Source organism: Enterobacter wuhouensis, from assembly GCF_004331265.1.
GTDB classification, from domain to species: Bacteria; Pseudomonadota; Gammaproteobacteria; order Enterobacterales; family Enterobacteriaceae; genus Enterobacter; species Enterobacter wuhouensis.
Genome location: NZ_SJOO01000006.1, coordinates 57672 through 170931 on the forward strand (window position 1 = coordinate 57672; position 113260 = coordinate 170931).

Consider the following 113260-nt stretch of genomic DNA (forward strand, 5'->3'; position numbering starts at 1 on the left):
CTAACCCATACGAAAAGCGGTATTCAGTCTGCGTTTAACTGGCATCCTTGCGGGAACATGCTGGGATTTGTTCTTGAAAACCGGATTGCCTGCTGCGATGCCCGGACCGGAGAGGTGACGTTTTTGACGTCCGATCGCGGCAATCCGCCGTCTGCCGACGCGGTCGTGTTCTCGCCGGACGGGCGTTTTATTGCCTGGATGGAAGAGACAGACGGTTTCCGCCAGCTGTGGCTCACGGAAACCGCTAAGAACTAGCGCGGCGGCAGTGCTGCGGGCGGGATAACGGAGTTAGTGGCCAGATTTTCCTGCTCGCTTTTCTCCACGCGCGACCGCACGGAGTTATCCGTGCGGAACATGTCCCACGGCAGCAGGAGCGTATCAGCAACTGCCGTAAACGGCATATCCAGGATAACCAGAGATTTGGTTCCCCAGTTTGTATCGTCATCGGAGATCATTGCCGCACTGGCGCGCGTCCCCGGATATGTTCCTTCTTTACCGCCGGTGTGAGACATCACGCTCGAACACCCGCAAAGTAAAACTACCCCGCTGAACATCGTCAGCTTTATCAGAACATTTTTCATCATCATTCAATCATCGTTAATGGTACAGCATCGACCTGCAATTGAGGGTTATAGCGAGCCTCGCCCAAAATGAATAGCCCGAAACCCCCGCACTGTGGCAGACATCGCAATTTAACCCTTTGTGCTGTTGTCCTAGTCTATGCGACAACCCGCAAAGCGCAAAAAAATCTCACATAAATACGCTTGAAAAGCCCGTATCCAGACCCATTTTAAGATTGTGGCCCGATAACGAACACGCCTGATGGGTGTTCGGGGGCGCCAGAGCCTGTCCATGGTGGAAGGCTATATTTTCTCGCTGATTTCAGGAGTTTTTATCTATGCGTAACTTCGATCTTTCTCCGCTGTACCGTTCTGCAATTGGTTTTGACCGCCTGTTCAACCATTTAGAAAATAACCAAAGCCAGAGCAACGGCTATCCTCCCTACAATGTTGAACTGGTTAACGAAAACCACTACCGCATTGCCATTGCTGTCGCCGGTTTTGCAGAAAACGAGCTGGAGATCACCGCGCAGGATAACCTGCTGGTGGTGAAAGGTGCCCATACGGCTGAGCAAAAAGAGCGCACCTACCTGTATCAGGGTATCGCCGAGCGCAACTTTGAACGCAAGTTCCAGCTCGCCGAGAACATTCACGTTAAAGGCGCGAACCTGGTTAACGGCCTGCTGTTTATCGAACTGGAACGCGTGATTCCGGAAGAGAAAAAACCGCGCCGTATCGAAATCAACTAATTACGCGGGTCGCTCTCGCGGCCCACTCAGAATTGCTTGCCGTAATGGGAGCATATGCGAATCCATCAGGATTTGCAGGAACAACTGCGCACAAAATTAAACTGTGCCGAACTCGCTTCTCAGAAGGAGATTTAGTATGCGTAACTACGATTTATCCCCCCTGCTGCGTCAGTGGATTGGTTTTGACAAACTCGCTAACGCTCTGCAAAGCACCACCGAGCAACAGGCGTTTCCGCCGTACAACATCGAAAAAAGCGATGATAACCACTATCGCATCACGCTTGCGCTGGCCGGTTTCCGCCAGGACGATCTGGACATCCAGCTTGAAGGCACGCGTTTGACCGTGAAAGGTACGCCGGAAAAACAAGAGACCGAGACCAAATGGCTGCATCAGGGGCTTGTTAATCAGCCGTTTAGCCTGAGCTTTACCCTGGCAGACCATATGGAAGTGTCCGGCGCAACGTTTACCAACGGGCTGCTGCATATCGACCTGCTCCGCAACGTGCCGGAAGCCATCGCGCCGCAGCGTATCGCCATTAGCGAGCGGCCGGCGTTAAACAGTTAATACTGTGCGGGCTGGTGCCCTCACCCCGGCCCTCTCCCACAGGGAGAGGGTGAAAAGATAAGGCCCTGCCGTGGCAGGGCTTTTTTGTGCGCCATCGCCCATACAATCTCATCCGGCTCTGAGAGAATCCTTAGCATAACTAAGGTTATACACAGGATGTGGATCATGAGTGATATCGCGTTAACCGTTAGCGTGTTGGCCCTGGTCGCTGTTGTGGGCCTGTGGATTGGCAATATCAAAATCCGCGGCGTCGGGTTTGGCATTGGCGGAGTGCTGTTCGGCGGCATTTTTGTTGGCCATTTTGCCGACCAGCTTGGGCTGGTTCTCAGCGCCGAAATGCTCCACTTCATCCAGGAGTTCGGCCTGATCCTCTTTGTTTACACCATCGGTATCCAGGTCGGGCCGGGCTTTTTCGCTTCCCTGCGCGTATCCGGATTGCGCTTGAATCTCTTTGCCCTCGGCATCGTGGTGATGGGCGGCCTGGTCACCGCTATCCTGCATAAACTCTTCGACATCCCGCTCCCCGTGGTGCTGGGGATTTTCTCCGGCGCAGTCACCAACACCCCAGCGCTGGGGGCAGGCCAGCAAATCCTGCGCGATTTAGGTATCGAACCCGGCATCGTCGACCAGATGGGGATGAGCTACGCGATGGCCTATCCGTTTGGGATTTGCGGCATTCTGCTCTCCATGTGGCTGGTGCGGGTGCTGTTTCGCGTCAACGTCGATAAAGAGGCGAAAGACCACGAAACCACGCTCACCAACGGCCATATGCCGATCAAAACCATCAACATTCGCGTCGATAACCCCAACCTGAACAATATGGCGATTCAGGACGTACCGATCCTCAACAGCGCCAATATTATCTGCTCGCGCCTCAAACGTGATGACATGCTGATGGTGCCCTCCCCCGGCACCACAATTCTGCAGGGCGACCTGCTGCACCTGGTTGGGCAGCCGGGCGATCTCAACAACGCGCGGCTGGTGATTGGTCAGGAGGTCGACACCTCGCTCTCCACGCGCGGAACGGACATGCGCGTCGAGCGCGTCGTCGTTACCAACGAAAAGGTTCTGGGGAAGAAAATCCGAGATCTGCAGGTAAAAGAGCGCTATGACGTGGTGATCTCCCGCCTTAACCGCGCGGGTATTGAGCTGGTTGCCAGCCCCGAGGCCAGCCTGCAGTTTGGCGATATCCTCAACCTGGTCGGGCGCCCGTCGTCCATTGATGCCGTGGCGGACATGGTAGGCAACGCCCAGCAAAAGCTGCAGCAGGTGCAGATGCTGCCGGTCTTTATTGGTGTTGGCCTCGGCGTGCTGCTCGGCTCCATTCCGCTGTACGTGCCGGGATTCCCGGTGGCGCTCAAGCTCGGCCTGGCGGGCGGGCCGCTGATCATGGCGCTTATCCTCGGGCGTATCGGCTGTATCGGTAAGCTCTACTGGTTTATGCCGCCGAGCGCGAACCTGGCGCTGCGCGAGCTGGGCATCGTGCTGTTCCTGGCGGTCGTCGGGCTGAAATCCGGCGGTGATTTTGTTGATACGCTGGTCAAGGGTGACGGGATAAGCTGGGTCGGCTATGGCATCTTTATTACCGCTATCCCGCTGCTAACGGTCGGGATAATGGCGCGAATGTTCGCCAAAATGAACTATCTGACGCTGTGCGGCATGCTGGCAGGCTCCATGACCGATCCCCCGGCGCTGGCCTTTGCCAACAACCTGCACGCCACCAGCGGCGCGGCGGCGCTGTCGTACGCGACGGTCTATCCGCTGGTGATGTTCCTGCGCATCATTACGCCGCAGCTGCTGGCGGTGTTGTTCTGGGGGATGGGCTAACAGCTTCATCGGCATTACGCTATGCTGAAGCCTGCCTGCAGCACGACAAGGAACCCCCATGAAAATTTCCCGCCTCGGCGAAGCGCCGGACTACCGCTTCTCGTTGGCTAACGAACGCACTTTCCTGGCGTGGATCCGCACCGCGCTGGGCTTTCTGGCCGCTGGCGTCGGTCTCGATCAGCTTGCCCCCGACTTTGCCACCCCCGTGATTCGCGAAATCCTCGCGTTGCTGTTATGCCTGTTCGCGGGCGTGCTGGCGATTTACGGCTACCTGCGCTGGCTGCGCAATGAGAAGGCGATGCGCCTGAAGCAGGATCTGCCCTATACCCGTGGGCTGCTGATTATCAGCACGATTCTGCTGACGGTAGCGGGCGTAGTGATGGTGCTGGTGTTCTATGGCGGATAGCCGCAAAGCGCGGCGCGAAGCGGACCCCGGCCTGCAGCCGGAGCGGACGTCGCTGGCCTGGCTGCGCACGCTGCTGGGGTATGGCGCGCTGATCGCCCTGGCGATTAAGCACAACTGGCACCGCACGGGGGTGCCATTCTGGATCTCAATTATCGTGCTGGCGCTGGTGGCGATCGTTTTGTGGCGCTATACCCGCAGCCGTAACCTGATGGACGTAGCGCAGAACGATTTTGCACAGCCGAAGGCGGTGCGCGATAAGTTCCTGATCGCGCTTGCTGTTCTCTCGCTGTCATTGTTGTTTGCGGTAACCCACATTCAACAAATTTTGCAGTTGTAGGCCGGGTAAGGCGCAGCCGCCACCCGGCATAATTACTTCCCTTTCGCCAGATACTTCGCCATCTCGTCTTCCGGCACCATCCCGCCGCCGGTCGCCCACACCAGGTGGGTAACGTTGGTATGCGAATGAACGCGCAGCGGCCCGGCCATCCCCGCCAGCGCCGACGGCTCCAGACGAATGCCTTCCGCCTGCGCCAGCCAACCGAGCATATCGTACATGCTCTGGTCGGAAAGCGTATAGAACCCGTCGAGCAGGCGTTCCATCGCGCGGCCCACAAAGCCGGATGCCCGCCCAACCGCCAGACCGTCCGCCGCCGTCACGTTATCAATCCCCAGATCCTGCACGGCAATTTCATCGTGCAGGCCCGTATAAACCCCCAGCAGCATGCACGGGGAGTGCGTTGGCTCCGCAAAGAAGCAGTGGACGTTATCGCCGAAGGCCAGCTTCAGGCCAAACGCCACGCCGCCGGGACCGCCGCCGACGCCGCACGGCAGGTAGACGTACAGGGGATGATCCGCATCCACCACCCGGCCCTGTTCGGCAAACTGCGCCTTCAGGCGCTCGCCTGCAACGGCATAGCCCAGGAATAAGGTGCGGGAATTTTCATCGTCGATGAAGAAACAGTTCGGATCGCTTTCCGCCGCTTTTCGTCCCTGCTCCACCGCCACGCCGTAATCCTGTTCATATTCCACGACGATGACGCCGTGGCTGCGCAGTTTGGCTTTCTTCCACTCGCGGGCGTCGGCAGACATATGTACCGTCACCTTAAAACCGATGCGTGCGCTCATAATGCCGATGGACATCCCGAGGTTGCCGGTTGAGCCCACCGCAATGCTGTACTGGCTGAAGAAGTCCTTAAAGCGCGGCTCCAGCAGAATGCTGTAGTCGTCTTCGGTGCTCAGCAACCCGGCGTCCAGCGCCAGTTTCTCGGCGTGGGTCAGCACCTCGTAGATGCCGCCGCGCGCTTTAATCGAGCCGGAAATCGGCAGATGGCTGTCTTTTTTCAGCAGCAGCGTGCCGGGAATAGACTTCGCAGATTCTTTCTCCAGCCGCGCCTGCATTGCCGGGATCGCGACCAGCTCGGATTCAATAATCCCGCCCGTTGCCGCCGTTTCCGGGAAGGCTTTCGCCAGATACGGCGCGAAGCGTTTCAGGCGAGCGTGCGCGTCGTCCACGTCGGCTTTGGTCAGCCCTACGTACGGCAACCCTTCCGCAAGCGTCGTGGTGCGCGGGTTTAGCCAGGTGGTTTCTTTCAGGGCAATCAGATCCTCAACCAGAGGAAACTGTGCGGTTAACGTGGTGATAGTTGCGTTTTCCATAGTACGTCTCTTCGCGCTCAGATAATGAAGGAAAGCAGGAATGTGCCGCCAGGTGCAAGCTCCGAGGCGATAAACCTCGCCGTCGTCATATCTCACCTCACCCTTATGTCATCTGTGGGTATTGGACGAAAAAACGGCGTGGGCTGACAAGCGATATAAATTGGCGTTCAGGTGAGCCAGATTGGATCAACTGAGTGACTGCGCTCAAAAAAGCGCACTTAATCCGTATTAGGTTCACATAAATTCACCCTTGAGCGGTATGCTGAGCGCAGAAACCACGCGCGAGAATTGTGATGACCGATGCAAATGAAGCCAGAAACCGGCTATTAAACGGCTGCCAGCTGTCGAAAATGTACACCTTTGAAGTGGCCGCCCGGCATGAGTCCTTCGCCCTGGCGGCGGCGGAGCTGTCGCTCAGCCCCAGCGCGGTGAGCCACCGCATCAACCTGCTGGAAGAGGAGCTGGGTATTCAGCTGTTCGTCCGCTCGCACCGTAAAGTCGAGCTGACGCAAGAAGGGAAGCGCGTTTACTGGACGCTAAGATCGTCCCTCGACACCCTGAATCAGGAGATCCTGGATATCAAAAACCAGGCGCTCTCCGGCACGCTGACGGTCTACTCCCGCCCGTCGATTGCCCAGTGCTTGCTGGTGCCCATGCTGGGGGATTTTACCCGCCGCTATCCGTCGATTTCACTTACCATCCTGACCGGCAATGATTACGTTAACATGCAGCGAACGGGCGTCGATCTGGCGCTCTATTTCGACGATACGCCGCCAAACCACCTCTCTCATCACTTCCTGATGGACGAGGAGATTTTGCCGGTCTGCTCACCGCGGTATGCCCGCGAGCATGAACTGCTGAAAAACCCCGATAACCTCAGCCACTGCACGCTGTTGCACGACCGTCAGGCCTGGAGCAATGATTCCGGTACGGACGAGTGGCTGAGCTGGGCACAGCATTTTGCGGTGAATATGCCGCCATCGTCGGGCATTGGTTTCGATCGTTCCGATTTAGCGATTATTGCGGCCATCAACCACGTTGGCGTCGCGATGGGCAGAAAGCGGCTGGTGCAGAAACGGCTGGAACGAGGCGAGCTGATCGCCCCGTTCGGTGAAAAGACCCTGAAATGTCATCAGCACTACTATATCTCGACGCTTTCTGGCCGCCAGTGGCCGAAAATAGACGCCTTTATCGGCTGGCTGCGAGTGCTGGCAGGTTGAAGAATTATTACGCTTTCGCTCTACACCAAATATGAAAAAGCGTGCTAAATACAGGTAATGCTTTCGATTTATCCAGGGTAAACCGTGTTCAAGCCTTTCATTGCCACTGCCTTACTGATTGCCTCCGGCTGGGCCATTGCCGCTGAGCCGCCGCTGACGGCTGCCCGTTACGCGCAGAAGCTGGGCGTGGGAATGGATGTCGACTGGGCGCGCACCGAGCGCGGCATTCGCGAGTTCGACCCGCTGGTGGTGCGTGATTTTCGCGCAAAAGGGATCACCCACGTGCGCATTCGCGTGGCCGATGAGCCTACAGAAGCGCGGCTGATCCATCTGCGCAAGCTGGTAGAAGCCTGCGAGCAGTACGGCGTGATCCCGATAGTCGCTTATCAGGCAGATGAATACAAAAACGACCCGAAACCCGATAACGAGAAAGAGGTGGTTAACTGGTGGATTGCCGTGGCGCACTATTTCGGCCAACGCTCACCGCTGCTGGGTTTCGATCTGATCTACGAGCCTGCGGATAAGCTCAACCACAACGCGGCATCGCTTAACCGGGTGTATGAGAAAGCGATCAAAGATATTCATGCGATTAACCCGAACCGCATGATTTTTATCGCCCCTCGCCTGCGCGCCGCGCCGGAAGATTTATCCAGCCTGAAGTTGCCCGCGCGCAGCCAAAACTACCTGCTGGCGGAATGGCATATCTTCCCGTGGGGACCGTTGAAAAGTAACGGCAAATACCCGTGGACGTCGGGGACGCCAGCCGAGAAAGCGGCGATTCATAACCGCATCAATACGGCGCTGCGCTGGCAGCAAAAAACCGGGCACGTCAGCTGGGTTGGGGGCTGGGGCGTAGGGGAGTCAAATCATCTCACGCCAACGGCATCGCAAATGGCGTTCGCCACCTTTATGGCCTGCGAGCTGCAAAAGGCAAAAATCCCTTACGCGCTTAACGCGGATTTTCAGTTTTACGACGGGGAAGAGGGGGCCTGGCGACCCGCGCCAGAGCCGCTGCTGCAGACGATGATTTCGCCTGCGTGTGAAAAGCCCGGCGAGAAGCCGGGCCATCGTGCGGTTAAACCGGCTGCTCGTGATGCGGGACGCGCGACGCCAGCGGCAGCCAGCACAGTAAAATCAGCAGCCCCATCAGCGTCATCAGTAACCCCAGGCTAGCCTGACCGGTTTGCGGCATCATCGCGGAAAGCCATGCCAGCGCGCCGGAGCCGATATTCTGCATACCGCCAACCAGCGCGCCCGCCGTGCCTGCAAGGAACGGGAACGGCTCCATCGCGCCGCTGGTTGCCAGCGGGAACAGCATTCCCGCGCCGAAGAAAAACAGCGCCGCCGGGATGAGCAGCGTCCAGACCGTCATCACGCCGAACAGCCCCGGAAGCCACATCATCACGCCAGCCAGCAGGCAGCTAATTACCGATTGCCACATCAGCGTCGAGAAACGCTTGTTCGGACGTCCGGCAAACCACGCCCCGAAGAACGCCGCCGGGATCGGCAGAATAAACAGAATGCTCACCACCATGCTGCTCAGGCCAAGACCCGCGCCCAGCAGTACCCCGGAACAGGCTTCGAACACCGCGATACCGGCCAGGCCGCCGATCAGCATCAGCAGATAGCAGGTAAACGAGCCGTTACCGAACAGCGTCTTATAGCTGGCGACAAGCTTCGTGCGCGGTGCGTCTTTTGGACGGGTTTCCGGCATCCAGCGCCCCATGCTGAAGGTGACAATCACGCACAGCCCCAGCAGGAAGGCGTAGCAGGCGCGCCAGGACCACATCGTGTCCAGCAGGCCGCCAATCAGCGGGGCGAGAAGCGGGCTGACCAGAATGCCCATATTTAACAGGCTGTTGGCATGACGGAGCTGGGTGCCCTGATACATATCGCGCGGTAAGGTGCGCGCCATCACCCCGCCGACGCCGGTACCGACGCCCTGCAGGGCGCTGGCGGCAATCAGAACGGTCAGGTTATGGGTTGTCATCGCAATGACGGTGGCCACCATGAAAATGCTCATGCCTACCAGGATCACCGGTCGACGCCCGACGCGGTCGGAGAGCGGTCCGTAGATGAGTTGCGAAACGCCATAGGTCAGCAGATACGCTGCCATCACGCTTTGCACCGCGCCCTCGCGGACGTTCAATTCCTTCGCCATGTCGGCGATCGCCGGGATGTAGATGGTTTGCGCCATCTGACCGACGGCCACCAGCAACACCAGCATCAACAATAAGTTAACGTTCCTTTGTTTTTTCATGTCGCTGAATACTTTTGCCAAAAGAGAAAAATGAAGAATAAGTGACTGCGCATTCCCATAAATGCGCGAGGAATCTACCACAGTGAGATGACAATTTAAGCATTGTCGTGGTGAATGAAAAAACCGTGAAAGGCAGGATTTGTAAACAAGATCGGCAACTAATGTTGCCAGTGATTTACGCCAGGCGCAGCAGAATGGCGCCGCCGGCAATACCCAATGCCGCCGCGATGCGCAGACCGGCAACCTTCTCTTTTAAAAGCAAAAATGCGATCAGCGCGCCAAAGAGAATCGAGGTTTCACGCAGCGCGGCGACCACCGCCAGCGGTGCCTGCGTCATGGCCCAGAGCGCCAGACCGTATGAGCCCATCGTGCCGACGCCGCCGAGCAGCCCCTTTTTCCAGTGCAGGCGCAGGTAGCTGGCGGCTTCGCGTCGACGCGCCACCATCGCCCAGCCGAGCAGGCAGAAGCCATTCATAAAGAAGGTCCAAAGCGTATAGCCCAGCGCGGTGTCGGACAGCCGCACGCCCGTACCGTCCACCAGCGTATAGCCCGCGATAAAACAGGCATTAAGCAGTGCCAGCCAGATCCCCTTGCGTGACTGCAAACGGCCGGTCATCGCCATCGCCAGAATCGACAGGCAGATCGTGCCAATGCCGGCCCAGGCGAGCCCTGAGAGGCTATCCCCGAGCGCCAGTACGCTGATCAGCGCCACCAGCAGCGGGGCCGTACCGCGCATCAGGGGATAGGTCTGGCTCATATCCGATACCTGATACGTCTTGGCGACCAGTACCGTATACACCACCTGTAGGGCGCAGGAGACAATTAAAAACGGCCAGCTTGCGGCAGAAGGCTGCGGAGAGAAGGGGAGCAGCACCAGGGCAATCAGCGTGGCGGAGCCGCTGACGCTGATTGCGGAATAGAGCTTGTCCGTTCCGGCCTTAACGATGGCGTTCCAGCTGGCATGCAGCAGCGCGGCGAACAGCAAAATGCAGAAAACGGTGATGGTCATGGCGTATCGGATGGTGAGTTGTCATCCAACTGTAACATTCAGGCTCTGATGCTGCCAGCCGGTTACACCGCGCAAAAAAGACGGTGCGTCACCCGCGGTTCGTCCGACACCAGCGTAAAACCGGCGCTATGATAGAACCCGTAGGCGGCGTCCGGCGCATGGGTATTGAGGAAATCAAACCAGATGCTGGCATCGGCCATCACCACGGTTAACAGCTGCTTGCCGATGCCCAGTCCGCGGCACTTCTCGCTGACGTAGAGATGGCGAATACGCCCGGCGCGCGGCTGCTGGCTGAACGGATCGCGGTTGAGACCGCACACGCCTACCAGCCTGCCGTTGAGAAACGCGCCCAGCAGCTTTTCACCCGGCGCGTTAAAGCGGTTCTCACCCCGCTGCCAGTTTTCTTCCAGCCTGCGCAGCATGTTGAAATTCAACGCGATACTCTCGGCCTTCAGGGCGATATACCCTGGCTCGTCAGGCGTAACAGGCTCAATTAACAGACGCGACATAGCATTCCCTCGTTATTAAAGAGGGGCGGTTGCCCGCCCCTCTCAGGTGCGACTTGAACCTGAATCACCGAACGTATTTCAGGACAGCATCAAGCAGTTGCAGTACAGCAACAATGAGTTTGAGGATAAGTATCACCATATCCACGATGCCCATACGCGTCTCCTTTTGGTTCAAAGGAGCACGATGCTGGCGTACCTTTCCGCCGCCTGTGGCCAGCACCTGGATTGACGTAACACAGTGTGCTCACTTCAGGGGGTTAAGGCACTGACGGCACCACCCGTTTCAGCCAGGACTTCGTTGCGCCGGTAGAACTGCGGCCCCCTCGCTCACTGCGAACACCCTCAGTATAGATAAATACTGTATGCATGAACAGTATTTTATGGACAAAAACGTGAAGCCGATCCATACTCAAAAACGTCAAAATCCGTGCCTGAATTGCGCGTTCGTCTGCGATCGCGTATACTTTTTGCGTTGACGTAACACAGTGTGTTCTGCGGCGACCAACCGCAAAACCCTGATAAAAACCTCGCTTAGGCGGGGTTTTTTGTTTTCTGGTCTGCCCAAAAAACTGCTGGATAAGCGAGGGTTCAGCTATTTGGCTTCGCGGTGAACTGGTTAGGATCGCATAAGATAGGTATTAGACTCATTTTGTAAAGATAGCACTACTAAATGTGTGAACTAATATAAACCGCTAATTCCCTTCAAGTAATTAAGGTGTTTCGTTAATAACCGTAATAAATAAAATCGGAGTAACTTATTTTTTATGTGAATGTTTATGTAAGGGATTTTTACAGGTTTGAATTTCTGGATTTTTCAATGTATATTTTTATAGCCGCAATCATTGTATGGATACATTATGCAAGCGTCTGATTATTTAAAGATGAAGTTCCAGAGTGACAGGCAGTTGGCTATTTATGGACAGCAAGGTGCTGCAGGAGCATGGAGAGCATTAAAGGGGATCGGCTCTGATATTTACTCAGGAATTGAGCGTGTAAGTTGGTACTCATCATGCTTAATCCCCAGCTATCACGATGTGTGTGACGAGGTTCTCTCAGAAGAAAAGAGAATGTACCTCTCAATTCTCTCGTTTTACCGTTATCGCGATGTAATAGCACACATGCTATACCTTTATTTTGAAAGTGTTATTACCGATTCTGAAAATGGAAATGAACAAAATCGCGTTCGTAAGATGGATTCAAAAGTAACTGGGCTTGTTAATAACATACCGACCAACAAGGCCGCGCGTTTGGCGATAGCATGGGGGCTGGCCAAATACCTTTCCGAATCAGGCATACTCTCTGAAATCGTTGTTGAACGGCTTGCACGCCGCGTACCTAACGTTGTCATGGCGTTTCAACTGATTGGAACGGAACAGAAGTGCGCTCTTGCTGCTCGTCGCCTGAAAACATTGGACCCAAAGTATTACGCCACCCTCTATGCCGCACAACTGGAGATGCTTTACTACTTTTTTGAGCCTTTCCTGTCTGAACTCATTAAGAAGGTGCAGTTGGGATTCTATAAGGATTTCGATGCAATTTATAACGACTTAAAGGGCAAGGGGCATGTTTAAGAGCTTGCTATCAATTCTATTTTCGGATTTTTTATTCCCTGTTTATATTTTTGCGTGTGCCTCTTTATTTCTGTGGTTGTTGCCTGACCACTGGGTATTACTAACATTCATTTCAATCATTGTATTTATTATTGTTCATCCGATAATTTTCGGCCGCTTTGATAAGTACGATTAAATCTTATAAAAAGGATTTTTTATGTCAAACCCAGCTTATTTGTTTCTAACAGATGAAAATGGTTCTCCCATGATTGGTCCTTGCCTTGTGTCAGGGCGTGAAGGTGCAATTGAACTCAAATCGTTTACTCATAATGTCAACATCCCAGTCGACGGGAATACCGGGAAATTGACGGGCACGCGCATACACATGCCCGTCATGTTTCAGAAGGAATTTGATCGTGTAACCCCGATTTTATTTCGGGCGCTGAGTACGGGAAGAACACTTCAGTCAGCCACTATTAAGATGTATCAGATTAATGAGGCGGGTTTTGAAGAGGAATATTTTAATATCCTCCTGGAGAATGTAAAAATAACCTCAATCACACCAGACCTCTATCCCGGCGCAAACACCGGAACACACCTTGAAACGGTTCTCATACGCTACGAGAAAATCACCTGGAAGCATTGCGACGGCAATGTCATCTATAGTGACTCCTGGAATGAGCGAGCAACGTACTGAAACGTGATCCCTGACGCATTTTTGCGCAGATGAAAATATTTCCATTGTCACGACCGAAAACCTGTGTTTGTATAAATTCAATCAATGATTCCAAACACAGGTCCCCAATGACTCCATCTATGTTCACCTCGACCCTACTAGAAACTGCGCAACCAGCCGCAGTGGTCGTCGTGCGTGTGGTGGTGGTCGTCGGCAATGCGCCGTAGGGACTGGATCAACACACGAATCCAAAACCCCGCCGGCGCAAACCGGGCGGGGTTTTTCGTTTAAGAGCCTCCCCGGAAAGTCGGCCCAGAAGAAAAGGACTGGAGCATGGCAATTTCGGGCACAACATCCACCAGGACGCGCTTTACGGGCGCGCAGTTAATCGTTCACTTACTGGAACGACAGGGCATTACCATCGTTGCGGGCATCCCGGGCGGCACGGTGCTGCCGCTGTACGATGCGTTAAGCCAAAGCACGCAGATCCGCCACGTGCTGGCGCGCCACGAGCAGGGGGCTGGCTTTATCGCTCAGGGCATGGCGCGTACGCAGGGCAAACCGGCGGTCTGTATGGCCTGCAGCGGCCCGGGCGCAACCAACCTGGTGACCGCCATCGCCGACGCGCGGCTCGACTCCATTCCGCTGATCTGCATTACCGGCCAGGTACCGTCCTCGATGATCGGCACCGATGCGTTCCAGGAAGTGGACACCTACGGCATCTCTATCCCCATCACCAAACATAACTATTTAGTTCGCGATATCAGCGAGCTGCCTCAGGTTATCAGCGATGCGTTCCGCATTGCGCAGTCTGGCCGCCCGGGCCCGGTGTGGATAGACATTCCTAAGGATGTCCAGACCGCAGAGATCGAGATCGACGTGCTGCCGGAGCCGGGCGACCGTGCCCCCGCGCCGGAATTTAGCGCTGAGAGCGTGCGCGACGCCGCAGCCATGATTAACGCGGCTAAACGTCCGGTGCTGTACCTGGGCGGCGGAGCGATTAACGCTGCGGATGAAATCCGCCAGTTTGCGGAAAAAGCCAACCTGCCGACCACCATGACCCTGATGGCGCTGGGCATGCTGCCGAAAGCGCACCCGCTCTCTCTCGGCATGCTGGGCATGCACGGCGCGCGCAGCACCAACTACATCCTGCAAGAAGCGGATTTGCTGATTGTTATGGGCGCGCGTTTTGATGACCGGGCGATTGGCAAAACCGAGCAGTTCTGCCCGAACGCGAAGATCATTCACGTGGATATCGACCGCGCGGAGCTGGGTAAAATCAAGCAGCCGCACGTGGCGATTCAGGGCGACGTGGCCGAGGTGCTGGCGCAGCTGATCCCGCAGACGGACGCAGCCGACCGCGCCGACTGGCGCCAACTGGTGGCGGATCTGCAGCGCGAGTTCCCGGGCGCCATTCCAACCGAAGGCGACCCGCTGAGCCACTACGGGCTGATCAACGCCGTGGCCGCCTGCGTGGACGACAGCGCGATTATCACCACCGACGTCGGCCAGCACCAGATGTGGACCGCTCAGGCCTACCCGCTGAACCGTCCGCGCCAGTGGCTGACCTCCGGCGGGCTGGGAACCATGGGCTTCGGCCTGCCCGCAGCCGTGGGTGCGGCGCTGGCCAATCCGGACCGCAAGGTCATCTGCTTCTCCGGCGACGGCAGCCTGATGATGAACATTCAGGAAATGGCGACCGCGGCCGAAAACCAGTTAGACGTGAAAATCATCCTGATGAACAACGAGGCGCTCGGTCTGGTGCACCAGCAGCAGAGCCTGTTCTACAAGCAGGGCGTGTTTGCGGCGACCTATCCGGGGATGATTAACTTTATGCAGATTGCCGCCGGTTTTGGCCTGCACACTTGCGATCTGAACGCCGAAGAAGACGCCCACGCGGCGCTGCAGGCGGCGATTTCTCGCCCCGGCCCGGCGCTGATCCACGTGCGTATCGACCCTGAACAAAAAGTGTATCCGATGGTGCCGCCGGGTGCGGCAAATACTGAGATGGTGGGAGAATAAGCCATGCAGAAACAATATGATAACGTCATTCTGGAACTCACCGTCCGCAACCACCCTGGCGTCATGACCCACGTCTGCGGGCTCTTTGCCCGCCGGGCGTTTAACGTGGAAGGCATTCTCTGTCTGCCGATTCAGGGCAGCGAGCACAGCCGCATCTGGCTGCTGGTTAACGATGACCAGCGTCTGGAGCAGATGATGGCGCAGATCGACAAGCTGGAAGACGTCACCAAAGTGGCGCGCAACCAGTCCGATCCCACCATGTTTAACAAAATTGCGGTGTTTTTCGAGTAAATCACTTAAGGTAAGAGGCTTTTGCCGGATGGCGCTGCGCTTATCCGGCCTACCAGGACGTTACGCGTAGGCCGGATAAGGCGTTTACGCCGCCATCCGGCGTGTTCACGCATCAGGATCAACCCATGACCACCATCGCTCTCATCGACGACCACCTTATCGTCCGCTCCGGCTTTGCCCAGCTTTTAAACCTCGAACCGGATTTTCAGGTCGTGGCCGAGTTTGGCTCCGGTCGCGAGGCGCTGGCGGGCCTGCCGGGGCGCGGGGTGCAGGTCTGTATCTGCGACATCTCGATGCCGGATCTCTCCGGGCTGGAGCTGTTATGCCAGCTGCCAAAGGGCATGGCGACGATTATGCTGTCGGTCCATGACAGCCCGGCGCTGGTCGAGCAGGCGCTCAACGCGGGCGCGCGCGGGTTCCTCTCTAAACGCTGTAGCCCCGACGAGCTGATCGCCGCCGTGCGCACCGTCTCCACCGGCGGCTGCTATTTAACGCCGGATATCGCCATCAAGCTGGCGGCCGGACGTCAGGATCCGCTCACCAGGCGCGAGCGTCAGGTTGCGGAAAAACTCGCGCAGGGAATGTCGGTAAAAGAGATTGCCGCCGAGCTGGATCTGTCGCCCAAAACCGTGCACGTCCACCGCGCCAACCTGATGGAAAAACTTAACGTCAGCAACGACGTCGAGCTGGCGCGCCGCATGTTCGACGGCTGGCAATGAGTTCCGCTTTATCACGGCCGATCGCCGTCGTCGCCAGCTTCTTTATCTTCTCCGCCGCATGGTTCTGCCTGTGGAGCATCAGCCTGCATCTGGTGGAGCGCCCCGAGCTGGCGGTGCTGCTGTTCCCCTTCGGCCTGCGTCTGGGGTTGATGCTCCAGTGTCCGCGAGGCTACTGGCCCGTTTTGCTCGGCGCAGAGTGGCTGATGCTGGTCTGGCTGGCGCAGGAAGTCGCCCTCGCGCACCTGCCCTTATTGATGACCGGAAGCCTGCTCACGCTTCTCCCGGTTGCCCTCATTTCCCGCTACCGCCACCAGCGCGACTGGCGCACGCTGCTGCGTCAGGGGGCGGCGCTGATTGCCGCCGCGCTGCTGCAGTCGCTTCCGTGGATTGGCGAGAAGGAGATGCTCAACGCCCTGCTGCTGACCCTCACCGGCGGCCTGACGCTGGCACCAACCTGCCTCGTGATCTGGCACTATCTCACCAGCACCGTCTGGCAGCCGCTGGGGCCTTCGCTGGTTTCCCAACCGGTGAACTGGCGCGCCCGGCACCTCATCTGGTATCTGCTGCTGTTTGTGGTGAGCCTGTGGCTCCAGCTTGGCCTGCCCGCCGAGCTTTCACGCTTTACCCCATTTTGCCTGGCGCTGCCGATCATCGCCCTGGCCTGGCACTACGGCTGGCAGGGGGCGCTGATCGCCACGCTGATGAATGCCATCGCGCTGATCGCCAGCCAGACCTGGCACGATCATCCGGTGGATCTGCTGCTTTCCCTGCTGGCCCAGAGCCTGACCGGGCTGCTGCTCGGCGCGGGCATTCAGCGCCTGCGCGAGCTGAACCAGTCCCTGCAAACCGAGCTGGCGCGCAACCGTCGTCTGGCGGAGCGTCTGCTGGAGACGGAAGAGAGCGTGCGGCAGGAGGTCGCCCGCGAGCTGCACGACGATATCGGCCAGACCATCACCGCCATCCGCACCCAGGCGGGCATTGTCCAGCGCCTGGCAGCGGAAAACGCGAGCGTCAAGCAGGGCGGGGCGCATATCGAACAGCTTTCGCTGGGCGTTTATGACTCCGTTCGCCGCCTGTTAGGACGGCTGCGCCCGCGCCAGCTTGACGACCTGTCGCTTGAGCAGGCGGTGCGCTCCCTGATGCGCGAGATGGAGCTGGAAAGCCGCGGCATTGTCAGCCATCTCGACTGGCGTATTAACGAGCCTGCGCTGAGCGAAGGACAGCGCGTGACGCTGTTCCGCGTCTGTCAGGAGGGGCTGAACAATATCGTCAAGCACGCCAGCGCCAGCGCGGTCACGATCCAGGGCTGGCAGCAGGACGAGCGCCTGATGCTGGTGATTGAAGACGACGGCTGCGGCCTGCCGCCGGGCTCTGGCCAGCAGGGCTTTGGCCTGGCGGGCATGCGCGAGCGCGTGACGGCGCTCGGCGGCACGCTGAACATCTCCTGCACCCACGGGACGCGCGTTAGCGTCAGCCTGCCGTTAAGGACGCACCATGTTTAAAACCCCAGCCAGCGCGGCTCCGCTGCGCGACAAAGCGGAAATCGACGCTCGTTACCGCTACTGGCGTCGCCATATCCTGATGACCATCTGGCTCGGCTACGCGCTGTTCTACTTCACCCGCAAAAGCTTCAACGCCGCCGCGCCGGAAATCCTCGCCAGCGGCGTGATGACGCGCACCGATATCGGCCTGCTGGCGACGCTGTTTTACATCACCTACGGCCTGTCGAAGTTCTTCTCCGGCATCGTCAGCGACCGCTCCAACGCGCGCTATTTTATGGGCGTTGGGCTGATCGCCACCGGGGTGGTGAACATTCTGTTTGGCTTCTCGACGTCGCTTTGGGCCTTTGCCCTGCTGTGGGCGCTGAACGCCTTTTTCCAGGGCTGGGGCGCGCCGGTCTGCGCTCGCCTGCTCACCGCCTGGTACTCGCGCAACGAGCGCGGCGGCTGGTGGGCGATCTGGAACACCGCGCATAACGTCGGCGGGGCGCTGATCCCGATGGTGGTGGGCGCGGCGGCGCTGCACTACGGCTGGCGCGCCGGGATGATGATTGCCGGTGGCCTCGCGATTGTCGCCGGGCTGTTCCTCTGCTGGCGCCTGCGCGACCGGCCGCAGACCGTCGGCCTGCCGGCGGTGGGCGACTGGCGGCACGACGAGATGGAGATTGCCCAGCAGCAGGAGGGCGCGGGGCTGACCCGCAGGGAGATCCTCACTAAGTACGTGCTGAAAAACCCGTACATCTGGCTGCTGTCGCTCTGCTACGTGCTGGTCTACGTGGTGCGCGCGGCGATCAACGACTGGGGCAACCTGTACATGTCCGAGACGCTCGGCGTGGATCTGGTCACCGCGAACTCAGCGGTGACGATGTTCGAGCTAGGCGGGTTTATCGGCGCGCTGGTGGCGGGCTGGGGATCGGATAAGCTGTTCAACGGCAACCGCGGGCCGATGAACCTGATTTTTGCCGCCGGGATTTTGCTCTCCGTCGGCTCGCTGTGGCTGATGCCGTTCGCCAGCTACGTGATGCAGGCGGCGTGCTTCTTCACCATCGGCTTCTTCGTCTTTGGCCCACAGATGCTGATCGGCATGGCGGCGGCGGAGTGTTCCCACAAAGAGGCGGCAGGCGCGGCGACGGGCTTTGTTGGGCTGTTTGCCTATCTCGGCGCATCGCTCTCCGGCTGGCCGCTGGCGCGGGTGATCGACGTCTGGCACTGGAGCGGGTTCTTCGCGGCGATCGCCATCGCGGCGGGGATTTCCGCCCTGCTGCTGCTGCCGTTTTTGCACGCCCAGTCACCGCGCGAAGCGTGACGCGCCTCACCTTTTCGCCCCGAGTGGCGCAAAACTAGGAAATTTTCCCGGTTTTACCTGGACGCTGTCTCAGGCATCTCTCCCGGCTGATTTTTACAATGCTGCAAAAATCAGCTCAGGAGTAACTCAGTCATGCTGGCCTTCTTAAATCAGGTGCGCAAGCCGACCCTGGATCTGCCGCTCGACGTGCGGCGCAAGATGTGGTTCAAACCGTTCATGCAGTCCTATCTGGTGGTCTTCATCGGCTACCTGACCATGTACCTGATCCGCAAAAACTTTAACATCGCGCAGAACGACATGATCTCAACCTACGGGCTGAGCATGACGCAGCTGGGGATGATCGGTCTGGGCTTCTCCATCACCTACGGCGTGGGGAAAACGCTGGTTTCCTACTACGCGGACGGCAAAAACACCAAGCAGTTCCTGCCGTTTATGCTGATCCTCTCCGCCATCTGTATGCTCGGCTTCAGCGCTAGCATGGGCGCGGGCTCCGTTAGCCTGTTCATGATGATTGCCTTCTACGCCCTGAGCGGTTTCTTCCAGAGCACAGGCGGGTCGTGCAGCTACTCCACCATCACCAAATGGACCCCGCGCCGCAAGCGTGGTTCGTACCTCGGCATGTGGAATATCTCCCACAACCTCGGCGGGGCGGGTGCGGCAGGCGTGGCGCTGTTCGGCGCGAATTACCTGTTCGACGGTCACGTCATCGGCATGTTTATCTTCCCGTCGATTATCGCCCTGATTGTCGGCTTTATCGGCCTGCGCTACGGCAGCGACTCCCCGGAATCGTACGGCCTCGGCAAAGCCGAAGAGCTGTTCGGCGAGGAGATCAGCGAAGAGGACAAAGAGACCGAAGAAAACGAGATGTCCAAATGGCAGATCTTTGTTGAGTACGTGCTGAAAAACAAGGTGATCTGGCTGCTGTGCTTCTCAAACATCTTCCTCTACGTGGTGCGCATCGGCATCGACCAGTGGTCGACCGTGTATGCCTTCCAGGAGCTGAAGCTTTCTAAAGAGGTGGCGATTCAGGGCTTCACCCTGTTCGAAGTGGGCGCGCTGGTCGGCACGCTGCTGTGGGGCTGGCTCTCCGACCTCGCCAACGGCCGTCGCGCGCTGGTGGCCTGCGTCGCGCTGGCGCTGATTATCGCCACGCTCGGCGTCTACCAGCACGCCAGCAACCAGTACGTTTACCTGGCGTCATTGTTCGCGCTCGGCTTCCTGGTCTTTGGCCCACAGCTGCTGATCGGCGTGGCGGCAGTCGGCTTCGTCCCGAAAAAAGCGATCGGCGCCGCCGATGGGATTAAGGGCACCTTCGCCTACCTGATCGGCGACAGCTTCGCCAAGCTGGGTCTGGGGATGATTGCCGACGGCACGCCGATTTTCGGCCTCACCGGCTGGGCGGGCACCTTCGCAGCGCTGGATGCGGCAGCGATCGGCTGTATCGTCCTGATGGCGATGGTCGCGGTGCTGGAAGAACGTAAGATCCGTCGCGAGAATCGTGCGCAGAAGCAGAAATTGAAAGCAGCCTGAGTTTACTCGCGCTATTAAAACAGCCCTGTAGAGGTAACTCTTCAGGGCTGTTTTTTTTCAGAATTTATCTATTTTTCAGTTGTGTAACTTTTAGCCTGAACATGTAAACATAACGGCTTAAATCTATTATCCATGTCTGCTGAAGGGGATTCAGAGTAACGATGACATGGCGCAGGGAGCATAACGATGGATACCACAGAGTTACTGGCAGCATTGCCCGTCAGGACAGAAGAGGCGATTTGCATCTTGTTTGAAGCTGGCGCGCAGCCGGAATCAAGTTTCCTGGCCTTTAAGGGCAGACATGAGGACAGGCTGCATTCGCTATATATCCACCCACAGTTAACGGAACTTCAGAACTACGGCCCCTGGCTGCTGGCTGTAGATGATAAAGAACAGCTACGGGGATATCTGGAAATATTACCCGGTTGTGTTGCCGTGATTATCTCAACCCGTTATCCCTTCTTCTTGGCTGTGCAGTTATCCCGTGGATGCACTATCGTGCCACCCGAGGGTGCCGCAGTGCTGGTACGTTTCTATACCGGCCATGTTATTGGTGCCCTGGCTGCCGGTGCACAGTACGACTGGCACGCTTATCTGTTTAATGGTATTACGCAGTGGTGGTTACCCGGCGATGTCCAGTGGCAGCGTCTCAGCATATTACCCTCAGCAAACAAAACGCCCACAAGCCATGTTATCCGTCTGGATAAAAATGCCTGGCAGCAGATTTCGGACCGGCCGGAAGTGTCTCGTGTGCTAAAGGAATGGCAACAAATGTCGACCAGTCTGGGAGTGTCGCCATGCGCTCAGCGATTGATGGTGCTGAAGGCATTGAATAAAGCTGAAAGCGTCGGTCTGGAACATCCTGCAGACCAGATGCTGTATGCGCTTTGCTATCTCAATGGCGGGAAGCAGATGCTGGAATCTGAAGACTTTTATACCGCATTGCCCAAGGTTGTTAATGGTCAGATACGTTTAAGTCAGGCGATTTCTGGCGTCTCATACTGACGGGAATACCTATTAGTGAATTTTTTTACGCGGCTTGAAAAAGTGGATGGTGCAGTCACGCGTTTCTACGCCAGGCGAAAAGTATGGCTGTGGAGCGCCGTTGCCCTGCCGGTGGTGTTCGTGCTGGGCTGGATGGTGTGGGTGATGCTCTGGGCACCCCCGATGGGTGGCGTAACGCTGATTATTCATACCCGAATTGACCGGCCGATTCTGGGTTTCAGTGTAAATGGTGTGGCGGGAGGCAATGCTGGGGCTTTTAATCCTGACAATAAATATGCTGGAGAAAATGGGGCTGCAACCTGCTGCGGTGCGATCAAGGGAAAGACCGCAGAGGTTATCTGGACGCTCAGTGTCACCGGTCCGCAGTATGAAAGGGGGATGAGACCAGAGCAACGACGAGTGGTGATGCCGTTACCGGAGCGTAAGCGGGGTGAAAACGACCTGCATGTGTACTTTTTACCGGGAGATAAGGTACTGCTGGGGTGGAGTGATAATGCCTTTTCACCCTACGACCCGCGTAGCCCGAACTATATGCCAGCACCAGAGCTGATGGACAATCAAACAGGGAGTGAGTACTGATGGGCTTTTTTACGCGGCTTGAAACAGTGGATGGTGCAGTCACGCGTTTTTACGTCAGGCGAAAAGTATGGCTGTGGAGCGCCGTTGCCCTGCCGGTGGTGTTCGTGCTGGGCTGGATGGTGTGGGTGATGCTCTGGGCACCCCCGATGGGGGGCGTAACGCTGATTATTCATAGCAAGCTGAACCGTCCAATTCTGGGGTTCAGTGTTAACGGTGTGGCGGGTGGTAATGCCAGTGCACACGATCCGAATCATAAATACGTAAGTGAAAGCGGTGGCGCATCAACCTGCTGCGGTGCGATCAAGGGAAAGACCGCAGAGGTTATCTGGACTTTGGATGTTACTGGTGCTCAATATGATGCAGGAATGCGATCAGAGCAACGACGTGTGGTGATGCCGTTACCTGAACGTAAGCGCGGTGAAAACGACCTGCATGTGTACTTTTTACCGGGAGATAAGGTACTGCTGGGGTGGAGTGATAATGCCTTTTCACCCTACGACACGCGCAGCCCGAACTATAAGCCAGTACTAGAGCTGATGGAAAATTAAACAGGGAGTGAGTACTGATGGGCTTTTTTACGCGGCTTGAAACAGTGGATGGCGCAGTCACGCGTTTCTACGCCAGGCGAAAAGTATGGCTGTGGAGCGCTGTTGCACTGCCGGTGGTTTTTGTTCTGGGCTGGATGGTGTGGGTGATGCTCTGGGCACCCCCGATGGGTGGCGTAACGCTAATTATTCATACCCGAATTGACCGTCCGATTCTGGGTTTCAGTGTAAATGGTGTGGCGGGCGGTAATTCGTGGGCATTTGATCCCAGTAATAAATACGCCGGGGAAAATGGAAAATCAACCTGTTGTGGTTCGATCAAAGGAAAGACCGCAGAGGTTATCTGGACGCTCAGTGTCACCGGTCCGCAGTATGAAAGGGGGATGAGACCAGAGCAACGACGTGTGGTGATGCCGTTACCGGAGCGTAAGCGGGGTGAAAACGACCTGCATGTGTACTTTTTACCAGGAGATAAGGTGTTGCTGGGGTGGAGTGATAATGCCTTTTCACCCTACGACCCGCGTAGCCCGAACTATACGCCGTCACCGCTGCTTGAGGATAAATAACGATGGCATTTGATCTTGATGCCTGCATTGCGGCGGCGAACCGGGCATCCCAGGCCTGTGAATATGAGCTGGGAAACTGCTCGCGAACACTGCATATCGGGTTCTTTTTTGACGGCGTGGGGCGCAATATCGAACAAGATGCGCCTGATAACCGTTTGAGTAATGTTGCTCGTCTTTATAGGGCTTTTCCCACACCGGTGAATAACACCCCGTCATCAGTATACCAGGCGCATTACATTTCCGGCTTAGGAACCCCCTTCCTTGAAATGGAAGGCGAAGCGCTCCAGCAATTTATGGACGGAACGGGTAACGCCGTAAAGGACTCGCTAAAAGATCAGCCGACCGATGCGCTAAAAGATATTTTTAAAGCGAAAGCGGGTGGTGCCAGCAATCAGAACGTGCGCAATGAATTACGGCAAAAACTGCTCACGCCGAAAGGCCAGCTCAGGCAACTGAGAGATGCCACCCTGAAAGGGGCGATTCGGGCAGATATCGAAGCCACGCCCTGGCTGAGGGATAACGAGTTCATTGCATACAGCACCGTAAGCGGTGCCGACACCCGGCTGAACAGCACCAGAATACGTTTTGAGCGCACGGTTGAAGATGCGCTGAAGCAGGGAGAAGTGCCTCTCAGGCTGATTTCTGTATCGGTGTTTGGTTTTGATATGGGCGGGACGCAGGCACGGCAGTTTATCGACCTGCTGTTAAATGACCTGTGTGTTCAACGCGAGGACGGAAAGCCTGCTTTCAAGGGAATACCGGTTGATATCGTGTTTGCCGGGCTGTTTGACTGCTCGCGGGATACACCGATGAGCAGTGACAACGGGCTGGATTATGCCGGTAGCGTCCTGGAGTGGGCACCGGTAAAACATGCGGAAACAGCAGGGCAAATCATCAGCATGTTTGGTCGGAAATACCTCGACCACCAGTCGCCCTTGCCGGAGGCGGTCAAACATTCGCTGCACCTGGTAGCCGCACATGAGCGCCGACGCTGGCGCTGCGTGTACCGTACCGGGCGGAAAGGCTTTCAGCATCAGGAAGTATTGATGCCGGGATGCAGCGACGATATTGGCGGCGGATTAAAACCCGATGTGCAAAAGCCGAGTGCCGAGTTGAGTCGCGTTCCGCTGCGAAAAATGTATCAGGAGGCTATGAAGGCTGGTGTTCCCTTCCTTGGTTTAAACGCGCTTTATAATACTGACCGTATTGTCTGGTCATATCTAAATTTACGTGACAGCGTCAAATCCCAGTCTGTTGATCAATGGGTCGAAACATACCAAAGTGCGATTAATGCTCAAACGCTCAGCTATCAGGCCCTGAACCGACATCTCGATGATTATTTTGAGTGGCTGAGCAGGCAGTTTTACGAATACAAGAGTGAACTGCGCCGTCTGGAGGGGATCCGCAACGGGATAATGACGTCCACGTCCTCGGCATCAGGTCTGCTGGGACTATCTTCTCAGGCGCGCCAGGAGATGGATAGCGTAACGGAAGATATCGCCACCCTGAAAAAACACTGGGGCTGGCTGTCTGATGTGGCAAGTGCGGCCAGTCTTCTACTGACCCAAAAGTTTTATTATCCCCCGAAGATTTATCTGGACAACATTCTTGAGCCAGCGTTATTGCGTGCCAGGAGATATCTGGACTGTGGTACAGCAGGGCATGATGGTAAAGCACCACCGGTAAAATGGTGTATGGGGGCTTCAGTGCTGTATGCGTGGTTTATACATGATGTGCAACGCGCGGAAGGTATCAATGATGGTTATTTTTCGGTGCGCTGGTTAGAGCCAAGGTAGCAGCATGCGCTGTTTCGCTTTCATGCCGATTTTCCACCTCTTTTCCGTTCACTATTATGCTTCCGCCCGCTGTCGACGCGCTGCGTTTCCCGCTATGATGAGCGGCTAGTCTAAGGAGAACGCATGGTCTGGATAATGCTGGCAACGCTTGCCGTGGTGTTTGTGGTGGGATTTCGCGTCCTGACCTCAGATTCCCGCCGCGCCATCAAACGTTTAAGCGAGCGTCTGGGGATCACCCCGATGCCGGTTGAGTCGATGATCGACCAGTTTGGTAAAACGTCAGGTAATGAGTTTATCCGCTACCTTGAGCGGCCCGATGAGGCGCATCTGCAAAACGCCGCCCAGGTGCTGCTTATCTGGCAGGTCTGTATTGTCGACGGCAGCGAAGAGAACCTGCACACCTGGCACCGCATGCTGCGCAAAGCCCGCCTTGCCGCACCCATTACCGATGCGCAAATCCGCCTCGCACTTGGCTTTATGCGCGAGATGGAGCCAGACCCGCAGGAGCTTAACGCCTTCCAGTTACGCTACAACCAGCTCTTTTTGCCGGAAGAGGGCGTGTTTTATCTGCATTAAGGCATTTTCCCGCAAAGCACATTCTGAGCGTTCAGAATCTCTTCTCTATTTTCATTGAGGCGGGTGGCGGCATAGATATCTATGTTTAACCTTTTTGCCTCCGCGTCCGTGAGTTCACGGTAGCAAAGTCCTTCCTGATTAAAGGTGCATTTCGACTGTGGCAGCAGGGCAAATCCTTTCCCTCTTGCGATGCGGCTAAGCATCACGAGGGAATCATCCGGCTCTTTAATACGCTTCAGCGGCGTTTTCAGCGTATCAAAGTAGCTTTCGCATTTGTCATAGAATGACGGGTTAGCGCTTCGCGAAAACCAAAAAATCGGGAGATCGCTAATGTCTTCCAGCGAGACTTTCTCTTTCAGGCTGGCAGGATGCAAAGAGGGCATTGCGATCAGCAACGGTTCCTGGCAGACCCAGCGGTATTGAACGATGTCTTCATGACCCGTTCCTTTTTCCCCGGTCAGCACCAGATCCAGCATATTTTTAGACAAGCTTTGCAGCAGCTGGGCTGACGTCAGGTCCGGCGTTTCGACATCATCTCCCGCGTTCATTTTTTGAAGCTGGGTATTCACGGGTTCAATATATTCAAAATTAAGCGTTCGCGTCAGCCCGATGCGCAGGCCCGTTTCCGATGAGAGTGGATCTTCTTTTAAATTGCTGATGTCTTTTAATATTTTTTCAGCCTGAACAACCAGCGCACGACCTGCGTCAGTAAGGCTAACGTCATGCGTGCTGCGGCTGAACAGCTGACGCTTCAGAACCGCTTCAAGGCATTTTATCTGACGCGTCAACGGTGGTTGAGTCATGCGCAGGCGTTCGGCAGCCTTACGGAAGTTGAGTTCATGTGCAACAGCGAGAAAGCATTGTAATTGTTTGATGCTGGGCAGGTTATTGCTGATTAAATGTTCTGCTGTGGCCATACGTGGGTCCTGAATGCGAAAAGGTATTTCGTCTTTTTTCCATTTCGATATTACACGCTAAATGCAGGCAGTAAAACCCGTTTTAACAGTAATACAAAAAATATATTACAAATTTAACAATTCCAATTGTTTCCTGTATTGATAAATTTCTACCCGAATCCTCACTCAATCAATATTCGGAGTAATTATGTCGTCTAAATATGTACTGGTATCACGCTTCCCGTTAAAAAATACGTTTACCGAGAAAGATTTTACTTCCTTAAAAAGCAATGAAAACGTTCGCTACTATTCCTGTGAAGAAAACGGTGTTAATGAACTGCTGGAACTGCGCGCTTTCAATGACATTAAAGAAATTGCATGGGCTGAGAGTGAAATGGAATCCATGTTCCATCGTTTCTCTGCTGTTCTTTCTGCCGATATTCGTCGCGAACTGCTTAAGTTTGTTGAATCTCCAATCGATAATAAAAAAAGCTTACCCGAATCAAATTATATTCAGCTTCGTCACGTTGAGGTGCCCGCGCATAACTATCAGCAGTATCGTCAGTGGCGCGATGAAACCATCTTTAATGTGGTAAGAGATAACAAAGATAAAATCGAAAGTTTCGAAGCGTTTCATTCCCTGATCAGCGGCGTTCCTGGCGTGATGTTTATCTCCTCATTCAACGGCGATAAAGCAGAATATAAAGAAGCATTTACTAATGCGCGTTACCAGGAAATCATTCAGCAGGCCGGCGACAACTTTATCACTGGCGGCAATGACGGCCTTTATACGCGTATCTATCGTGCTTGCTGTTGTTGAGGAACAATGAATGAACTGTAAAAAGTTGGTAGTTGTTGGCGATAAATTTAATGAATTTGCCAATGGTAAAGATGTACTGACTATATCTCAGCTAGAATTATTGACTCAGATCCCTGCGAATATCATTGATAAAGAACATGAAATTATTGTTGGGCAGGGCGTACGCAAGGATTTTGCCGGGAAAGTAATTTCAAACCAGGCAAGAAACGCGATTCATGGTAATAAACTTAAAATGTGCTCTCTGGAAAAACTGGTGAGCGACAAAAAAAATGCACATTGCCATAAAAAACTGGAACAGAACATACTTATAGGACCTGCGGAACAAGCTGAGCATAATCCCGATCTCTATGCGATGCCTCTGTTAATCGATGAGCGTTGCGAATTGATGGCGGATCACCAGACGGGCCAGCATATTCAGGGAATGCTCCTGGTTGAAGCCAGCCGACAGGCCTTTATCGGCGTCACCGAAGAATTTATTTACCCGCGGGAAAGCGGGCGCTATTACGTCATTAACAGCATGGCAATCAATTTCGCCAGCTTCCTGTTCCCTTTACCGGCGCTGGTCCATTTTGAATTTCTTGAAAAAGATATTAATGACCGCCGGGGGCGCTTCAAGGCTCAGGTACGCGTTACTCAGCACCAAACGCTTTGCGCGACGATGGATGTGTCGTTCACCGTCTATCCTTCCACCCTGATCGCAGAGAAAGAAAAATCTCTGGCTGAGGTTGCCATGCAGGCGACCATCGTTGAACAGCAAGGGGTGGCGCAGGGGGTAACGCATGCCTGAATTACGTAGCCAGAAATACCGTCTGGCTGCGACCACGCAGGGGCCGCTTTACCCCCCTGCGGAGGTCATGGACGGGAAGGGAAATTTTGTCGTGGTTGGCATGGTGCCCGGTGATAACGGCCTGCAGTGGCGAAGCGTCATTGTTTCACCGGACAGCGCGCTCCCGGCATTTGGGGAAATCGCGCCCTATAACGTTTTGTGCGATATCGAAAAAATGCCTCAGGACGCGTTGAAGGACATCATTCTTCATACTCTGCCTTTACCCATTCCGATGAACAACTATCGGATGATATTCGCCCCGGAACAGCGGCCGCAGGCCAATAAGGAAAAGCGGCCTAGCCTGCCGCTTCATGAAGGCTATATCGCAGATTATCGCAGCAGCGATGGAAAGCGAGACATCCAGCCTGTCACCCTCGCTGCCTGGCTTGAGGCAGAGGGAACCTTTGACGTCACGTTGTCCGAAGACAAGAAGCGAGCGCGATTCACGTTTTCGTTCAGGAGTCTTGTCCCGGATAGCGTTTATACCGTGATGAGTCTCAGGGAGAACGATTTAGCCTCTGAGGCGACGAGCAGGCCTGGCCCGCTGGGTATACCCAACGTATTTATAACCGACAGCGAAGGTAACGCTGAATATTGGGCTGAGTTAACCGATCCTTTTCCGGCTCCGGAGAGGAAGGGAAACAGAATTATTAACGTGGTCGTACTTTATATGAGCTCGCGTCAGAGCTACGGCGGTGCAATTGGTTTTTACGGTCTTGGAGGCGATATCCATGCCCATTTAAAACTCAAAGGCCGTTCCTTCGATGAATTTACAACTATAGAGTGAGAAAAGTATGCCGTTTGTTCATGTGATGACCTGGCCGACGAAAGATGAAAATCAAATCATCAGGCTTCAGGAAGATATTACGTTTGCCGTTCACAAAAACACGGGTGCGCCGCTGGATAAAATTTCCGTGGTGGTGTCTGAAATTCAACCTTCCCGCTGGGCGGACGCTGGCGTGCCTGGTACGGATAAAGATTTCCCGGTTAAGAGTCGAAGAAAAAACTACGAGGAATAGGCTTTGCGTAAACACGCCGCATTTTTTGACGTTGATGAGACGCTAATAAATATTAAAAGCATGTTTGATTTCTATGACTTCTGGTGCAGGGCAAATAATCAAAACGATCGTCTTCAACGCTATATGTCTCGCTTTCGCGCCGACGTAAAAAACGGTGTACCAAGGGAGACGCTAAACAGAGAGTATTATCGCCAGTTTGAAGGCGTGTCTTGTCGTTATCTGGAAGAAATGGGCGAGGAATGGTTCAGGCGTAAGCAGGAAAACGAATTTTTTATTGAGAGTGCCGTTTCAGCACTTAAAAGCCATCAGAGCCAGAACATGTACACCTTATTTATATCGGGCTCTATGCTTCCGATTCTGTCACCCATTGCGAAATATCTTGGCGTAACGGACATACTCTGTGCGCCGTTGATAATAAATGACGCAGGCGAGTTGACGGGTGAAATCGGCCTGCCCCAAACAATTGGCGCGGGTAAAAAAGACGCCCTGATGACGTTTTGCCGGGATAAGGAGATTAACCCGGCGGATTGTTATGCCTACGGTGACGATCTTTCGGATATTCCAATGCTCGAAGCCATCGGGTATCCCGTCTGTGTGGGAGAGCATTCCGCGCTTACCCGATATGCAGCAGAAAAAAATTGGCACATTATTTAAACCATTATTGAGGTAAGTAGTATGACTTCAGAACTCTCCCCGCAAAATATGACGTTAAGGTCATGGCTTGCGTTATTCATTCTCGCTATTTCAACGTTTACAATTGTCACTACCGAACTGGCGCCGGTCGGATTATTAACGCCAATCGCAGAGGGGTTACGGTCTTCGGAATCCGCGGTGGGCATGACCGTGTCGCTTTATGCCTGGGTTGGGGCGTTGAGTGCGCTGTTTGCATCCGTCTTTTTAGGCAATGTGGCTAAGAAGCGGCTTTTACTCGTGCTCACCGTGGTGCTTCTGATCTCTAACGTCATGGCCGCGACGGTAAACACCTACGGAATGCTGCTTAGCGCCCGCGTGCTGGGCGCGCTTGCTCACGGTGCATTCTGGGCGATGATCGGCGCAACGGCGGTTGCCATGGTTCCTGCCAGATATATTGGGGCAGCGACGTCAATCGTATTTGGTGGCGTTTCCGCAGCAAGCGTTTTTGGCGTACCGGTATCCAACTACATTGGTATCCACTTCGGCTGGCGGCAGGCATTTTGGCTGATGGCCGCGCTGAGCGTAATTGCCTTTGTGGGTATTAGCGTGCTTGTTCCCCAGATCGCCAGCAAAAGCGCGCTTGGCCTGGATGCGCTTAAGGGCGTGCTGAAATCGTCTACCCTGTGGAAAATTTACTCAGCCACCCTGCTGGCCGTTACGGCCCACTTTGCCGCCTTTACGTACATTGAACCCTGGCTTCACACGCAGAGTTTGCTGTCCACAGCCTTTATTCCCGCCGTGCTTTTTGTTTACGGCATCGCGGGTCTGGCCGGCAATTTCCTGACCGGCGTGATGATTGATAAGTATCTCAAGCTGACGGTTTCGCTGTCTGTACTGCTGATCTGTGCAGTGCTGCTGTTCCTGGGCCTGTCAGGTTCCTCGCTCTCTGCTGCGCTGATATTCACCAGCATGATTATCTGGGGCTTCGCTGTATCAGGAATATTTGTCGGCTTCCAGACGTGGGTATTACGTATGGCAGAGGATAAAGCCTTCCCGGCCTCCGCAATCTACGTTTCGTTTTTCAATACCGCCATTGGTATCGGCGCGTCGGTCGGTGCCTGGATGGTTTCATCATTTTCAATGCCGCTCCTGTATATCGTCGCCGGCACGGCCATCGGCCTGTCCGTCCTGCTTGTCGCGGTTATTCCTGCAACTTTGACCGCCAAACAATCCCGTATGGAGAAATCTTATGAGTCAAATTAATGACCGCACGCGCTATGGCAGAGAGATTATGGACCGTCTTGAAGCGGGGCTCGCGGATAAAGTCACCCGCCGCCTGAGCGAACTGGACCCGGGCCTGCCCGCCCTGATAACCGACTATGCGTTCGGGGATGTCGTGGGGCGTCCGGGGCTGGATCTCAAAACGCGCGAAATGCTGACCGTCGCCTCGCTTGTGACGCTGGGTAATGCTATGCCGCAGCTGGAACTGCACATGAGAGGCGCGCTCAACACCGGCGTGACGCCGGAAGAGCTGCTTGAAATTGTGATACAGATGGCGGTCTATGCCGGCGTTCCCGCCTGTATGAATGGCCTTACCGCCTACCGCGCGGCAATGGCTGCGACGGGCCATACGTTGCCGGGACTGAAAGGGGGTGACGCATGAGCGAAGTTGTCATTATTGCAGCCCGCCGCACGGCGACGGGCGCATTTCAGGGCGCGCTTGCGGAGCATTCCGCCGCTGACCTGGGAAGCCGGGTCATTCAGGCGCTCCTCAAAGAATCTGGCGTAGAGGCCGGTGATATCTCTCAGGTCATTATGGGTCAGGTTCTTACGGCGGGGTGTGGCCAGAACCCGGCCCGGCAGTCGGCCCTGAATGCCGGATTACCCGTTGAAACACAATGTCTTACGATCAATAAAGTGTGCGGCTCCGGGCTTAAGGCAGTTCATCTTGGCATGCAGGCGCTGCAGACGGGTGAGGCTGAGTTTGTGATCGCCGGGGGTCAGGAGAGTATGTCCAACTCGCCGCATATCGCCCTGACGTCGCGTAGCGGAACGCGGCTGGGCGATATCACTCTCAAAGATAGCCTGATTTCTGACGGGCTCTGGGATGCCTTCAACGATTATCATATGGGTATCACCGCAGAAAACGTTGCGACGGAGTTTGGTATCAGCCGCGAAATGCAGGACGAATATGCCCTTGTCTCTCACCACAATGCGCTTGAAGCGCAGGCGCGCGGCATTTTTGAGCGCGAAATAGTTCCGGTTGAATGGCTGACGCGAAAAGGCGAAAAGATCTGCGTGGAGAGGGACGAAGGGCCGCGTGCAACCAGTATTGATAAATTGACGAAGCTGAGGCCAGTCTTCCGAAAAGAGGGAACGGTGACGGCGGGAAATGCTTCATCGCTGAATGACGGTGCCGCTGCGGTGCTGCTTTGTACGCGTGATACTGCCGAAGCGCGTGGCTTGCCGGTTCTGGCGTCGCTGGGCGTGTTTACCAATTCCGGTATCCAGCCGGCATTAATGGGCGCAGCCCCGATCCAGGCCATTGCCGACTGCCTTTCCCGCTCGGGATGGACGCCTGAGGATGTCGATCATCTTGAATCCAACGAAGCGTTTGCCGCCCAGGCGCTGGCGGTGATTCAGCAGGCGGGGATTTCCCCGGATCGTATCAATCCTTACGGCGGGGCCATCGCGCTTGGGCATGCGATAGGCGCATCCGGATGCCGGATTTTGGTGACGCTGGTTCATGCCCTGGTCCGTAACGACGGCAAGCGTGGCGTCGCCGCGCTGTGCGTAGGCGGTGGGGAAGGCGTCGCGTTGAGCGTTTATCGCTAACGGCACGGCGTATCAGATATAAAAAAACCGGGAAAACCCGGTTTTTTTATTTTCATGATGAGGTATCAGGCGTTCACGCCTTTCATACCCTCGGCAGAATATCGATCGCCTTTAATCTCTATCCGGCGATGCAGGTTGTTCAATGATTCAATATCGCTTTTCTCAAGCACAATGTCGGTAGCGCGCGCGTTCTCGGCCAGATAGCCGGCGTGCTTAGTGCCCGGAATAGGAACTAGCCTCTCGTATTGTGCTAACAGCCAGGCAAGGGCAATCTGACCTGCGGTACAGCCGTATTTTGCGGCCAGCGGGTGGATGACATCGAGCAGCTGACGGTTATGATCGAGGCTGGACTGCGCGAAACGTTCGTTATTTTTCCGGAAATCACCTTCTGCAAATTCGCTATTGTTCAGGTATTTTCCCGTCAGGAAGCCTCTGCCAAGAGGCGAGTAGGGCACCAGACCAATGCCCAGCTCTTTTACGGTCGGCAGAATGCTTTCTTCGATATCGCGCGTCCACAGAGAGTATTCCGTTTGCAGCGCGGTGACCGGATGTACCGCATGGGCCCGCTGCAGCGTTGCAGCCGACACTTCGCAAAGGCCGATGTGGTTGATCTTGCCCTCTTTAACAAGGGTGCGCAGACAATCCATACTCTCTTCGACCGGGGTGACGTTACTCAGTCTGTGAAGATAAAAGAGGTCGATTCGCTCCACGCCAAGCCGCTTGAGGGACTCGTTACAGCAGCGGATGATATAGTCAGGCGTATTGTTGATGGTGCGGGCATAAGACTCGTCAGGCGAGCGATCGATGCCGCACTTCGTGGCGATTTTGAACTGCTCCCGAGTGCTTTTATCCAGTCCGGCAAGAAAATGACCGATCAGTCTTTCATTATGACCACGCCCATATAAATTTGCGGTATCAATAAACGTCACGTTCAGATCGATGAGGCTATGCAATACCTGCAGCGAGGCGTTGTCATCAGTCTGGCCATAAAATTCACTCAGACCCATGGCACCATAGCCGACGGCACTGACGGTAAGATTTTGAGATAAAGTACGTGTTTTCATAGTTTCTCCTTTTCAGACGCTATGATTGTTTCACCTCAATTGTGGATACTGAATTTTCATTTTCGTTATGCTGAAAAGGTATCAGTCTCCGCCGTGCTGCTTCCTGGATAGTTAAAAACGACAAAAGTTGTCAAATCGTTAAATCCGTCACACTTTTGATGATAAACTGCGCGACTTTTCCGCACGTTTTTATCTTCAGGTGACGCCATGACAGAACATATCCAGCCCACGACCAGACCGCAGATCAACGAGGTTTTACGCCCCAACTGGTCGGCGGTTTTCTCCGTGGCGTTCTGCGTCGCCTGCCTGATTACCGTTGAGTTTCTGCCGGTGAGCCTCCTGACGCCGATGGCGCAGGATCTGGGCATTTCCGAAGGCGTGGCGGGGCAGTCCGTTACCGTCACCGCCTTCGTGGCGATGTTCGCCAGCCTGTTTATCACCCAGGTCATTGGCACCATCGACCGCCGCAAGGTGGTCATTCTGTTCAGCGTGCTGCTGACGCTCTCCTGCCTGCTGGTTTCCTTCGCGGAAAGCTTCACCCTGCTGCTGCTCGGTCGCGCCTGTCTGGGGCTGGGGCTCGGCGGCTTCTGGGCGATGTCGGCCTCGCTGACCATGCGCCTGGTGCCCGCGCGTACGGTGCCAAAGGCCCTGTCCGTTATCTTCGGTGCGGTCTCTATCGCCCTGGTGATTGCCGCACCGCTCGGCAGCTTCCTCGGTGGGATTATCGGCTGGCGTAACGTCTTCAACGCCGCGGCGGTGATGGGCCTGCTCTGCATCATTTGGGTGTGGAAAGCGCTGCCGTCCCTGCCGGGCGAAGCGGCGCACCATAAGCAGAACATGTTCGCGCTGCTGAAGCGCCCCGGCGTGATGGCGGGAATGACCGCCATCTTCATGGCCTTTGCCGGGCAGTTTGCCTTCTTTACCTACATCCGCCCGGTGTTTATGACCATGGCGGGCTTTGACGTGGACGGCCTGACGCTGGTGCTGCTGAGCTTCGGTATCGCCAGCTTTGTCGGCACCTCGCTGTCGTCCCAGTTCCTCAAACGCTCCCTGAAGGTAGCGCTGGCGGGCGCGCCGCTGGTGCTGGCAATGAGCGCGGCGGTGCTGGTGCTGTGGGGCAGCGACAAGTGGGTGGCGTCGGCGATTGCGATTGTTTGGGGCTTCGCCTTTGCGCTGGTGCCGGTGGGCTGGTCGACGTGGATCACCCGCTCGCTTGCCGATCAGGCGGAAAAGGCCGGGTCGATTCAGGTGGCGGTGATCCAGCTGGCGAACACCTGCGGCGCGGCCATTGGCGGCGTGGCGCTCGACCATCTGGGGCTGACGTCACCGCTGGTGATTTCCGGCACGCTGATGCTGCTGACCGCGCTGCTGGTGGCGGGGAAGGTTAAGGCGAAGTAAGTCAATTCCCCCCCTCACCCCGGCCCTCTCCCCAAAGGGGCGAGGGTGAAAACACCGCACCGAGCCGTCCCCTCTCCCCTATGGGGAGAGGGTTAGGGTGAGGGGGGACATCAGGCTACGCCGATGCCTTAACCCGTCTACGCGAATCCATCGAAATCAGCACCACCGACGACACTATCAGCAGCGTTCCCAGCCAGTCCGGCAGGGTGAACGCCACGCCCAGCAGCAGCACCGACAGCAGCGCGCTGCTCAGCGGCTCAGCGCAGCTCAGAATGCTCGCTTTCGGCCCGCCGATCATCTGTGCGCCTTTCAGGTACAGGCTGAACGTCAGCGCCGTGCCAATCACCACCAGGTAGAAAAACGCCAGCAACAGGCTGCCGTCAATCACGAACGTGGTTCCTCGTCCGGCGTAGAACGGCGTTAACATCAATCCCGCAATCAACATGCTCCAGCCGACAATCGGCAGCGTGCCGTAGCGGGCGATCAGCGTTGACGGGTACGTCGTATAAAACGCGGCGGCGAACGCCGAGGCGATGCCGAAGAACAGCGCGGCAGGCGAGATGGAGAGCGAGGTCGGGTCGCCGTGTGTCACCAGCAGGAAGGTACCGACAAGCGACGTCAGAATGGCGGACAAGACAAACACGCCGGGGCGCTTTTTCCGCGCCAGCGCAAACCACGCCACGATGATGGTCGGTGACAGAAACTGCAGCACGGTAGCGGTCGCGGCATTGGATTTTTCAATCGTCAGCAGGAAGGTGAGCTGCACGGTGAGCGCGCCGACCAGTGAGAAAATCAGCAGGCTGAGGGCGTCTTTGCGATGCTTGATGACCGAGAAAATCTTGTCGCCGTGGACGAAGGAGAGCGTCAGCAGGATCACGCCGGTAAACAGCAGGCGAACCATGGTCAGGTAAGGCGAAGAAATGTGGCTTTTCTCCATGATGTACTGCGCGCAAACCCCCGAGCTGCCCCATAAAACGGCGGCGATGAGGACGTTTAGCATCCCTTTGCGTGTGGAACCCATGTTCTCCCCTGCTATGTTGTCGTTAATTCGGTCAACAGCATAGCATGGTTGTGTGCGGCCTGATGCCCTCACCCCGGACCGTACACCCACGGGGAGAGGGGGAAAACCGTAGGCCGGGTAAGCGCAGCGCCACCCGGCATGTTGTTGACCTTAGAACCACGCCTCCCACATCGCGCCGACGTTGAAGTCGTCGAGCGTTTCATCTTTGGTGTTGTTCACGCGCGCGGTGCGTTCGTTGTCCACCTTGCCGCCGGTCACGTAGAAGCGCAGCATCGGGCGGAACTCCGGCCCCATGGCGATAGACATGTTCTGCGACAGGGTCAGCTTCCAGCCCTTGTTGTCGCCGCCGTTGTCGTAATCAACGTGCTGCCAGCCCGCTTCCAGCCAGGTGGAGTGAACGTCGTTCCACCAGTGCATCGGGCGCACGATGGCATTGTAGTTCTTACGGTTGTCGGTCTTATCTCGGCTGTTGTTATAGTCGTGGAAGGCGAGGATGTACTCCACCTGCGTCGCTTGGGTGAATTTGTACAGCCCTTCGAAGCTGGCGTAGACCGTGGTCAGGTCCTCGGTTTTGTTGAACACGCTGTTGTCCGAGTTATCGGAGTAGCGGGCGATCACCTTGTTCACGCCGCTGTCGTTGGTGTGGCTCAGCACCACGCCGCCCTGCCAGGCGTTCAGACGCTCGTCGCTCTCCACCGCCTTGGAGTCAAAGCCGTAGTTGGCGTACAGCTCCATGTCGATCGGGCCGAGCTTCATGCCGTGGATTTTTGAGGTTGCGGCGTAGTTGCCTTTGTCGCCCGTGCCGGAACCGCCGGTACAGGTGATGCGTGACGGGTTCGCTTCGTCTTCCATCACTTCCGGGCTACAGGATTCCACCGCCGCCACGGCGGCCACGTCAAACTGCACGCCGCCGATGTCGAAGTTCTTCACCCCGGCGCCCTGGCCGTCGTGGTTCATCCAGAAGTAGTCGTTGATGCCCTGCTGCGGACGCTGGTGGAAGTCACGGCCGGCCCAGAAATAGGCGTTCGGGTTGGAGGCCATAATGTTGGTCACCCCCGCGTAGGCTTTTTTCAGGTTAACTTCGTCGCCCCAGTGGTCGATCATCACGTTGATGTCCCAGATGGCGCCGTTTTCCCCCTTGAAGGCCTTGGAAAGCTGGAATTCCCCGCCGTTGCCTTCGTTACCCAGACGACCAATGGCGGACGCGCCGTTATAGGAGCCGTCCACCGCCACGTATTTCTGATCGGCGGCCTGGAAGTGCGCGCCGTAGCGGGCGTAGCCGGTAAATTTAATCCCGAACGGGATCGCCATATCCGGAGACTGCGCCGCGCTTTGCGGCTCGGTGACCACGTCCGCTTTTTTCGCGACCGCCGCATCCATTTTGGCCTGACGCTCGGCCAGGGCTTTGTCCACCGCTTTCGCCACAATGGCGTCGATTTGCTCCTGCGTGAATTCTTGTGCGAGCACGGAAATTGGGCAAAGCGCGGCGATAACCGCCATGGTTAATGGAAGTTTTTTAATCGTATTCATGGTTATCTCAATATAGTTTAATTTTATTCAGACAATAACCATCCCGCTCCGATCTGACAGAGTATGTCGCTATCATCAGAACAAGTGGAATTCTATTTAGGGTACAGAGGTATTACAGTAACTTTATTTCGCCATAGACTATCTCTGATATAGATGAATAATTTCTTCGGATAGTTCACGCGCTAATAAGGAGTTCATTAAATGATCCTGCGCGTGCACCATAATTAAGGTCATCGGCTGGCGAGCTTCGCCCGCATCCTGCTCGATCAGTTTGGTCTGCATCTTGTGCGCCTGGCGCGCGTAGCCGTCGGCTTCGCGCAGCAGGCTTTTGGCCTCGTCAATATTGCCCTGACGCGCCGCGTGCAGCGCCTCAAAGCACAGGCTGCGGGACTGACCGGCATTGACGATAATTTCCATTACGGCTTCTTCGAGTGCGATCATCATTATTACTCTTTTTCAAAGCTATTATTTAAGGCGGTGGCGGCAAACCACTCTCCGCTTTTCTTAATGGTGCGCTGCTGCGTCTCTAAATCGAGCTGGATAAATCCGTAGCGATTTTTATACGCGTTGCACCACGACCAGTTATCAATAAACGTCCACATATGGTAGCCAAGACAATTGCACCCTTCGCTAATACCCTTATGCAGCCAGGCTAAATGCTCAGAAATAAATTCGATGCGGTACCGATCGTTTATCTGGCCGTTTTCAATAAAGCGCTGCTCGTTTTCGACGCCCATGCCGTTTTCAGAAATAAAGCAGCGAGGGTTGCCGTAATTGTCGCGCAGGTTGACCAGAATATCGTAAATACCCGGCTCGTAGATTTCCCAGCCGCGGTACGGGTTCATCTTGCGGCCCGGCATCTCGTAGCTATCAAAGAACCACTCCGGCATAAACGGCGCCTGCGGGTTCACCGCGCTGTCGCGACACTTCACGCGACGCGGCTGATAGTAGTTCACGCCGAGCAGGTCGATTTTCCCTTCAGCAATCAGGAAACCGTCCTCCGGTTTACAGGCGGGTAATTGATCGTAGGATTTCAGCAGCGCCACCAGATCCGCCGGGTATTCCCCGCGCAGGACCGGGTCGAGGAAGCTGCGGTTAAACATCAGGTCTGCGATGTGCGCCGCCTTCACGTCAGCCGGGTTCTGCGAGCGCGGGTACGACGGCGTCAGGTTCAGTACGATGCCAATCTCCCCCGCGTAATGCCCGGCGCGGTAGGCGCGAACGGCCTGCGCATGGGCCAGCACGGTGTGATACGCCACGGTGGCCGCCCGACGAAAATCCACCACGTTCGGATAGTGGAAGTCGTACAGATAGCCGCCTTCCACCGGCACGATCGGCTCGTTGAAGGTAAACCAGTGCAGCACGCGATCGCCAAACAGCTCGAAGCAGATCTGCGCATAGCGGGCGTAGGCGTCCACCACGTCGCGGTTTTCCCAGCCGCCGATTTCCTGCATCGCCATCGGCATGTCGAAGTGGAACAGGGTGATAAACGGCGTGATGCCCTGTTCATTCAGCTCATCAATAACCTGATTGTAAAAATCGACCGCCTCAGGGTTCACTTCACCGATACCGTCGGGGATCAGGCGCGCCCAGCTAATCGAGGTGCGAAAGCTGTTGTGGTTCAGCTGCTTTAACAGCTGAATGTCCATTTTCCAGTGCTGATAGAACGTGGAGGTCTGCTGCGGCCCCACGCCGTTGTGAAAACGGTTCGGCTCGCGGGCAAACCAGTAATCCCACGTGGTTTCGCCCTCTCTTGCCCCTTCCGTCTGGAGAGCGGAGCTTGCGCTGCCCCACCAGAAGTTATCGGGAAATGCGTATTTCATGACTCTTCCTCTTTGACTTAATTGCTGGCGGCTTCAGCGTTACCGACGGTTGCCTGGGCTTTCTGCTCTTCGTTTTTGATGAGCGTACGCTCATAGGCACGCAGGAACGGCAGGTACATCAGCGCGGACATCACCATGCAGACCAGACACATCACCACCGGACTCAGCGCCCAGTTCGCCGCCCACGAGGCGCCAATCGGTGCAGGGGTGGTCCACGGGGTCAACGACACAACTTGCGCCAGCCAGCCGAGCTTCGTTGCACCGTACGCCAGGCAGGCGTTGACCAGCGGAACGAACACGAACGGGATAAACAGCATCGGGTTCATGATGATCGGCGCGCCGAACAGAATCGGTTCGTTGATGTTAAAGAAGCTTGGCACCACGCCCATTTTGCCGATGGTGCGCAGGTGGGTCACGCGGCTGCGCAGCAGCAGGAACGCCAGCGGCAGGGTAGAGCCTACGCCGCCAATCAGCAGGTAGTGATCCCAGAAGCCCTGCAGGTAAACGTGCGGCAGCGCCGCGCCTGCGGCGAGCGCCGCCTGGTTTGCCGAGAGGTTCGCCATCCAGAACGGGTTCATGATGCCGGTGACGATCAGCGAGCCGTGAATACCGGCGAACCAGAAGATTTGGCACAGCAGCACGGAGAGCAGAATGGCGGGCAGGGAGTCAGAGGCGGACACCAGCGGTTCCAGCAGGTGCATGATCGCCTGCGGGATGATCATCCCGGTCTGCGCTTCAATGAACAGGTTCAGCGGATGCAGCGTGCCGATCACCACCATCACCGGGATCAGGATCTCGAACGAACGCGCCACGCCGGTCGGCACTTCCTTCGGCAGGCGAATGGTGACTTTGTTCTGCTTCAGCCACGCATAGACGCGGGTGGAGTAAATCGCGGTGATAAGCGCGGTGAAAATCCCCTGACCGGACAGATACTGGGTCGAAATTTTGCCGTCGGCATAGGGCGCGGCGACCAGCAGGAAGGCCATAAAGGCCAGCAGGCCGGACATCACCGGGTCGAGGTTGAACTGACGCCCCAGGCTTGCCCCAATCCCCACCGAGATGAAGAAGGTCATCACGCCCATGCTGAGGTTAAACGGTAGCATCAGCTGCTCGCGGTAGGTCTGGGAAAAATCCAGCCAGCCGCGGGCGAAGCTGTTGGTGGTCTCCGCCGAGAACGGCGGGAAGATGAACACCAGCATAAACGAGCCGATGATCATAAACGGCAGCGCGGCGGTAAAGCCGTCGCGGATTGCAATCACATACTTTTGCTGACCAAGCTTCGCGGCCAGCGGGGTAATTGACTGCTCAATCACCGCGACCATCGATTGATATAACGAACTCATGTGAACACCTTTTAGTGTGCCGCTTCGATGAGCGACAGAGCATAGTCCAGTACTTTATCGCCACGCTGCATGCCGTAGTCCATCATGTCGATGGGCTGTACCGGAATGCCTTGCGTCGCCGCCTTGTCTGAGAGCGTCTTTAACATGTATTTCACTTGCGGTCCGAGAAGGACAACCTGGTATTGCGGAAACTGCGTATCAAATTCGGAAACACCGTACGCATCAATCTTCACCGGCAAACCACGTTCTTTCGCGACATCGACCATTTTGCTGACCAACAGGCTGGTGGACATCCCGGCAGAGCAGCACAGCATAATCTTGAACATCGACAACCATCCTCTAAATGTAAAAAGTTATTGCGAGGATGATTGGACATCATACGGAAACCGGTTTCCATTTATAAAAGACAGAAGTGTGACAACCATCAAGAAGCTTTGCTTATGGGGCTTATTACCACGATCTGCATCACGGAATTTGGCGGTTATGACGTCATTTTGAGTGGGAACGGAAAATCGGTTTCCATGAAAAACGGAAACGGATATACTCCGTACTGGCTATAATGTGAGCCGTAGCGGTAATGGAATTTGCAGGCATATAGTTGGCCTGCCAGGGGAGAGAGATGTCTACAATCAACGATGTATCACGTCTTGCCGGGGTGTCTAAAGCCACGGTATCGCGAGTGTTGAGCGGGTCGCGTGGCGTAAAGGAAGCCAGCCGTCAGGCTGTACTGAAAGCGGTGGATGAGCTGAACTACCGGCCTAACGTGATTGCACAGTCGCTGCTCAGCCAGTCGACGGGCTGCATTGGCGTGATTTGCGCGCAGGAAAACATTAACCAGACCACCGGTTATCTGTACGCGCTGGAAAAACAGCTCAGCCAGCATCAGAAACACCTCCTGCTGCGCTTCGCGCACAGCAAAGCGGAAGTGATGAACGCCCTCGAAGAACTCTCCTGCGGCCTGTGTGACGACATCCTGGTGATTGGCGCGCGTTTCCCGCTGGACGTCGACATGGATAACGTCATCCTCGTTGACTGCATGGAGTCTGATAACGTCAACAGCATCCATTTCGATCACGCGTTTGCCGCCGAAACCGCCTGTAACTACCTCACCAGCCAGGGTCGCCGCCAGATTGCGCTGATCCACCCGCACGGCAGCGGTTTTGCCGACCAGGTGCTGCTCGGCTACAAGCACGCGCTGGAGAAAAATTTCCTGCCCTTTAATCGCAACCTCGTCTTTATGGACGCGACCTCGTCGTCCGTTGCGCTGCAGGAGCTGCTTAACAACGCAACCACGCTGAATTTCAACGCGCTGCTGGTGGCGGACGAGCAGGAAGCCCAGCGGGTGATCCCGCAGCTGCAGGCGTTTAACAAATCGGTGCCGGACGACATCATGGTCTTCAGCCTGGGCGGGTCGCTGCATCTGCCGGGTATTCCGGTGATCCCGGCCATTGAGTATTCAATGGATGCGATGGCAGCGCGCATCGTGAGCTGGCTGACGGAGAAAACGCAGATGCTGGGGTCCTATGTTCTGCGCGGGGATTTAATTATTCCTGACATGCGTAAGCGTTAAACGTGTGTGTAGGCCGGGTAAGGCGCAGCCGCCACCCGGCGAGAACTCAGTAATCTTCCATACAATCCACCTGACTGACGGCATCCCAGTAGGCGTCCAGGTTGTCGCGCTTCACGGCGGTAATGGCATTTTTGATCAGCAGCTGGTTGGCCACCGACGACAAAATCATCGCCTGCCAGGCCTTATCGCTCTGTTTTTTCTGCGGCGTACAGGCTTTCTTCACATCTTTCAGCACCTGCTGTTTTATCTGGGCCTCTTTCGCCGGATCGTCCTTCTCCCGAGCGTGGACAAACGCGGCGAACAGCAGGCAAACGAGCAGGCAAACCAGGTGCGCAGCTTTCATCGAAACCTCCAGTTAACGTCACATGCTTCCCATGAAATATATCGTTACATTCAGTGTAGCGATTCCAGCCGAAAGTATGATTTTCTCTTTTCTGCGCATCAGAATCGCCCACCGATGAGGTTACTGAATACCGCCGCCCAGCGACTGCCACAGCATAATGCGGTTTTCCAGGTCGGTTTGCTGCAGCGCAATCAGCGATTCCTGCGCCGACCACAGCGACCGCTGCGCGGTGAGCACCGTCAGATAATCCCCCGCGCCCGCCTTATAGCTGCGCGTTGCCACATTCAGCGTTTTTTGCTCCGCCGCCACGTATTCGCGCTGGGCGTCGAGCTGCTCGCTCAGGGTTTCACGCCGCGCCAGCGCGTCGGCCACGTCCTTAAACGCGCTCTGGATGGCTTTCTCATAGGTGGCGATCAGCCCCTTCTTCTCCGCTTCCGCGTAGCGCAGCTGCGCCAGGTTGTTCCCGCCGCTGAACAGCGGCAGGGTGATGGACGGCGCGAATGACCAGACCTTCATCCCGTGGCTGAACAGGGATGACAGCGAATCGCTGCCGACGCCCGCGCTGGCGGTCAGCGAAATGGTCGGGAAGAAGTTGGCGCGCGCCGCGCCGATGTTGGCGTTGGCGCTCAGCAGGTTATGTTCCGCCTCCTGAATGTCCGGGCGGCGCAGCAGCGCGCTGGAGCTGACGCCCGCCGGGATCAGCGTGATGGCGTTGTCGCTCAGGCTCTCCAGCGTGCCGGGCAGCAGGTTCTCCGGCACCGTATCGCCCGCCAGCAGATTGAGGGCATTTTTGTCCTGCATCACCAGCGTCCGGTAGCTCGCCACGCTGGCGCGCGCCTGCTGGTATACCGCCGTCGCTTCGCTGACGTCCGTCGCCGCCGCCACGCCTACTTCCTGCTGGCGTTTGACGATTTTGAGCGAGTTCGCGGCGCTCTCCATGGTGGATTCCGCCAGCGCCAGGTTGCTGTTATCCGCCGCCAGCGTCACCCAGGCCGTGGTCAGCTCGCTAACCATCGTCAGGCGCGTGTTCTGCGCGGTGAATTCGCTGGCAAGCCAGGTTTCACGCGCGGCGCGGGAGAGGCTCTGGTTGCGGCCAAACAGATCCAGCTCGAAGCTGGAGACCGCGCCGTTGGCTTCGTCGCTGGTGGTCACGCCGCTCGCCAGCGTGCGGCTGCGGGTGTGGCTCAGCTCGGCGTCCACCGTCGGAAACAGGGACGAGCGCGTTTCACCGTACTGGGCGCGGGCGGCGTCGATATCCGCAATCGCTTTTTTCACATCGCGGTTGCTGTTAAGCCCCATCGTCACCACGCTTTTCAGCCGCGCGTCGTTCATCACCTGCTGCCACTGGCTCACCACGGCGGTGGCTTCGCCGTGCGCGCCGGGCAAGGTTGCCGGGACGGGGGCGTCCGGGCGTTGATACGTTGGGTCTAACGACACACAGCCTGCGCTCAGCAGGGCTAACGCTAAAACAGATACACGAAACATTATGACCTCCGGTTCGCGTGTTTACCGGAGAACAGACGTTTCACCAGTACAAAGAATAAGGGAACGAAGAAGATCGCCAGCAGCGTCGCGGCCAGCGTCCCGCCGATAATGCCGGTACCAATTGCCACGCGGCTGTTGGCACCTGCCCCGGTTGCCACGGCCAGCGGCGTCACCCCTGCGATAAACGCCAGCGAGGTCATGACGATCGGACGCAGGCGCGTCTGGGCGGCACGCAGCGCGGCGCGCGTCAGGGAGTAGCCTTCCGCGACTTTGGCTTCGGCAAATTCCACAATCAGAATGGCGTTCTTCGACGACAGGCCGATGGTGGTCAGCAGCGCCACCTGGAAGTAGACGTCGTTGTTCAGGCCGCGCAGGGAGGCGGCGACGGCCGCGCCCAGCACGCCAAGCGGGATCACCAGAATGACCGAAATCGGCACCGACCAGCTCTCATACAGCGCCGCCAGGCACAGGAACACGACCAGGATGGAGAGGGCATACAGGCTCATCGCCTGACCGCTCGCCAGCTTTTCCTGCAGCGACAAGCCGCTCCACGCCCAGGTGCTGCCGGACGGCAGGCTGTTTGCCAGCTGCTCCATTTTGCTCATCGCCGTGCCGGAACTGGCGCCGCTGGCGTTTTCGCCCTGAATCTCATACGCCGCCGAGCCGTTGTAGCGCACCAGGCTTTCCGGGCCGTACTCCCAGCGGGTGGTGGCGAAGGCGGAGAACGGGGTCATGGTGCTGTCGCTGCCGCGCACGTACCATTTGTTGAGATCCGACGGCACGGCGCGATAGTCGCTGTCGCCCTGGATGTAGACCTTTTTCACGCGGCCGCGATCGATAAAGTCGTTCACGTAGGTTCCGCCCCAGGCGCTGGAGAGGGTATCGGTCACGTCGCTCAGGGAGAGCCCCAGCGACACGGCCTTGTTGTTGTCGATATCCACCTGAAGCTGCGGCATCTGCGGCAGATCGTTGGCGCGCACGGCGTGCAGCGAGCTGTCCTGGTTGGCTTCGCCGATCAGCTGGTTACGCAGCTTCAGCAGCGCGTCGCGGTCGGTGCCGCCGCTGGCCATCAGCTCAAAGGTAAAGCCGTTGCTCTGGCCCAGGCCGTCCACCGCAGGCGGCGTCATGGCAAAGATGGTCGCATCGCGGATGGTGCTCAGCTCCTGCGTGGCACGCAGGGCAATGGCCTGAGCGGTATTCTCATCGCCTTTACGCTCTGACCAGTTTTTCAGGGAGACAAACGCCATCCCGGCGTTCTGGCCGCTGCCGCTGAAGCTGAAGCCTTCAATGGTGAAGATGACGTTGGTGTTGGCTTTCTCTTTGGTGAGGAACCACTCGCGCACCTGGCGGCTGACTTCGGCGGTACGCACCGTCGTCGCGCCTGCTGGCAGGGTGTACTGCACCATGATTTCACCCTGGTCTTCCGTCGGCAGGAAGCTGCCCGGCAGCTTAAGCATGGCGAAGCCCATCGCGCCGCAGAGCAGGGCGTAGATGACCAGCATACCGCCGGAACGGCGCAGGGCGCGCAGCACCCTGTTCTGATAGCCGTGCTCGGTCCTGCTGTAGAAGCGGTTAAACGCGCCGAAAAAGCCCTTTTTGTGAGGGGGCGTATGGCGCAGGATCGCGCCGCAGAGCGCCGGGGTCAGGGTTAACGCCACCACCACGGAGAGGAACATCGCCGAAATAATGGTGACCGAGAACTGACGGTAAATCACCCCGGTGGAGCCGCCAAAGAAGGCCATCGGCAGGAATACCGCGGAGAGCACCAGCGCAATGGCGATCAGCGCGCCGGAGATTTCGCCCATCGATTTCTCGGTAGCTTCCCGCGCGGGCAGCCCCTCGTCGCGCATAATACGCTCGACGTTTTCCACCACCACGATGGCGTCATCCACCAAAAGCCCAATCGCCAGCACCATCGCAAACAGCGTCAGGGTGTTGATGGAGTAGCCGAACAGCGCCAGCACGCCGAAGGTGCCAAGCAGAACGACAGGCACCGCCAGTGCCGGGATCAGCGTCGCGCGGATGTTCTGCAGGAACAGGTACATCACCACCACCACGAGGATAATGGCTTCGAACAGGGTTTGAATCACGTCCTCAACGGAGATCTTGATGAACTCGGTGCTGTCCTTCGGGTACGCCACGTCGTAGCCTTCCGGCATCGACTTTTTGAACTCAGCAATCTTGTCTTTTACCGCCGTCGCAGTGTTGAGCGCGTTCGCGCCCGGTGAAAGCATCACCGCCATACCCGCCGCCGGGTGGCCGTTCAGCTTCGCCGTGGCGGTGTAGTCTTCGCTGCCCATCTCCACGCGGGCGACGTCGCTAATGTGCACCACCGCGCCGTTGGACTGGCTCTTCACGATGATCTTTTTAAACTGATCGACCGTTTGCAGGCGCGACTGGGCGCGGACGGTGGCGGTCAGCTGCTGGGCGTTTGACGAGGGCAGCGCGCCGATTTTACCGGCGGAAACCTGCACGTTCTGGGCTTCGATCGCGCTCTGCACGTCGGACGGCATCAGCGAGTAGGACGCCAGCTTCGCCGGGTCGAGCCAGATGCGCATCGCATATTCCGCACCGAACACCTGCAGGCTGCCGACGCCCTCCACGCGCGCCAGCGGGTCCTGCATATTGCTCACCAGCCAGTCGGCGATATCCGAGCTGCTGGCGGCGTCGGTTTTGTCGTACACGCCCATGATCAGCAGGAAGTTACTCTGCGATTTCTCGACGGTAATGCCGGACTGCTGCACCTCGGTCGGCAGGCGCGATTCCGCCTGCTGGACCTTGTTCTGCACCTGCACCTGGGCGGTGTCCGGATCGGTTCCCTGTTCGAAGGTGACGTTGATGCTCACCGACCCGTCCGAGCTGCTGGTGGAGGTGAAGTAGAGCAGGTTATCCAGCCCGGTGAGCTGCTGCTCGATCACCTGCGTCACGCTGTTTTCCAGCGTCTGCGCGGAGGCGCCGGTGTAGGTGGCGGAGATTTTGATCGACGGCGGGGCGACGTCCGGGTACTGCGCCACCGGCAGCGAGCGGATCGCCAGCATCCCGGCGAGCATGATAAGTATGGCGATAACCCAGGCAAAGACCGGGCGACGCACGAAGAAGCGGGAAAACATCAGGCGTTTCCTCCGCTGGTTTTCATCTCTTCGGCCTTCACTTCCTGCCCGGCGGCCACTTTGTCAGTACCTTCCACAATCAGCCTGTCGCCCGCCTTCAGGCCGCTCAGCACTAGCCATTTGTCGCCGTAGGTGTCACCCGTCTCCAGCTGACGCTGCTCGACCTTGTTGCTGGCATTGACCACCAGCGCGGTGGCGGTGCCTTTGGCGTCGCGGGTGATTCCCTGCTGCGGCGCGAGTATCGCATCGTTCATGACGCCTTCATCTACCCTGGCGCGAACGAACATGCCCGGAAGAAGCTGATGCTGCGGGTTCGGGAAGACGGCGCGCAGCGTGACCGAGCCGGTCGATTCATCCACCGCCACTTCGGTTAACGCCAGACGGCCTTTCTCGCTGTAGGTGCTGCCGTCTTCGAGGATTAACGACACGCTTAGCGTATCGCTGTTGGTGGCAAGGGTTTGCTTGCGTAAACGCAGCAGATCGGCGCTGGAACGGGTTAAGTCGACGTACATGCTGTCGAGCCCGCGAACGGTGGCGAGCGCGGTATCCTGCTGGGCGGTCACCAGCGCGCCGGGGGTCACGGAGGAGATGCCGATGCGTCCGGCAATCGGCGCGGTGACGGTGGTCCAGTTGAGGTTAATGCGCGCGCTCTCCTGCGCGGCCTTCTTTGACTCAACGCTGGCCTTGTCCTGCGCGCAGGTGGACTTCGCGTCCTCTGCGTCCTGACGCGACACGCCGTCGTCCTTCACCAGCTGCGCATAGCGCTGGGCCTTCTGACAGTCGGCCTGCACCAGCGCCTGCGCCTGCTTCAGCGCGGCGGCGGCTTCATCGTAGGCGGCGCGGTAGCTGGAAGGGTCAATTTGATACAGCGCCTGCCCGGCCTTGACCGTATCGCCTTCGGTGAACAGCCGCTTCTGGATAATGCCGCCTACCTGCGGGCGCACTTCGGCGCTCATGGCGGCGGCGGTGCGGCCCGTCAGCTCGCTGACGACGGACACCGGCTGGCTCATGAGCGTGACAATCCCCACTTCCGGAAGAGGACGCTGGGGAGCAGATGTTTGCGCATTATCGCACCCTGTCAGGAGGAGTAATGCCGCGATGGAGGTTGTTATGGTTTTCATAATCTTTTTCCAAGGTGAACGATGCCTGCCCCGTTAATCGCTTAACAGGGAGGAGGGCTAATTAAAGGCACAGCGATACCGCATCTCTGACTGAGTCAGAAATGTAAAAAAGGGGAATTACTTATTCCCGCTAATTATTCATATGCGATTACTTCGCAGTGAAAAGCATATTTAAAATATCCTGATAAAGAGGCTCTAATTGTTCTGACGGTACTTTTAACGGCGTGAGTCGACGGTAAATGGTGCCTTCGATCATCACGGCGGTAATCTCCACGCAGCAGCGAATATGCTCGTCGCTCAGGTGGGGAAACTGCTTTTTCAGATGCGCGCAGGCGTTGGCGAACATGCGCGATTCGGCTTCGATCAGCATGGCGGCAACCTGAGGATTGCGCGTGGCCTCGGCGGACATTTCCAGCATCAGGGCATCGTCATCTTCGTTGAGGGTCTGTCGCCAGGCGAGCGCCTGCGGCATCCCTTCCACCAGGGTTTTGCCCTGCATCTCCTCGATGCGCGAGTCGATGATGCGGCGGATCATCTCTTCGATGATCGCGTCTTTGTTGCTGAAATAACGGTAAATTTGTCCGACGCTGAGCTTCGCCTCGCTGGCGATCTGCGACATGCTGGCGGCGTGAAACCCGCTGGCCCGAAAGCAGCGGCGCGCGGCGGTAACGATCTCGTCCTGGCGCAGTTTTTGTCGTTCTTCCAGCTTTGTGCTCATCGTCGGCTACCGTGTAAAAGTGAGAATGATCGTTCTCATTATACGTTTTAGGTGCGTATTGGAAAGGCTTTTTTTATTTACATATTGAATGAATATTTCCAGGGTTAAACAATGGAGGAAATAAGGAGTTTTTATGAAGGTGAAGCTGTGAGATATTCAGATTGCGCTGAAAATAAGGAGAACAATATGCAGTTGAGCATCACTGAAAAAGTTACGCCAGAAGAAAAAGAAGAGTTATTAACGGGGCTGAGATCGTATAACGGGCAGTTTTTAGATCTGGCGAACTTTAGCGGCGATATTGGCGTTTACGTGCGGGACGAAAAAGGCCTCATGCTCGGCGGGCTGATTGGGGTGCGGAAAGGCGACTGGCTGAATATTGATTTTCTCTGGGTCAGCGAGACCGTGCGCGGATCCGGCGTCGGCAGCCAGCTCATCAGAACGGCCGAAGAGGAAGCCCGACGCAAAGGCTGCAGGCACGCGCTGGTCGATACCGCCAGCTTCCAGGCGCGCCCGTTTTATGAAAAACAGGGGTACCAGCTGCAGATGTCTTTACAGGATTATCCGTATAAAGGCATGCAGCGGCACTATCTGGCGAAAGCGCTTTAACCGCCGATCCCAGTGCCGATCACGGCAAGCGCATGACGGACAATGATTTCCGGCGAGAGGGATTTTAGCCTCTCGTCATTGCGCATGCGTGAGAACGGCACTAGCACCAGGCTCAGCAAGGTCGTAAACAGCAGCTCCGGTGCCAGCGCCTGATTCAGCTTCCCTTCCTGCTGCCAGCCTTTGATGGTGGCGAGCGTCGCCTGATACTTCTCGTCACCAAACCGCGCCTGCAGATGGGTGCGCAGTACCGGCATTTCGCCAATCACCTCCTGCATCCACAGCGGTGCAAACCAGTGATGCTGTTCCGCCAGCTCGGCCAGCACCTTAACCATTTCCGTCAGGGCGTTCACCGGCGAATCCCGGTTATCGGCGAAAATCGTCCCGATCCTCTCGCGTAACGGCAGAAAACGCTCCTCAATCATCGCATCCAGCAGCTGCTCTCGGGAGTTGAAATAGTAGTGCAGCATCGCGGGCGTGAAGCCTGCCTCTTTGGCGATGGCGTTCAACGAGGTGTTGGCGATCCCCTGACGGGAAAAGAGGTTCAGGGCGATATCCAGCAGCTGTTCGCGGCTGGCGGTGACGCGCTTGCCGCCGCGTGGACGGCCCGGGCGGCGCGGTTCAGAATTGTCTTTTAATGCTGGCATGACCACGGTGCCTCTTGATCTTATTCATCACTTACACAAATATTAATTATACGATTAATTAATTTCAAGCGATCTCTTATGGAGTCCGACGTAATGACTCAACCTGCGCAAAAAGCGCCGTCGATTAAGCTGCTGTTCAGCGCGCTGCTGCTGGTGATGCTGCTCTCTGCGCTGGATCAGACCATTGTCTCTACCGCGCTGCCGACCATCGTCGGCGAGCTTGGCGGGCTGGATAAGCTCTCCTGGGTGGTGACGGCCTATATCCTCAGCTCCACCATCGTGGTGCCGCTGTACGGCAAGTTCGGCGATCTGTTTGGGCGTAAAATCGTCCTGCAAATCGCGATTGTCCTTTTCCTCGTGGGCTCCGCGCTGTGCGGGCTGGCGCAAAACATGACCCAGCTGGTGCTGATGCGCGCCCTGCAGGGGCTGGGCGGCGGCGGCCTGATGGTGATCAGCATGGCCGCCGTCGCGGACGTGATCCCGCCTGCCGATCGCGGGCGCTATCAGGGGCTGTTTGGCGGCGTGTTTGGGCTGGCGACGGTCATCGGGCCGCTGATCGGCGGGTTTATCGTTCAGCACGCCTCCTGGCGCTGGATTTTCTACATCAACCTGCCGCTGGGGCTGTTTGCGCTGCTGGTGATTGGCGCGGTATTCCACGGCAGCGCGCGGCGCAGCAAACATGAGATTGACTATCTGGGGGCGATTTACCTCAGCATGGCGCTGCTGTGCATCATCCTGTTTACCACCGAAGGCGGCACCGTCCGCCCGTGGAGCGACCCGCAGCTGTGGTGCATTCTGGCCTTTGGCCTGACGGGGATCGCCGGGTTTATCTATGAGGAGCGGCTGGCGTGGGAGCCGATTATTCCGCTGTCGCTGTTCCGCGACCGCAGCTTCCTGCTCTGCAGCCTGATTGGCTTTATCATTGGCATGTCGCTGTTCGGCTCGGTGACCTTCCTGCCGCTGTACCTGCAGGTCGTGAAAGACGCCACGCCAACGCAGGCCGGCCTGCAGCTCATCCCGCTGATGGGCGGGCTGCTGCTGACCTCCATTATCAGCGGGCGCATTATTAGCCATACCGGGAGATACCGCCTGTTCCCGATCCTCGGCACCCTGCTCGGCCTGGTGGGGATGTTTTTACTGACGCGCATTTCACTCACCTCCCCAACCTGGCAGCTTTACCTGTTCACCAGCGTGCTGGGCATGGGGCTGGGCCTGGTGATGCAGGTGCTGGTGCTGGCGGTGCAGAACAGCGTGTCGGCGGATCAATACGGCGTCGCCACCTCTGGCGTCACGCTCTTCCGCTCCATTGGCGGGGCCATTGGCGTCGCGCTGTTTGGCGCGGTGTTCACGCATGTTCTGCAGTCGGGGCTGGTGGACAGGCTGCCTGAAGGGGCAGAGCTGCCGCGCGAGCTGAACCCGACCGCCATTCATCATCTGCCAGACGCCCTGAGGCTGGACTACCTTGATGCGTTCGGCTCGGCCATTCACGCGGTATTCCTGCTGGCGGCGGGGATCATGGTGCTGGCGTTTGCGCTGTCGTGGTTTTTACGCGAGGCGCCGCTGCGTCGGCAGGCGTGAGGTTAGCGCTTCTGTTATTTATTGCGAGTCGCTTTCTGAATTTTAAACGTCTCCCTTGTCACTCTCCTGGACGTTGGCGCATGCTGTGGCCTGGTCAATAAACCAACAGAGGTTGCAATGAAGCGCACGGCAAAACTGATTAAAAAAGGGCGAAAGCAGGCTGTTGTTCTGCCTGCTGAGTTTGCGTTTGATACGGAGAGCGTTTATATCCGGCGGGATGACGAGGGAAATGTTGTTTTGACGGCAAGATCGGATAAAGAGCGGCACAGGGATAACTTTTTGCGTTTGCTCAAACAGACGCATGTGCCGGATTCTTTCCTGAGCAAAGAGGAGCGCAATCAAAGCTATACGACACGAGATCCTCTGGAAGGACTGTAGAAAATGTTGCATATGCTGGATACAAACATAGTAAGCCATCTTGTGAGGCAACACCCCGAGGTTCTAAACCAATATTCGCAAATCGCGCCTGAAAAGATGTGTATTTCAAGCGTAACGGAGGCTGAATTGCTATACGGCGTAGCCAAAAAGCAAAACAACCAACTGCACAAAACCATACTGGAATTTCTTAAAACCATCACCATTTGCGACTGGGACAGCGAAGCCGCAGCCACCTACGGCGAACTGCGTGCCGCGATGGAGAAGAAAGGAAAGGTGATGGGCGATCTCGATCAGTTGATTGCTGCCCATGCCATCAGCAGAGGCACAACGGTTGTCACCAACGATCGCGCATTTGGGATGGTACAGGACCTTATCGTTGAAGACTGGACGACAGTTTCCTGATGCCCTTCGCCCGGTGGCGCTCCCCCCTCACGTAGGCCGGGTAAGCGCAGCGCCACCCGGCAATAGGCTGTATATAACGTATCCTTCTTATTGATTCCTTTTCGTTTTTTAGCGCGCCGCCGCGTTGTCGATATAGTCTTCAAAACGTCTTTCAAAAGGAACTGTCTCGTGAAACTTCGACTGGGTGCGCTTCTCCTGACTGGCCTGCTGCTCGCGGGCTGTGACCAAAGCGGCAACGATGCCAAACACATAAAGGTCGGCGTGATCAACGGCGCCGAGCAGGATGTCGCGGAAGTCGCAAAAAAAGTGGCAAAAGAGAAATACGGTCTGGACGTGGAGCTGGTGGGCTTTAGCGGCTCGCTGCTGCCCAACGACGCGACCAACCACGGTGAACTGGACGCCAACGTCTTCCAGCATCGGCCTTTCCTTGCTGAAGATAACAAGGCGCACGGCTATAAGCTGGTTGCCGTTGCTAACACCTTTGTCTTCCCGATGGCCGGCTATTCCCGCAAGATTAAATCGGTGAATGAACTGAAGGACGGCGCAACCGTTGCCATCCCTAATGACCCGACCAACCTCGGTCGCGCGCTGTTGCTGCTGCAAAAAGAGAAGCTGATTGCCCTGAAGCCGGACGTTGGCCTGCTGCCAACGGCGCTGGATATCACGGCGAACCCGAAGAATCTGAAGATTATGGAGCTTGAAGGCGCGCAGCTGCCGCGCGTGCTGGACGACCCGAAAGTGGATGTCGCCATCATCAGCACCACCTATCTCCAGCAAACCGGGCTTTCTCCTGTTCACGACAGCGTCTTTATCGAGGATAAAAATTCGCCGTACGTAAACATCGTGGTGACGCGTGAAGACAATAAGGATGCGGAAAACGTGAAAGCGTTTGTTCAGTCGTATCAGTCACCTGAGGTGGCGAAAGCGGCAGAAACTATCTTTAACGGCGGTGCGGTGCCGGGCTGGTGATTTGCCTCTGCTAGAGCGGCACCCGGGCATCTATTCGACTCTCCGGCCAGAGGAAACCCTGGCCGAAGCGCGCCCCCGTGGCGCGGGCTCGCTCCAGATCCTGTGAATTCTCAATCCCTTCGATCACGATACGATCTGCAATCCCGGTTTTGACCGACTCGATATACGCCCTAAGCGACCCGCGAGCATTCAGCTCTGAACGATCGATTTTTACCCCGTCCAGCGCAAGCGCAAGGCGAAGAAAGTCTTCTGTCAGGTCGCGGGTGAGATCGTCGAGCCAGATCTTCCAGCCCGCCGCTCGGAGCTGGATAAGGGAATTACGCAGGCGCTGCCGTTCGGCTTCGCTCATGCGGGTGATGGTCAGCGGGTCCTGGATTTCTATCGTTATACGCTGCTGGTGGCGCAGCGAAAGCAGCAGCCGGAGGGCGCGATCGTCCAGGAAATGTTCTGCCGGAAGGTTTAACCAGTAATGCCCCCGGTCTGGCATTTGCAGGAGGGTAGTCGCCTGCCAGAAAAAAATCTGCAGCGCCGAGCGGGCGGGGAGTGAGGCAAAGAAAACGTCGAGATTGACGCTGGGGATCTCCACGAGAACTTCATGCGCGACAACGTGGCCTGTATGAAAGTCGACAAGCGGCTGGAACCGCAGCCCTGATATGTTCTGCAGGACGGGGGAAGGGAGAACGGTATACATGAAAAGCCTTCAGGAGAGATAAAAAAAGGTTCCCGCGGACACGGGAACAAAAGGCAAACGACACACGGTCAAATTCTTAATTCAGTATCCAGCGGATGCTTTGGTAGAACGAAGGGCCTCGCACCGCCTTCAGCTTGTTCATGGCATTGTTCTTGTAGAAGTACACCAGCCTCACGTTACAGCCCAGCTGGCGGGCAATTTGCTTGGTTTTCAGGTTGCATGAGTAACCGCGCAGTACGCTGGCTTCCTCGCTGGACAATCTCGCCGGGGTGCGCTGGCGGGTCGTCATGCTCACGTTGTAAAGACCGGGCGCCTGCGGCGTCTGGCTCATCAGGATTTGCCACAGCGCCTTGATGTCGCCCAGAGAAACCCTTTTGCTGATGACCCCGTCAACATGCTTAAATTTCAGATAACCGACGGACAGCGAATAAATATAGATCTTCGCTCCAGGCTGTTTTTGCTTAATACACAGAATATCGTCATTGGTTGTGACCCTGAAATGACCGGTATTCAGCGGATCGTAAATAATAATGTCAAAGGACTGCTCGCTAAGCGCAAGATCTTCGATATGCGTAAACCCATGGAAAATGACATCCTGCTGTACGTCTGCCTCACGCTTTCCTAACGACTGCAGGCCAATCATGGTGAATTCACAGCTATCAACCACGGCAACGTGTATTGTTTTTTTGGTTTTCATTGGCATTCTCCTTTCGCTGAATAATCAGTCCCTGGAAGAGAAAATAGAGAACTACGTTTTTAATAGACTGATGCGACGGAGTAAATGTAAGCCATCAGAAACATATGAGTAAAGGCTATGCTAATTATTGTGGGAATATAAAATTGAAAAATTGATTTAACGAGAAATACAATCTCTTTAATCTTTTAATAATCTTCAAGCCAGATTTTTATCCTGAGAATAGGCTAATATTAAGCTTTGATCTGGTTTTTAATGCCGGTAATCCACGGATTTTACGTGGTTTTTCAGCGTTTTCGTCAGAAAAAATCATAGTCAGATCGGGTTCTCACCTGCAGGACGGCTTTAATTAACGGCAGGGCGGAAGGATAAAATAGAAGTTTTTCTATAAATTTAATATCCATGTTCAGAATTTTAGCATTCAGGAGGATAAAATCCTGGCGCTAAGAGGTTGTGAGTGGAGGATGCATAACCTATTATCGATTTTCTTTTTACGATAATTTAGAAATGACATGATTAATGCTGAAATTCCCGTCAGGGTGATGGTGTTCTACAAAATAAATATATTTGAGGAGGTAATATGCGATGCTCTCCAGAATCTTCTCCCCGATTGCGTACTGCAAATTACCATTATCGACTCTACGGAACAGATGCTGACGTCTCTGGCTGATAATAAATTCGATATTTTTATCACCGAATTTAATTATCTTCTTAACCATAAGGAGTGGAGCACAGAGACCAGCGCCCGCTTAACGCTTTTGTGTAAATCGAACAATGTCAGACGCGTTCTTTTTGTTCCTGACCTGCAGTATGGGCTATTAAAGAAAGTGCTGGAGATGAAGTTTGAATTGACCATCAGCCTGCAGGATGAACTGGCGGAGCTGGAAAACGAGCTGCACGCGCTGTTGATGACAGAAGAGCCAAAGCCGGTCGTCTCTTCCTGGCTCAGGAAGGCGATGCGTACAGGTTCGCGCTCGCGTTCGGTGCTTTCATCAAGGGAATGGGAAGTGATTCATTTGATTGTGGAAGGCTATTCCATTACCGAGATAGCCCGCCATCGAAACCGATCCGTCAGCACAATTGCCACCCAGAAACACAATGCGATGAAAAAACTCAATCTTTCCAACCATAGCGAACTGATTAAGTATCTGCATACGGTTGGAAAGATGGGCGGCTAGCCCGCGTCAGGGGTAGATGATATTCAACGTTGCGGAGGTATTGATCTTGCCCTGTGTGACCTTTGCGGGTGCCCAGACATAATAGTATGCCGCCATCGGCAGGGTGAAGTGCTCGCTCAGCGCGCCGCCTGCCGCCACGTTGAAAATCATCGTGGCGTTACCGCGGCTGGTGGTGGACGTTGAGAACGTCACCGGCAACTGCGGATTATTACGCTGAATCAGCCGCAGGCCCACGCCCTGCGCGGCGCTGCTGGTGCTATCGATCAATACTGAACTGTCGGTAGACAGCAGCTGCGTACTGGAGAGGAACATCTCAATGGCCCGATCCGAATTGCCGTTAACGCCCACGTTCTGACAGCTCATGTTCAGCGAGAACGGCGTAAGCCCCGGCTGCGAAGCCGCGTTCAGCTGGGGAATACCGAGGGTTGGGAGTTTGACGGTCAGCCCGGCATTGTCGAACGAACAGGTGGTCAGTTTTGGCGCATATTTGATGGTCATCGGCTGGCCGAACATGTCGCGGTTGTCGTAGGGCCACTGAAATCCGTTGAACAGCCACTGGACAATTTTCACCAGCTGGCTGATCGGCCAGCCGATGATTTCCCAAAATGACATGCCGCTCATGTCGCTCACGAACATCACGTCGCTCATGTTTGCGGTATCCCCGGTGAGCGTCGTCCCGCTCTGGTTCACAAGGGTGAAGCGAACCGTAAACGGCGTATTCAGCTCCGACGCCGTGTGGCTGCCGCTGGCGGCGAGCGTTTTGTTGGGCTGGGTGCTGGTGATCTCCGCGTGCACCATATATTTGTTGTTGCTGAACCCGAGTATGGTGGCGTAGCTGCTGTTGGTTGACAGGATCGGGGTATAGGAGAACTCGCTGTTGCTCGTTGAACAGTTAAACGAACCGCTGTACTGCGTAGTGTAGCTCCCCGTCCAGGTCGGCGTGGCCGGGCTGAGCTTGTCGGATAAATCAACGCTGATCGGCGTGCCGTAGACGATGCTGCCGCCGGAGCAGGTGGCGTAGCTGGCGGTGCTGATGCACGCCAGCATCAGGAAAGTGAAAAACCTTAACATAATGATATTCCGTAATTAATGACAAACCGATGACGGGCTGTCCAGCCCCCAGGCCGGCGCGGTGATTTCGCACGTGCCGCCGCGAAGATGAACGTTGAGCGCGCGCGGCGCCTGCTCGGCGCGGATGTACAGCACGCTTGCCTGGCCGACGTAACCTACAGATTCGCCTTTCTCATCCAGCACTTCGGTGCCAAATGGCAACGGCTTGCCGTCGGTGCGCGTGGCGTGAAGCACCCAGGACTGACGTTTGTCGGTTTCAAAGCGGACATAGTTCACGGCGCCATCGTAGGGGGCCACGTTGGCCATGTTGCCGAGCACTTCCGCGCCCGAGCTGTTTTCGGTTTCAGACAGCGTGATCGAGTTCTTGCGATACGGCGTCGCGTAAGGCACCAGCGCCACGCCGTCGCGGTTGGTCACGATGCTTTCATCCCCGTTGACCATCAGCCCCTCGGCCTGCGGCGCGTCGACGATAGTCATGGTCGAACCGGTTTCGTTGGAGGCGAGAACATGCCACGGGTAAGCCACCAGGCTTCCGCGCCCGTTGAGGCCGGTCTGGCGGTAGTCAGACGATTCACTGTAAGAACCGCCAAGGGTGGCAAAGCTCGAGCGGTAGGCCGTATTAACGCTTGCCGAGTTACTGCCCCCTCGCGCGTTGCTGCCGGAGAGGGTGTAGCTCAGGCGGTTCGATTCCAGCGCATTGCCGCTCATGCTGATGTTGCTCTGCTCGTAGTGAGAATCGCTGGCCGTCATGCTGGAGGTGATCCACGCATTATTATCAAACAGCGAGAACGGCAGGCTGAGCGAGAGGTAAAAGCGCGTCTCTTCTTCACTGTCGCTGTTGCGGACCCGGCTTGCCGACAGGGTATAGCTGGCGCGGCCAATCGCGTTCGAGTACCCGGCCTGATATTCACGCGTGGTTTGCTGCGAATTCCAGTAGTCACGCTGCGTCCCGGAAATAAATACCGTGCCCCAGTTTTCTGCCAGGCGCTGGTTGAGGTTGAGCGTTAAGGTATTTTTAGGCTGCGCCGCGCGAAGGGCATCCCAGGTGCTCATCGACATTTCCGGCGCAACGCCGAACCGATCTTCATAGTCGTCATACTGCTCTTTCAGGCGCTGATAGCCTTCGCGTGAATAGAGCGCATCGCTAAAGCTGTAATAGCCTTTGGTGGAATACCGGTAGGCCGCCAGGGTGAAGTTAGTGGCGGTGGTATCGATAAATTTGCTGTACGACACGCGAAAACTTTGGCCGCTGTCGGTGCGATCCTGCAGCGTGGTTTTCGCGTGGGTGACATCAAAGGAAACGGCGCCAAACGGAAAGTTCCAGCCCGTCCCGATCAGCCCGGCCTGGTAGTTGTCGCTGACGATCGTTCCCGTGTAGCCGGTGATGAGGTTATTGAACCCGTAGCGCAGCGTGGCCTGCAGGAATGCCGGATCGGCGTCCAGCGTATTTTGATGGACTTTACCCGCCACCACGCTGTACTGGCTCACGCCCTCTTTCAACATGCCGGGCACCGCAGAAAACGGTACGGTAAAAGATTGCTGAGAGCCATCGGCCTCGCGTACCACGACCAGCAGATCCCCGGCTGAACCGGTGGGCTGGATGCTGTCGAGCGTGAACTGTCCGGGCGGGACGTTTTCCTGATAGATGACGTTGCCGTTCTGGGACACTTTTACCAGGGCGTTGGTGCGCGCCACGCCGTGGATCACCGGCGAGAAGCCCTGCTGGGAGTTAGGCCGCATTTTCATGTCTGACGCCAGGGATACCCCGCGCACGCGGAGGGAATCAAACAGATCGCCCGGAATATAGAAATCACCCAGCGTCAGGTTTGAGGTCAGCGAGGCCAGCGGGCGGCGAAGATAGCGGGTGTTGTTCTGCCAGCGACTGTCGCCGCTGGCCGATTTTTGCCAGGTGCTGCTGTCGCGAAGCTGCCAGCCGAACAGGTTTGCGCCGGAGTCCAGCCCGGCGTAAAAATCGTCGTTGGTCTCCTTTGCCGTTCCTTTTGTACGCGTGTTGTACCAGGTGGTGTTCCAGGAGAGCATAAGCGCCGGTATGCCTTCGCTCCAGAACTGTGGAGCAATGTAGCCCTCTTCGGTACGCAGCAGGGCCGCCTGCGGCACCGTGAGCGCCAGGCTCAGCGTACCCGGATCGGTTTTGACCTCACCGCCCTGTACTAAATCATGTAGCTGAACCTCACCCTGCGCGATGGCCGGCGCGGGAATGTCCTTCATGCTGATTCCCAGCGACTGCGCGTCTTTCCAGGCAAGGTGAATGTCATCCGGCTGCTCGCCGTAGGTCACGCTGTAGCGCCCCTTCCAGCTCCCGTTTACGTAGATGTCCATCTCCTGCTTGCCGGCAGGCATGAGGTTGTTTTCATAAAAGCGTGACAGATCGGACTCACCGGATGCGCCAGCAAGCAGGGAGGTATCAAACGACACGGCCCCGGATTTATGCGAAAGCAGAAGCGAGCAGACTGCCAGCAGACAGAGCCTGTTTTGTTTCAATTTCATGGTGAGTCTTTCCGATCACTGGCTGGTGAAGGTCCGGGTTTTATAGGCGCCCAGATCGTCCACGTACATCAGCTGGAAGGTCTGGCCACGCTTAACGTCATTCTTAGTGGCTACCGTCAGTTGCCCAAACGGGGAAACCATCGGTGACTCGTTGAGTAATTTGGTTTTACCCCGAGAAATATTGGCGACGGTGATATGGAACGGGCTGTTATTGTTGATGCGGAACTGATTACCGTTGGCAGTCAGGGTCAATTTCTCTACCGCGTTATCCAGCGAACCCGCCAGCGAAGCCGGGCGGTAAAAAAGTTTGATACGCGATTTAATCGCCAGCTGCACGGTATTCTGGTTCTGCAGGTTTTCCGGTTTAGGCGGAATATCCAGCACGTTAAGAAAGAAAACAGATTCCCGATCTGCAGGTAAATTTGCCGGCAGTTTTTTAATGCGCAGCTGTTGGCCATTATGTCCGCTGACCTTAATCACCGGCGGTGAGAGCAGGAAAGGAACCTTGGCTGTTTCCGGCGTCGAGTTAATATCGCCGTCATCAATCCAGGATTGCACCAGTGCGGGTGAATCGCCGGTATTCATTAACTGAACGATCACCTCTTTATTATTTTCAGGGTACAAGACTCGAGTGCCATTGATGACAATATTGGCCCATGAGTGACCCGTGCTCAGCAGTAATACCGCCAGCAAAATTGCCTTACGCATGATTGAAACCTTAAATACAGGCCCTGCAAACGCAGAGCCTGAATAATTAATATTACAGGTAGGAAATGGTATAGGTAACGTTGGAGCTTAACTCACCCACGGTTGCTGCGGTGGCGTTAGTTTTATAGTAATAAACGTCCAGCGTCAGCGTCTCTGAATCTGGCGCCGTTGCGGTACCCATAATATCGGTGGTGTACGCCTGGTTCAGCGCAATCGGTGCAGATGCGCCCGGTTCCACTAACGCAAAACCAACGTTACGCGCAACGCTCGCGTCGCTTTCGTTAACGCTGTTGTTCAGCAGGTATTTTCCGTCGGTGGAAATATTATCCGCGCTGGAGAAGTACACCTTAAGCGGAGTACCGGTGGTGCCCGCCGCTGGGGAACAGCCGGAGAAGGTCAGAGCAATCGATTTTTTATTTTTGGTAATCAGGCCGACCGTTGTACCGGCATCTTTCACCGAGATTGGGGAGAGAGCAACGGTAAAGTCAGCGCTTTTTCCACCGTTAATGGTGCAGGTGGTATCGGTAATTGCGCCGGTAAAGTTAATTACGCCACCGGCAGAATTATCTGCAGCCACAGCACTGGTAGAGGCGACAGCAGCGGCCAGCACAGAAACGGTCATGATCGTCTTGAACATGATAAACTCCATAAAGATTTGTTTTATATAAAATGAATGTTATTCGGCCGCGCATCGCACTCTTGCCGGACAAAGCGCATAGCGAAACGCATAAAACGCCTTGTCGATATTATGTTGCATCAAAAATATACATAACAAAACATTATTCTGACAAGCCGTCAACATTAAGATTATAATCTGGATTGCTGGGTTTTTATAAGATCTTAACCTAAATGCCTTCGTTCGAAGATTTTAATTAATGATTTAATAATCGTTAATTAATGAAGTTTTCTAAACCCCCCCCTCAAATAATATTACATGACTTGACCACACTCTCTTTAGACTTATTATTGCCAGGGAAATACACAAATTTATAACAGTGGTGTAATAATAATATGAAGTATCTCATTGATCTTGCAATGCTTTATGAGGTTGACACCGGTATGATCATGATTAATGGAGAAGAGGAGTCCTCCATTAAGTTATCCAATCAGGCTGCACGTTTACTTTATGAACTTATCATCAATAATGGAAAGACACTCGACAGAGACGAGCTGATAAAGAAAGTATGGGAAGAGCGCGGCTTCTCAGGTTCTTCCGTGAGTCTTAACGTTGCCATAAGTGAAATCAGGAAGGCGTTTCGTACGCTGGGGCGCGATCCTTTACTGATTAAAACGATTCGCGGAAAAGGATTTAGCCTTGCAGCACATATTGAACATCACACGGTGAGGCCCCCGGTTGTTCAATCCGTTACTGAATACACTGCGTCAGAAGAATCTGAACCGCTCTTACAGGAGAGAGCGCCAGATCCGCCTAACCGAATAAGAGTCTGGCACAACGCTTTTATTACGTTATGCATTGTGTCGTTAACGGTCATTGTCGGTGCAGCCCTTTTTCTGATTCACCAAAAAGAGCCGTTTGCAGAGACGCTGAAAGAGTCTGATATCCATCTGCTCGGCAAAGTCGATCGGTGTACGGTATACCTTATCGATAAGAACATGTATCAGCCGAAACAGCATTATTTTAACCGGGTAAAAGAGGCCATCGCCAGGCAGCATATCGACTGCGAACATCAAGTTGCTGATGCTTACTATTCAAATTTCACAAAATCGCAGATGGAAAATTATTTCCTGGCTATCTGTTACCAGCAGGAGAGCATTGATGATTATAAGAATTGCCTTTCTTACAGAAGCCTGACCGGGAGTTAAAATATGTCAAGGACAAAGCTGAGTGTGTTATCGGGTGTGGTACTGGTGTTGTCGACGATCGCCTTGCTGCTGTTTTATTTTATGAGGACGCAGGATGAGGGATTTGGCTGCCAGTCGGATACGGTTTCCTGGAAAACGTATTCAACGGGAGATTCAACCGATATGTCCTTAACGACGCTTTTTCTGTTTAACAGTAAAGACGTCGTGACGGTTATTCATAAGGGCGTGCTCAGAAAAGACGGGCAAAATTATCTGATTGACAGGAATTATATCCTGACGGTTGAGAAAGTCGATGGGAGTAATATTTACTATATTAAAGACAAAAAGCTGAACAAATCTGAGGATGATGTGGCGCCTGATGGTATTGTAAATGAAATGTTGCTGGACAATATCAACTTCTTTTATATAACCAGTATTAAAAAGCACGCCTGGTTAATCAAAGGGCTGGTATTACCTGTAATGATGTGCGTAGCTGTTCCTACGTCCTGATATTTAGCCTCAATAACAGAATCGACGATTATCTACTTTCTGATTTCCAGAGAATTAATCCATTGTGTAACAATAGGATACAAAGCGTTCATTTTTATATTCGTCTTTTATCAAAGGCGAGTGAATTATTCTGTATTGCCTCATTATTTTTGGGCTGATTATACTCCGCCTCGAAAAAGGGGCACCCCTTTTTATACATGTGGATTATTTTTTGAAGGACTAATTAAATGAACAAACTGAACGCTATCGTTCTGGGCTCACTGCTGTCTGTTTCTGCCCTGAGCGCTGTTAATGCCGCTGAAACAACTGCATCTGCAACCTGGCAGGCGTCTGCAACTAAGGACAGCGAATCTGACCTGGTGATCACCCCGACTCGTGCGCTGAACTTTGTATACAGCGCAAATACAAAAGCATTCAACACCGACACCGGTCTGTTTGATGTGGCTATTCGTGGCGATCACTCTACCGCAACGAGCTTCAAGCTCGAAGCGATCCTCGACGATTCCAACAACACCCTGTTCAGCGTTGGCGGTGAGTCTACCAAGCTGAAAGTGGGCGCGCGCTGGGGCGGCAACGACCTGGGCTCCGTGGGCGGTACTGTAGGTGCGAAATCTACCGCGTGGACCACGCTGGTTGACTCTGCGTCCAACACCGGCGTCTCTTCTGGCCTGTGGAACCTGACCACCAGCGCTGGCGCTGCGGCGGATACCGAAATTACTGGCCAGGACAAATTCGTGTTCTACGTTGATTCCGCTCAGGACAACGCAGGCGCAGCGAAAGAGTTCAAAGACCTGACCAACAGCCTGTGGGAAGGTACCGTGTCCGTTGCGTTCCGCGCAACCTGGGGCTAAGGCCTGACAGATCCAGGGGCGCAAGCCCCTGTTTAGGGAAATATCATGCTAAGCCTAAAACCCGCCCTCTTATTCTTATTGCTCGCTTCTTCCTCCGCGCTGGCCATTAATGTGGGAAAAGTCACCACCATTATTCCTGCAAATGCAGATACCACCGCCAAGGAAATTAAAAACGAAGCCGATTCCGTGCGCATTGTGTCCATTAGCGCGCAGCGTATCAGCAGCCCGATGGACGAAGGGATCGTGATTAATCCAGAGAAAGTGGACGAGCTGCTGCTGACGCCCACGCGCATGGTGATGCCAGCCGGCACCAGCAATATCGTCAAATTTTACTATCACGGCAATGCCGATAATAAAGAGCGTTATTACCGCATTACCTTCATCGATGAAGGCGTGAGCGAAGACCTGGACAATGGTTCACAAAAGAACGGTAAAGGGATGACGCGCGCGGTGGTGAGCACCATTCTGGTGGTCCAGCCCCGGGATAAAAAAATCGACTTCGTCTACGTGGCGGGAAAGATGACCAACAAGGGCAACACCTCGTTTCGCGTCAATGCGACGGGAACGTGCCTGAAACCGAACCCGGAATCACCGACGACCCCCTGCACCAAAAACTTCTATCTGATGCCCGGAACCTCGCGCGCTATCGACGATATCAACGTGACGGACAACCATTTTCATCTCGGAATTTGGGACCAGAAACAGTTCATTCCTGTTAAGTAAGGATGCATGGTGAAAAATAAATTAGTGTTGCCGGTGATGATGGCTTGCGCATCCGGCACGCTGCCCGCGTTGGCGGATGCAGCTCCAGGCTCCGTGGTTATCGCTAATTACCGTTTTCCCGACTCGCTTTATGGACTGCTGGAGCAGGGGATCAAAATCCCCGTGTATCTGGTCAATACCCGTCCGAATACAGCCCAGCCCGGAACCCGCGATAGCACGGCGAATGAATATGTTCGTATTGGCGATGTGACGCTCTTTGCGAAGGATCTCAAGCTGGGGCTCAGGGATGTTCAGGTTCAGGAGTCCGATAACGGCGTTCGCCTGTCGAAAGAGATGCGCGCGCTGCTGCAGAGCATTAACGATAAGCAGTTTAACGACCAGATGCGCATCCCGGTGAGCGCCGGTTCGGCATTCGAACTGGATCAGAAGAAGATGCGCCTGCTGCTGAATTTATCCCAAAGCGACTATGGGGTGAATATCCGCCCGCGCGAGGTGGATATCGATGCGCCTGAAAGCGATGACCTGAGCGGAACATTCTCCTATAACCTCGGCGCGTACCATACCGAAAGCGGCTACGGCGACAGCTGGTCATCCGGCTACCTCAACGCGAAGAGCTGGGTGTCGATGGGGGTGGATCACCTGCTGATCGACGGCTCCGGCTATGTGAACGAGAACAGCAGCGATACCCAGATGAACGCCGCTATGTGGGAGCGCGATTATCAGGGCATGCGTTACGCCGCCGGCATGCTTAACGGCTGGGCGATGCAGTCCCTGGCCAGCGTTAGCGGTATCTCCGGCGGGGAAGTGTACGGCGTGTCGATGGGCAACCAGGCGAACTCGCGCAAGCGCGACAACACGCTTTCCATTACGCCCGTGGTGGTCTATTTCCCGACGGCGGGCGAGGCGCGCATTCGCCGCGACGGCCAGCTTATCGGCATTCAGCGCTTTGACGTCGGCAACCACGAAATTGACACCAGCAATCTGCCTTACGGGATTTACAGCGTCGAGGTTGAGGTGGTCAGCGGTAGCCGCACCGTGTCGCGCAGCATGTATACCGTCAATAAACCCTTCTCCAATAACGTGTCGGAAACGCTGCGCTGGCAGACGTGGGGCGGCATTTATAGCCGCGATAAATCCATCGTTAACTATAAAAAATACGCGAAGCGCAAAAACAAGCAGGACAACACTTACTACTACGATTACGACACCAAACATAAAGACACCATGTCTCTGGTCGGGGCCTCCTTCAGCAAGCGCAGCGGAATGGTTGACTGGAACGCGTCGACCTACATGATGCGCGAGCACGTGGTCAGCGAGCTGTGGGCGTCGGTAAACCTGACGGACGCTTTCTCGGTAAACACCCAGACGATGGCGGCCTCCGACGGAACCTATCGCGCCAACTATGGGGCGAATCTCAGCCTGCCGTGGCAGATTGGCTCGGTCTGGTACTCTCACGAGCAGCTCTCCAGCGGCAAGTTCCTTGATATCTACGAGGCGAAGGGCAACACCTGGGGGGCGTCATTTAGCCTGCCTTCCTTCGGCCTGCCGTCTGCCGGCAACCTGAGCCTGATGCGCCAGGAAGACGAAATGTACCGCTACAAGCGTTACCAGCTGGACTACTCCCAGGGGCTGTACGCCGGTCGCTACGGTACTGCCCGCCTGCGCGTTGGCATGTCGCGCAATAAATACGATGGCTATTACGAAGAGCGAGATCGCTACGTGATGCTCGACTTCTCAATTCCGCTCGGCAACACCGTCTCGGTAGGGGTTTCGCATAACCGCGATACCGGCACGGCGCTAAACGTTAGCGCCAGCCGCCAGTTTGACGGCGACTACCTGAAGTCGGCCACGGCCAACGTCTCGAAAGCCTTTAACAGCACCTACGACCGCAGCGTCAGCGGCGGGGGCAGCGTGAACTTCGATACGCCGTGGAACAGCAACATCCTCAGCGTGCAGAGCGGCATGAGCAAAGGCTGGAACTCCACGCTGACCAGCGACGGCAGCGTTGGCTGGTCTAAAGAGGCCATTGCCGCCGGGAAAGGCACCGACAGCGCGGGGGTGATTGTCAGCACCGGCCTTAAATCTGACGAGGCGCTGACGCTGAAGCTCAACGGCCGCGCGGAGCGCATCAAAGGGGATAAAACCTGGCTGTCGCTGCCGGCGTATCAGGCCTATGACCTGGAAGTGATGAACAGCGAAACCGGTACGGAAAGCTATGAAATCGGCGCGAATGCGCGTCGCCACATCACCGTTTACCCGGGGAACACGGTGGTGATGAAGCCGCAGGTGAAGAAAATCGTCACCCTGTTTGGTCGTCTGGTTGATGCAAAGGGTGCCCCGGTTGGCGCCACGCAGATCAAGAACCACGTCGGGCTGACCCGCACGGAAAACGACGGTCGCTTCGTGATTGACGTGGACAAAAACAACCCGATTCTGAGCATCGCCACCCCGGATGACAGCGTCTGCGAGGTCCGTCTGGATATCGAGTCCAACCGCGGCGCGCTGTGGCTGGGGGACATCTCCTGCAATAAAGGCGATTACGTCTGGCAGGAAGCAAAAGGAACACTGGAACGTGATGATGAAAAAGATATTCGCTCTTAATCTGCTCCTGATGAGCGCGGCTGCCCAGGCGCAGCAGATGCCCTATTTCGCCATTAATAATCCCGACAATAACGGTACGGGAAACTCCGCCGCGCTGTTTAGCCTGAACAGCACCTCGACCTCGTTTTTACACGGGTCCCGGGAGTGGCCGTCGCTGAGTGCGAAAACCAACAACGGGGTAGCCACCTACATCCCGGACAACAGCTTCAGCGGCCCCGCGGGCAGCGCGCTGACGATAAACTTTGCCGTGACGGGGTCCAGCGCCTCGCCGTTCTTTAAAGGTACGGCCTGTTCATCCAACTGCGGCACGAGCGGCTATAGCCCGACGACAAGCTACAGCGACACCTCGATGGTGGTAAAGCCGCCGGTGATCGAGCCGGGTACGTCCTATGGCCGCTGGGTGCTGGGCGATCCATTCTTTAACTACCTGCTCAATTCCGCGCCGGGCGATGAGGTCACCATTACCTCCACGCCGCAAATTAGCTCGATCAACAAGGTCACGACCACCAACACCCTGCATAAGGTAGGGACGCTGACGATGACCAACTCCCGTGCGCTCAACCTGGGGATTGACCCGATCAGCGGGGAAGTCACCATTGTCGACGGTTCCACCGGCGCCGCCTGCACCAAATACACGCGCAATACGGTGTCGGGCGTGCTCTGCGAACTGCTGGAGTACACCTTTGTCGGGGAGGATATCACCGGCTACAGCCCGGGCCTGGCGCTGACCTCATCGCGCGTGAATGGCGTGCTGCAGTCGCACATGAACGGCGGTACGGGCCTGGCTGCCGAGCTGACCTTTGATGAGAGCAACTGGTACAGCATCTCCGGCGGCATCCTGAGCGACACCCGCGTGCTGGCGAACACCTTCCTCGCGGCACCGCAGAAAAACGGTGGAAAAGCGTACCTCAAAATCTTCCTGCCTAAGGCGCTGATCATGAGCGTGGCGCAGGCAGGGGACGGCAGCAGCATTGGCAATATCGTCAGCCTGTGCCTGACGCCGGGCAACAGCTCGCTGGCTGCCGACTTCTGCTTCCAGCCGGGTGGCGGGCTGGTGATTAACCCCATCCAGCCGGGGCTGGCGATTGTGCCTGACAATCCTGATTACACCCTCGATCCGAACGGTCTGGGCGGTTCCGGGAAAGGCATTATTGGCGAAACGCCCATTGAGATCCCCTACACCATTACCTACAGCGGCGCGCAAAAAGATGCGGCGATAGCGGTAACGGTAAAAGTGACCGGGCCGACGCAGAGCCTGAACGGGGTGGACTACTGCGCGTTCAGCGGCAACGGCTTTACGGTGCCCATCCCGGGTAACGTGCTGGTGGGGAAAAGCCAGACGCTGATGGCGCACAACTGTAAGGGTGAAGTGCTCCAGGTGCCGGCCCCGGCCACGCACGCGGAGGAGTGGAACAAAATTAGCTCTGGCGTGACGGACATGTGGCTATGGCAAACGCCGCTGGTCCTGCAATTTGTCATGGATAATCCGGTGTCGAAAACAACCTATGACGGGAATAGCTGGTTTGGTGAAGTGACCGCGCAGGGAAAAATAGACGTCAGCGCATCCTGGAATTAAACGAATATGACTGGAAAAATCCTGGCTATTTTTGCAATAAATTGCTTCATTTCATTCGGAGCAAATGCTTTAATTATCGAAAGTCTGAATATTGATTTTTTGCCAGAAAAAGAAGTGGTTTTTCAGCCTATAAAAAACGATACCAGTGAAAGTCAGAATTATACAGTTTCGCTTATTCAGGTAGACGTTCCAAAAGAAAAAGGCAAAGAGACGGAAATAAAAGATGGCGAGCTGATGTTTTCGCCAAAGCAATTGACGCTGGGGAGCGGTGAACGCGCCGGATTCAAGTTTTACTATACCGGCCCTCACGACAGCAAAGAGCGTTACTATCGCGTCAAATTCACCGAGACGCCGCTACAGGCGCGGGTTGTGATGAGCAAAGGCCAACGCATCCAGTCGGATGTGGTGGTTTCGCTTGAGGCGATTTTGATTGTCCGTCCCTGGACAAGACATTTTGATTATGCGTTTAGCAACGGGGTGGTGAGTAATACGGGGAATACGTACTTTAAATACGTTTCCTCGGTTGGGTGCAGTACGCAATATAACAATTCGAGATATCTTCCACCGGGACAACGGCTGGAAATAGATAATGCCGGGCAGCCTGCAAGGCGGATGATTATTTATGGAAATAAAATCATCCCGCTTTCAACCTGCCCGTAGCAACCGCTTTCCTTCATAAAAGGAAATTAACCTTTAGCATCACGCTAAAGATCCATAACAACAGGAGAATAAAATGAAAGCGATTTCATTCGTAGAAGCGAAAGATATTATCGGTGGCGCGTTGAACCCGTTCGCTGGTCTGGTTAAGGGTGCACAGCTGGGTTATGACACCGGTGCCAGCATCATGGGCATGGTAGGCGGTGTTGTTGGCGGGATCCTGGGTGGCGCAATGGGCTTCCTGGGCGCGCTGGTTGGCAGCTACAACTAATTCACGTTAACAGGAAGAGAATCATGCAAGTTATCGATTTCAAGAAAGCACAGGCCATCATCGGTGGTTGGGACCCGTTTGCTGCAGCACTGCAGGGCGCGAGCGCAGGCTATAACGCAGGCAGCCAGATGTTAGGCGCGCTGGGCGGCACCATCGGCGGCGTATTCGGCCTGGTGGGCGGCTTCATCGGCGGCTTCTTCAGCGCATAAGTTTTTGACCTATGCACTCATGGCCCGCATTGCCGGGCCATTTTTTTATTTCAGCCACGGATAATTATGTTTTCGCTTTTTCAGTATAAAAAACAGGGTAAAACACCTGTTATTCGCCAGCATGAATTTACCGAATGTGGACTGGCCTGCCTGGCAATGGTGATGGGGCATTACGAGCATCATGTCTCCGTAAGCCAGCTGCGCCGGGAGATCTCGGTTTCCGCCGATGCGGGAACGTCGATGGCGGAATTGATGACCCTTGCCAGCGATAAGAACATGACGGGCCGGGTGTTGAAAGGCGAAATCACTGAAATTGAAACCTCGGAGCTGCCGCTCATTGCCTTCTGGCGTGGGAACCATTTTGTCGTCATCGTGAAGGTCGACAGCCGCAGCGTCACGGTTCACGATCCTGCCAGCGGCGTGCGCCGTTACCGTCTCAAGGAGGCGGAAAAACTGTTCTCCGGCTACGTGCTGGAGCTGAAGCCCACCCCGCGTTTTGAAAAGAAATCGCCGGACGAAAAGCTGACCCTTGGGCGGTTAGCCAATAAATCACCGAGCCTGTTCCAGCGTCAGCTGCTGCTGTTCGTGCTCTCTATTTTTACCCTCATCACCATGCTGGCCAGCCCAACCTACGTGCAGCTGATTATGGATGAGGCCATCTCCCGCAGCGATAACGACCTGGTGATCTTGCTCACCGCCATCTTCGCGATCGTCTTTATTTTCGAGGTCATCGGGAAGTTCCTCAAGCAGCTGCTTGAGATCCTGATGCGCAACATCGCCTATGACGATCTGAGCCAGTCGGTGCGCCACTACATGCTGCGCACCCAGACCGGCTGGTTCCGCTCGCGTCCGCCGGGTATCGTGCTGGCGATCGAAAAATCCCTGCACGCCTGCGCGGAGTTCATCAGCAATGGCTACGTGCAAATCCTCTTCTCCAGCCTGATCGCCATCACCAGCCTGCTGTTTATGCTGCTGTACAACGTGAAAATCGCGGTGCTGACCATGCTGCTGATGGGCGTCTTTTTCCTGATCCGCTTTTCGCTGATTGGCCCGTATCAACGCGCCGTGGACGACTCGATTGAACGCACCGCGCAGTACGAGTCGCTGCTGGTCGAAACGCAGAAAGGGATCATCACCCTCAAAGCCAACAACATGGAGCAGGCGCGGGATGCGGTGATGGACAAATCCCAGCGGGAACACATTGCCGGGCTGATGCGCAAAGAGCGGCTACTGGCCCGTTTTGACGTGGCCTCGCTGCTGGTCATCAATGCCGAACAGCTGCTGGTGGTCTGCTTTGGCGCCTGGCTGATTCTGGAAGGGCAGATGAGTATCGGGATGCTTTACGCCTACATCAGCTATAAGCGCTATTTTTCCGATGCGATGGTGCAGGTGGCGCAAAAGCTGCTGGATAAAAATGCCCTGAAGGGGCCGCTGGACCGCGTGGGCGATCTGCTGTTTGCTCCCTCAGAAGCCAGCCAGTTTGGCAAGCGGATCGTCACCTCGCCGGTAAGCCTGGAGTTTGACGACGTTTCGTTTGCTTACCCCGGCCGTGAGGCAACCCTCCAGCACATCAATATGACGCTGAAGCAGGGCGAAGAGGCGGTTATTGTCGGGCAGAGCGGTTCCGGTAAAACCACGCTGCTGCGGCTGATCTCCGGCATGCTGCTGGCGACGTCGGGCAGCCTGCGGATCAATAAGATCCCGATTAACGAGTGCGATCTCTCCTCGCTGCGCCAGCACGTTCGTATCGTGCATGCGGACGATATTCTCTTCACCGGGTCGATTCTGGACAACATTGCCTGCTTCGACAGCGCGCCGGATAAAGATCGGGTAATTGCCGCCTGCCGCCTGGCGGAGGTCGACCACGTCGTGACGCGTTTGCCGCACGGCTATGAAACCGAAATGCTGCCGGGAAATACCTTCTTCTCGGCCGGTGAGATGCAGCGTCTGGTGCTGGCTCGCGCCCTGTACAGCCAGCCCAAGCTGCTGCTGTGCGATGAAGTGACGGCGAATCTGGATAAAACCACCGCGCAAAAGGTGCTGGCGAACCTGCGCGGCCTGGGGATTGGCCTGGTATTTGTTACCCACTCCCCGGATGTGGTGGGATGCCACGGGCGGCTCTATACCATGGAAAACGGCAATCTGCGGGAGAGTGAACAATGATGTTTCTTCCGCGGCTCTACGCGCGCCTTTGCGCCCGAAACGTCGGGCGCACCCTGCTGGCAGACCGAATCTCGCAAAACTACAGCCAGTTTATGCGCTGCCCGGAGAGCGAGGTACCGGCCGATTTTTTGCGTGAAAACGCGTGGGAGCTGGGCGGATTTGGCTTTGTGGAGCAGGTTTTCCCGCCCGCGCTCTGGCGGCGAAACGTGCGTTTCGATCTGCACCAGCGCGTTGCGGATTTTACCCGCGAGCAGGATTTTTACGCCCGACGGCATACGCTGCTGCTGGGCATGCGCTGGGCAGGGTTTGGGCTGGTGCTGGACGCCCTTCTGTCCACGGCGCCTGACGACGTGCGGTTTCAGTTTATAACCCACTATCCCGCGCTGCATAAGCTTATGGCCGCGCACCCGGCGCGACGCGCTGGTTCCTTTTTCGCCCCGGAGCGGCGGGTCACGGTGCTGATGATGGACGAGCGCCTGCCGGGTGCCCCGCTGTTTATGACCCGTGCAGGCGAGCAGCCGGTATGGTTAACGGATGTCTCTACCCGCTTTCTGACCCGCTACGGGTATGGCGTTCGCACCCTGCTGCCCACCCGCTCGCTCGCTTCACCGGCGTTTGGGCTGGAGAGCCAGGCTTATGCCCCAGCGGAGTATCGACAGGCCGCCGCCGCCACGCTCAATGCGCTGCGCAACATTCCCACGCTCTGGAGTGCATGGGACGATCTTTCAGTGATTTATCATGGATGACATGTCGTGAAATTAAAAAACCGTAGCCGGCAGCGCCGACCGCTGATCCCGCAGCATTTTTCAAAAAGTTATCAGATCAACGCGCCCCGTCTGAAGGCCGTGCTGACGCTGTTCATGTCCTTCTTTCTCTGTTTGCTGGTCTTTTCCGTGGTCTTTAATTTTTCTGAAACCACCCTGGCGCGCGGCGTGCTGATCCCCGCTCAGGGCGATGTCGAAGTGCGGGCCAGAGAGTCCGGCACCATCGTTGATTTTGCGGTGCGCCCCGGGGAATACGTGAAGGAGAACGCCCCGCTGTTTACGGTGTCGCAAGACTATGGCGGCAAGCAGGGATCGGTGGTGCAGTTCGATCGCCAGCAGATGGAGGCGGAGAAAAAACGCAGCGAGCAGCGCATTCAGGCCATCGAGGAGTCTATCGCCACGTACCGCAAAAACCTGGCGCAGCAGCTCAACATCACCGACAGACAGATTGGCGTTTCCAGGGATAAGGTCAAAAAGCTGCGCGCGCTGCTGAAAAACAGCACCGACACCTACGACGCCTGGAAAGCGATATCCGGCAAGGGCTATGTTTCCAAAGTGGATCTCGATAAAAGCCACAACGATGTGCTTAACGCTCAGCTCAATCTGACGCTGGAAGAGAGTACCATCCTGGATCTGGAAGCGCGTAAAACCAGCCTGTCGGACAGCACCCAGTCGCAAATCGACTCCCTGAGCGAGGAGCAGCTGTACGTGAAAAACCGCATCAGTGAAATCGACCGTAACCTCTCCAGCCGGGGCAGTTCGACCATGTCCATGCTGGCACCCGCCGAGGGCTACGTGGTGGCGATTAACTTCCCGCCAGGGCGGGCGATCACCCAAAACAGCGAAGTGGTGGTGGTGATACGCAAAAATACCGCCGCGACCATGGAGGGGTATCTTTATGTCCCGGCGACGGGCGTCGGGCGGGTCGCGAAAGGCGACAAGGTGAAGCTGCGCTTTGACTCCTGGCCGGTGGATAAATACGGCTCGGTTGACGCCACGCTGTCCGATTTTTATGAGGTCAATATCGACGCTCATTCCGCGCTGATCCCGCTCCAGGAGGGGCAGAACTACTACCTGGCGAAAGTACAGGTGCCGTCATGGTTTACCGATCCGGACAAAAAGAAGCGCATGCTGATGGGCGGGATGACGGTTAATGCGGATATCGTTATTGACCGCAAGCCGCTCATCAACCTGCTCATCGCTCCGCTTGAAAGGGTGAGGAAGCGCTTTATTGATTGACCCGATTTCATCGATCATCGCCCTTTAGCCCACATCGGCCAGCACGGCTCCGGGCTATTCTCCTTGTCACACCTACAGGAGGATAGCCCATGAACATTACCCACATACGCAACGCCACCCAGCTGATTACCTACGCGGGGAAGCGCTTTTTAATCGATCCGATGCTTGCTCCGCAGGGGGCTTACCCTGGCTTTCCCGGTACGGCGCATGCGGAAATCCGCAACCCGACGGTCGAGCTTCCTGTTGACGTGACGACGCTGCTGGATGCCGACGCGGTGATTGTTACCCACACGCATGACGATCACTGGGATCAATCCGCCATTGCGCTGATCGCCAAAGACAAGCCGATCTACGTCCAAAACGACAGCGACGCCGCGCTGCTGCGCAGCCAGGGGTTTACCCGGCTGACGGTCATGACCGATGAAACGGCTTTTGGCGATATTCGCATCGCGAAAACGCACGGCGGCCAGCATGGAACCGATCGCGCTTACGCCGTTCCGGAGCTGGCGGAGCGTCTGGGTGAAGCCTGCGGCGTCGTCTTCCGTCATCCCGACGAGAAGACGCTCTACATCGCGGGAGATACCATCTGGCGTGAAGAGGTGGCGGCCGACCTGCAAAAGCACCAGCCGGACGTCGTAGTGCTGAACGCCGGTTATGCGCACGTGATTGGCTTTGGTCCCATCATCATGGGCGAGCTGGATGTACTTAACGTGCATTTCCTGCTGCCTCAGGCGCAGATTGTTGCGGTCCACATGGAAGCTATTAACCACTGTCTGTTGACCCGTCGCGCGCTGCGTGAGTACGCTGAAGCCAACCAGTTCAGCGATGCGCTGAGCATTCCACAGGATGGCGAAAGCGTTATATTCTGAGTGTTAAAAGGGAAAGGAGAGACAGATGCCGCTTATTAACGTCGCGATTGTCGCGGTGGATGGATTTAGCCCGTTTCACTACTCCGTTCCCTGCATTCTGTTTGGCGATACGGTATCCGGTGAAAAGCGCTTCAACGTCACGATCTGCGCTGAAACGCCGGGTTTCCTCACCTCTAAAGACGGCTTTGCGCTGAATGCGACGCAGGATTTTTCCGCCATCGTGGAGGCGGATATCGTCGTGGTGCCTTACTGGCAGCACGTGCTTGAACGGCCACCCCAGTCATTGATTGACAGCCTGGTCCAGGCGCGAGACAGGGGCGCTGTAATTGTCGGGCTGTGCCTTGGCTCATTTGTGCTGGGCTATGCCGGTATTCTCGACGGTAAACGGGCGGCAACCCACTGGGAGTTTGAGCACCAGTTTCAGTCCCTGTTTCCGGATACGCGGCTGGATATCAACGCGCTTTACGTTGATGACGATAACATCATCACCTCCGCAGGCACCGCCGCGGCGCTGGACTGCTGTCTGTATATCATCCGCCAGCGGTTTGGCAGCGTGGTCGCCAATCAGATCGCCCGACGGATGATTGTGCCCCCGCACCGCGAGGGCGGGCAGGCGCAGTTTATTGCCCAGCCCGTGCCGAAGGACACTCGCGATGCGCGGATTAACTGCCTGATTGACTACCTTCAGCAGCATATTACCGAACCGCACGGTCTGGACTCGCTGGCGGACGTGGTATCGATGAGCCGCCGCACGCTGACCCGCCATTTTATCAAGGCCACGGGCATGAGCGTTGCCGACTGGCTCACCGCCGAGCGCCTGCGGCGCAGCCAGATCCTGCTGGAGGCCGGAAATATGCCGATTGAAAGCGTGGCAGAGCAGGTTGGGTTTTTGTCGGCAGTAACCTATCGCCAGCAGTTCAAGGCGCGCTTTGGCGTCAGCCCGGCGGAGTGGCGCAGGACGTTTCGCACTCGCCAGTAGGCCGGGTAAGCGCAGCGCCACCCGGCGTTTACCCCAGCTTCTCCATCCTGGTCTCCCCTTCCACCATCGACAGCTGATAGAGCGAAAACGAACGGTGTTTCTCAATCAACGTCGCCAGCTCCGGCGAGTGGCTGGTGAGCCAGATCTGCGAATAGCGGCTGGCTTCGGCAATCAGGCTCGCCAGCGCGGGCAGCATCTGCGGGTGCAGGCTGTTCTCCGGTTCGTTAAGGGCGATGAATGCGGGAGGGCGCGGGCTTAACAGCGCCACCGCGAGGCACAGGAAGCGCAGCGTGCCGTCGGAGAACTCCGCCGGTTCCAGCGGCCTGCTCAACCCCTCGCGCTGCATCATCATGCGAAAACGTCCGCCGGTGTTGTCGCTGTAAAACACGCAGCCGGGGAAGGCCTGGTCGAGGATGCGCATCAGCAGCAGTTCGTCGCCAATCTCCACGATGGTCTGAAACGCGGCGGCCAGGTTTGCGCCGTCGCTGGCGAGCACCGGCGAGCGAAAGCCTACCTGCGGGGCGCGAATGGCCGAGCCGGTTGATACAGAAAACTCGTGATAAAAACGCCAGTTACGCAGGGATTCGCGCATCTGCGACACCTCGGGGTAAAGGTGCGGTTCACCGAGCTGCCCGAACACCGATTCGTTCTCATACAGCGTGCCGCTGTGGGTCACTTTTTCATGATGCACGTTGTTCAGAAATACGGCCTGATTCTTACGCTTCATCAGCTGTGACGACGGGCGGCGGTGCTGGCCGCTCAGCCAGATGGACTCTTCTTTGATCACCGGGTCGAGCTGAAACTGCGACGGATACGGCAGCTTCTCCACAAAGCCGACCTGCAGTTCGTATTCGTAGGTTTCTGTCTCTACCGCCAGGTTCATGCGCCGAAGCTGGTCGCTGCGGGTTTTACCGGCCCAGAATACCTTCAGGATACCGCCCTCATTCGCCAGCGCCTGGGAGAACTGCCCCTGCGCCGCGCTGTGCATCAGGTAAATCGCCTTGTAAATGTTCGATTTTCCGGTGCCGTTGGGGCCGAAGACGATGTTGAGCTGCTCCAGATCCAGCGACATATCGCGAATTGAGCGGTAGTTTTGAATGTGCAGGGTTTTGATCATCGCCGTATCCATTTATGCAATCACACCTGTTTATAATCACAGTGTTTTAGGCTGAATGCAAAAAAAAGACGACAGTGAGGTGTCGTCTAAACGGGGTACTGCTTTGGGCCTCTATGGGTCAAATGGGCCTTCGCATTTTATTCATCAGGTTACTGCCAGACGCAGACCCAAATCATCAGGATAGGGATCAAAGTAGTTTTGCGTCATCAGATACCGATCGGGGTATTCAGCCATGTAATGCTTCAGCAGCGTCAGCGGCGCGAGGATGGGCAGCAGCCCGTCGCGATAGTGCAGGATCACGTCGCGCAGCTCGACGCGCTGGCGGCTGTTGAGCTGGTTTCTGAAATAGCCCTGAATATGCATGAGCACGTTGGTGTGGTTTTTCCGCGAGGCGGGCTTTTTCAGGATCGCCATCAGCTTTTCACGGTACGCGATGAAGAACGCGTCCAGATCGTCCCATTCATGGAGCGAGGCAACGAACGGCCCGATTTCCCGGTAGCCCGCCTGATGGTGCGCCAGCAGCTGAAGCTTGTAGCGGCTGTGGAAATCCAAAATCGCGCGGCGCGTCAGGCCGTTCGCGCGCAGCGTGTTCAGTTCGTGAAGGGCAAAAACCCGCTCGATAAAGTTTTCCCGCAAAACCGGATCGTGAAGTCGGCCATCTTCCTCGACGGGCAGCCACGGATAAGTTTCAAGAAGGGCGGCGGTGAACAGCCCGACACCCTCCTTGCGGCCCCGGTTGCCGTTTTCATCATACAGCCGCACGCGCTCCATGCCGCAGCTTGGCGATTTCGCGCAGACGATAAATCCCGTCAGATCGCCGATTTTTGGCAGATATTCCGCCGTAAAGTCGACCATCTTTTGCGTCAGGTCGTCGTGCGGCGGCTTGCTGAAGCGCAGCTGCGTCTCGCCGCCGTCAGTCACCGTCAGGCGAATGGCCGGACGCGGCGTCGGCAGGCCGATCGCCATTTCAGGACACACGGGCCGGAAGTTCACCCACTGGGCCAGCTCATCCATGACGAAGCCCATACGCTTATGCCCGCCGTCAAAGCGAACGGCGGAGCCGGTCAAACATCCGCTAATGCCCAGTACAGGTTTCGTTGTCATGGTGTGGTCCTCCAGTTCTATTATCTAAAACTTACACAGCATGACTAATTTGTCCAAGTATTGGCGGAGTTATTTTTTATTCTCTTTAAAAATCAATGATACTTAGCTGCCCTTGTAGGTCGAGTAACCGTACTGGCTAAGCAGCAGAGGAATGTGCAGCTTTTCGTTGGTGCGGGTCACGGTAAACAGCACCGGGATCTCCGGGAAGAAGGAGTCCAGCTTCTTCGTGTGGAAGTAATCGGCGGTTTTGAAGGTCACTTTATAGACGCCAGGCTGCATATCCTGATCCGCCGGATAGAGGGATTTGATGCGTCCGTCCTGGTCGGTTTTACCGCTGGCAAGCGGGGTCCATTTATCCTGCTGCTGCTTTTCCAGCGTGACGGTGACGCCAGGAGGCGGCGTGCCGGTTTGCTGGTCGAGAACGTGAACGCTCAGCGTACCGACAGGGGCGCTAAACGCGGCAGGGGCAAAGGCCATAGCGGCCAGGATCAGGAGAGGGGTCGTTTTTTTCATGGTGTTTTCCTGTGGAGTTGTCAGTCACAGGAAAACGTTAGCATCTGCGGCGCGGGAAAATATTCAACTTTTCGTGAAGATTCCCGCAGGAGAAAATTATCAGAGGATAATCACGTCAAGCGATACCTGCTGCTGCCACTGCTCGACCTGCTTTTTGCGCGCGGCGGTGAGTTTACCGCGCGTCACCAGCAGCCATTTGCGGTCCGGGAAGATTTCCGGCGCCAGCGCGGCGGGTGGGGTGGGCAGAATGTCGATGCGGTGGCCCTGTCCGGTGCGCGTTAAGGCTTCGAGCCAGATTTCGCACGGGTCGTTCAGGTGCCAGCCGGTCATCAGGATGTTGTCGCCCGGCGCTTTTTTATCACCTTCCAGGCAAAACGAGGTGTAGGCGATGAGGATGCCGTCGAGAATGTCGCGCAGGGTCATGGCGGCGGGAACGTTGGCCGACATTTGGCCGCGCAGCGGGCGCAGCACGTTAGCCACCAGCTCGGGTCTCGGGTATTCGCGACCGGCGTCGTAAATCATCTGGCGCAGAGACTCGATTTTCCCGTCCTGCAGCCGCTGCAGCATGGCCTGCTGCAGCGTTTGCCAGTTGTTGGTGCGGCGCGGTGCTGGGCGCTCGAGCAGCGGTTTTACCTGGCCGATGGGAACGCCTTTTTTTACCCAGTCGAGGATTTTTAACGCCTGCTGGACGTCTTCTTCGCTGTACTGGCGGTGGCCGCCCTCCGAGCGTTCAGGCTTGAGTAAACCGTAGCGTCGCTGCCACGCGCGCAGCGTGGTGGCGGTGATGCCGCTGAGTCTGGCGAATTCGCCGATGGAGTAAGCCATGTCGGTGCCCGATGAGGAGGAATAATCTCAATATACTACGAATTTTTGATGACGTGATGAAGCGCCGCATGGGTGCACTACACTTAACGTCCAACCGCACAAATGAAAGGAATTCTCATGAAGCTATGGCCTGTTGTGACCGGTGTCGCCATTGCCCTGACGCTGGTGGCTTGTAAATCCCCCACGCCGCCGAAAGGCGTGCAGCCTATTACCAACTTTGACGCCAGCCGCTATCTCGGCAAATGGTATGAAATCGCCCGCCTTGAAAACCGCTTCGAACGCGGGCTGGAGCAGGTAACCGCGACCTACGGCGAGCGGAGCGACGACGGCATCAGCGTGCTTAACAAGGGTTACGACCCGGTGAAAAACGAGTGGAATGAGAGCGAGGGTAAAGCCTACTTTACCGGAGCACCGACAACCGCCGCGCTCAAGGTCTCCTTCTTCGGCCCGTTCTACGGCGGCTATAACGTGATCAGACTGGACGATAACTACCAGTACGCCCTGGTCAGCGGCCCGAACCGGGACTATCTGTGGATATTGTCACGCACGCCAACCATCCCGGACGCGGTGAAGCAGGACTACCTGAACACCGCGCGCAGTCTTGGCTTCCGCGTCGACCTGCTGGTATGGGTGAAGCAGTAGCCCTTACTGGTACGAGAAGGTGATGCTCGCCAGCGCATTGGCGGTGCCCGGCACCACTTCGCCCGTGCGGATGTACTGCGCCTGAAACGGCAGAGAGAGCGTTTGGGCGGCGGTCGTCGTCTGGATGAAGAACTGGTTCGTGGTGCCTGCCGCAGAGCTGTCTGGCCCCATCATCAGCGGCCCGGTGCCGTTGTAAAAGAACTGCACCCCCACGCCGGAAGCGGACGACTCACCGGTAAGCGTCACGACCGAAGAGGTGTTCGACGGCGTGGTCTGGTCGGTCATTACGGCGTTCACCGCGATATTGGCGTCGCAGCTCAGGCCGACGGTAAACGATCCCGACGGCGACGTGCTACCCACGGTCGGCAGCGTGTGGATATCAATGTTGCCCAGCTCAACGCTGGCGCTTTTGGTGCTCACCGTGCAGCCGCTCGCCGTCACCGTGATGGTGGTGGGGTTAATGATCACCTTCGCGGTTTTCACTTCGTTGTTGTAGGCGGTGAGGATCGCGGCGTTAATGGTTGGCGTCTGGTAAACGCCGGACTTCAGCGCTACGCCGGTCTTTATAAACGTCACTTTTGCCGACCAGCCCAGCGCGGTGGCGTAACCGCTAGTCCCGTCGGCCGGATAGCTCTGGGTGATGCCGGACTGCATCGGGACATAGGTGGTGCCGTTAAAATCTTTGAGCCCCAGAATGAAGCCAATACCGGGCACGCCCGTTTCAAACACCATGTAGCTTGCGCCATTGACGACGACCGTGATGCCGGTGGCAATCATGCTGCTGCTCGGCTCCAGCGTACCTTTGGAGCAGGTAAATATCAGGCCGCACCAGAACACTTCTGAAACGCTTGCGCTTGCACTCCATTCAGAGCCGATCGTCTTTCCTGGCACAATGGAATCCGCCGGGCCGGACCACGTCATGGGCGTTGGCGAAAGGGCGATATCCGATGTCCAGGAGAGGGCAAAGGCCTGGGACGTGACGAAGAGCAGGGCTAACATTAGTAAACGCATTATTGATACTCCGTAGTCCAGGTCGCTACTGCCGAAACGTCTCCGGCATTGACCGGCGCACCCGTGGCGACCAGTCGCGCATAGAAGGTCATTTTTACGCTCTCATCCCCCGCTGCGCCGTAGGCGGCGGTTTGGGTGTCCAGCGGGATCGGCACGCTGTCTTTATCCAGAATCTGCACCGCGACGCCGGTTGCACCGCCCCCGGCGATTTTGACGAGCTGCGGGTCATCGTCGTCCGGCGTGCCGCTGAAGCGGATTTTTACGCCCGCGAAGGTGGGGCCGCACTCTTCAAGCGTGAGCGTAAAGGGCGTTTTGATATTGCTGGCCGCGCCCGTCTCGGTGAACTGCTTAATGCCGATGGTGCCCAGCGGCACGGTTTGCTCCTCGGAATCCGCCGCCACGATGCAGGTGTTGCCCATGACGCTGCCGGTTACGGAGACCAGCACGTCGTAGCCGCGCACCGGCACGGTAAACGCCATCAGCAGGGCGAGACAGGTGAGGCGAAAGGCTACTGACATACCACCTCCTGTGAGTAAAGGCCGGTGCGCGGGTTGTAATCCTGCTTATTTAACCGGTAATCAATGCTGCAGCTCTGATTGTTGCTGCGTCCCCACACGGCGCGCAGCGTGCCCTGCGGCGATAGCCCGGTCAGATAGAGGCTGCCGCCATCTCCGACGATGCCGCTGGCCTTATCGTCTTTCAGCGATACCAGGGTGCCGAAAGGCAGCACGTCGCTGCGGTGGCGCACGATGAACATCGCTTTTGCCCCCTGACGCGTGGTCAGCGTGGCGCGCACCATCGCGCCGTCGGTGGGGGTTTTATTGGCGATGGCGTTATCCAGCTCCACGTCATTGCCCACGGTGGTGACGTCCAGCGCAACCTGATTGACGCGGTACGGCGTGGCATAGGGGATCACCGCATAGCCCCGGCTGTCGGTTTTAATTCCTTTGTGATTGAGCACGGCCACGTCGCTGGCGCCGGGCGCCTTTACCAGAATGTTGGTATTGCCCAGCGGCTGGCTCAGCGTCAGGCCATCTTCGTGCAGAACCGCGCCACCGCTCATGCCGTAGCTGAGGTTCTGCGAATCTTTCCCATAGCTGTAGCCCAGGTTGTAATCGCCCCACTGGCCTTCGTACTGCAGCGCGGCATCGCCGCCGTACTGCTGCTGCGCGCTGTAGCGCTGGTTCACGCTATAGAACAGGTTCTCCTGGCCCGGCATATAGCCGCTGACGCCCGCGCTGGAGGTGTTGCCGGTAGAATCCGCCTGGGTGGTGGTGAAGCGGGCGCGGGTCGCCAGTTTCGGGTTGCCAAACGGCACCGAAACGGACATCGCCAGGATGTTATCTTTCTGGTTATCGTACAGGCTGGTAGCGCGCTGCAGGCTTACGCCGAGCGACACGTTGCGAAACGTGGCGTTCCACGCAAACTGCAGGCTCTGCGTGGTTTTTGGCGTGTTCCAGTAGGTTTGCTGATCCCAGGAGAGCGACAGCGAACCGTACTCCCCCATGGGCTGCGACAGCAGCACCTGGTTCTTCGCCTTGCGCGACATGCGCAGGTTATAGACGGTGTCGTAATGTGTAGAGATTGTGCCGTCATTCGCCACGACCTGCTTCGCATTCCCGCCTGCCATGCCCTTATAGGTCGTATCGCTCAGGGTATAAAACCCCTGCGTCGAGTAGCGCAGCGAGAAGAAGTTTACGCGCGTGCCGATATCGTTCAGCAGCTTGCTGTAGCGCAGGCGAACCGAATCCCCGGTGTAGGTATTATCGTCCGCCAGCTGGCTGCGCGCGTGCGTGAGGTCGACGGAGTAGGCGCCAAAACGGCCGAGATTTTGCCCGATGCCGAAGGCCATGCCGGTGTAGCGATCGGACACCTGCGCGCCGCCGTAGAACGTCAGGCCGTATTTCCAGCCGTAGAACAGCTCGCCCTGGGCAAACGAGGGCGTATCCTGATCGCCTGTCGGACGGTATTTACCGCCGCCAAGGGCATATTTCATCTGGCCGTTGCGCACCAGGTTCGGCACGCTGGCAAAGGGAAGCGTGTACTGCGTTTGGCTGCCGTCGGTTTCCTGAATGGTGACCGCCAGATCGCCCCCGGAGGAGGTCGGATAGAGATCTTTCAGCACGAACGCGCCTGGCGGAACGGTGGTCTGATAGATGATGTTGCCGTTCTGGCGCACCGTCACCGTGGCGTTGCTGCGGGCGATACCGCGCACGTCTGGCGCATAGCCGCTCAGGCTGGCGGGCAGCATGTTGTCATCCGTTTTCAAGGCCACGCCGCGCAGGCCGACGGAATCGAAAACCTGAGACGAGGTATAGGTTTCGCCCGCATAGAACTGCGCGCGCAGGGCGGGAATATCGCGCTGCAGCCAGGTTTGCACGTGGGTGAGTTCGTTTGTGTCTTTGGTCCACGTGGTGAAATCACGCAGCCGCCATGCGCCCAGGTTAACGCCGCTGTTGAGGCTTGCGAACAGCTGCTGGTCGCGCGTTCGCGTCTCGCCCTGATACGTATTGTTGGCGCCGTTCACCACGTAGTTCAGCCACGCGGCAGGAATGCCGGACTCCCAGCTTTCCGGGCTCACGTATCCACGCGGCAGATTACGCATCATGCTTTGCGGCACGGTAAAGCTAAGCGTCAGGGTCTTCTGGTCAAAGTCATAGCGGGCGCCGGGAAAGACCTGCGGCAAAAAGAGGCAGCGCTGGGCAAGGGGCAGCGCGCCGCCCTTTGCCTGATGGGTATCGATACCGAGGGCAATAATCTGCTCTGGCGTGAGGCAGGGCTGGGCTTCGCCTGAGGTGCTTTCATCGGCATGGAACGCAACGTTCCCGGTAAAGGCGTAATTGTTATTGATGTACAGGTTGAGGCTGTACTCTCCTGGCGGCAGCGTGCTGCCTGCGTTGACCCAGGTGAGATCGGCGCTGTTCGCGCTTTCACCGTTGAGGAAGGCAGGGTTGAATTGCAGCTCGTTTTCGGCAGCCACGGCTTGCCGAACGATCATGGCTGACACCATGACGCACAGGATTTTCATTTTCACGCGGTTACGCCCTTCTGTTTTTATTGTTGCGACAGCGACGAGCGGGTAACGGGCGTCCAGGCCCCGTAATCGTTAATGGTCTGGTAGCTCACGCTGCTGGCGCGGCTGAAGGTTTCTGCCAGCGTCACGCTTGCCTTTGGCGGTATCATTACGGGCTTGACGGGCATACCGTCGACCTTCACGTTGATGGTGGTGAGGTAGTAAGGCGTCGGATTCGTGAGGCTGACTTTGCCCGCGCGGACCGTACCGCCGAGGCGTTTCCACGCCTCACCCGCGCCTTCCACGAGTCCCTCCGGGCGATAAAAGACCTTGATGCGGTTGGCGGAAGCAAACTGCAGGGAATTGCCTGAGCCGTTTTTCATCTGCTGCGGGATCGCCTTCACCGTCATCCAGTAGAGCGTTTCGCGGTCCTGCGGCAGCGCCCTGCCGTTGAACATGATTTTCACCACGCTCTCGCTGGCCGGTTTTAAGACGTACAGCGGCGGCGTAATGACGAAGTCGTTGGTGCGTTCCCCTTTTTCACTCTCCATCCATGACTGGATCAGGAAGGTGGCCTCGGGGTGGGTGTTTCTGACCTGCATCATGGACTGCGTGGTCGAGCTGGAGTAAACCATTCGCGTCGCGCCCAATCCCACGCCGCCTGCATAAACGACGGAAGAACATAAAGAGCCCGCCAGACAAACCCATGTTGATGCGCGCATAGTCTTTCTCCTGAAAGCTGAGTCAGGCCCGGCCAATCGACCGGGCCTGAAAATTACGAATAGGTCACGGTATAGGTCGCAACGGCGCTGGCATCACCCGCCGTGGCGCTGCCTTCCGGGGAGTAATATTTTGCGCTGAAATTCAGGGTGTTAGAGCCCGTGCGCAGCGGAACGGCTGCCGCCGCTTCGCCCAGCTTCACCACGTTGCCCTGTTCGTCATACAGACGAATGGCGACGTGCTGTGCAGAGTTGGCGCTGCCGTTTGAACCCACGGCCAGGCTGTTGGCGTCTGCGCTATCCGGCGTGCCGGTAAAGGTCACGGCTACCGTGGTGGCGGCAATAGGATTTTCTTCGGTGGAGGCCGAGGTATCCGCGATTTCGCAATCTTCCAGGACGATGGAGAAGGCTTTCGCGGTGCTGGCCTCGCTGCCTGCCGCGGCCAGCGTTGCGGTGCGTACTTCACCCATATCGACATCGATGTTGGCGCTGCCGGCGCTGATGGCGCAGGCCGAGGTCACCACTTTGCCGTTGAAGTTCACCGTGCCGCCGCTGGTGGTGGCAGCCAGGGCGGAGCCCGCCGGCAGCAGTGCAGCAACGCTTAATGCCAGCAGAGTTTTGGTATTGAATTTAGCTTTCATTGTCTTGATTCCATTGTGTTGTTATTACGAGATTTGCTCTGAAAGCGGCAGGTCTAACTGGTTAAAAAGACCAGCAAATCTGTCTTATTCCTGAGCCCAAGTTTTCTTATCGCGGAGGTCTTTAATGCGCTCACCCGGCGATAAGAAAGCTTCTCTATTTCTGCGATGTAACGCATATCCAGTCCGTTCCTGAGTTCCTTTAATACCCTCCATTCTCCTGGCGTCAGCGTGAGTGCCGCTGGTTTCTTTTTTGGGCGGAAGCGGCTATCGCCCATTTTTAATAAGGTGGCTCGCCAGCGAAAAATTGAGTCCTGCAGCGAGATATACGCATCAATATCCCCTCTGACCCAGTGCAGTGAATTCGCCGGAGCGGAGTACATGCAGATAATGACGTCAGGGTAATTAGCTTTAATTCTTTTGATATATTTAAGACAGTCATATCCTGTGTGATACTTCTCCGCCCCTGACATTAGTAAAATATCAATGGGTGTTGCCGACAGTTCGGTATTCAGCTGGTGGTAATCCCCCACGGAAATCTTAATCTCTAATTCTGGACTGATGCTCCTTAATAGCGTTGTGATGCCATGCCGTGCATAATGATCGCTGCCCATTAATGCAATATTTACGCGTTGTGTTTTTTCGGGTTTATTCGCCATGTTATTCCCTCGATTTATAATAGTAATCAGGCGAGCGATTAGCGCGGGCGTCAGCCTGTTCTTTCGAAGCAATCACGCATTGCATGGTGTAGGCCTACTATACTCGGGCCAATAAAGAGGTAATCTGAAGTAATCTTAATTTGTATTAAGCCTTTGTTAAAAACAAGTTACAGCATCATCCTCATATTGGTTTTGTTCTGTTTCGCTGCCCTGAAATAATCATACCTGCACTTTTCAATGAAAGTTTTGCTTTGAGAAAGGTTTTGTAAGCGGAGTGTCTGCTGGCGTCAGTTTTAGGGCGGATTTGCTGACGGTGGATAACAATTTCCGAGTGGTATCATCGGTTTATACTGATGATACGACGCCCGCATTGAGGGGGTTAAAACGCTATCTATATTGATTTTTCTGCAGATTCATAAAAGTTGAGAATTAGCGTTTCTGAATGAATTAGACACCCGTGTCCGCTGTATTCAATTTGGCCTTTTGTCTGGTTTTGTCAATGTCAAGGGCGTGATTTAGCCCGCGTTGTCGTCTATATCCTTAATAGGGAGTAGATGTCATTAAGATTGTCCCAAAGCATGAAAAATAGGACTTCAGAAAAGATGAGAATGTGATTTGATGCATGGCATAATGCGCTGTAGGCCGCATGAGATCTGGGGTTTAAGTGAAATCATCAGTTCAGTGAAGCTGCAGCGATGCGCTATAAATAAGAATTTTCGCCAATTGACGCGATATACAGCGTTAATTTTATCAGTCACATTAATCCAGATGTAGAAATTGTGAGCGTTATATGCTGTCCGTGCGAAGTCATGGATAAGTGAGATTAGCTGGCGTTAACCGGAGAATGACTACCACCCTATGCACAAGCATTACGTTATTAATAACATCGTTGAATTCCACCCTGCAGCCAGCACGTTACGCGATCTCAACAATCCCGATCGTGTGGTTGTGTTAAATTCACCTGCAGGCCGCTGCCTGTTGTTATTAATCGACAGGGCGGGAACCATTGTTACGCAGCAGGAGTTCCTTGATATCGTCTGGCAGCGCCGCGGCATGCTGGTTTCACCAAATACCTATTATCAGAACATCTCTATTCTGCGCAAAGGGCTTAAGAAGATTGGTTTTGAGGCCGATCCCATCGTGACCATTCCGCGTATTGGTCTGACGCTGGCCAGCGATACGCAAATAACCATTAAAGAACTACCTCCTCGTCCGGCAGAAACGACCGAGGAACCGCACGGGATGACGCAGGATTGCCTCATGCCGCCTCAGCAGACGCCCGCGCCGCCGCCGGTAGCGCGTTCACGTTGGCTTGCCGCAGTACTGGCTATGCTGTTCATATTTGCCGGCGTGGGGGTTATAGGGCACTCGAATGCCCGGGATAACCGTTTCGTGGATGATTACCATTTTGCGGCAATGGTGGGTACATGCCGCGTTCATCTTGCTAATGATATTCAGACCCAGAGTGAACGGGCGAAGGCGCTGGCCTATGCCGGTCCTTTTAAAGCCGACTGCGCAAGCCACCCCTGGGTGTATATCAGCTGGTATGCGTTACTTCCGCGCGCGTCCGTTATTCGCTGCGACAGGCCCATGAAAGAGCCAAACCGCTGTATCTCGGATTATTTCATTGAGGATCGCTAGCATGCGTCGTTATCGTCATCTGCTCTTTATTCTCGCAACGTGTCTGACGACCGGCAGCGCGTTAGTGGGCTATTTTCTGTGGCAGAGATACTATGTCCAGCCGTTTTCCTGCCAGGCGAACCTTGTGCAGCATCACCCGGAGGAGACGCTGTCGCTGTGGCTGAATTACATCTTCGACGGCAACAGCGGCACGCTGAGTATGAACGGTCGTGTACAAAGCGATCCGACTAAAATTATCGACCGGAAAATTCCCTTCCGGGTAGAGCGGAAGGACAGCGTCTATTTTCTGACGTCTGATAAGAATATGAAATTTCCGGACGATAACGTTGAGGATGAATGGCTGGCAAAATATGAGCCGCAATTTTTTGTTTATCCCGGGAAAAGTATTTATATACGTATAAATGAACAACAGAATGGTAACTATCTTTTTACGTTGGGAACATTACCGACCTATATGTGCCGATCGTCAAAAAAAGAATGAAATAAACGAGAAAATTGTTATAAAGAGCGCTCGATTCATTTATGCTTGATTTAAGGTTTAAACATTACCTTTGAAATATAAAAAGCAGCCCGCGTGTTGCGATAATGTAATTTATATTAAATTTGGCAAGATAATGAAAACAGTATTTGAACCTTTCGGCGACGGCATACCCGCGCCGAAAAAACGGCTGCATATAGGGTTGCTGTTATGGCCGCACTATTCACTGCTGGCCGTATCAGGATTACTGGAGGCGCTGCGGTTTGCAGCGAAAACGCAAAAAGAAATATCGTTCAAGATCAGGTTGATAAGTGAGTTTCCCGATGTGCCAATTATCAGCAGTACGGGCGTGAGCATCAAACCTGAGTCCGCACATGCGCCACCCGATTCGTTTAACTATATTGCGGCCATCGGGGGGAGCCTTGAGCACCTGAATCGCGGTTACGGTGGCGACAGAGAGTATCTCGCTCATGCGCATCAGGCGCGAGTTCCGCTGATAGGCATTGGTACCGGCAGTTTTGTGCTGGCGCAGGAAGGGTTTCTCAATGAGCGACGGGCCTCGGTGCATCCTTATCATCTGGACACGTTTCGACAGCGTTTTCCGCAGGTCTACGCCGAACAAGGCTATGACTTTATTGATGAAGGTGATGTGGTGACCTGCCCGGGAGGCATTTCAACCATCACGCTGGCTACCGAGCTGATTCGCGCCCATGCAGGGCGTGACGCGGCCAGCGCCGCCTGCCAGCGGCTGTCGCTTGTGCCAAATGAGCTTGCCACGCCGCGACCGGCCAACGTCTCCCTTATCCCCGACTCGCGGCTGCGCCGCGTGGTCATGCTGATTGAGCAATACCTCACGCGTCCGCTCAGCACGGCCGGTCTGGCAAGTGAAGTGGCCCTGAGCGAGCGGCAGCTTAACCGCCTGTTTAACGCTGAGTTTGGTAAAACCACCCGAGAATTTATCCGCAGCGCCAGGCTGCGCTATGCCTGCTGGTTATTAAAAAACTCGCAGCGGAGCGTAACCGATATCGCCCTGCGGATGGGCTTTAGCGACTGCGCCCATTTCATTCGTCATTTCCAGACCGAATACGGCTGCACGCCGGGCGTCTGGCGCGCGTCGCAGACTTAGGTACACATGTAATTAAACGGACCCGGTGGGCAGGGACGCAGCACCGCGCTGATGGCGTCAGTTTTCAGCGTATACATCCCGCCAAAGAACGGATCGACAATCAGCCAGCCCGGCACGCCGAGGAAGATAATATTCCCCAGGGTGTACCAGTGGCTTAAACGCGTTTCCAGCGGCACGATCAGCGAATAGTATCCCTCCTGTTTTACCGTGAGCGTATATTCACGCTTGCCGAAGTAGCTCCCGTCAGATTTTTTAAGGGTCACAGACTGCGGCGTTGTGCCCGTCTTAATGATTGCGCCGCTTTGATCCGCAATGATAAAGAAGGCGTGAGTCGGCTGGCTATCGATGTTAACCGTCTCGTCGTTATTGCCCACAATGGCCGCGCAGCCGCTGAGAAATAACGGTAAAAGCAGCAGGAAGGTGAATTTTTTCATTTATATCGCTCCGGTGACTTAACAAAGCAAAGCGACACCGTTCGGGTGAAAATTAAGCGTGCTATCCGCAAAGAGTTGCTTGTATTAATGTGGTTTTTCAAACATGATCATTCCCATGAAAATTGAAACCGCAGTCTCCTCACAATTTGAACGTCTCGTCGCGATCTGGGAATCCTCCGTCCGCGCCACGCATCACTTCTTACGGGAAAGCGATATCGCTGCGCTGCGCCCGTTATTGCTCAACGCCTATCTGCCGAATCTTAAGGTCGTGATTGCCCGCGATGATGCTGGCGTTATTCACGGCTTTATAGGTGTTGATGAAAACCGCATTGAAATGCTGTTCGTTGACGATGCGAGCCGGGGCAAGGGCGTGGGTAAGCTCCTCCTGAATTACGCTATTTCGGAGTTTGGCGCGAATGAAGTAGATGTGAATGAGCAAAACCCGCAGGGCGTCGCGTTTTATCGGCATATGGGGTTTGAGCAGGTCGGGCGCTCGGAGCTTGACGGGCAGGGTAATGCGTTTCCGCTGCTGCATATGAAGCTGGGCAGGAATACCGGGATTAGCGCTTAGCCTGCTTATCCCATTTTAATAGGCCGACGATATCTTTTTCACCTTCGGCTTCTTTCAGCAGGCGCTGCTTATTTTCATACTCAATGTATTCTGAGCACGCCTTTTCATCAGCCGCTTTCTTGCTGATTTTGCCTGCTCCTTCTAAAACGTCCCGATCGTTAAATTGAAGGAACTGATCGAGCTTGGTTTGCCAGTCTTCTAAAAATACCTGCTTACGGCGTTTGGCCTGATCTTCGGCAAAATCGAGCCACATATTAACGACGCGATTAAGCTCGCTCACTTCATCCTGAGAAAGATAATTTTTTGCGGTGGTGACATCGCTTTTACGGACTTCTTCGCCTTTATAGCTGGTCAGCCCCATATGCGGTTGCGTGGCGTCCACACGCTGGTGAATCAACTCAGCAGCGGTATGGCCCGTGCAAGCAAAATGCAGCTTATTCTGAATGGTCTGGAAGAATTGCGTAGTTTCTTTAAGCGACGGCTGATAGTCAGCGGCTAACGCAAAAATCTCCCTCACGCGAAGATAGACCCGGCGTTCGCTGGCCCGTATATCGCGAATGCGCTCCAGCATTTCATCGAAATAGTCAGGTACGGCGGAAGATCCGACAGGCGGATTTTTCAGGCGCTCGTCGTCCATAACGAAGCCTTTTACCAGATATTCCTGCAGCGTTTGGGTGGCCCACTGACGGAACTGTGTACCTCGCGTGGATCGGACGCGATAGCCGATGGCGAGAATGACGGGCAGACTGTAGTGAAGTGTGTTGCGATTGACCTTACGCTGACCTTCTTGCTGAACTTGTAAGTAAGCCTTACAGGTTGCTTTTTGTTCAAGCTCACCTTCTTCGTAAATTGCCTTAATATGCTGAGTAATGGCTTGAGGAGTGACCTGATAAAGAGCAGCTATAGCTGCTTGCGACAGCCAGAGCGTTTCGTATTCAAAGCGACATGTGATGCGAACAGTTCCGTCATCGCTGGCAAACATAACAAATTCACCTGCTGGAGATTGGATTACGTCTTTATCTGCCATGTCGCCTCTCATTTTGAGCGGTTAACCTTATCAGCTCGTAGTATGCCAGAAACAGCCGCTAAGCCAGGTGGTTTGTATTTTATTTTGCGAGGCGCTTTCCAGGATGCTGAATTTGAATCGCTGCAAGCGCATCCTCTAGCTCAACGAGCTTTGCCTTCGTCCGTTTATAATCATCCTGCAACCGCTGCTCCTGCTCGTTATACGCCACCAGAACGATGCAACCCTTCATCACCTTTACCGTAACTTGATGCCCGGTATCAAACCCCGCCGCGCGCAGCCACTTGCCGGAAAGGATGATTTTCGGCGTGGATTTGTCGAAAACATTCGGGCGGTATCCCACAATTAACGAACGCTCGGTTCCGGATTGGTCGGTGTCTGGGGTAGAATACGAATCAGCCATAATCAACTCCTTGATAGTTGGTGAGGTTAGCTCTCGTCCGGTATTGCGAGTACCGGGCGTGGGCGTTTCAATTTGAGGTTATCGTATGTTAAGGTACGTACCTCAATGAAGATATCTTGCTCTTGTAGGTACGTACATGTCAACAGCTAAACGTGACCCTAACAAATCTAAATCTGGCAAAGCACCGACGTTTCAGATTCGTATTACGCCTGAGTTGAAGGCGCAATTTGAGGCTGCAGCAAAAGATGCAGGGATGAGTTTGGGGAATTGGATAAAAACTATTGCTAAAAATGAATTGATTAGGAAAGGTATTGTTCCAAAATTATAATTAGATATTAATGCTTTTTATAAAATGTTAAGGATAATGAATGAAAATTTATTTTTCCAATTGGTATGGGTTTGAATATTATATAGGTCTGCACTTTCTTCCTGATAATTTAGGATATCCTGAGAAAAAAGGAAATAAAGAAGGTGGTTTGGCTATAAACTTCCAATTATATTATGTGAAATCTAAGAATTTAGCAAAAAAGATTGGAAATGTAATGGTATTATCTCCAGACAGTCGAAATATGAGGGAGTTTTTCGAACAGGAAGGTAACCATATTGAAGGGAATAAAATTTACGAAGTGACAAAACTTTTTCGACCCAAAATGATAGTATCAATGCCGAATAACATTGAATATTACAAGGCTATAGCCAGTCTTTTTGAAGAACAACAAGCAATATATATTTTAAAAAGATTGTGTGATGTTAGTTACTACAAGGATAATTTGAATCTCTATAAAAATTGGTATGGGTTTACTAGCCGTTTTTATAGGGATAATTCAAGCAGTAAGTCTATACTTAAAAACGGCACAAAAATTGCCATGGGTAGTTATGAGATTAATGGGGTTATTGAAATCGCATTAAATGATTTAGGCGATTCTTTTGAGCCATTTACTCTTTCATTTAATAAATTGAATGATATACCTAGAGATATTAATCTTATTATAGGTAAAAATGGGTTAGGAAAAACACACATACTTAAAGAGGTTTGTGATGTCATAACTGGGTTAAAATCAGCAAGATCTAAGCCATTGTTTAATAAATTAATCGTAGTCTCTTATTCTCCTTTTGAGAGTTTCAATACGAATAGAGAGTTATCTGAACTTTTATCTGTTAAATATGGTTTACAAAACCCGATAAATATCCATGACAATCCATTATCAATAAATGATTATACTTACATAGGCTTCAAGAATGTTGAAGGGCAATTTGATAGAGAATGGCCGACTTCGTTTTCAGCCAAATCTATTTTAAACTCTATTGAATATGACAGAGATGTAGCGTGGTGGGCGGAAGGTGGGCAAGGAAAACTTAAAACGATTTTTTCAACACTCTCATTATCAATGAAATTTGACACCATAAGATTTAAAACTATAAAAAATAAAAATATAGATGTAACTATGAGCGGTGACAAAATTAATTTTAACAATGAAGATGAAGAAATTAATTACCAAGCAGGAGCCAGTTTTCTAAATAATGGGGAAGAATTAAAACTAAGCTCTGGTCAACAAATTTATTCTTTTATGATTCCATCAATAGTGTCAGAAATTCAAGATGAAACATTAATTATCATAGATGAGCCTGAACTTTATTTACATCCAGCATTAGAGATCGGGTTAATTGAAATGTTGAAAACTATACTTAAAAACAGAAAATCATATGCAATTATAGCTACTCATTCTTCATTGATAGCAAGAGAAGTTCAGAGAAATTGTGTTCATGTTTTAAAAGAAGCTACCTTTGGCACGATGATTGATCGTCCTAATATAGAAACATACGGAGAATCCTTAGAAGAAATAATTGGAGAGATTTTTGATGATTATTCCATAAAGAAACCATATCAACATGAGATTGATGATATTATGGATGAAAAGTTAAGTCTTAATGAAAATTTGGATAAGTTATCGCATAAGATTGGTGACGAAGGGTTGGTATACTTAGCTTCTAAGATAAACAGTTCTAATTAAGGTAGTGCAAATGAAAATTATTAAAGCATTACTGACGCAGGACGAGAAAATATGGTTGAATTTAGGCCTTGCTTGTAAGAAGGCTAGAGATGTCTCATTACCTACATTAAAAAAAGAAATATGCGAAAAATATAATGATTATGTTTATATTGTCAATGGGTTGGATAACAATCTTCCCGAAAGTATGTTTTCATCTGAAGCAAATAGCGACCTAAAAAAACATTTTATTGATTTATACAACTATCCCACTTCAAGGCTCAAAGAGCTTTTGATTTCTAAAAGACGTGAGCATGCATTGACATCTTGCCCATACTGTGGAAATCCAACTATTCCGGATACATTAGACCATTTTATACCAAAAGATAAGCTTGCTGAATATTCTATATATCCAAATAATTTAGTTCCACAATGTCGGTCATGTGCACCGATAAAAAGTAATAAATACTTTTCCCAAGAAAATGATTTAGTTATGTTTGCCCATCCATTTTATTCAACACTTCTTGATAATGTTATTATAGAAATAATTTCTTCACTGGATGAGGGTAAGGTTACTTTTCAGGTGAAATTTTCAACTAGAACGGATAATGTTCAAGAACAAAGAGCGATTATATTGCATATAATATCTCTTAAAGTTAAAGAAAGAATCCTCGTTTATTGCGATAAAGAAATAAAAAAATGGATTAGGAAGTTAAAAAATACAAACTTCAATATTGAGCAAGTTCTCCATGCACGATATTCGGAGCATGATTTGCATGAGGCACGAAGTAATTGGGAGTTTGTACTTTATCGTTCACTTTTGGAAAATGATTCCGTAATGCAATATCTAAAGTCCATCAGCCCTGATGAGCAGCAAAACCAAAGTGACGACAGAGAGTTGATTACTTTGAATATTTGATTAAAAACTAATTTTTAATTAGTTAATAGAGAGAAAATCTGGCGGAAGATCACAGGAGTCGAACCTGCCCGGGAACGCTGGCGTCCCCAACTGGATTTGAAGTCCAGCCACCTCACCGGAGATGACGATCTTCCGCGCCTCGATTGCTACATGGAGGCGGGGCGCATTATAGCTACTTTCAGGCATTTACCACATACCCCCACACACTTTTTTCACATCTCTTTTGACCTTAAACCCCCTGTTTCAGTTAATTCCTAAGAAAATCCTCAGGTTAGCATTTCGTGCTCATCGACTTTTACCCCGATCACAAAAAAGAAGAAACGTAATCTGCTAACCAGAAAACGCAATACCCGCCTTTGAAACAATGGTTTAAAACGAATGCAACCGGTCTCAGCGCCCCCTACAGCGTGAAGGATATAAAAAGATGAGCGAAGTATTGTCAGTAAAAGAGAAGATTGGCTACGGCATGGGTGACGCCGCCAGCCACATCATTTTTGATAACGTTATGTTGTACATGATGTTTTTCTACACCGATATTTTCGGCATTCCCGCCGGGTTTGTTGGCACCATGTTCCTGCTGGCCCGCGCGCTGGATGCGATCTCCGACCCGTGCATGGGGCTGATTGCCGACCGCACCCGCAGCCGCTGGGGCAAGTTCCGTCCGTGGATTTTGTTCGGCGCCATCCCGTTCGGCATCGTCTGCGTGCTGGCCTACACCACGCCGGACCTCAGCCTCAACGGCAAAATGGTTTACGCCGCCGTTACCTACACCCTGCTGACCCTGCTCTATACCGTGGTCAACATCCCATACTGCGCGCTGGGCGGCGTGATAACCAACGACCCGACGCAGCGTATCTCCCTTCAGTCCTGGCGCTTTGTGCTGGCGACGGCGGGCGGCATGCTCTCCACGGTGCTGATGATGCCGCTGGTGAACCTGATTGGCGGCGACGATAAAGCGTTCGGCTTCCAGGGCGGGATTGCCGTGCTGTCGGTGGTCGCGTTCCTGATGCTGGCGTTCTGCTTCTTTACCACCAAAGAGCGCATCCAGGTGCCGCCAAGCACCACCTCCATGCGGGAAGACCTGCGCGACATCTGGCACAACGACCAGTGGCGCATCGTCGGCGTGCTCACCATCCTCAACATCCTCGCCGTCTGCGTGCGCGGCGGGGCGATGATGTACTACTGCACCTGGATCATGGGCTCGCCGGAGGTGTTCGTCGCGTTCCTCACCACCTACTGCGTCGGCAACCTGATCGGCTCCGCGCTGGCGAAACCGCTCACCGACTGGAAGTGCAAGGTCAGCATCTTCTGGTGGACCAACGCCGCGCTGGCGGTGATCAGCGTGGCGATGTTCTTCGTGCCGATGCATGCCACCGTGCTGATGTTCGCCTTTATCTTCGTCATCGGCGTGCTGCACCAACTGGTGACGCCGATTCAGTGGGTGATGATGTCCGATACCGTCGACTACGGCGAATGGACCAACGGCAAACGCCTGACCGGCATTAGCTTTGCGGGCACCCTGTTCGTGCTGAAGCTCGGCCTGGCGCTGGGCGGGGCGATGATCGGCTGGATGCTGGCAGGCGGGGGCTACGACGCGGCAGCCAAAACCCAGAACAGCGCGACCATCAGCATCATTATCGGCCTGTTTACCCTGGCCCCGGCGGTCTGCTACGTGCTGAGCGCCATCATCGCTAAACGCTACTACACGCTGAAAACCCCTTTCCTGACCAAAATCATGGGCGAGCTGGCGCAGGGCGCGCGTCGCAATCAGCAGGAGTTTGAAAACCTGCCGGTCAGCAAAGAATTACAGAACTAAGAGGACGAGAGTATGAAAATCAGTGATGGAAACTGGCTCATTCAACCGGGCCTGAACGTGACCTATCCGGTTCAGGTGTTCGACGTGGAGCAGCAGGGCAATGACCTGGTGGTGTTTGTTGCGCCGCGCGACGTGCGCGAACGCACCTGGCAGCTCGACACGTTGATGTTCACGGTGCGCCTGTTTGCCCCGCAGGAAGGGATTGTCGGGGTGCGCATCGAGCACTTCCAGGGCGCGCTGAATAATGGCCCGCACTATCCGCTGAACGTTCTGAAAGACGTGAAGGTAGAGATTGAAAACAACGCCGATTTTGCCGAGCTGAAAAGCGGAAGCGTCAGCGTGCGCGTCACCAAAGGCGAATTCTGGGCGCTGGATTTCCTGCGTAACGGCCAGCGCATTACCGGCAGCCAGCTGAAAAATAACGGATACGTGCAGGATACCAATACCGATCGCAATTACGTGTTCGAACGTCTGGATCTGGGCGTGGGCGAAACGGTCTACGGTCTGGGCGAGCGCTTTACCGCGCTGGTGCGCAACGGCCAGACGGTCGAAACCTGGAACCGCGACGGCGGTACCAGCACCGAGCAGTCCTACAAAAACATCCCGTTCTACCTGACCAACCGCGGCTACGGCGTGCTGGTGAATCACCCGGAGAACGTCTCGTTTGAAGTCGGCTCCGAGAAGGTCTCCAAGGTGCAGTTCAGCGTGGAAGGAGAATATCTCGAGTACTTCGTGATCGACGGCCCGACGCCGAAAGAGGTGCTGAATCGCTATACGCAGTTCACCGGGCGTCCGGCGCTGCCGCCTGCCTGGTCGTTCGGCCTGTGGCTAACCACCTCGTTCACCACTAACTACGACGAGGCGACGGTAAACAGCTTTATCGACGGCATGGCCGAGCGCGACCTGCCGCTTCACGTGTTCCACTTCGACTGCTTCTGGATGAAGGCCTTCCAGTGGTGTGACTTCGAGTGGGACCCGGTGACCTTCCCGGACCCAGAGGGGATGATCCGCCGGCTGAAGGAGAAAGGGCTGAAGGTCTGCGTGTGGATTAACCCGTACATCGGCCAGAAATCCCCGATCTTCCGCGAGCTGAAAGAGAAGGGCTACCTGCTCAAGCGCCCGGACGGCTCCCTGTGGCAGTGGGACAAATGGCAGCCGGGGCTGGCGATTTATGACTTTACCAACCCGGAAGCGTGCCGGTGGTATACCGACAGGCTAAAAGGCCTGGTGGATATCGGCGTCGACTGCTTCAAGACTGACTTCGGCGAGCGTATCCCGACCGACGTGCAGTGGTTCGACGGTTCCGATCCGCAGAAGATGCACAACCACTACGCCTACATCTACAACGAGCTGGTGTGGAACGTGCTGAAGGAGACGGTAGGGGAAGAAGAGGCGGTGCTGTTTGCCCGCTCTGCGTCCGTCGGCGCGCAGCAGTTCCCGGTGCACTGGGGCGGCGACTGCTACGCCAACTACGAGTCGATGGCCGAAAGCCTGCGCGGCGGCCTGTCGATCGGCCTGTCCGGCTTCGGGTTCTGGAGCCACGACATCGGCGGGTTTGAAAACACCGCTCCGGCGCACGTCTATAAGCGCTGGTGCGCGTTCGGGCTGTTCTCCAGCCACAGCCGACTGCACGGCAGCAAATCCTACCGCGTGCCGTGGGCGTACGATGATGAGTCCTGCGACGTGGTGCGTCACTTCACGCAGCTGAAGTGCCAGCTGATGCCGTACCTGTATCGCCAGGCGGCGCTGGCGCGCGAGTTCGGCACGCCGATGCTGCGGGCGATGATGCTGGAGTTCCCGGACGATCCGGCGTGCGATTACCTTGACCGCCAGTACATGCTGGGTGATGCAATGATGGTGGCACCGGTGTTCTCCGAGGCGGGTGACGTTCAGTTCTACCTGCCGGAAGGCCGCTGGACGCACCTGTGGCACAACGACGAAATTCAGGGCAGCCGCTGGCATAAGCAGCAGCATGATTTCCAGAGCCTGCCGGTCTACGTGCGCGATAACACCCTGCTGGCGCTGGGTAACAATAACCAGAAGCCGGACTACGCGTGGAACGCGGGGACGGCCTTCCAGCTGTTTAACCTGGCCGATGGCGCAACGGCGGTGAGCGAAGTGCCTGCGTCGGACGGTTCGGTGGCGTTTACGCTGAAAGCGTCACGTCGGGGCGACATCGTGACCTTTACCGGCGCGGGAGACGCGCAAAACTGGTCGGTGTGCTTGCGCAACGTTCAGAAGGTGAGCGGCGTAAAAGGGGGTTCACACGCGGGCAGCGAGTGGGGTGTGGTGGTGAAAGCCGAGGGGAATGAGGTGGTGGTTCACCTTTAATTCCCCTCACCCTGACCCTCTCCCACGGGGAGAGGGAATGGTTTGCTCCCTCTCCCTTTTAGGGAGAGGGCTGGGGTGAGGGTGGTGTTGACACCACACCGCCCGTCATCGTCTGCTGCACCTGCTGTTTATCCATATTCACCGCGTTCAGCTTACCGTTCACCGTTGGTTTCAACGGTGCGCTGGCCTGCACGCTGCCGCTGGCGGTGAGCTGAATATTGCCGTCACCCGTAATCGGCAGCGTAGGCCAGCCCCACTGCTGCACCACGTTGAGCGGTACGCCGCGCCCGTTCAGGCTCACGGTGGTCTGCCGCTGCGGAAGCTGTGAAACCGTTGCCGTGGCTTCAAGAATCCCTTTCTCGGTAAAGGCGCTCAGGTCGGTAATGTTCACCGTGGCGGCGTTGGCATTCAGCGCCAGCGACGGACGGCGCACGTCCACGCGGTTAAAGGTGGCCGCCGCCCCGTTCAGCGTCGCGCTGCCGCCCCATACTCCCCACTGTCGGTCTTTAGCGATTTGCAGGTTTGCGCCGTAGCCGTCGAGAGACGTGATTTGCCATGGGAAGGTCGGATCGATATCGATCACCAAGTTGCGGCTGAGGCTAAATTTGTTCAGCTTAACGCTGTCCAGCCATTGCGGCAGCTGTTCCATCCACAGCGTTTTCCAGTTTTCCGGCAGGGTGTATTCCAGCCCGGCGATGGCGGCATCGTCCAGCACCAGCGCTTTGCCGTCGCGCAGCCAGTTGCCGGAGGTGCGCACCATGCCACCCTCCCAGCGGGAGGTGAGCTGGCGTAGCGCAATACCCTGCGGAGAGAATTCTGCATTCATAATCGGATCGAACAGATGCAGCGAGCCGTAGATAAACTCGCTGGCATTCATCGACAGGCGCCCGTCCTGGCTCTGCCAGTCGCCTTTGCTCAGCGTCAGGTTACGCAGGCTTAAGTCGAGGTCGGTTACCGCCCAGTCAGGCCCCTGCAGGCGGGCGTCGGTCACTTCCAGCCGCCCAATTTGCAGGGATGGCAGGGTGGTTATAGGCGTGAAGAAATCCAGCAGCGATTTATCACTTTGCAGGCGGATCTCATTCAGGCGCATGCTGTCGATCACCCAGCTGCCGTCGGCATTACGCAGGGCGGAGCCGGTGAGCGAACCGCGCGCCATATCGGCACCGATGGTGTTCAGCACCACCTCTTTACCGTTGAGCTGGCCCTGGATCAGCACGTTGCTGGCCGGCACGCCGTTGAGGGTAAGCGAGCCTGCACTCATCTGGATCTGCGCATTCTTGCCCAGCACGTTGCCGGCCTCGGGCTGCCACGGGCTGACGCCGCCCGTCACTTTTTGCGCGCTTAAATCCCACTCGGTATTCGGGCTGTTAAACGCCATGTTGTTCAGCTGCAGGCGGTCGGCCTGGAAGGGAAGCGGCGCGGTCTGGGGGGAGAGATTCAGCGTGCCGTCGAACAGGGTGATGGTGTCCATATGCAGCGGATCGGTCACCTGGCGGCTGCTTAAACCAATATCGACTTTTTTGGCGACCAGCGTGGCCGGTTTGCCGTCGCGCCCAAAGGTGACGTTTTCAAGGATGATGTGGGAAGGCGATGAAAAGCGGTGATCCATCAGGTCGAAGCTGAGTTCGTAATCGGTGTTAACGGTTATCCAATTGCTGACCTGCGACGCGCCCCAGCGGGTCTGGAGCAGAATATAGAACGCCAGCACCACCACGAGCAGGGCGATAAGAAGATAGACAAGCAGCTTTCCAATAAATTTCATGGTCTTCCATCCCGCAAAACGCACATAAGGGAGTTATGCACGATTTATGCGCAATGCTCAAGGCGGGAATGGTGTAATTAGATGTCACGGCAGGCATTGACTGCCTGCCGTGATGACGATCAGTTTTTTTCAGGCGGGAAAACAAGGTTCAGCACGATGGCCGTAATACCGCCCGCAGCAATGCCGGAAGACAGCAGGTTTTTCACCCAATCTGGCGCAAACTGCAGGATTAGAGGCTGCTGGGATACGCCCAGACCGACCGCCAGCGACAGCGCGATAATCATGATCGCGCGACGGTTCAGCGGCTCGCGGGAGACGATGCGCACGCCGGAGGCCGCGATGGTCCCGAACATCACCAGCGTCGCGCCGCCGAGCACCGGCTCAGGAATGTGCTGCACGAAGCCGCTCACCGCCGGGAACAGGCCGAGGACAATCAGCATCAGCGCCACCACAAAGCCAACGTAACGGCTGGCAACGCCGGTCAGCTGGATCACGCCGTTGTTCTGGCCGAAGCAGGAGTTCGGGAAGGTATTGAATACCGCGGAAACAAACGAGTTCAGGCCGTTTGCCAGCACGCCGCCCTTCAGGCGCTTCATGTACAGCGGGCCAGAGACCGGCTGTTCAGAGACGTCGGACGTTGCGGTGATATCACCGATGGTTTCCAGCGAGGTGATCATAAAGACCAGCATCAGCGGCAGCAGCAGGCCCCAGTCGATGCCCAAACCATAGTACAGCGGCGTTGGGATAGTAATCAGCGCAGCATTCGTCGGCGCGGTATTCTCCGGCAGCATGCCCAGCGCCCAGGCCATCAGATAACCGGCCGCCATCGCGATCACCAGGGATGCTACGCGCAGGTAGGGGTTACGCTGGCGGTTAAGCAGAATGATGATCGCCAGCACCACGCCTGCCAGCAGCAGGTTTTTCGGTGCGCCAAAGGTGTGGTCGCTCATTGCCGCATACCCGCCACCGATGGAGGTAAGGCCCACCTGAATCAGCGACAGGCCGATAATCATCACCACCACGCCGGACACCAGCGGAGTGATCACGCGGCGCGCCAGGTGCAGAACGCGGGAGATCACCATCTCCGTGCAGCTGGCCAGCATCAGCGTGCCGAACAGCGCCGCCATCATGGTCGGCACGTCCGCGCCGCCGGTTTTGAGCGCCGTGCCGCCCATGATCAGCGGTGCCACGAAGTTAAAGCTGGTACCCTGAATCGACAGCAGTCCAGACCCCACCGGACCCCAGGCTTTAATTTGAATAATAGAAGCCACGCCGGAGGCAAAGAGAGACATGCTGATGATGTGCTGCGTGTCCTGAGCCGGTAAGCCAAGCGCCTGACAAATCAGCAGCGCGGGGGTGATCACCGCAACAAACATCGCCAGCAGGTGCTGGCAGGCGGCAAACAGCGTCTGCGGCAGCGGCGGGCGGTCTTCAAGGCGGTAAATCAATTCGCTGTTGTGCTTGTGCGCAATCGGTTGCGCATCGGCGGACTCTACGGTGTTAACGGACATCTGCGGCAATCCCACGGTGGAAAAGCGGGCATTTTATCTGACCACCTGGTAAAAGCAAACGATTGCCAGCAAAAAAAGAGAAGAAAATCTGCTGGTGTGGGCGGGTTTTCTACAATGCACCCGAAAAAAAAATTACACTTTTCGCGCCGGTGTCTCATGAGGAGCGCAAGCCGGCCCAGGATAACGCCGCGTGTGCATGGAACACGCGCATAAAGGAGCCTACTATGATTCATCTTGATACGTTGTCGACCCTTGTTGCCGCAACGCTGGTCTTACTGCTGGGCCGTAAGCTGGTGCACAGTGTTTCCCTTTTCAAAAAGTACACCATTCCTGAACCCGTTGCCGGCGGCCTGCTGGTGGCGCTGGCCCTGCTGGTGCTGAAAAAAAGCATGGGCTGGGAAATCGATTTTGACATGTCCCTGAAAGATCCGCTGATGCTGGCCTTCTTCGCCACCATCGGCCTGAATGCTAACCTGGCGAGCCTGCGCGCTGGCGGAAAAGTGCTCGGCGTGTTCCTGATTGTGGTTGTTGGGCTGTTATTGATGCAAAACGCCATCGGTATCGGCATGGCATCCCTGCTGGGGTTAGACCCGCTGATGGGGCTGCTCGCGGGGTCAATCACGCTGTCAGGCGGACACGGGACCGGGGCGGCATGGAGCAAGCTGTTTATTGAGCGCTACGGTTTTGAAAACGCAACGGAAGTGGCGATGGCCTGCGCGACCTTCGGCCTGGTGCTGGGCGGATTGATAGGGGGCCCGGTGGCGAGGTATCTGGTGAAACACTCCTCCACGCCAGACGGTCGTCCGGATGATGAGCTGGTGCCGACTGCGTTTGAGAAACCGGACGTCGGACGCACTATCACCTCTCTGGTGCTGATTGAAACCATCGCCATGATTGCCATCTGCCTGACGGTCGGCAAAGTGGTTGCGCAATGGCTGGCAGGATCGGCATTTGAGCTGCCAACGTTCGTCTGCGTGCTGTTTATCGGGGTGATCCTGAGCAACGGCCTGGCGCTGATGGGCTTCTACCGCGTGTTTGAACGTGCGGTTTCCGTACTGGGAAACGTCTGTCTGTCACTGTTCCTGGCGATGGCGTTGATGAGCCTCAAGCTGTGGGAACTGGCATCGCTGGCGCTGCCGATGGTTGCAATTCTCGCGGTGCAGACGGTGTTTATGGCGCTGTACGCGATTTTTGTCACCTGGCGCATGATGGGCAAAAACTACGATGCGGCGGTGCTGGCGGCAGGCCACTGCGGGTTCGGTCTGGGGGCAACGCCAACGGCCATCGCGAACATGCAGGCGATCACTGAACGCTTTGGGCCTTCTCATATGGCGTTTCTGGTGGTTCCGATGGTCGGGGCGTTCTTCATTGATATCGTCAACGCGCTGGTGATCAAGCTGTACCTGATGCTGCCGATATTTGCCTGAAATCAGGCGTTGGAATAGCGCTCTGTTTCCGGCATCCAGCGCTCAATTAACGCTGCCGCCTGCTCGGGGTAGCGTTCATGGATATGGCGCGCAAGGCGTTGAACTTCGGGGATCATGGCCTGATCGCGCAGTAAATCTGCCACTTTAAATTCCGCGTTACCCGTCTGGCGCGTGCCGAGCAGTTCGCCGGGGCCACGGATCTCCAGATCTTTTTGCGCAATCACAAAACCGTCGTTGCTGTCGCGCAGCACCTGCAAACGCATCTGCGCGGTTTTCGACAGCGGAGCTTTGTAGAGCAGCACACAGTGGGAGGCTACCGCGCCGCGGCCCACGCGCCCGCGAAGCTGGTGGAGCTGCGCCAGGCCCAGACGTTCCGGGTTTTCAATGATCATCAGGCTGGAATTCGGTACATCCACACCCACTTCGATAACCGTGGTGGCAATCAGCAAATGCAAATCACCCTGCTTGAATGACTGCATTACCGCCTGTTTCTCGGCGGGCTTCATTCGCCCGTGCACCAGGCCAACGTTCAGTTCCGGCAGCGCCAGCTTTAGCTCTTCCCACGTTGCTTCAGCGGCCTGCGCTTCCAGCAGCTCGGACTCTTCAATCAACGTACACACCCAATATGCCTGTCGTCCTTCGTGGGTGCAGGCGTTGCGCACGCGTTCGATGATCTCGCTGCGCCGCGTATCCGGAATGGCAACGGTGGTGACCGGCGTGCGGCCAGGCGGAAGTTCGTCGATGGTGGAGGTATCCAGATCGGCGTAGGCGGTCATCGCCAGGGTGCGCGGGATAGGCGTGGCGGTCATGATCAGCTGGTGCGGGTGGAAGCCCTGCTGCAGCCCTTTTTCCCACAATGCCAGACGCTGATGCACGCCAAAGCGGTGCTGTTCATCGATGATCACCAGCGCGAGGCCGTTAAACTGCACCTGCTCCTGGAAGATGGCGTGGGTGCCGACAATCATCTGCACTTGGCCACTGGCGATAGCGTCCTGTTGCGCAAGCCGCGCTTTGCCTTTTTGCTTCCCGGCAAGCCAGCCCACTTCAATCCCTAGCGGCGCAAACCAGGCGCGGAAATTGTTGGCGTGCTGCTCGGCCAGCAGCTCGGTCGGCGCCATTAGCGCCACCTGTCTGCCGTGGGCAATCGCGCGCAGGGCGGCCAGCGCGGCAACCAGCGTTTTACCGGACCCGACGTCGCCCTGCACCAGGCGCATCATCGGCACGTCGAGCGCCATATCGCGTTCGATTTCGGCGGTGACGCGCGCCTGCGCGCCGGTGGGTTTAAACGGCAGAGAGGCCAGCAGCTTATCCTTGAGCTCATCACGCGGGCTTAGCGGCTGGGCATGGAAACGCTGTGCGCCCGCGCGAAGCGCCAGCATGCTCAGGTTATGTGCCAGTAATTCCTCAAGGATAAGACGCCGTTGGGCGGGGTGTTTACCGGTCTCTAAGTCGCTGAGCTGCAGGGACGGCGGGGGGCGATGCAGGGTGCGCAGCGCCTCCGGCAGGCTCATCATACCCTGCGCCAGTTCGGGCGGTAGCAGTTCGGTTATGGCGCAGGTATCGAGCAGCTCCAGCGCCTGATCGGTGAGCTTACGCAGCGTCGCCTGCTTGATGCCTTCGGTCGTCGGATAAACCGGGGTCAACGTCTCCTGGAGTTCCGGCATGCTGAGATCGCCCTGCACGCGGTACTCCGGGTGGATCATCTCTGCGCCGTATTTCCCGCGTTTGGCTTCCCCGTAGGCAAGCACGCGTCGGCCCGTCGCCAGGCTGTTTTTCATCGCTGCGCTGAAGTTGAAAAAGCGCAGGGTGAGAATGCCGGTGCCATCGCTGATTTGGCAGGTCATCATCCGGCGTCCGCCAAAGGTGATGTTGCAGTTCAGTACTTCGCCTTCAACGGTGGCGTAGATCGCGGGAAGGAGATCGCCAATCTTATACAGCTGGGTGCGGTCTTCGTAACGAAGGGGGAGGTGAAGCAGGAGATCCTGCACGGTGTGCAGGCCAATTTTCGCCAGCTTGCTGCTTTGCGCCGCGCCCACGCCCGTAAGCGTATTGAGCGGAATGGCATCCAGCAGGCGGCCTTTCATGGTTACCCTGCGTACTGCATTGTGGACCACCACTCGGCGTCGGCTTCAATTTCGCCCTGCGCGTTAACGTGGGGGTAAGGCAATTTTTTCTGCTTCGCAACGCGCGCAAGTACCGGATAACCCCCTTCAAACAGCAGTCGCTGCTGTTCCTCCTCCGGGAGCATACTGTTACTGCGCATATACATGCCTGCGTTTTGCCGCTGGCGCTGCGCTTCGTACAGAATGAGCGCGGAGGCAACAGACACATTCAAGGACTGCACCATGCCGGTCATCGGGATGATGATATCCCGATCCGCCAGATCCAGCGCTTCCTGAGAGATCCCCGTTTTCTCCTGCCCCATCAAAATGCAGGTCGGAAGAGTGTAGTCGATCTCGCGGAAATCTACGGCTTTATCGGAGAGGTGGGTCGCAAGGATCTGCATACCGCGCGCTTTCAGGTGCGATACGGCTTCGCCAATGGTTTGATGATTTTTGACGGATACCCAGCTGTTACTGCCTGCTGCTGCAGAAACCATGTTGCGCATGCGGTTGCCTGGCCAGACGGCGTGCACTTCATGCACGCCTACGGCGTCAGCGGTACGGACAATAGCAGCGACGTTATGCGGTTTATGAACCTGCTCCATGCAGACCGTCAGGTCAGGCTGACGCCTGGCCAGCATCTCGCATATCCGTGCATAACGTTGTGAGTTCATAAAACTAGTTTCGGTTACGCGTGACTTTAATGACGTCCGGCATCACGCGGATTTTGCGCATAATGTTCGCCAGATGCACACGGTCACGGGCGGTCAGACGGATAAAGGCGCTGTACACGCGGCCATCTTTCTCTTCCGTATTCAGGCTTTGAATATTGGAAGAGGCCGTGTTGATCGCTGCCGTCAGGTTTGCCAGGGCACCCTGGTGATTAAACATATCCACCTTAATTTCGGTGATGAACTCCTGCGCCGTCTCTTTATCCCACTCAACCGCCATGAATTTTTCCGCTTCTTTTTGATAGCCGCGGATGTTACGACAGGATTCATGGTGGATAACCAGCCCTTTACCCGGGCTGACGTGGGCGATAATCGGATCGCCAGGAATAGGACGACAGCATTTTGCGAAGGTGATAAGCACCCCGTCCGCGCCTTTAATCGGCAGGTGGCCGTGGCTTTGTGTCGTTGACGGAACCGCAGGGGTATCGCCCTGCTGCAGGTTCTTCGCAACGACCACGCTCATGGCGTTACCGAGGCCGATCTCTGCCAGCAGATCGTCCAGCGAGGCGAGCTTCATGCGCTCCAGCTCATGCTGGATATTCTCTGGCGGGATTTCAGCCAGCTTACGGCTTCCGCCTAACGCATGGTTGAGCAGGCGACGACCCAGGCTGACGGAGTCATCGCGCTTGAGGTTTTTCAGCAGCTGACGGATTTTCGCGCGCGCCTTGGAGCTCACGACAAAGTTCAGCCACGCCGCATTCGGACGTGCGCCCGGCGCGGTAATAATTTCCACCGTTTGGCCGCTGGAAAGGGGCTGTGACAGCGGGTAAGGCTGTCTGTCGACGCGCGCGCCGACGCAGGCGTGACCGATATCGGTATGCACGGCGTAAGCGAAGTCGACCGGTGTTGCACCAGCAGGCAGCTCGACAATGCGCCCCTCTGGTGTGAAAACGTAAATCTCATCCGGGAAGAGATCGGATTTGACGCTCTCGATAAATTCAAATGAGCTACCCGCACTTTGCTGCAGCTCCAGCAGGCTCTGCATCCAGCGCTGGGCGCGGATTTGTGCGGTTGTGCTGCTTTCGCCACCGTGCTCTTTATAGGCCCAGTGTGCGGCTACACCCATCTCTGCCATCTGGTCCATGTCTTCGGTGCGGATCTGCACTTCTACAGGCACGCCGTGCGGACCGATCATCGAGGTGTGCAAAGATTGATAGCCGTTCGCTTTTGGAATGGCGATGTAATCTTTCATGCGCCCCGGACGCGGTTTGTAGAGGCTGTGCATCTGCCCCAGCACGCGATAACAGGTGTCTGAATCGTGGACGATGACGCGGAAGGCGTAGATATCCATGATCGAGTGAAAACGCTGCTCTTTGAGCACCATTTTGCAGTAGATGGAGTACAAATGCTTTTCGCGACCGCTGACGCGGCACGGAATTCCCGCTTCCTGTAAACGCCCTTCAATTTCAGAGAGGATCTTTTGAATCATCTCTTTACGGTTACCGCGTGCGGCTTTAACCACCTCTTTGATCACGCGGTAGCGGTTAGGATACAGCGCTTCAAAACCCAGCTCTTCCAGCTCGGTTTTAATGTGATGAATACCTAAACGGTGCGCCAGCGGGCTGTAGATTTCGAGGGTTTCACGGGCAATGCGGCGACGTTTATCCGGGCGAAGCGAGCCCAGCGTGCGCATGTTGTGGGTACGGTCAGCGAGTTTGATGAGAATGACGCGGATATCCTGCACCATCGCCATAATCATCTTGCGGAAGTTTTCGGCTTGCGCCTCTTTCTTATCGCGGAAATTCAGCTTATCAAGCTTAGACACCCCTTCCACCAGTTCGGCAACGCTTTTGCCAAACAGCTGTTCCATATCCTGGTAGGTGGCGGGGGTATCTTCAATCACGTCATGCAGCAGGGCGGCCATTAGCGTTTCGTGGTCGAGTTTCATCTCGGCCAGAATGCAGGCTACCGCAACCGGGTGCGTGATATAGGGTTCACCGCTTGAACGTGTCTGGCCCTCGTGAGCGTCACGTGCAACGAGATACGCCTGCTGAAGACGCTTAATCTGGTCTTCAGGCAGGTAGGTTTGAATCAGTTGATTCAGGCTTTCAAACAGATACAAGGGCGACCCGCAGGTTTAATTAACGACGACCTTCAGCAATGGCGGTTACGGCCTGCAGTTCTGCGGCTTCCTGCTCTTGCTGCTCCTGGCGCTCACGCACGTCGAGGATCTGGTTGTTGATCAGACCTTCTTCGATTTCGCGAAGTGCAATAACGGTGGTTTTATCGTTTTCTTCCGGTACCAGCGGATCTTTGCCGCCTACCTGCATCTGACGAGCGCGACGCGCGGCGACCAGCACCAGGTCAAAACGGTTACCAATTTTCTCTACAGCGTCCTGAACAGTTACGCGTGCCATACTTAAAATGCTCCACAGGTGAAGAAATGACTGGGCATGATACTGAAAGTGGGTTCAGTCTGCCAACAGTTTGGTGATTAATGCGTCATGTCGCTGCTTCTGGCGGCTCATACGCAGGCGTTCTGCACGAAGAATGGTCTTGAGATCGCTAAGGGCGGCATCAAAATCATCATTCACAATAAGGTAATCATATTCCGCGTAATGGCTCATTTCTGCAACTGCCTGCTCCATACGCTTTGCGATCACTTCTTCGCTGTCCTGGCCGCGGCCGCGCAGACGGCGATCCAGCTCATCTTTCGATGGCGGTAAAATAAAGATACTGCGCGAATCCGGCATTTTCTTGCGAATCTGCTCTGCACCCTGCCAGTCAATATCCAGGAAAACATTTACGCCGGTTGCCAGAACCTGCTCAATGGTTTCACGCGAGGTACCGTAGTAGTTACCGAAAACTTCTGCGTGTTCAAGAAACGCGTCTCTACCAATCATCGCTCTGAATTCGTCGTGATCGACAAAGAAATAGTGTTCACCGTGCACCTCACCCGGACGCGGCGCTCGCGTGGTGTGAGAAACAGAAACCTGCGTGTCGTACAACGGTTGGGTTTTTAACAATGCCTGAATAAGGCTGGATTTACCCGCGCCACTAGGGGCAGAAACAATATAAAGCGTGCCTTGAGCCATGAGAGTCTTTTGTATGTGTTAACGAAGAAGTCCTACATACGGGCTTATTATACACGTCGGCGCACCGTGACGTAGCCTTTGTCACACTTTTTCCCCTGGATTATTGAATTTTGCGTGCCGTTTTCAGGTTTTATGTGGGGTTTTCAGCAACAAAAAGAAACGCTGGATAGCACCTCGCATTGTGAAACGTTGCCGTTAGCGTTGTTTCAGGCATCCGGGTATACCTCCTGCAATGCAAAGGAGGGGTAGCGATGTGGCGATGGATAAGCGGATTAATGCTGTTGTGGTGTGGCTATGGCGCGGCGGTGTGTCCGGTGTGGTCGCAGGTAAAAGCAGAGAAAGAGATAGCGTTGTTAAGCGCGCAAATCAAACGCTGGGATGATGCCTACTGGAAGCAGGGCGTGAGCGAGGTGAATGACGAGACTTACGACCAGCTCAACGCACGGTTAGCGCAGTGGCAGCACTGTTTTGGCAGCGATCCTTCAGAGGAGAAGCTGCCCGCACTGATTGGGCGCGTAAAGCACCCTGTAGCCCATACGGGGGTCCATAAGGTTGCCAGTAAAGTAGAGCTGAATCAGTGGATGCGCGCCCGGCGCAATCTCTGGATGCAGCCCAAAGTAGACGGAGTGGCGGTGACGCTGGTCTACCGTGACGGGAAGCTCGCTCAGGCCATCAGCCGGGGCGACGGGCTTAAAGGTGAAGACTGGACGGCGCGAATACGTTTAATACCGTCAGTTCCGCAAAATCTGGCCGGCGCGCTTGCGAACAGCGTGTTGCAGGGTGAGCTTTTTTGGCTGCGCGATCGCCACGTTCAGCAGCAGATGGGCGGGATGAACGCGCGGGCAAAAGTCGCGGGTGCGATGATGCGACAAAAGGACGCCCCAATTCTGAACCAGATTGGAATTTTTATCTGGGCCTGGCCTGATGGACCGAAAGACATGCCGGTCGCTTTGGCTGCGCTGTCAAAAGCCGGATTTACCCTCACATCCCGCTTTACGTTGCCTGCTACGTCGATTGAGGCGGTAGAAAAGCAGCGCTCAGCATGGCAAACCACAGCGTTACCCTTTGCCACGGACGGCATTGTGGTGCGCTCAGCGGAGGAACCCACGGGTGAAAACTGGTTGCCGGGGGAGGGAACCTGGGTCGTAGCGTGGAAATATATGCCCGTCGCGCAGCTGGCTGGGGTAAAGGATATTCAGTTTGCCGTCGGACGCACGGGCAGGGTGTCCGTCGTGGCGGTGCTGGAGCCTGTATTGCTGGATGATAAACGGGTGCAGCGGGTTAGCCTTGGTTCGGTTGTTCGCTGGCAACAGCTGGACGTTGCTCCCGGCGACCAGGTGCTGGTTAGCCTGGCCGGTCAGGGTATCCCTCGGCTGGATAGGGTGGTATGGCGTGGCGTAGACAGGCAAAAACCGCAGCCCCCCACCTCGCAATATCATTCACTGAGCTGTTTTTACGCCTCGCCGGACTGTATGGAGCAGTTTTTTGCCCGGCTGATCTGGCTCAGCTCGAAGCAGGGGCTGGATATCGAAGGATTAGGCGAGTCAGGCTGGCGTGCGCTCTACCAGGCGCATCATTTTGAACATATTTTTTCATGGCTGTTGTTAACGCAGGCAGAGCTGCAGGCAACGCCGGGGCTTTCTGCCGTACGCGGACTGGCGCTCTGGCATCGTTTTAATCTGGTGCGCGATCGGCCCTTTATTCGGTGGATAAGCGCAATGGGGGTTCCCCTCACCAAAGCGACGCTAAAGGCTGCCGGTGGGCTTACGTGGCAGACGATGAGCGAGCGTAGCGTTGCGGACTGGCGGGCGCTACCGGGAACGGGAGAGGAGAAAGCGCGGCAAATTGTGAGCTGGATAAATTCGCCTCAGGTTGATGTGCTGACAAAGTGGCTTGCTGAGCAGCACATCAACGGATTCTGATTAGTGTGCGTTGTGCTTGTAGTGGAATACCGGTAACCCAAGCTTCAGGCGCAGCGCCAGCATACGAGCCGTAAAGCCGAACAGAAGCGTGGAGATGACCACAACATCGTGGTTAGAAACATAATGCTGAAGGGCTACATAGAGCACCGCGGCGGCAAAAGAGATGCCGGCATACAGCTCTTTCTGGAACACCAGAGGAATGCGTTTGCAGAACATATCGCGCAGGACGCCGCCAAATACACCTGTTATTACGGCGGCAATGGTAGCAATAACCGGGCCTTCACCCATATCGAGGGCAATCTGGGCACCGATTATCGAAAAAACGATCAGTCCGAGTGCATCAAGCACCAGGAACAGGCGGCGCAGGTGGGGCATCACGGGAGCCACTATGGTCGTTAATACGGCAGCCGTTGCGACGATAATGACGTATTCAGGGTTTTTAACCCAACCGAGCGGATAATGACCGAGCAGAATATCACGCACGGAACCGCCGCCCAGCGCGGTGGCGGTAGCAATGATGATTACGCCGAAGGTGTCCATACGGCGACGTCCGGCAGCGAGTGCGCCGGTCATGGCTTCTGCGGTGATGCCAATAAGATAAAGAATATGAAGCAGCATAAAACCTCCGGTATACAGGCATGGAGGTTAGCGATTTGTGCGCAGGATCACGATTGAGATTTTCTAAGGCGACGCAGTTTGCCTTAGTAAATCTTATCCAAAGTTAAAGATTCATGTTGATGAAGGGCTGTTTGGCGAGATAATTGCGTGTGGAAAGAATGAAAAATACTAATGGGTGATGTCAGGCGACACCACCCGGCTGCGGCATTACTCGATATTCTGGATCTGCTCGCGCATCTGCTCGATCAGCACTTTCAGCTCAATCGCAGAGTTGGTAACTTCAGCATTAATCGATTTAGAGGCCAGAGTATTCGACTCGCGGTTAAACTCCTGCATCATAAAGTCCAGACGGCGGCCCACGGCTTCTTTCTTCTTCAGAATGTTGTAGGTTTCTTTGACGTGCGCTTCCAGGCGATCCAGCTCTTCTGCCACGTCAACGCGCTGTGCCATCAGCACCAGCTCCTGTTCCAGACGCGTGTTTTCCAGCTGGACTTCTGCTTCTTCCAGTTTGGATACCAGGCGCTCACGCTGCCACTGCAGCACCTCCGGCATATGGGTACGGACTTTCGCGACTTCAGCACTCACGCCTTCCAGGCGCTGCTCGATCATCGCTTTCAGGGCCTGGCCTTCGGTTTCACGGGCAATGATAAAGTCATCCAGCGTGCCGTCGAGCGCTGCCAGAATTTCAGTGGTAATCGCGTCCAGATCCTGCTCGCCGGCGGCCATCACGCCAGGCCAGCGCAGAATATCAACCGGGTTGATTTCGCCTTCATCGCTCTGCATTTTGACCCAGTTCGCCGCGTTCACGAGCTGCTTTGCCAGTTTTTCATTGAGGATCAGCTCACCCTGCGCGCTGGCGTCAGGCTCAAAACGCAGGTTGCATTCTACTTTGCCGCGCGTCAGACGAGTACGGATACGCTCACGCACGACAGGCTCCAGGCTGCGGAACTGCTCCGGCATACGGAAATACGTTTCCAGATAGCGCTGGTTTACCGAGCGCATTTCCCAGGTAGCGCTACCCCAGCTACCCTTGATTTCACGCCGGGCGTAGGCGGTCATACTGCGGATCATAGACATTCCCGTTTTTAAAGGTGAGATGGGGGGATTATAGCTTTCAGGGCTTTGTCAGGATAGGAATAAGCGCGTTTAATCCGTATAATGCGCAGCCACATTCGTTTCAAGCCGGAGAATCCATCATGCGTCCATCAGGTCGTAGCGCCAATCAGGTGCGTCCCGTCACCCTGACCCGTAACTATACAAAACACGCTGAAGGCTCCGTGCTGGTTGAGTTTGGTGACACCAAAGTGCTGTGCACCGCCTCTATCGAAGAAGGCGTTCCGCGCTTTCTGAAAGGTCAGGGCCAGGGCTGGATCACCGCTGAGTACGGCATGCTGCCGCGCGCGACCCATACCCGTAATGCCCGTGAAGCAGCGAAGGGCAAGCAGGGCGGCCGTACCATGGAAATTCAACGTCTGATCGCACGTGCACTGCGTGCAGCGGTTGATCTGAAAATCCTCGGCGAATTCACCATCACCCTCGATTGCGACGTGATTCAGGCCGAT

114 protein-coding genes, 1 tRNA gene and 1 other annotated feature (2 of these 116 only partly in view) are annotated in these 113260 nt (G+C 55.5%); of the genes, 66 read left to right on the forward strand and 49 right to left on the reverse strand.

All coding sequences use genetic code 11. The features are described from left to right. Positions 1 to 255, forward strand: partial view of a YidR family protein gene (locus E0L20_RS14540; RefSeq protein ID WP_131634560.1) — the end only. 975 nt of this gene lie to the left of the window's left edge; only the last 255 of its 1230 coding nucleotides appear in the window; the start codon falls outside the window, past its left edge; its stop codon occupies positions 253 to 255. On the opposite strand, the gene E0L20_RS14545 is transcribed toward E0L20_RS14540, so the two are convergent. After that, positions 252 to 584, reverse strand: a complete 333-nt coding sequence (locus tag E0L20_RS14545; RefSeq protein ID WP_131634743.1) for a YceK/YidQ family lipoprotein — start codon at positions 582 to 584, stop codon at positions 252 to 254. The two genes, E0L20_RS14540 and E0L20_RS14545, sit on opposite strands and share 4 nt — an antisense overlap. A gap of 248 nt (positions 585 to 832) precedes the next feature. Continuing rightward, positions 833 to 905: a sequence feature (ROSE (Repression Of Heat Shock gene Expression) occurs in the 5'-region of heat shock genes and acts as an RNA thermometer to modulate expression.), on the forward strand. Between E0L20_RS14545 and ibpA the strand changes: the two genes are divergently transcribed. The 5 genes from ibpA to E0L20_RS14570 all read left to right on the forward strand — a co-directional run bounded on the left by ibpA (position 899) and on the right by E0L20_RS14570 (position 4444). Further along, the gene (gene ibpA / locus E0L20_RS14550) at positions 899 to 1309 is read left to right on the forward strand and encodes a small heat shock chaperone IbpA (protein WP_131634561.1); all 411 of its coding nucleotides are present in this window, start codon (positions 899 to 901) and stop codon (positions 1307 to 1309) included. (Overlaps the previous feature by 7 nt.) 136 nt (positions 1310 to 1445) lie before the next feature. Continuing rightward, a complete protein-coding gene (gene ibpB / locus E0L20_RS14555) occupies positions 1446 to 1874 on the forward strand; it encodes a small heat shock chaperone IbpB (protein WP_131634562.1) in 429 nt (142 codons plus the stop codon). Positions 1875 to 2039: 165 nt separating this feature from the next. Next, positions 2040 to 3701 (forward strand): putative transporter, encoded by a 1662-nt coding sequence (locus E0L20_RS14560; protein WP_131634563.1) that lies wholly within the window; start codon positions 2040 to 2042, stop codon positions 3699 to 3701. 58 nt (positions 3702 to 3759) lie between these two features. Further along, positions 3760 to 4107 carry a YidH family protein gene (locus E0L20_RS14565; protein ID WP_131634564.1) on the forward strand — a complete coding sequence of 116 codons (348 nt, stop codon included), beginning with the start codon at positions 3760 to 3762 and terminating at the stop codon, positions 4105 to 4107. Continuing rightward, positions 4097 to 4444: a DUF202 domain-containing protein gene (locus E0L20_RS14570; protein ID WP_131634565.1), complete on the forward strand. Its 348-nt coding sequence runs from the start codon at positions 4097 to 4099 to the stop codon at positions 4442 to 4444. The genes E0L20_RS14565 and E0L20_RS14570 overlap by 11 nt, the downstream gene beginning before the upstream one ends. A gap of 32 nt (positions 4445 to 4476) precedes the next feature. Here the strand turns inward: E0L20_RS14570 and dsdA are convergent, their stop codons facing one another. Continuing rightward, positions 4477 to 5763 carry a D-serine ammonia-lyase gene (gene dsdA, locus E0L20_RS14575; RefSeq protein WP_131634566.1) on the reverse strand — a complete coding sequence of 429 codons (1287 nt, stop codon included), beginning with the start codon at positions 5761 to 5763 and terminating at the stop codon, positions 4477 to 4479. 293 nt (positions 5764 to 6056) lie between these two features. Here dsdA and dsdC point away from each other — a divergent pair, with 293 nt between their 5' ends. After that, complete coding sequence (dsdC, locus tag E0L20_RS14580; protein WP_131634567.1) at positions 6057 to 6983, forward strand: DNA-binding transcriptional regulator DsdC; 927 nt, start codon at positions 6057 to 6059, stop codon at positions 6981 to 6983. 84 nt (positions 6984 to 7067) lie between these two features. Beyond that, positions 7068 to 8156 (forward strand): glycoside hydrolase family 5 protein, encoded by a 1089-nt coding sequence (locus E0L20_RS14585; RefSeq protein ID WP_131634568.1) that lies wholly within the window; start codon positions 7068 to 7070, stop codon positions 8154 to 8156. Here the strand turns inward: E0L20_RS14585 and emrD are convergent. The 4 genes from emrD to tisB form a co-directional block, all read right to left on the reverse strand. Beyond that, entirely contained in the window at positions 8059 to 9243 is a 1185-nt protein-coding gene (emrD, locus tag E0L20_RS14590; protein WP_131634569.1) for a multidrug efflux MFS transporter EmrD, read from the reverse strand. The genes E0L20_RS14585 and emrD overlap by 98 nt on opposite strands. A 175-nt stretch (positions 9244 to 9418) precedes the next feature. Next, the gene (locus E0L20_RS14595) at positions 9419 to 10252 is read right to left on the reverse strand and encodes an EamA family transporter (RefSeq protein WP_131634570.1); all 834 of its coding nucleotides are present in this window, start codon (positions 10250 to 10252) and stop codon (positions 9419 to 9421) included. Between the two features lie 62 nt (positions 10253 to 10314). Beyond that, a complete protein-coding gene (locus E0L20_RS14600) occupies positions 10315 to 10761 on the reverse strand; it encodes a GNAT family N-acetyltransferase (protein ID WP_131634571.1) in 447 nt (148 codons plus the stop codon). Between the two features lie 64 nt (positions 10762 to 10825). After that, positions 10826 to 10915 carry a type I toxin-antitoxin system toxin TisB gene (gene tisB / locus E0L20_RS24205; protein ID WP_023331685.1) on the reverse strand — a complete coding sequence of 30 codons (90 nt, stop codon included), beginning with the start codon at positions 10913 to 10915 and terminating at the stop codon, positions 10826 to 10828. A gap of 703 nt (positions 10916 to 11618) precedes the next feature. Here tisB and E0L20_RS14610 point away from each other — a divergent pair. The 15 genes from E0L20_RS14610 to E0L20_RS14685 all read left to right on the forward strand — a co-directional run bounded on the left by E0L20_RS14610 (position 11619) and on the right by E0L20_RS14685 (position 25421). After that, entirely contained in the window at positions 11619 to 12332 is a 714-nt protein-coding gene (locus tag E0L20_RS14610; protein WP_131634572.1) for a hypothetical protein, read from the forward strand. A gap of 196 nt (positions 12333 to 12528) precedes the next feature. Further along, the gene (locus E0L20_RS14620) at positions 12529 to 13008 is read left to right on the forward strand and encodes an Hcp family type VI secretion system effector (protein WP_131634574.1); all 480 of its coding nucleotides are present in this window, start codon (positions 12529 to 12531) and stop codon (positions 13006 to 13008) included. Between the two features lie 107 nt (positions 13009 to 13115). Next, on the forward strand, positions 13116 to 13214 hold the full coding sequence (ivbL, locus tag E0L20_RS14625; protein ID WP_131634575.1) for an ilvB operon leader peptide IvbL: 99 nt from the start codon (positions 13116 to 13118) through the stop codon (positions 13212 to 13214). Between the two features lie 106 nt (positions 13215 to 13320). After that, complete coding sequence (ilvB, locus tag E0L20_RS14630; protein WP_121426078.1) at positions 13321 to 15009, forward strand: acetolactate synthase large subunit; 1689 nt, start codon at positions 13321 to 13323, stop codon at positions 15007 to 15009. Between the two features lie 3 nt (positions 15010 to 15012). Beyond that, positions 15013 to 15300, forward strand: a complete 288-nt coding sequence (gene ilvN / locus E0L20_RS14635) for an acetolactate synthase small subunit (protein ID WP_038414990.1) — start codon at positions 15013 to 15015, stop codon at positions 15298 to 15300. 125 nt (positions 15301 to 15425) lie between these two features. Beyond that, positions 15426 to 16019 (forward strand): response regulator transcription factor UhpA, encoded by a 594-nt coding sequence (uhpA, locus tag E0L20_RS14640; protein ID WP_131634576.1) that lies wholly within the window; start codon positions 15426 to 15428, stop codon positions 16017 to 16019. After that, positions 16016 to 17521: a signal transduction histidine-protein kinase/phosphatase UhpB gene (gene uhpB, locus E0L20_RS14645; protein WP_131634577.1), complete on the forward strand. Its 1506-nt coding sequence runs from the start codon at positions 16016 to 16018 to the stop codon at positions 17519 to 17521. The genes uhpA and uhpB overlap by 4 nt, the downstream gene beginning before the upstream one ends. Further along, positions 17514 to 18824, forward strand: coding sequence for an MFS transporter (gene uhpC / locus E0L20_RS14650; protein WP_131634578.1), 1311 nt, complete (start codon positions 17514 to 17516; stop codon positions 18822 to 18824). Before uhpB ends, uhpC begins: the two co-directional genes overlap by 8 nt. 132 nt (positions 18825 to 18956) lie before the next feature. Continuing rightward, positions 18957 to 20354 carry a hexose-6-phosphate:phosphate antiporter UhpT gene (gene uhpT, locus E0L20_RS14655; protein ID WP_108417258.1) on the forward strand — a complete coding sequence of 466 codons (1398 nt, stop codon included), beginning with the start codon at positions 18957 to 18959 and terminating at the stop codon, positions 20352 to 20354. A 186-nt stretch (positions 20355 to 20540) separates the two neighbouring features. After that, positions 20541 to 21359, forward strand: a complete 819-nt coding sequence (locus E0L20_RS14660) for a DUF4123 domain-containing protein (protein ID WP_131634579.1) — start codon at positions 20541 to 20543, stop codon at positions 21357 to 21359. A gap of 15 nt (positions 21360 to 21374) precedes the next feature. Next, entirely contained in the window at positions 21375 to 21938 is a 564-nt protein-coding gene (locus E0L20_RS14665; protein ID WP_131634580.1) for a DUF3304 domain-containing protein, read from the forward strand. Further along, complete coding sequence (locus E0L20_RS14670) at positions 21938 to 22486, forward strand: DUF3304 domain-containing protein (protein ID WP_131634581.1); 549 nt, start codon at positions 21938 to 21940, stop codon at positions 22484 to 22486. Before E0L20_RS14665 ends, E0L20_RS14670 begins: the two co-directional genes overlap by 1 nt. 17 nt (positions 22487 to 22503) lie before the next feature. Beyond that, entirely contained in the window at positions 22504 to 23049 is a 546-nt protein-coding gene (locus E0L20_RS14675; protein ID WP_131634582.1) for a DUF3304 domain-containing protein, read from the forward strand. A gap of 2 nt (positions 23050 to 23051) precedes the next feature. After that, positions 23052 to 24845: a phospholipase effector Tle1 domain-containing protein gene (locus E0L20_RS14680; protein WP_131634583.1), complete on the forward strand. Its 1794-nt coding sequence runs from the start codon at positions 23052 to 23054 to the stop codon at positions 24843 to 24845. Between the two features lie 123 nt (positions 24846 to 24968). Next, positions 24969 to 25421 carry a DUF1198 domain-containing protein gene (locus E0L20_RS14685; protein WP_047646739.1) on the forward strand — a complete coding sequence of 151 codons (453 nt, stop codon included), beginning with the start codon at positions 24969 to 24971 and terminating at the stop codon, positions 25419 to 25421. On the opposite strand, the gene E0L20_RS14690 is transcribed toward E0L20_RS14685, so the two are convergent. Beyond that, complete coding sequence (locus E0L20_RS14690) at positions 25418 to 26338, reverse strand: LysR family transcriptional regulator (protein WP_131634584.1); 921 nt, start codon at positions 26336 to 26338, stop codon at positions 25418 to 25420. The genes E0L20_RS14685 and E0L20_RS14690 overlap by 4 nt on opposite strands. Positions 26339 to 26525: 187 nt before the next feature. Between E0L20_RS14690 and E0L20_RS14695 the strand changes: the two genes are divergently transcribed. Genes E0L20_RS14695 through E0L20_RS14730 form a run of 8 tightly spaced genes read left to right on the forward strand, consistent with a single transcriptional unit; the run spans position 26526 to position 32450 of the window. Then, entirely contained in the window at positions 26526 to 27137 is a 612-nt protein-coding gene (locus E0L20_RS14695; RefSeq protein ID WP_131634585.1) for a hypothetical protein, read from the forward strand. A gap of 10 nt (positions 27138 to 27147) precedes the next feature. Continuing rightward, positions 27148 to 27924 (forward strand): AfsA-related hotdog domain-containing protein, encoded by a 777-nt coding sequence (locus E0L20_RS14700; RefSeq protein ID WP_131634586.1) that lies wholly within the window; start codon positions 27148 to 27150, stop codon positions 27922 to 27924. Then, positions 27917 to 28750, forward strand: a complete 834-nt coding sequence (locus E0L20_RS14705; RefSeq protein WP_131634587.1) for a hypothetical protein — start codon at positions 27917 to 27919, stop codon at positions 28748 to 28750. The genes E0L20_RS14700 and E0L20_RS14705 overlap by 8 nt, the downstream gene beginning before the upstream one ends. A 7-nt stretch (positions 28751 to 28757) precedes the next feature. Then, entirely contained in the window at positions 28758 to 28982 is a 225-nt protein-coding gene (locus tag E0L20_RS14710; RefSeq protein WP_131634588.1) for a 2-hydroxymuconate tautomerase, read from the forward strand. Positions 28983 to 28985: 3 nt separating this feature from the next. After that, positions 28986 to 29636 (forward strand): HAD family hydrolase, encoded by a 651-nt coding sequence (locus E0L20_RS14715; protein WP_131634589.1) that lies wholly within the window; start codon positions 28986 to 28988, stop codon positions 29634 to 29636. A gap of 21 nt (positions 29637 to 29657) precedes the next feature. Next, a complete protein-coding gene (locus E0L20_RS14720; protein WP_131634590.1) occupies positions 29658 to 30878 on the forward strand; it encodes an MFS transporter in 1221 nt (406 codons plus the stop codon). Continuing rightward, entirely contained in the window at positions 30865 to 31278 is a 414-nt protein-coding gene (locus tag E0L20_RS14725) for a carboxymuconolactone decarboxylase family protein (protein WP_023333965.1), read from the forward strand. The genes E0L20_RS14720 and E0L20_RS14725 overlap by 14 nt, the downstream gene beginning before the upstream one ends. Then, positions 31275 to 32450 (forward strand): acetyl-CoA C-acetyltransferase, encoded by a 1176-nt coding sequence (locus E0L20_RS14730; RefSeq protein WP_131634591.1) that lies wholly within the window; start codon positions 31275 to 31277, stop codon positions 32448 to 32450. Before E0L20_RS14725 ends, E0L20_RS14730 begins: the two co-directional genes overlap by 4 nt. A gap of 65 nt (positions 32451 to 32515) precedes the next feature. Here E0L20_RS14730 and E0L20_RS14735 read toward each other — a convergent pair whose 3' ends face one another. Continuing rightward, a complete protein-coding gene (locus E0L20_RS14735) occupies positions 32516 to 33514 on the reverse strand; it encodes an aldo/keto reductase (RefSeq protein ID WP_131634592.1) in 999 nt (332 codons plus the stop codon). Positions 33515 to 33721: 207 nt separating this feature from the next. On the opposite strand from E0L20_RS14735, the gene nepI reads away from it, so the two are divergent. Beyond that, positions 33722 to 34912, forward strand: coding sequence for a purine ribonucleoside efflux pump NepI (gene nepI, locus E0L20_RS14740; protein WP_131634593.1), 1191 nt, complete (start codon positions 33722 to 33724; stop codon positions 34910 to 34912). 115 nt (positions 34913 to 35027) lie between these two features. Here nepI and E0L20_RS14745 read toward each other — a convergent pair whose 3' ends face one another. From E0L20_RS14745 to E0L20_RS14770, 6 genes are all read right to left on the reverse strand, one after another. After that, the gene (locus E0L20_RS14745; RefSeq protein ID WP_131634594.1) at positions 35028 to 35933 is read right to left on the reverse strand and encodes an EamA family transporter; all 906 of its coding nucleotides are present in this window, start codon (positions 35931 to 35933) and stop codon (positions 35028 to 35030) included. Positions 35934 to 36083: 150 nt separating this feature from the next. Beyond that, entirely contained in the window at positions 36084 to 37463 is a 1380-nt protein-coding gene (locus E0L20_RS14750) for a carbohydrate porin (protein ID WP_131634595.1), read from the reverse strand. Positions 37464 to 37601: 138 nt separating this feature from the next. Beyond that, positions 37602 to 37904 carry a PTS lactose/cellobiose transporter subunit IIA gene (locus E0L20_RS14755; RefSeq protein WP_008500136.1) on the reverse strand — a complete coding sequence of 101 codons (303 nt, stop codon included), beginning with the start codon at positions 37902 to 37904 and terminating at the stop codon, positions 37602 to 37604. Between the two features lie 5 nt (positions 37905 to 37909). Beyond that, entirely contained in the window at positions 37910 to 39286 is a 1377-nt protein-coding gene (locus E0L20_RS14760) for a glycoside hydrolase family 1 protein (RefSeq protein ID WP_131634596.1), read from the reverse strand. A gap of 17 nt (positions 39287 to 39303) precedes the next feature. Further along, positions 39304 to 40629, reverse strand: a complete 1326-nt coding sequence (locus E0L20_RS14765) for a PTS sugar transporter subunit IIC (RefSeq protein ID WP_131634597.1) — start codon at positions 40627 to 40629, stop codon at positions 39304 to 39306. A gap of 11 nt (positions 40630 to 40640) precedes the next feature. Next, entirely contained in the window at positions 40641 to 40955 is a 315-nt protein-coding gene (locus tag E0L20_RS14770) for a PTS sugar transporter subunit IIB (RefSeq protein WP_010426508.1), read from the reverse strand. 293 nt (positions 40956 to 41248) lie between these two features. Here E0L20_RS14770 and E0L20_RS14775 point away from each other — a divergent pair, with 293 nt between their 5' ends. After that, positions 41249 to 42199, forward strand: coding sequence for a LacI family DNA-binding transcriptional regulator (locus E0L20_RS14775; RefSeq protein WP_131634598.1), 951 nt, complete (start codon positions 41249 to 41251; stop codon positions 42197 to 42199). Between the two features lie 46 nt (positions 42200 to 42245). Here E0L20_RS14775 and E0L20_RS14780 read toward each other — a convergent pair whose 3' ends face one another. The 5 genes from E0L20_RS14780 to E0L20_RS14800 all read right to left on the reverse strand — a co-directional run bounded on the left by E0L20_RS14780 (position 42246) and on the right by E0L20_RS14800 (position 48976). Further along, positions 42246 to 42542, reverse strand: a complete 297-nt coding sequence (locus E0L20_RS14780) for a YicS family protein (protein WP_131634599.1) — start codon at positions 42540 to 42542, stop codon at positions 42246 to 42248. 120 nt (positions 42543 to 42662) lie between these two features. Then, positions 42663 to 44027 carry an efflux transporter outer membrane subunit gene (locus E0L20_RS14785; protein WP_131634600.1) on the reverse strand — a complete coding sequence of 455 codons (1365 nt, stop codon included), beginning with the start codon at positions 44025 to 44027 and terminating at the stop codon, positions 42663 to 42665. Beyond that, positions 44027 to 47137, reverse strand: coding sequence for an efflux RND transporter permease subunit (locus E0L20_RS14790; RefSeq protein ID WP_131634601.1), 3111 nt, complete (start codon positions 47135 to 47137; stop codon positions 44027 to 44029). Before E0L20_RS14790 ends, E0L20_RS14785 begins: the two co-directional genes overlap by 1 nt. Further along, positions 47137 to 48258 (reverse strand): efflux RND transporter periplasmic adaptor subunit, encoded by a 1122-nt coding sequence (locus tag E0L20_RS14795; protein WP_131634602.1) that lies wholly within the window; start codon positions 48256 to 48258, stop codon positions 47137 to 47139. The genes E0L20_RS14790 and E0L20_RS14795 overlap by 1 nt, the downstream gene beginning before the upstream one ends. A gap of 148 nt (positions 48259 to 48406) precedes the next feature. Beyond that, positions 48407 to 48976 carry a TetR/AcrR family transcriptional regulator gene (locus E0L20_RS14800; RefSeq protein ID WP_131634603.1) on the reverse strand — a complete coding sequence of 190 codons (570 nt, stop codon included), beginning with the start codon at positions 48974 to 48976 and terminating at the stop codon, positions 48407 to 48409. Between the two features lie 186 nt (positions 48977 to 49162). On the opposite strand from E0L20_RS14800, the gene E0L20_RS14805 reads away from it, so the two are divergent. Next, entirely contained in the window at positions 49163 to 49582 is a 420-nt protein-coding gene (locus E0L20_RS14805; RefSeq protein ID WP_131634604.1) for a GNAT family N-acetyltransferase, read from the forward strand. Here the strand turns inward: E0L20_RS14805 and E0L20_RS14810 are convergent. Then, on the reverse strand, positions 49579 to 50226 hold the full coding sequence (locus E0L20_RS14810; protein WP_131634605.1) for a TetR/AcrR family transcriptional regulator: 648 nt from the start codon (positions 50224 to 50226) through the stop codon (positions 49579 to 49581). The two genes, E0L20_RS14805 and E0L20_RS14810, sit on opposite strands and share 4 nt — an antisense overlap. A 78-nt stretch (positions 50227 to 50304) precedes the next feature. Between E0L20_RS14810 and E0L20_RS14815 the strand changes: the two genes are divergently transcribed. From E0L20_RS14815 to nlpA, 4 genes are all read left to right on the forward strand, one after another. Next, positions 50305 to 51804 carry an MDR family MFS transporter gene (locus E0L20_RS14815; protein WP_131634606.1) on the forward strand — a complete coding sequence of 500 codons (1500 nt, stop codon included), beginning with the start codon at positions 50305 to 50307 and terminating at the stop codon, positions 51802 to 51804. Positions 51805 to 51921: 117 nt separating this feature from the next. Beyond that, positions 51922 to 52182 carry an antitoxin gene (locus E0L20_RS14820; protein ID WP_131634607.1) on the forward strand — a complete coding sequence of 87 codons (261 nt, stop codon included), beginning with the start codon at positions 51922 to 51924 and terminating at the stop codon, positions 52180 to 52182. 3 nt (positions 52183 to 52185) lie between these two features. Then, entirely contained in the window at positions 52186 to 52584 is a 399-nt protein-coding gene (locus tag E0L20_RS14825) for a type II toxin-antitoxin system VapC family toxin (protein WP_207389454.1), read from the forward strand. 168 nt (positions 52585 to 52752) lie between these two features. Beyond that, positions 52753 to 53553 (forward strand): lipoprotein NlpA, encoded by an 801-nt coding sequence (gene nlpA / locus E0L20_RS14830; RefSeq protein WP_131634608.1) that lies wholly within the window; start codon positions 52753 to 52755, stop codon positions 53551 to 53553. A 10-nt stretch (positions 53554 to 53563) separates the two neighbouring features. On the opposite strand, the gene E0L20_RS14835 is transcribed toward nlpA, so the two are convergent. Both E0L20_RS14835 and E0L20_RS14840 read right to left on the reverse strand, forming a co-directional pair. Continuing rightward, positions 53564 to 54244 (reverse strand): EAL domain-containing protein, encoded by a 681-nt coding sequence (locus E0L20_RS14835; protein WP_131634609.1) that lies wholly within the window; start codon positions 54242 to 54244, stop codon positions 53564 to 53566. 76 nt (positions 54245 to 54320) lie between these two features. Continuing rightward, positions 54321 to 54941, reverse strand: coding sequence for a LuxR C-terminal-related transcriptional regulator (locus E0L20_RS14840; protein WP_131634610.1), 621 nt, complete (start codon positions 54939 to 54941; stop codon positions 54321 to 54323). A 509-nt stretch (positions 54942 to 55450) separates the two neighbouring features. Between E0L20_RS14840 and E0L20_RS14845 the strand changes: the two genes are divergently transcribed. Further along, a complete protein-coding gene (locus E0L20_RS14845) occupies positions 55451 to 56116 on the forward strand; it encodes a LuxR C-terminal-related transcriptional regulator (RefSeq protein ID WP_242673411.1) in 666 nt (221 codons plus the stop codon). Between the two features lie 6 nt (positions 56117 to 56122). On the opposite strand, the gene E0L20_RS14850 is transcribed toward E0L20_RS14845, so the two are convergent. Genes E0L20_RS14850 through E0L20_RS14865 form a run of 4 tightly spaced genes read right to left on the reverse strand, consistent with a single transcriptional unit; the run spans position 56123 to position 61040 of the window. After that, a complete protein-coding gene (locus tag E0L20_RS14850) occupies positions 56123 to 57187 on the reverse strand; it encodes a fimbrial protein (RefSeq protein ID WP_131634611.1) in 1065 nt (354 codons plus the stop codon). Between the two features lie 15 nt (positions 57188 to 57202). Next, entirely contained in the window at positions 57203 to 59695 is a 2493-nt protein-coding gene (locus E0L20_RS14855) for a fimbria/pilus outer membrane usher protein (protein ID WP_131634612.1), read from the reverse strand. Positions 59696 to 59710: 15 nt separating this feature from the next. Continuing rightward, positions 59711 to 60403 (reverse strand): fimbrial biogenesis chaperone, encoded by a 693-nt coding sequence (locus E0L20_RS14860; protein WP_131634613.1) that lies wholly within the window; start codon positions 60401 to 60403, stop codon positions 59711 to 59713. A 52-nt stretch (positions 60404 to 60455) separates the two neighbouring features. Further along, on the reverse strand, positions 60456 to 61040 hold the full coding sequence (locus E0L20_RS14865; protein WP_131634614.1) for a fimbrial protein: 585 nt from the start codon (positions 61038 to 61040) through the stop codon (positions 60456 to 60458). A gap of 374 nt (positions 61041 to 61414) precedes the next feature. On the opposite strand from E0L20_RS14865, the gene E0L20_RS14870 reads away from it, so the two are divergent. The 14 genes from E0L20_RS14870 (at position 61415) to E0L20_RS14935 (ending at position 75618) form a co-directional block, all read left to right on the forward strand. Beyond that, complete coding sequence (locus E0L20_RS14870) at positions 61415 to 62227, forward strand: winged helix-turn-helix domain-containing protein (RefSeq protein WP_131634615.1); 813 nt, start codon at positions 61415 to 61417, stop codon at positions 62225 to 62227. A gap of 3 nt (positions 62228 to 62230) precedes the next feature. Next, positions 62231 to 62716 (forward strand): hypothetical protein, encoded by a 486-nt coding sequence (locus tag E0L20_RS14875; RefSeq protein WP_242673412.1) that lies wholly within the window; start codon positions 62231 to 62233, stop codon positions 62714 to 62716. A gap of 227 nt (positions 62717 to 62943) precedes the next feature. Continuing rightward, positions 62944 to 63567: a common pilus major fimbrillin subunit EcpA gene (locus tag E0L20_RS14880; RefSeq protein WP_131634616.1), complete on the forward strand. Its 624-nt coding sequence runs from the start codon at positions 62944 to 62946 to the stop codon at positions 63565 to 63567. Between the two features lie 45 nt (positions 63568 to 63612). After that, positions 63613 to 64290, forward strand: coding sequence for an EcpB family pilus assembly chaperone (locus E0L20_RS14885; RefSeq protein ID WP_131634617.1), 678 nt, complete (start codon positions 63613 to 63615; stop codon positions 64288 to 64290). 6 nt (positions 64291 to 64296) lie between these two features. After that, positions 64297 to 66891, forward strand: a complete 2595-nt coding sequence (locus E0L20_RS14890; RefSeq protein WP_131634618.1) for a CS1-pili formation C-terminal domain-containing protein — start codon at positions 64297 to 64299, stop codon at positions 66889 to 66891. Continuing rightward, a complete protein-coding gene (locus E0L20_RS14895; protein WP_131634619.1) occupies positions 66869 to 68467 on the forward strand; it encodes a receptor in 1599 nt (532 codons plus the stop codon). The genes E0L20_RS14890 and E0L20_RS14895 overlap by 23 nt, the downstream gene beginning before the upstream one ends. A 6-nt stretch (positions 68468 to 68473) precedes the next feature. Next, positions 68474 to 69127 carry a putative pilus assembly protein gene (locus E0L20_RS14900; protein ID WP_131634620.1) on the forward strand — a complete coding sequence of 218 codons (654 nt, stop codon included), beginning with the start codon at positions 68474 to 68476 and terminating at the stop codon, positions 69125 to 69127. A gap of 73 nt (positions 69128 to 69200) precedes the next feature. Next, on the forward strand, positions 69201 to 69395 hold the full coding sequence (locus tag E0L20_RS14905) for a hypothetical protein (protein WP_013094846.1): 195 nt from the start codon (positions 69201 to 69203) through the stop codon (positions 69393 to 69395). Positions 69396 to 69418: 23 nt separating this feature from the next. Further along, positions 69419 to 69604, forward strand: a complete 186-nt coding sequence (locus E0L20_RS14910) for a hypothetical protein (protein ID WP_013094847.1) — start codon at positions 69419 to 69421, stop codon at positions 69602 to 69604. Between the two features lie 66 nt (positions 69605 to 69670). Further along, on the forward strand, positions 69671 to 71767 hold the full coding sequence (locus E0L20_RS14915) for a peptidase domain-containing ABC transporter (protein ID WP_131634621.1): 2097 nt from the start codon (positions 69671 to 69673) through the stop codon (positions 71765 to 71767). Continuing rightward, positions 71764 to 72513, forward strand: coding sequence for a hypothetical protein (locus tag E0L20_RS14920; protein WP_131634622.1), 750 nt, complete (start codon positions 71764 to 71766; stop codon positions 72511 to 72513). Before E0L20_RS14915 ends, E0L20_RS14920 begins: the two co-directional genes overlap by 4 nt. A gap of 6 nt (positions 72514 to 72519) precedes the next feature. After that, positions 72520 to 73770, forward strand: a complete 1251-nt coding sequence (locus E0L20_RS14925; RefSeq protein WP_131634623.1) for an HlyD family secretion protein — start codon at positions 72520 to 72522, stop codon at positions 73768 to 73770. Positions 73771 to 73859: 89 nt separating this feature from the next. Further along, positions 73860 to 74639: an MBL fold metallo-hydrolase gene (locus E0L20_RS14930; protein WP_131634624.1), complete on the forward strand. Its 780-nt coding sequence runs from the start codon at positions 73860 to 73862 to the stop codon at positions 74637 to 74639. A 25-nt stretch (positions 74640 to 74664) separates the two neighbouring features. Further along, positions 74665 to 75618 (forward strand): GlxA family transcriptional regulator, encoded by a 954-nt coding sequence (locus tag E0L20_RS14935; RefSeq protein WP_131634625.1) that lies wholly within the window; start codon positions 74665 to 74667, stop codon positions 75616 to 75618. A 28-nt stretch (positions 75619 to 75646) separates the two neighbouring features. Here E0L20_RS14935 and E0L20_RS14940 read toward each other — a convergent pair whose 3' ends face one another. The 4 genes from E0L20_RS14940 to E0L20_RS14955 form a co-directional block, all read right to left on the reverse strand. Then, positions 75647 to 76735 (reverse strand): AAA family ATPase, encoded by a 1089-nt coding sequence (locus E0L20_RS14940; protein ID WP_131634747.1) that lies wholly within the window; start codon positions 76733 to 76735, stop codon positions 75647 to 75649. A gap of 144 nt (positions 76736 to 76879) precedes the next feature. After that, a complete protein-coding gene (locus tag E0L20_RS14945; protein WP_131634626.1) occupies positions 76880 to 77839 on the reverse strand; it encodes a YbgA family protein in 960 nt (319 codons plus the stop codon). A 102-nt stretch (positions 77840 to 77941) separates the two neighbouring features. Continuing rightward, positions 77942 to 78352: a hydroxyisourate hydrolase gene (uraH, locus tag E0L20_RS14950; protein ID WP_131634627.1), complete on the reverse strand. Its 411-nt coding sequence runs from the start codon at positions 78350 to 78352 to the stop codon at positions 77942 to 77944. Between the two features lie 99 nt (positions 78353 to 78451). Then, a complete protein-coding gene (locus E0L20_RS14955; RefSeq protein ID WP_131634628.1) occupies positions 78452 to 79177 on the reverse strand; it encodes a MerR family transcriptional regulator in 726 nt (241 codons plus the stop codon). A gap of 117 nt (positions 79178 to 79294) precedes the next feature. On the opposite strand from E0L20_RS14955, the gene E0L20_RS14960 reads away from it, so the two are divergent. Next, positions 79295 to 79819 (forward strand): lipocalin family protein, encoded by a 525-nt coding sequence (locus E0L20_RS14960; RefSeq protein WP_131634629.1) that lies wholly within the window; start codon positions 79295 to 79297, stop codon positions 79817 to 79819. Positions 79820 to 79822: 3 nt separating this feature from the next. Here E0L20_RS14960 and E0L20_RS14965 read toward each other — a convergent pair whose 3' ends face one another. From E0L20_RS14965 to E0L20_RS14990, 6 genes are read right to left on the reverse strand one after another with little or no spacing between them, the layout of a single operon-like run. Then, a complete protein-coding gene (locus E0L20_RS14965) occupies positions 79823 to 80830 on the reverse strand; it encodes a fimbrial protein (protein ID WP_131634630.1) in 1008 nt (335 codons plus the stop codon). After that, on the reverse strand, positions 80830 to 81348 hold the full coding sequence (locus E0L20_RS14970) for a fimbrial protein (protein ID WP_131634631.1): 519 nt from the start codon (positions 81346 to 81348) through the stop codon (positions 80830 to 80832). Before E0L20_RS14970 ends, E0L20_RS14965 begins: the two co-directional genes overlap by 1 nt. Next, a complete protein-coding gene (locus tag E0L20_RS14975; protein ID WP_131634632.1) occupies positions 81339 to 83864 on the reverse strand; it encodes a fimbria/pilus outer membrane usher protein in 2526 nt (841 codons plus the stop codon). Before E0L20_RS14975 ends, E0L20_RS14970 begins: the two co-directional genes overlap by 10 nt. Positions 83865 to 83884: 20 nt before the next feature. Then, positions 83885 to 84565 (reverse strand): fimbrial biogenesis chaperone, encoded by a 681-nt coding sequence (locus tag E0L20_RS14980; protein ID WP_131634633.1) that lies wholly within the window; start codon positions 84563 to 84565, stop codon positions 83885 to 83887. Between the two features lie 53 nt (positions 84566 to 84618). Beyond that, the gene (locus E0L20_RS14985; protein ID WP_131634634.1) at positions 84619 to 85203 is read right to left on the reverse strand and encodes a fimbrial protein; all 585 of its coding nucleotides are present in this window, start codon (positions 85201 to 85203) and stop codon (positions 84619 to 84621) included. A gap of 53 nt (positions 85204 to 85256) precedes the next feature. Next, on the reverse strand, positions 85257 to 85859 hold the full coding sequence (locus tag E0L20_RS14990) for a LuxR C-terminal-related transcriptional regulator (protein WP_131634635.1): 603 nt from the start codon (positions 85857 to 85859) through the stop codon (positions 85257 to 85259). 858 nt (positions 85860 to 86717) lie between these two features. On the opposite strand from E0L20_RS14990, the gene E0L20_RS14995 reads away from it, so the two are divergent. From E0L20_RS14995 to E0L20_RS15005, 3 genes are all read left to right on the forward strand, one after another. Beyond that, positions 86718 to 87500, forward strand: coding sequence for a winged helix-turn-helix domain-containing protein (locus tag E0L20_RS14995; protein WP_131634636.1), 783 nt, complete (start codon positions 86718 to 86720; stop codon positions 87498 to 87500). Position 87501: 1 nt separating this feature from the next. Further along, positions 87502 to 87981 carry a hypothetical protein gene (locus tag E0L20_RS15000; protein WP_131634637.1) on the forward strand — a complete coding sequence of 160 codons (480 nt, stop codon included), beginning with the start codon at positions 87502 to 87504 and terminating at the stop codon, positions 87979 to 87981. A gap of 133 nt (positions 87982 to 88114) precedes the next feature. Beyond that, positions 88115 to 89104, forward strand: a complete 990-nt coding sequence (locus tag E0L20_RS15005; RefSeq protein ID WP_131634638.1) for a GlxA family transcriptional regulator — start codon at positions 88115 to 88117, stop codon at positions 89102 to 89104. On the opposite strand, the gene E0L20_RS15010 is transcribed toward E0L20_RS15005, so the two are convergent. Then, complete coding sequence (locus E0L20_RS15010; protein ID WP_131634639.1) at positions 89101 to 89538, reverse strand: hypothetical protein; 438 nt, start codon at positions 89536 to 89538, stop codon at positions 89101 to 89103. The genes E0L20_RS15005 and E0L20_RS15010 overlap by 4 nt on opposite strands. A 115-nt stretch (positions 89539 to 89653) precedes the next feature. Here E0L20_RS15010 and E0L20_RS15015 point away from each other — a divergent pair, with 115 nt between their 5' ends. Continuing rightward, positions 89654 to 90109 carry an acetyltransferase gene (locus E0L20_RS15015; protein ID WP_131634640.1) on the forward strand — a complete coding sequence of 152 codons (456 nt, stop codon included), beginning with the start codon at positions 89654 to 89656 and terminating at the stop codon, positions 90107 to 90109. Here E0L20_RS15015 and E0L20_RS15020 read toward each other — a convergent pair. Both E0L20_RS15020 and E0L20_RS15025 read right to left on the reverse strand, forming a co-directional pair. Continuing rightward, on the reverse strand, positions 90099 to 91136 hold the full coding sequence (locus E0L20_RS15020; protein WP_131634641.1) for a virulence RhuM family protein: 1038 nt from the start codon (positions 91134 to 91136) through the stop codon (positions 90099 to 90101). The genes E0L20_RS15015 and E0L20_RS15020 overlap by 11 nt on opposite strands. A gap of 79 nt (positions 91137 to 91215) precedes the next feature. After that, complete coding sequence (locus E0L20_RS15025) at positions 91216 to 91536, reverse strand: SymE family type I addiction module toxin (RefSeq protein ID WP_131634642.1); 321 nt, start codon at positions 91534 to 91536, stop codon at positions 91216 to 91218. Between the two features lie 136 nt (positions 91537 to 91672). Between E0L20_RS15025 and E0L20_RS15030 the strand changes: the two genes are divergently transcribed. From E0L20_RS15030 to E0L20_RS15040, 3 genes are read left to right on the forward strand one after another with little or no spacing between them, the layout of a single operon-like run. Then, a complete protein-coding gene (locus tag E0L20_RS15030; RefSeq protein WP_131634643.1) occupies positions 91673 to 91864 on the forward strand; it encodes a toxin-antitoxin system HicB family antitoxin in 192 nt (63 codons plus the stop codon). Positions 91865 to 91904: 40 nt separating this feature from the next. Further along, a complete protein-coding gene (locus E0L20_RS15035) occupies positions 91905 to 93548 on the forward strand; it encodes an AAA family ATPase (protein WP_131634644.1) in 1644 nt (547 codons plus the stop codon). A 10-nt stretch (positions 93549 to 93558) separates the two neighbouring features. Continuing rightward, complete coding sequence (locus E0L20_RS15040; RefSeq protein WP_131634645.1) at positions 93559 to 94443, forward strand: HNH endonuclease; 885 nt, start codon at positions 93559 to 93561, stop codon at positions 94441 to 94443. 39 nt (positions 94444 to 94482) lie between these two features. Here E0L20_RS15040 and E0L20_RS15045 read toward each other — a convergent pair. Beyond that, positions 94483 to 94577: transfer RNA gene (locus tag E0L20_RS15045), tRNA-Sec, on the reverse strand. A 290-nt stretch (positions 94578 to 94867) separates the two neighbouring features. On the opposite strand from E0L20_RS15045, the gene E0L20_RS15050 reads away from it, so the two are divergent. Together E0L20_RS15050 and yicI are read left to right on the forward strand one after the other, a co-directional pair. Further along, positions 94868 to 96259 (forward strand): glycoside-pentoside-hexuronide family transporter, encoded by a 1392-nt coding sequence (locus E0L20_RS15050; RefSeq protein WP_131634646.1) that lies wholly within the window; start codon positions 94868 to 94870, stop codon positions 96257 to 96259. Positions 96260 to 96271: 12 nt separating this feature from the next. After that, positions 96272 to 98590, forward strand: a complete 2319-nt coding sequence (gene yicI / locus E0L20_RS15055) for an alpha-xylosidase (protein ID WP_131634647.1) — start codon at positions 96272 to 96274, stop codon at positions 98588 to 98590. A 58-nt stretch (positions 98591 to 98648) separates the two neighbouring features. Here the strand turns inward: yicI and E0L20_RS15060 are convergent, their stop codons facing one another. Together E0L20_RS15060 and E0L20_RS15065 are read right to left on the reverse strand one after the other, a co-directional pair. Beyond that, on the reverse strand, positions 98649 to 100352 hold the full coding sequence (locus E0L20_RS15060) for an AsmA family protein (RefSeq protein WP_131634648.1): 1704 nt from the start codon (positions 100350 to 100352) through the stop codon (positions 98649 to 98651). A gap of 119 nt (positions 100353 to 100471) precedes the next feature. After that, a complete protein-coding gene (locus E0L20_RS15065; RefSeq protein ID WP_131634649.1) occupies positions 100472 to 101863 on the reverse strand; it encodes a nucleobase:cation symporter-2 family protein in 1392 nt (463 codons plus the stop codon). A gap of 224 nt (positions 101864 to 102087) precedes the next feature. On the opposite strand from E0L20_RS15065, the gene gltS reads away from it, so the two are divergent. After that, on the forward strand, positions 102088 to 103290 hold the full coding sequence (gene gltS / locus E0L20_RS15070; RefSeq protein ID WP_131634650.1) for a sodium/glutamate symporter: 1203 nt from the start codon (positions 102088 to 102090) through the stop codon (positions 103288 to 103290). 2 nt (positions 103291 to 103292) lie between these two features. Here gltS and recG read toward each other — a convergent pair whose 3' ends face one another. Genes recG through gmk form a run of 5 tightly spaced genes read right to left on the reverse strand, consistent with a single transcriptional unit; the run spans position 103293 to position 109158 of the window. Next, on the reverse strand, positions 103293 to 105374 hold the full coding sequence (gene recG, locus E0L20_RS15075) for an ATP-dependent DNA helicase RecG (protein WP_131634651.1): 2082 nt from the start codon (positions 105372 to 105374) through the stop codon (positions 103293 to 103295). A 2-nt stretch (positions 105375 to 105376) separates the two neighbouring features. Beyond that, a complete protein-coding gene (trmH, locus tag E0L20_RS15080) occupies positions 105377 to 106066 on the reverse strand; it encodes a tRNA (guanosine(18)-2'-O)-methyltransferase TrmH (RefSeq protein WP_131634652.1) in 690 nt (229 codons plus the stop codon). A gap of 4 nt (positions 106067 to 106070) precedes the next feature. After that, the gene (spoT, locus tag E0L20_RS15085; RefSeq protein ID WP_131634653.1) at positions 106071 to 108185 is read right to left on the reverse strand and encodes a bifunctional GTP diphosphokinase/guanosine-3',5'-bis pyrophosphate 3'-pyrophosphohydrolase; all 2115 of its coding nucleotides are present in this window, start codon (positions 108183 to 108185) and stop codon (positions 106071 to 106073) included. Between the two features lie 19 nt (positions 108186 to 108204). After that, on the reverse strand, positions 108205 to 108480 hold the full coding sequence (rpoZ, locus tag E0L20_RS15090) for a DNA-directed RNA polymerase subunit omega (RefSeq protein WP_000135058.1): 276 nt from the start codon (positions 108478 to 108480) through the stop codon (positions 108205 to 108207). A 54-nt stretch (positions 108481 to 108534) separates the two neighbouring features. After that, positions 108535 to 109158 carry a guanylate kinase gene (gene gmk, locus E0L20_RS15095; protein WP_131634654.1) on the reverse strand — a complete coding sequence of 208 codons (624 nt, stop codon included), beginning with the start codon at positions 109156 to 109158 and terminating at the stop codon, positions 108535 to 108537. A gap of 251 nt (positions 109159 to 109409) precedes the next feature. On the opposite strand from gmk, the gene ligB reads away from it, so the two are divergent. Further along, on the forward strand, positions 109410 to 111080 hold the full coding sequence (ligB, locus tag E0L20_RS15100; protein ID WP_131634655.1) for an NAD-dependent DNA ligase LigB: 1671 nt from the start codon (positions 109410 to 109412) through the stop codon (positions 111078 to 111080). Here ligB and E0L20_RS15105 read toward each other — a convergent pair whose 3' ends face one another. Both E0L20_RS15105 and E0L20_RS15110 read right to left on the reverse strand, forming a co-directional pair. Next, the gene (locus E0L20_RS15105) at positions 111081 to 111698 is read right to left on the reverse strand and encodes a trimeric intracellular cation channel family protein (RefSeq protein WP_131634656.1); all 618 of its coding nucleotides are present in this window, start codon (positions 111696 to 111698) and stop codon (positions 111081 to 111083) included. Positions 111699 to 111905: 207 nt separating this feature from the next. Beyond that, the gene (locus tag E0L20_RS15110; protein WP_131634657.1) at positions 111906 to 112769 is read right to left on the reverse strand and encodes a YicC/YloC family endoribonuclease; all 864 of its coding nucleotides are present in this window, start codon (positions 112767 to 112769) and stop codon (positions 111906 to 111908) included. A gap of 125 nt (positions 112770 to 112894) precedes the next feature. Between E0L20_RS15110 and rph the strand changes: the two genes are divergently transcribed. After that, on the forward strand, positions 112895 to 113260 hold the 5' portion of the coding sequence (gene rph, locus E0L20_RS15115) for a ribonuclease PH (protein ID WP_010426431.1). 351 nt of this gene lie beyond the right edge of the window; the window shows 366 of its 717 coding nt (coding positions 1–366); the start codon lies at positions 112895 to 112897; its stop codon lies off the right edge, out of view.

Coding starts and splice junctions, on each gene's coding strand:
- E0L20_RS15025 (WP_131634642.1), bottom strand. CDS start 91,536: ATGGCTGATTCGTATTCTACCCCAGACACCGACCAATCCGGAACCGAG.
- E0L20_RS14930 (WP_131634624.1), top strand. CDS start 73,860: ATGAACATTACCCACATACGCAACGCCACCCAGCTGATTACCTACGCG.
- E0L20_RS14840 (WP_131634610.1), bottom strand. CDS start 54,941: ATGAAAACCAAAAAAACAATACACGTTGCCGTGGTTGATAGCTGTGAA.
- E0L20_RS14985 (WP_131634634.1), bottom strand. CDS start 85,203: ATGAAAGCTAAATTCAATACCAAAACTCTGCTGGCATTAAGCGTTGCT.
- E0L20_RS14780 (WP_131634599.1), bottom strand. CDS start 42,542: ATGAAAGCTGCGCACCTGGTTTGCCTGCTCGTTTGCCTGCTGTTCGCC.
- uraH (WP_131634627.1), bottom strand. CDS start 78,352: ATGAAAAAAACGACCCCTCTCCTGATCCTGGCCGCTATGGCCTTTGCC.
- E0L20_RS15015 (WP_131634640.1), top strand. CDS start 89,654: ATGAAAATTGAAACCGCAGTCTCCTCACAATTTGAACGTCTCGTCGCG.
- E0L20_RS14570 (WP_131634565.1), top strand. CDS start 4,097: ATGGCGGATAGCCGCAAAGCGCGGCGCGAAGCGGACCCCGGCCTGCAG.
- tisB (WP_023331685.1), bottom strand. CDS start 10,915: ATGGGCATCGTGGATATGGTGATACTTATCCTCAAACTCATTGTTGCT.
- uhpC (WP_131634578.1), top strand. CDS start 17,514: ATGTTTAAAACCCCAGCCAGCGCGGCTCCGCTGCGCGACAAAGCGGAA.
- E0L20_RS14600 (WP_131634571.1), bottom strand. CDS start 10,761: ATGTCGCGTCTGTTAATTGAGCCTGTTACGCCTGACGAGCCAGGGTAT.
- E0L20_RS14720 (WP_131634590.1), top strand. CDS start 29,658: ATGACTTCAGAACTCTCCCCGCAAAATATGACGTTAAGGTCATGGCTT.
- E0L20_RS14545 (WP_131634743.1), bottom strand. CDS start 584: ATGATGAAAAATGTTCTGATAAAGCTGACGATGTTCAGCGGGGTAGTT.
- emrD (WP_131634569.1), bottom strand. CDS start 9,243: ATGAAAAAACAAAGGAACGTTAACTTATTGTTGATGCTGGTGTTGCTG.
- E0L20_RS14700 (WP_131634586.1), top strand. CDS start 27,148: ATGAACTGTAAAAAGTTGGTAGTTGTTGGCGATAAATTTAATGAATTT.
- E0L20_RS14660 (WP_131634579.1), top strand. CDS start 20,541: ATGGATACCACAGAGTTACTGGCAGCATTGCCCGTCAGGACAGAAGAG.
- E0L20_RS14960 (WP_131634629.1), top strand. CDS start 79,295: ATGAAGCTATGGCCTGTTGTGACCGGTGTCGCCATTGCCCTGACGCTG.
- E0L20_RS14850 (WP_131634611.1), bottom strand. CDS start 57,187: ATGTTAAGGTTTTTCACTTTCCTGATGCTGGCGTGCATCAGCACCGCC.
- E0L20_RS14735 (WP_131634592.1), bottom strand. CDS start 33,514: ATGAAAACACGTACTTTATCTCAAAATCTTACCGTCAGTGCCGTCGGC.
- E0L20_RS15005 (WP_131634638.1), top strand. CDS start 88,115: ATGAAAACAGTATTTGAACCTTTCGGCGACGGCATACCCGCGCCGAAA.
- E0L20_RS14730 (WP_131634591.1), top strand. CDS start 31,275: ATGAGCGAAGTTGTCATTATTGCAGCCCGCCGCACGGCGACGGGCGCA.
- E0L20_RS14940 (WP_131634747.1), bottom strand. CDS start 76,735: ATGATCAAAACCCTGCACATTCAAAACTACCGCTCAATTCGCGATATG.
- E0L20_RS14885 (WP_131634617.1), top strand. CDS start 63,613: ATGCTAAGCCTAAAACCCGCCCTCTTATTCTTATTGCTCGCTTCTTCC.
- E0L20_RS14820 (WP_131634607.1), top strand. CDS start 51,922: ATGAAGCGCACGGCAAAACTGATTAAAAAAGGGCGAAAGCAGGCTGTT.
- E0L20_RS15010 (WP_131634639.1), bottom strand. CDS start 89,538: ATGAAAAAATTCACCTTCCTGCTGCTTTTACCGTTATTTCTCAGCGGC.
- E0L20_RS14955 (WP_131634628.1), bottom strand. CDS start 79,177: ATGGCTTACTCCATCGGCGAATTCGCCAGACTCAGCGGCATCACCGCC.
- E0L20_RS15110 (WP_131634657.1), bottom strand. CDS start 112,769: ATGATCCGCAGTATGACCGCCTACGCCCGGCGTGAAATCAAGGGTAGC.
- E0L20_RS14980 (WP_131634633.1), bottom strand. CDS start 84,565: ATGCGCGCATCAACATGGGTTTGTCTGGCGGGCTCTTTATGTTCTTCC.
- E0L20_RS14595 (WP_131634570.1), bottom strand. CDS start 10,252: ATGACCATCACCGTTTTCTGCATTTTGCTGTTCGCCGCGCTGCTGCAT.
- gmk (WP_131634654.1), bottom strand. CDS start 109,158: ATGGCTCAAGGCACGCTTTATATTGTTTCTGCCCCTAGTGGCGCGGGT.
- ibpB (WP_131634562.1), top strand. CDS start 1,446: ATGCGTAACTACGATTTATCCCCCCTGCTGCGTCAGTGGATTGGTTTT.
- E0L20_RS15065 (WP_131634649.1), bottom strand. CDS start 101,863: ATGTCCGTTAACACCGTAGAGTCCGCCGATGCGCAACCGATTGCGCAC.
- E0L20_RS14775 (WP_131634598.1), top strand. CDS start 41,249: ATGTCTACAATCAACGATGTATCACGTCTTGCCGGGGTGTCTAAAGCC.
- E0L20_RS14900 (WP_131634620.1), top strand. CDS start 68,474: ATGACTGGAAAAATCCTGGCTATTTTTGCAATAAATTGCTTCATTTCA.
- E0L20_RS14855 (WP_131634612.1), bottom strand. CDS start 59,695: ATGAAATTGAAACAAAACAGGCTCTGTCTGCTGGCAGTCTGCTCGCTT.
- trmH (WP_131634652.1), bottom strand. CDS start 106,066: ATGAACTCACAACGTTATGCACGGATATGCGAGATGCTGGCCAGGCGT.
- E0L20_RS14860 (WP_131634613.1), bottom strand. CDS start 60,403: ATGCGTAAGGCAATTTTGCTGGCGGTATTACTGCTGAGCACGGGTCAC.
- E0L20_RS15000 (WP_131634637.1), top strand. CDS start 87,502: ATGCGTCGTTATCGTCATCTGCTCTTTATTCTCGCAACGTGTCTGACG.
- E0L20_RS14905 (WP_013094846.1), top strand. CDS start 69,201: ATGAAAGCGATTTCATTCGTAGAAGCGAAAGATATTATCGGTGGCGCG.
- E0L20_RS15030 (WP_131634643.1), top strand. CDS start 91,673: ATGTCAACAGCTAAACGTGACCCTAACAAATCTAAATCTGGCAAAGCA.
- E0L20_RS14710 (WP_131634588.1), top strand. CDS start 28,758: ATGCCGTTTGTTCATGTGATGACCTGGCCGACGAAAGATGAAAATCAA.
- E0L20_RS14750 (WP_131634595.1), bottom strand. CDS start 37,463: ATGAATACGATTAAAAAACTTCCATTAACCATGGCGGTTATCGCCGCG.
- E0L20_RS14805 (WP_131634604.1), top strand. CDS start 49,163: ATGCAGTTGAGCATCACTGAAAAAGTTACGCCAGAAGAAAAAGAAGAG.
- E0L20_RS14995 (WP_131634636.1), top strand. CDS start 86,718: ATGCACAAGCATTACGTTATTAATAACATCGTTGAATTCCACCCTGCA.
- E0L20_RS14765 (WP_131634597.1), bottom strand. CDS start 40,629: ATGAGTTCGTTATATCAATCGATGGTCGCGGTGATTGAGCAGTCAATT.
- E0L20_RS14565 (WP_131634564.1), top strand. CDS start 3,760: ATGAAAATTTCCCGCCTCGGCGAAGCGCCGGACTACCGCTTCTCGTTG.
- E0L20_RS15035 (WP_131634644.1), top strand. CDS start 91,905: ATGAAAATTTATTTTTCCAATTGGTATGGGTTTGAATATTATATAGGT.
- E0L20_RS14800 (WP_131634603.1), bottom strand. CDS start 48,976: ATGAGCACAAAGCTGGAAGAACGACAAAAACTGCGCCAGGACGAGATC.
- E0L20_RS15040 (WP_131634645.1), top strand. CDS start 93,559: ATGAAAATTATTAAAGCATTACTGACGCAGGACGAGAAAATATGGTTG.
- E0L20_RS15050 (WP_131634646.1), top strand. CDS start 94,868: ATGAGCGAAGTATTGTCAGTAAAAGAGAAGATTGGCTACGGCATGGGT.
- ivbL (WP_131634575.1), top strand. CDS start 13,116: ATGACTCCATCTATGTTCACCTCGACCCTACTAGAAACTGCGCAACCA.
- E0L20_RS14675 (WP_131634582.1), top strand. CDS start 22,504: ATGGGCTTTTTTACGCGGCTTGAAACAGTGGATGGCGCAGTCACGCGT.
- E0L20_RS14990 (WP_131634635.1), bottom strand. CDS start 85,859: ATGGCGAATAAACCCGAAAAAACACAACGCGTAAATATTGCATTAATG.
- uhpT (WP_108417258.1), top strand. CDS start 18,957: ATGCTGGCCTTCTTAAATCAGGTGCGCAAGCCGACCCTGGATCTGCCG.
- recG (WP_131634651.1), bottom strand. CDS start 105,374: ATGAAAGGCCGCCTGCTGGATGCCATTCCGCTCAATACGCTTACGGGC.
- dsdC (WP_131634567.1), top strand. CDS start 6,057: ATGACCGATGCAAATGAAGCCAGAAACCGGCTATTAAACGGCTGCCAG.
- E0L20_RS14915 (WP_131634621.1), top strand. CDS start 69,671: ATGTTTTCGCTTTTTCAGTATAAAAAACAGGGTAAAACACCTGTTATT.
- ilvB (WP_121426078.1), top strand. CDS start 13,321: ATGGCAATTTCGGGCACAACATCCACCAGGACGCGCTTTACGGGCGCG.
- E0L20_RS14705 (WP_131634587.1), top strand. CDS start 27,917: ATGCCTGAATTACGTAGCCAGAAATACCGTCTGGCTGCGACCACGCAG.
- E0L20_RS14620 (WP_131634574.1), top strand. CDS start 12,529: ATGTCAAACCCAGCTTATTTGTTTCTAACAGATGAAAATGGTTCTCCC.
- yicI (WP_131634647.1), top strand. CDS start 96,272: ATGAAAATCAGTGATGGAAACTGGCTCATTCAACCGGGCCTGAACGTG.
- ibpA (WP_131634561.1), top strand. CDS start 899: ATGCGTAACTTCGATCTTTCTCCGCTGTACCGTTCTGCAATTGGTTTT.
- E0L20_RS15105 (WP_131634656.1), bottom strand. CDS start 111,698: ATGCTGCTTCATATTCTTTATCTTATTGGCATCACCGCAGAAGCCATG.
- E0L20_RS14770 (WP_010426508.1), bottom strand. CDS start 40,955: ATGTTCAAGATTATGCTGTGCTGCTCTGCCGGGATGTCCACCAGCCTG.
- E0L20_RS14835 (WP_131634609.1), bottom strand. CDS start 54,244: ATGTATACCGTTCTCCCTTCCCCCGTCCTGCAGAACATATCAGGGCTG.
- uhpB (WP_131634577.1), top strand. CDS start 16,016: ATGAGTTCCGCTTTATCACGGCCGATCGCCGTCGTCGCCAGCTTCTTT.
- E0L20_RS14755 (WP_008500136.1), bottom strand. CDS start 37,904: ATGATCGCACTCGAAGAAGCCGTAATGGAAATTATCGTCAATGCCGGT.
- E0L20_RS14795 (WP_131634602.1), bottom strand. CDS start 48,258: ATGAAAACCATAACAACCTCCATCGCGGCATTACTCCTCCTGACAGGG.
- dsdA (WP_131634566.1), bottom strand. CDS start 5,763: ATGGAAAACGCAACTATCACCACGTTAACCGCACAGTTTCCTCTGGTT.
- E0L20_RS14825 (WP_207389454.1), top strand. CDS start 52,186: ATGTTGCATATGCTGGATACAAACATAGTAAGCCATCTTGTGAGGCAA.
- E0L20_RS14810 (WP_131634605.1), bottom strand. CDS start 50,226: ATGCCAGCATTAAAAGACAATTCTGAACCGCGCCGCCCGGGCCGTCCA.
- E0L20_RS14945 (WP_131634626.1), bottom strand. CDS start 77,839: ATGACAACGAAACCTGTACTGGGCATTAGCGGATGTTTGACCGGCTCC.
- E0L20_RS14870 (WP_131634615.1), top strand. CDS start 61,415: ATGAAGTATCTCATTGATCTTGCAATGCTTTATGAGGTTGACACCGGT.
- E0L20_RS14560 (WP_131634563.1), top strand. CDS start 2,040: ATGAGTGATATCGCGTTAACCGTTAGCGTGTTGGCCCTGGTCGCTGTT.
- E0L20_RS14920 (WP_131634622.1), top strand. CDS start 71,764: ATGATGTTTCTTCCGCGGCTCTACGCGCGCCTTTGCGCCCGAAACGTC.
- E0L20_RS14695 (WP_131634585.1), top strand. CDS start 26,526: ATGTCGTCTAAATATGTACTGGTATCACGCTTCCCGTTAAAAAATACG.
- E0L20_RS14610 (WP_131634572.1), top strand. CDS start 11,619: ATGCAAGCGTCTGATTATTTAAAGATGAAGTTCCAGAGTGACAGGCAG.
- ilvN (WP_038414990.1), top strand. CDS start 15,013: ATGCAGAAACAATATGATAACGTCATTCTGGAACTCACCGTCCGCAAC.
- nepI (WP_131634593.1), top strand. CDS start 33,722: ATGACAGAACATATCCAGCCCACGACCAGACCGCAGATCAACGAGGTT.
- E0L20_RS15020 (WP_131634641.1), bottom strand. CDS start 91,136: ATGGCAGATAAAGACGTAATCCAATCTCCAGCAGGTGAATTTGTTATG.
- E0L20_RS14690 (WP_131634584.1), bottom strand. CDS start 26,338: ATGGCCACAGCAGAACATTTAATCAGCAATAACCTGCCCAGCATCAAA.
- E0L20_RS14890 (WP_131634618.1), top strand. CDS start 64,297: ATGGTGAAAAATAAATTAGTGTTGCCGGTGATGATGGCTTGCGCATCC.
- rpoZ (WP_000135058.1), bottom strand. CDS start 108,480: ATGGCACGCGTAACTGTTCAGGACGCTGTAGAGAAAATTGGTAACCGT.
- E0L20_RS14970 (WP_131634631.1), bottom strand. CDS start 81,348: ATGTCAGTAGCCTTTCGCCTCACCTGTCTCGCCCTGCTGATGGCGTTT.
- E0L20_RS14790 (WP_131634601.1), bottom strand. CDS start 47,137: ATGTTTTCCCGCTTCTTCGTGCGTCGCCCGGTCTTTGCCTGGGTTATC.
- E0L20_RS14745 (WP_131634594.1), bottom strand. CDS start 35,933: ATGGGTTCCACACGCAAAGGGATGCTAAACGTCCTCATCGCCGCCGTT.
- E0L20_RS14895 (WP_131634619.1), top strand. CDS start 66,869: ATGAAAAAGATATTCGCTCTTAATCTGCTCCTGATGAGCGCGGCTGCC.
- E0L20_RS14760 (WP_131634596.1), bottom strand. CDS start 39,286: ATGAAATACGCATTTCCCGATAACTTCTGGTGGGGCAGCGCAAGCTCC.
- ligB (WP_131634655.1), top strand. CDS start 109,410: ATGTGGCGATGGATAAGCGGATTAATGCTGTTGTGGTGTGGCTATGGC.
- gltS (WP_131634650.1), top strand. CDS start 102,088: ATGATTCATCTTGATACGTTGTCGACCCTTGTTGCCGCAACGCTGGTC.
- E0L20_RS14670 (WP_131634581.1), top strand. CDS start 21,938: ATGGGCTTTTTTACGCGGCTTGAAACAGTGGATGGTGCAGTCACGCGT.
- uhpA (WP_131634576.1), top strand. CDS start 15,426: ATGACCACCATCGCTCTCATCGACGACCACCTTATCGTCCGCTCCGGC.
- E0L20_RS14875 (WP_242673412.1), top strand. CDS start 62,231: ATGTCAAGGACAAAGCTGAGTGTGTTATCGGGTGTGGTACTGGTGTTG.
- E0L20_RS14865 (WP_131634614.1), bottom strand. CDS start 61,040: ATGTTCAAGACGATCATGACCGTTTCTGTGCTGGCCGCTGCTGTCGCC.
- E0L20_RS14845 (WP_242673411.1), top strand. CDS start 55,451: ATGATTAATGCTGAAATTCCCGTCAGGGTGATGGTGTTCTACAAAATA.
- E0L20_RS14965 (WP_131634630.1), bottom strand. CDS start 80,830: ATGCGTTTACTAATGTTAGCCCTGCTCTTCGTCACGTCCCAGGCCTTT.
- E0L20_RS14785 (WP_131634600.1), bottom strand. CDS start 44,027: ATGTTTCGTGTATCTGTTTTAGCGTTAGCCCTGCTGAGCGCAGGCTGT.
- E0L20_RS14935 (WP_131634625.1), top strand. CDS start 74,665: ATGCCGCTTATTAACGTCGCGATTGTCGCGGTGGATGGATTTAGCCCG.
- E0L20_RS14725 (WP_023333965.1), top strand. CDS start 30,865: ATGAGTCAAATTAATGACCGCACGCGCTATGGCAGAGAGATTATGGAC.
- E0L20_RS15060 (WP_131634648.1), bottom strand. CDS start 100,352: ATGAAATTTATTGGAAAGCTGCTTGTCTATCTTCTTATCGCCCTGCTC.
- E0L20_RS14685 (WP_047646739.1), top strand. CDS start 24,969: ATGGTCTGGATAATGCTGGCAACGCTTGCCGTGGTGTTTGTGGTGGGA.
- E0L20_RS14815 (WP_131634606.1), top strand. CDS start 50,305: ATGGAGTCCGACGTAATGACTCAACCTGCGCAAAAAGCGCCGTCGATT.
- E0L20_RS14910 (WP_013094847.1), top strand. CDS start 69,419: ATGCAAGTTATCGATTTCAAGAAAGCACAGGCCATCATCGGTGGTTGG.
- E0L20_RS14680 (WP_131634583.1), top strand. CDS start 23,052: ATGGCATTTGATCTTGATGCCTGCATTGCGGCGGCGAACCGGGCATCC.
- E0L20_RS14880 (WP_131634616.1), top strand. CDS start 62,944: ATGAACAAACTGAACGCTATCGTTCTGGGCTCACTGCTGTCTGTTTCT.